The sequence below is a fragment of the Marinococcus sp. LNHM4E3-1 genome (assembly GCF_056034405.1).
This window is the reverse complement of record NZ_JBQLID010000001.1, coordinates 230,687-343,911: the sequence shown is the minus strand read 5'-3', so window position 1 is coordinate 343,911 and position 113,225 is coordinate 230,687. Positions and strand designations below refer to the sequence as shown.

Annotated in this window: 118 protein-coding genes and 2 riboswitches (1 of these 120 cut by a window edge); of the genes, 32 read left to right on the top strand and 86 right to left on the bottom strand. The window is 46.5% G+C overall.

Features of this window, described 5'->3' with window-relative positions:
* Nucleotides 1–102 precede the first annotated feature (102 nt).
* The 6 genes from ACTRXI_RS01660 to ACTRXI_RS01635 all read right to left on the bottom strand — a co-directional run bounded on the left by ACTRXI_RS01660 (nt 103) and on the right by ACTRXI_RS01635 (nt 6,667).
* Nucleotides 103–1,833 (bottom strand): PrpR N-terminal domain-containing protein, encoded by a 1,731-nt coding sequence (locus tag ACTRXI_RS01660; protein WP_474260751.1) that lies wholly within the window; start codon nt 1,831–1,833, stop codon nt 103–105.
* Nucleotides 1,834–1,898: 65 nt separating this feature from the next.
* Nucleotides 1,899–2,894 (bottom strand): 4-hydroxythreonine-4-phosphate dehydrogenase PdxA, encoded by a 996-nt coding sequence (pdxA, locus tag ACTRXI_RS01655; protein WP_474260750.1) that lies wholly within the window; start codon nt 2,892–2,894, stop codon nt 1,899–1,901.
* Nucleotides 2,891–4,180, bottom strand: coding sequence for a four-carbon acid sugar kinase family protein (locus tag ACTRXI_RS01650; protein ID WP_474260749.1), 1,290 nt, complete (start codon nt 4,178–4,180; stop codon nt 2,891–2,893). Before ACTRXI_RS01650 ends, pdxA begins: the two co-directional genes overlap by 4 nt.
* A gap of 71 nt (nt 4,181–4,251) precedes the next feature.
* On the bottom strand, nt 4,252–5,226 hold the full coding sequence (locus tag ACTRXI_RS01645; RefSeq protein ID WP_474260748.1) for a 2-keto-3-deoxygluconate permease: 975 nt from the start codon (nt 5,224–5,226) through the stop codon (nt 4,252–4,254).
* Between the two features lie 338 nt (nt 5,227–5,564).
* Nucleotides 5,565–5,837 carry a hypothetical protein gene (locus tag ACTRXI_RS01640; protein WP_474260747.1) on the bottom strand — a complete coding sequence of 91 codons (273 nt, stop codon included), beginning with the start codon at nt 5,835–5,837 and terminating at the stop codon, nt 5,565–5,567.
* 80 nt (nt 5,838–5,917) lie between these two features.
* Nucleotides 5,918–6,667: a helix-turn-helix transcriptional regulator gene (locus ACTRXI_RS01635; protein WP_474260746.1), complete on the bottom strand. Its 750-nt coding sequence runs from the start codon at nt 6,665–6,667 to the stop codon at nt 5,918–5,920.
* Nucleotides 6,668–7,081: 414 nt separating this feature from the next.
* Here ACTRXI_RS01635 and ACTRXI_RS01630 point away from each other — a divergent pair, with 414 nt between their 5' ends.
* A complete protein-coding gene (locus ACTRXI_RS01630) occupies nt 7,082–8,404 on the top strand; it encodes an endo-1,4-beta-xylanase (protein ID WP_474260745.1) in 1,323 nt (440 codons plus the stop codon).
* 123 nt (nt 8,405–8,527) lie between these two features.
* On the opposite strand, the gene ACTRXI_RS01625 is transcribed toward ACTRXI_RS01630, so the two are convergent.
* Nucleotides 8,528–9,598, bottom strand: coding sequence for an aldo/keto reductase (locus ACTRXI_RS01625; RefSeq protein ID WP_474260744.1), 1,071 nt, complete (start codon nt 9,596–9,598; stop codon nt 8,528–8,530).
* 248 nt (nt 9,599–9,846) lie between these two features.
* Here ACTRXI_RS01625 and ACTRXI_RS01620 point away from each other — a divergent pair, with 248 nt between their 5' ends.
* On the top strand, nt 9,847–10,389 hold the full coding sequence (locus ACTRXI_RS01620; RefSeq protein ID WP_474260742.1) for a GNAT family N-acetyltransferase: 543 nt from the start codon (nt 9,847–9,849) through the stop codon (nt 10,387–10,389).
* Between the two features lie 243 nt (nt 10,390–10,632).
* Complete coding sequence (locus ACTRXI_RS01615; RefSeq protein ID WP_474260740.1) at nt 10,633–10,923, top strand: hypothetical protein; 291 nt, start codon at nt 10,633–10,635, stop codon at nt 10,921–10,923.
* A gap of 79 nt (nt 10,924–11,002) precedes the next feature.
* Here ACTRXI_RS01615 and ACTRXI_RS01610 read toward each other — a convergent pair whose 3' ends face one another.
* The 7 genes from ACTRXI_RS01610 to ACTRXI_RS01580 all read right to left on the bottom strand — a co-directional run bounded on the left by ACTRXI_RS01610 (nt 11,003) and on the right by ACTRXI_RS01580 (nt 16,601).
* Nucleotides 11,003–12,646 carry a catalase gene (locus ACTRXI_RS01610; protein ID WP_474260739.1) on the bottom strand — a complete coding sequence of 548 codons (1,644 nt, stop codon included), beginning with the start codon at nt 12,644–12,646 and terminating at the stop codon, nt 11,003–11,005.
* A 192-nt stretch (nt 12,647–12,838) separates the two neighbouring features.
* Complete coding sequence (locus ACTRXI_RS01605; RefSeq protein WP_474260738.1) at nt 12,839–14,572, bottom strand: SulP family inorganic anion transporter; 1,734 nt, start codon at nt 14,570–14,572, stop codon at nt 12,839–12,841.
* Between the two features lie 160 nt (nt 14,573–14,732).
* Nucleotides 14,733–14,906, bottom strand: coding sequence for a hypothetical protein (locus tag ACTRXI_RS01600; protein ID WP_474260737.1), 174 nt, complete (start codon nt 14,904–14,906; stop codon nt 14,733–14,735).
* A 34-nt stretch (nt 14,907–14,940) separates the two neighbouring features.
* A complete protein-coding gene (locus ACTRXI_RS01595; protein ID WP_474260735.1) occupies nt 14,941–15,507 on the bottom strand; it encodes a hypothetical protein in 567 nt (188 codons plus the stop codon).
* Between the two features lie 47 nt (nt 15,508–15,554).
* Complete coding sequence (locus tag ACTRXI_RS01590) at nt 15,555–15,974, bottom strand: RDD family protein (RefSeq protein ID WP_474260734.1); 420 nt, start codon at nt 15,972–15,974, stop codon at nt 15,555–15,557.
* Nucleotides 15,975–16,087: 113 nt separating this feature from the next.
* Complete coding sequence (locus tag ACTRXI_RS01585) at nt 16,088–16,387, bottom strand: GNAT family N-acetyltransferase (protein ID WP_474260733.1); 300 nt, start codon at nt 16,385–16,387, stop codon at nt 16,088–16,090.
* Nucleotides 16,374–16,601: a hypothetical protein gene (locus tag ACTRXI_RS01580; protein ID WP_474260732.1), complete on the bottom strand. Its 228-nt coding sequence runs from the start codon at nt 16,599–16,601 to the stop codon at nt 16,374–16,376. The genes ACTRXI_RS01585 and ACTRXI_RS01580 overlap by 14 nt, the downstream gene beginning before the upstream one ends.
* A gap of 155 nt (nt 16,602–16,756) precedes the next feature.
* A riboswitch (glycine riboswitch) is annotated at nt 16,757–16,861 on the top strand.
* Nucleotides 16,862–16,864: 3 nt separating this feature from the next.
* Nucleotides 16,865–16,942: riboswitch (glycine riboswitch) on the top strand.
* 78 nt (nt 16,943–17,020) lie between these two features.
* On the opposite strand from ACTRXI_RS01580, the gene ACTRXI_RS01575 reads away from it, so the two are divergent.
* Genes ACTRXI_RS01575 through ACTRXI_RS01565 form a run of 3 tightly spaced genes read left to right on the top strand, consistent with a single transcriptional unit; the run spans nt 17,021 to nt 18,576 of the window.
* Entirely contained in the window at nt 17,021–17,518 is a 498-nt protein-coding gene (locus ACTRXI_RS01575) for a serine dehydratase beta chain (protein WP_474260730.1), read from the top strand.
* Nucleotides 17,515–18,399 (top strand): L-serine ammonia-lyase, iron-sulfur-dependent, subunit alpha, encoded by an 885-nt coding sequence (sdaAA, locus tag ACTRXI_RS01570; protein WP_474260729.1) that lies wholly within the window; start codon nt 17,515–17,517, stop codon nt 18,397–18,399. The genes ACTRXI_RS01575 and sdaAA overlap by 4 nt, the downstream gene beginning before the upstream one ends.
* A gap of 36 nt (nt 18,400–18,435) precedes the next feature.
* The gene (locus tag ACTRXI_RS01565; RefSeq protein WP_474260728.1) at nt 18,436–18,576 is read left to right on the top strand and encodes a hypothetical protein; all 141 of its coding nucleotides are present in this window, start codon (nt 18,436–18,438) and stop codon (nt 18,574–18,576) included.
* 440 nt (nt 18,577–19,016) lie between these two features.
* Here the strand turns inward: ACTRXI_RS01565 and ACTRXI_RS01560 are convergent, their stop codons facing one another.
* Nucleotides 19,017–19,499 (bottom strand): universal stress protein, encoded by a 483-nt coding sequence (locus ACTRXI_RS01560; protein WP_474260727.1) that lies wholly within the window; start codon nt 19,497–19,499, stop codon nt 19,017–19,019.
* 271 nt (nt 19,500–19,770) lie between these two features.
* On the opposite strand from ACTRXI_RS01560, the gene ACTRXI_RS01555 reads away from it, so the two are divergent.
* A complete protein-coding gene (locus tag ACTRXI_RS01555; RefSeq protein WP_474260726.1) occupies nt 19,771–19,908 on the top strand; it encodes a hypothetical protein in 138 nt (45 codons plus the stop codon).
* A 51-nt stretch (nt 19,909–19,959) separates the two neighbouring features.
* On the opposite strand, the gene ACTRXI_RS01550 is transcribed toward ACTRXI_RS01555, so the two are convergent.
* From ACTRXI_RS01550 to ACTRXI_RS01530, 5 genes are all read right to left on the bottom strand, one after another.
* Nucleotides 19,960–20,532 (bottom strand): nitroreductase family protein, encoded by a 573-nt coding sequence (locus ACTRXI_RS01550; RefSeq protein WP_474260725.1) that lies wholly within the window; start codon nt 20,530–20,532, stop codon nt 19,960–19,962.
* A 41-nt stretch (nt 20,533–20,573) separates the two neighbouring features.
* On the bottom strand, nt 20,574–21,440 hold the full coding sequence (locus ACTRXI_RS01545; protein WP_474260724.1) for a pirin family protein: 867 nt from the start codon (nt 21,438–21,440) through the stop codon (nt 20,574–20,576).
* 131 nt (nt 21,441–21,571) lie between these two features.
* Nucleotides 21,572–22,009 carry a MarR family winged helix-turn-helix transcriptional regulator gene (locus ACTRXI_RS01540; protein ID WP_474260723.1) on the bottom strand — a complete coding sequence of 146 codons (438 nt, stop codon included), beginning with the start codon at nt 22,007–22,009 and terminating at the stop codon, nt 21,572–21,574.
* Nucleotides 22,010–22,072: 63 nt separating this feature from the next.
* Nucleotides 22,073–22,984, bottom strand: coding sequence for an aminoglycoside phosphotransferase family protein (locus tag ACTRXI_RS01535; RefSeq protein WP_474260721.1), 912 nt, complete (start codon nt 22,982–22,984; stop codon nt 22,073–22,075).
* Between the two features lie 128 nt (nt 22,985–23,112).
* Nucleotides 23,113–23,568 (bottom strand): Lrp/AsnC family transcriptional regulator, encoded by a 456-nt coding sequence (locus ACTRXI_RS01530; protein ID WP_474260719.1) that lies wholly within the window; start codon nt 23,566–23,568, stop codon nt 23,113–23,115.
* A gap of 185 nt (nt 23,569–23,753) precedes the next feature.
* Between ACTRXI_RS01530 and ACTRXI_RS01525 the strand changes: the two genes are divergently transcribed.
* Nucleotides 23,754–24,656, top strand: a complete 903-nt coding sequence (locus ACTRXI_RS01525) for a DMT family transporter (protein ID WP_474260717.1) — start codon at nt 23,754–23,756, stop codon at nt 24,654–24,656.
* Nucleotides 24,657–24,669: 13 nt separating this feature from the next.
* Here the strand turns inward: ACTRXI_RS01525 and ACTRXI_RS01520 are convergent, their stop codons facing one another.
* From ACTRXI_RS01520 to ACTRXI_RS01465, 12 genes are all read right to left on the bottom strand, one after another.
* Nucleotides 24,670–25,542 (bottom strand): SDR family oxidoreductase, encoded by an 873-nt coding sequence (locus ACTRXI_RS01520; RefSeq protein ID WP_474260716.1) that lies wholly within the window; start codon nt 25,540–25,542, stop codon nt 24,670–24,672.
* An 89-nt stretch (nt 25,543–25,631) separates the two neighbouring features.
* The gene (locus tag ACTRXI_RS01515; RefSeq protein ID WP_474260715.1) at nt 25,632–25,775 is read right to left on the bottom strand and encodes a hypothetical protein; all 144 of its coding nucleotides are present in this window, start codon (nt 25,773–25,775) and stop codon (nt 25,632–25,634) included.
* A 46-nt stretch (nt 25,776–25,821) separates the two neighbouring features.
* Nucleotides 25,822–26,328, bottom strand: a complete 507-nt coding sequence (locus ACTRXI_RS01510; protein ID WP_474260714.1) for a GNAT family N-acetyltransferase — start codon at nt 26,326–26,328, stop codon at nt 25,822–25,824.
* 186 nt (nt 26,329–26,514) lie between these two features.
* Entirely contained in the window at nt 26,515–27,531 is a 1,017-nt protein-coding gene (locus ACTRXI_RS01505; protein ID WP_474260713.1) for a hypothetical protein, read from the bottom strand.
* On the bottom strand, nt 27,528–28,757 hold the full coding sequence (locus ACTRXI_RS01500) for a glycosyltransferase family 2 protein (protein ID WP_474260712.1): 1,230 nt from the start codon (nt 28,755–28,757) through the stop codon (nt 27,528–27,530). The genes ACTRXI_RS01505 and ACTRXI_RS01500 overlap by 4 nt, the downstream gene beginning before the upstream one ends.
* A gap of 1 nt (nt 28,758) precedes the next feature.
* Nucleotides 28,759–29,535 carry a hypothetical protein gene (locus ACTRXI_RS01495; protein WP_474260710.1) on the bottom strand — a complete coding sequence of 259 codons (777 nt, stop codon included), beginning with the start codon at nt 29,533–29,535 and terminating at the stop codon, nt 28,759–28,761.
* Nucleotide 29,536: 1 nt separating this feature from the next.
* Complete coding sequence (gene wecB / locus ACTRXI_RS01490) at nt 29,537–30,649, bottom strand: non-hydrolyzing UDP-N-acetylglucosamine 2-epimerase (RefSeq protein WP_474260837.1); 1,113 nt, start codon at nt 30,647–30,649, stop codon at nt 29,537–29,539.
* Nucleotides 30,650–30,811: 162 nt separating this feature from the next.
* On the bottom strand, nt 30,812–31,480 hold the full coding sequence (locus tag ACTRXI_RS01485) for a 3D domain-containing protein (protein WP_474260709.1): 669 nt from the start codon (nt 31,478–31,480) through the stop codon (nt 30,812–30,814).
* Between the two features lie 469 nt (nt 31,481–31,949).
* Nucleotides 31,950–32,387 carry an Hsp20/alpha crystallin family protein gene (locus ACTRXI_RS01480; RefSeq protein ID WP_474260708.1) on the bottom strand — a complete coding sequence of 146 codons (438 nt, stop codon included), beginning with the start codon at nt 32,385–32,387 and terminating at the stop codon, nt 31,950–31,952.
* Nucleotides 32,388–32,526: 139 nt separating this feature from the next.
* Complete coding sequence (locus ACTRXI_RS01475) at nt 32,527–32,808, bottom strand: hypothetical protein (protein WP_474260707.1); 282 nt, start codon at nt 32,806–32,808, stop codon at nt 32,527–32,529.
* A gap of 206 nt (nt 32,809–33,014) precedes the next feature.
* Nucleotides 33,015–33,305: a hypothetical protein gene (locus ACTRXI_RS01470; protein ID WP_474260706.1), complete on the bottom strand. Its 291-nt coding sequence runs from the start codon at nt 33,303–33,305 to the stop codon at nt 33,015–33,017.
* Entirely contained in the window at nt 33,302–33,493 is a 192-nt protein-coding gene (locus ACTRXI_RS01465; protein WP_474260705.1) for a hypothetical protein, read from the bottom strand. Before ACTRXI_RS01465 ends, ACTRXI_RS01470 begins: the two co-directional genes overlap by 4 nt.
* Before the next feature lie 128 nt (nt 33,494–33,621).
* Here ACTRXI_RS01465 and ACTRXI_RS01460 point away from each other — a divergent pair, with 128 nt between their 5' ends.
* Nucleotides 33,622–33,987, top strand: a complete 366-nt coding sequence (locus ACTRXI_RS01460) for a hypothetical protein (RefSeq protein ID WP_474260704.1) — start codon at nt 33,622–33,624, stop codon at nt 33,985–33,987.
* Nucleotides 33,988–33,998: 11 nt separating this feature from the next.
* On the opposite strand, the gene ACTRXI_RS01455 is transcribed toward ACTRXI_RS01460, so the two are convergent.
* The 3 genes from ACTRXI_RS01455 to ACTRXI_RS01445 all read right to left on the bottom strand — a co-directional run bounded on the left by ACTRXI_RS01455 (nt 33,999) and on the right by ACTRXI_RS01445 (nt 35,430).
* A complete protein-coding gene (locus tag ACTRXI_RS01455) occupies nt 33,999–34,349 on the bottom strand; it encodes a DUF4181 domain-containing protein (protein ID WP_474260703.1) in 351 nt (116 codons plus the stop codon).
* Between the two features lie 4 nt (nt 34,350–34,353).
* On the bottom strand, nt 34,354–34,659 hold the full coding sequence (locus ACTRXI_RS01450) for a hypothetical protein (RefSeq protein ID WP_474260701.1): 306 nt from the start codon (nt 34,657–34,659) through the stop codon (nt 34,354–34,356).
* A 135-nt stretch (nt 34,660–34,794) separates the two neighbouring features.
* Nucleotides 34,795–35,430: an FMN-dependent NADH-azoreductase gene (locus tag ACTRXI_RS01445; protein WP_474260700.1), complete on the bottom strand. Its 636-nt coding sequence runs from the start codon at nt 35,428–35,430 to the stop codon at nt 34,795–34,797.
* 248 nt (nt 35,431–35,678) lie between these two features.
* On the opposite strand from ACTRXI_RS01445, the gene ACTRXI_RS01440 reads away from it, so the two are divergent.
* Nucleotides 35,679–36,038, top strand: a complete 360-nt coding sequence (locus ACTRXI_RS01440; RefSeq protein WP_474260699.1) for a winged helix-turn-helix transcriptional regulator — start codon at nt 35,679–35,681, stop codon at nt 36,036–36,038.
* A gap of 57 nt (nt 36,039–36,095) precedes the next feature.
* Here ACTRXI_RS01440 and ACTRXI_RS01435 read toward each other — a convergent pair whose 3' ends face one another.
* Complete coding sequence (locus tag ACTRXI_RS01435) at nt 36,096–36,983, bottom strand: SDR family oxidoreductase (RefSeq protein WP_474260698.1); 888 nt, start codon at nt 36,981–36,983, stop codon at nt 36,096–36,098.
* A 252-nt stretch (nt 36,984–37,235) separates the two neighbouring features.
* Between ACTRXI_RS01435 and ACTRXI_RS01430 the strand changes: the two genes are divergently transcribed.
* A complete protein-coding gene (locus ACTRXI_RS01430) occupies nt 37,236–37,670 on the top strand; it encodes a VOC family protein (protein ID WP_474260697.1) in 435 nt (144 codons plus the stop codon).
* Nucleotides 37,671–37,763: 93 nt separating this feature from the next.
* Here the strand turns inward: ACTRXI_RS01430 and ACTRXI_RS01425 are convergent, their stop codons facing one another.
* The 10 genes from ACTRXI_RS01425 to uxaC form a co-directional block, all read right to left on the bottom strand.
* Entirely contained in the window at nt 37,764–39,092 is a 1,329-nt protein-coding gene (locus tag ACTRXI_RS01425) for a TrkH family potassium uptake protein (protein ID WP_474260696.1), read from the bottom strand.
* 284 nt (nt 39,093–39,376) lie between these two features.
* Entirely contained in the window at nt 39,377–40,006 is a 630-nt protein-coding gene (locus tag ACTRXI_RS01420; RefSeq protein WP_474260836.1) for a class F sortase, read from the bottom strand.
* Nucleotides 39,975–40,811, bottom strand: coding sequence for a DUF4397 domain-containing protein (locus ACTRXI_RS01415; RefSeq protein ID WP_474260695.1), 837 nt, complete (start codon nt 40,809–40,811; stop codon nt 39,975–39,977). Before ACTRXI_RS01415 ends, ACTRXI_RS01420 begins: the two co-directional genes overlap by 32 nt.
* Before the next feature lie 237 nt (nt 40,812–41,048).
* Nucleotides 41,049–43,001, bottom strand: a complete 1,953-nt coding sequence (locus ACTRXI_RS01410; protein WP_474260694.1) for a fructose-specific PTS transporter subunit EIIC — start codon at nt 42,999–43,001, stop codon at nt 41,049–41,051.
* Nucleotides 43,002–43,059: 58 nt separating this feature from the next.
* Complete coding sequence (locus tag ACTRXI_RS01405) at nt 43,060–45,006, bottom strand: BglG family transcription antiterminator (RefSeq protein WP_474260693.1); 1,947 nt, start codon at nt 45,004–45,006, stop codon at nt 43,060–43,062.
* Between the two features lie 338 nt (nt 45,007–45,344).
* A complete protein-coding gene (locus ACTRXI_RS01400; RefSeq protein ID WP_474260692.1) occupies nt 45,345–46,349 on the bottom strand; it encodes a sugar kinase in 1,005 nt (334 codons plus the stop codon).
* A 3-nt stretch (nt 46,350–46,352) separates the two neighbouring features.
* Nucleotides 46,353–46,982 carry a bifunctional 2-keto-4-hydroxyglutarate aldolase/2-keto-3-deoxy-6-phosphogluconate aldolase gene (locus ACTRXI_RS01395; protein ID WP_474260691.1) on the bottom strand — a complete coding sequence of 210 codons (630 nt, stop codon included), beginning with the start codon at nt 46,980–46,982 and terminating at the stop codon, nt 46,353–46,355.
* 11 nt (nt 46,983–46,993) lie between these two features.
* Nucleotides 46,994–47,839: an SDR family oxidoreductase gene (locus ACTRXI_RS01390; protein ID WP_474260689.1), complete on the bottom strand. Its 846-nt coding sequence runs from the start codon at nt 47,837–47,839 to the stop codon at nt 46,994–46,996.
* A gap of 3 nt (nt 47,840–47,842) precedes the next feature.
* Nucleotides 47,843–48,880 (bottom strand): mannonate dehydratase, encoded by a 1,038-nt coding sequence (gene uxuA, locus ACTRXI_RS01385; RefSeq protein WP_474260835.1) that lies wholly within the window; start codon nt 48,878–48,880, stop codon nt 47,843–47,845.
* A gap of 14 nt (nt 48,881–48,894) precedes the next feature.
* Complete coding sequence (uxaC, locus tag ACTRXI_RS01380; RefSeq protein WP_474260688.1) at nt 48,895–50,292, bottom strand: glucuronate isomerase; 1,398 nt, start codon at nt 50,290–50,292, stop codon at nt 48,895–48,897.
* 113 nt (nt 50,293–50,405) lie between these two features.
* Between uxaC and ACTRXI_RS01375 the strand changes: the two genes are divergently transcribed.
* Complete coding sequence (locus tag ACTRXI_RS01375; RefSeq protein WP_474260687.1) at nt 50,406–51,578, top strand: ROK family transcriptional regulator; 1,173 nt, start codon at nt 50,406–50,408, stop codon at nt 51,576–51,578.
* An 8-nt stretch (nt 51,579–51,586) separates the two neighbouring features.
* Here ACTRXI_RS01375 and ACTRXI_RS01370 read toward each other — a convergent pair whose 3' ends face one another.
* From ACTRXI_RS01370 to ACTRXI_RS01350, 5 genes are all read right to left on the bottom strand, one after another.
* Nucleotides 51,587–52,885, bottom strand: a complete 1,299-nt coding sequence (locus ACTRXI_RS01370) for a TRAP transporter large permease (protein ID WP_474260686.1) — start codon at nt 52,883–52,885, stop codon at nt 51,587–51,589.
* Nucleotides 52,882–53,376, bottom strand: a complete 495-nt coding sequence (locus ACTRXI_RS01365; RefSeq protein ID WP_474260685.1) for a TRAP transporter small permease — start codon at nt 53,374–53,376, stop codon at nt 52,882–52,884. Before ACTRXI_RS01365 ends, ACTRXI_RS01370 begins: the two co-directional genes overlap by 4 nt.
* Before the next feature lies 1 nt (nt 53,377).
* A complete protein-coding gene (locus ACTRXI_RS01360; RefSeq protein WP_474260684.1) occupies nt 53,378–54,367 on the bottom strand; it encodes a TRAP transporter substrate-binding protein in 990 nt (329 codons plus the stop codon).
* Nucleotides 54,368–54,403: 36 nt separating this feature from the next.
* Nucleotides 54,404–56,758 carry a glycoside hydrolase family 31 protein gene (locus tag ACTRXI_RS01355; protein WP_474260683.1) on the bottom strand — a complete coding sequence of 785 codons (2,355 nt, stop codon included), beginning with the start codon at nt 56,756–56,758 and terminating at the stop codon, nt 54,404–54,406.
* 196 nt (nt 56,759–56,954) lie between these two features.
* Nucleotides 56,955–57,146, bottom strand: a complete 192-nt coding sequence (locus ACTRXI_RS01350; protein WP_474260682.1) for a hypothetical protein — start codon at nt 57,144–57,146, stop codon at nt 56,955–56,957.
* A gap of 186 nt (nt 57,147–57,332) precedes the next feature.
* Here ACTRXI_RS01350 and ACTRXI_RS01345 point away from each other — a divergent pair, with 186 nt between their 5' ends.
* The 5 genes from ACTRXI_RS01345 to ACTRXI_RS01325 are packed head-to-tail and all read left to right on the top strand — an operon-like array spanning nt 57,333 to nt 61,070.
* Complete coding sequence (locus ACTRXI_RS01345; RefSeq protein WP_474260681.1) at nt 57,333–58,133, top strand: hypothetical protein; 801 nt, start codon at nt 57,333–57,335, stop codon at nt 58,131–58,133.
* Nucleotides 58,134–58,137: 4 nt separating this feature from the next.
* Nucleotides 58,138–58,518: a GntR family transcriptional regulator gene (locus tag ACTRXI_RS01340; protein ID WP_474260680.1), complete on the top strand. Its 381-nt coding sequence runs from the start codon at nt 58,138–58,140 to the stop codon at nt 58,516–58,518.
* Nucleotides 58,505–59,215 carry an ATP-binding cassette domain-containing protein gene (locus ACTRXI_RS01335; protein ID WP_474260679.1) on the top strand — a complete coding sequence of 237 codons (711 nt, stop codon included), beginning with the start codon at nt 58,505–58,507 and terminating at the stop codon, nt 59,213–59,215. The genes ACTRXI_RS01340 and ACTRXI_RS01335 overlap by 14 nt, the downstream gene beginning before the upstream one ends.
* Nucleotides 59,212–60,135, top strand: a complete 924-nt coding sequence (locus ACTRXI_RS01330; RefSeq protein WP_474260678.1) for an ABC transporter ATP-binding protein — start codon at nt 59,212–59,214, stop codon at nt 60,133–60,135. Before ACTRXI_RS01335 ends, ACTRXI_RS01330 begins: the two co-directional genes overlap by 4 nt.
* A 2-nt stretch (nt 60,136–60,137) precedes the next feature.
* On the top strand, nt 60,138–61,070 hold the full coding sequence (locus ACTRXI_RS01325) for an ABC transporter permease subunit (RefSeq protein WP_474260677.1): 933 nt from the start codon (nt 60,138–60,140) through the stop codon (nt 61,068–61,070).
* A gap of 78 nt (nt 61,071–61,148) precedes the next feature.
* Here the strand turns inward: ACTRXI_RS01325 and ACTRXI_RS01320 are convergent, their stop codons facing one another.
* Both ACTRXI_RS01320 and ACTRXI_RS01315 read right to left on the bottom strand, forming a co-directional pair.
* The gene (locus tag ACTRXI_RS01320; RefSeq protein ID WP_474260676.1) at nt 61,149–61,820 is read right to left on the bottom strand and encodes a DUF1129 domain-containing protein; all 672 of its coding nucleotides are present in this window, start codon (nt 61,818–61,820) and stop codon (nt 61,149–61,151) included.
* Nucleotides 61,821–62,147, bottom strand: a complete 327-nt coding sequence (locus tag ACTRXI_RS01315) for a PadR family transcriptional regulator (RefSeq protein WP_474260675.1) — start codon at nt 62,145–62,147, stop codon at nt 61,821–61,823. It abuts the gene before it with no gap.
* 436 nt (nt 62,148–62,583) lie between these two features.
* Here ACTRXI_RS01315 and ACTRXI_RS01310 point away from each other — a divergent pair, with 436 nt between their 5' ends.
* Both ACTRXI_RS01310 and ACTRXI_RS01305 read left to right on the top strand, forming a co-directional pair.
* Entirely contained in the window at nt 62,584–62,742 is a 159-nt protein-coding gene (locus ACTRXI_RS01310; RefSeq protein WP_474260674.1) for a hypothetical protein, read from the top strand.
* A gap of 681 nt (nt 62,743–63,423) precedes the next feature.
* On the top strand, nt 63,424–64,011 hold the full coding sequence (locus tag ACTRXI_RS01305) for a hypothetical protein (RefSeq protein WP_474260673.1): 588 nt from the start codon (nt 63,424–63,426) through the stop codon (nt 64,009–64,011).
* Nucleotides 64,012–64,040: 29 nt separating this feature from the next.
* Here ACTRXI_RS01305 and ACTRXI_RS01300 read toward each other — a convergent pair whose 3' ends face one another.
* The 4 genes from ACTRXI_RS01300 to fosM all read right to left on the bottom strand — a co-directional run bounded on the left by ACTRXI_RS01300 (nt 64,041) and on the right by fosM (nt 66,761).
* Entirely contained in the window at nt 64,041–64,514 is a 474-nt protein-coding gene (locus ACTRXI_RS01300; RefSeq protein WP_474260672.1) for a peptide-methionine (S)-S-oxide reductase, read from the bottom strand.
* 126 nt (nt 64,515–64,640) lie between these two features.
* Entirely contained in the window at nt 64,641–64,973 is a 333-nt protein-coding gene (locus ACTRXI_RS01295) for a GNAT family N-acetyltransferase (protein WP_474260671.1), read from the bottom strand.
* A 237-nt stretch (nt 64,974–65,210) separates the two neighbouring features.
* A complete protein-coding gene (locus tag ACTRXI_RS01290; protein WP_474260670.1) occupies nt 65,211–66,092 on the bottom strand; it encodes an aminoglycoside phosphotransferase family protein in 882 nt (293 codons plus the stop codon).
* 243 nt (nt 66,093–66,335) lie between these two features.
* Nucleotides 66,336–66,761, bottom strand: a complete 426-nt coding sequence (gene fosM, locus ACTRXI_RS01285) for a FosM family fosfomycin resistance protein (protein ID WP_474260669.1) — start codon at nt 66,759–66,761, stop codon at nt 66,336–66,338.
* Nucleotides 66,762–66,951: 190 nt separating this feature from the next.
* On the opposite strand from fosM, the gene ACTRXI_RS01280 reads away from it, so the two are divergent.
* On the top strand, nt 66,952–67,146 hold the full coding sequence (locus tag ACTRXI_RS01280) for a hypothetical protein (RefSeq protein WP_474260668.1): 195 nt from the start codon (nt 66,952–66,954) through the stop codon (nt 67,144–67,146).
* A 68-nt stretch (nt 67,147–67,214) separates the two neighbouring features.
* Nucleotides 67,215–67,409, top strand: a complete 195-nt coding sequence (locus ACTRXI_RS01275) for a hypothetical protein (protein ID WP_474260667.1) — start codon at nt 67,215–67,217, stop codon at nt 67,407–67,409.
* 79 nt (nt 67,410–67,488) lie between these two features.
* Here ACTRXI_RS01275 and ACTRXI_RS01270 read toward each other — a convergent pair whose 3' ends face one another.
* Nucleotides 67,489–67,755: a hypothetical protein gene (locus ACTRXI_RS01270; protein WP_474260666.1), complete on the bottom strand. Its 267-nt coding sequence runs from the start codon at nt 67,753–67,755 to the stop codon at nt 67,489–67,491.
* An 89-nt stretch (nt 67,756–67,844) separates the two neighbouring features.
* Nucleotides 67,845–68,135, bottom strand: coding sequence for a hypothetical protein (locus tag ACTRXI_RS01265; protein ID WP_474260665.1), 291 nt, complete (start codon nt 68,133–68,135; stop codon nt 67,845–67,847).
* 347 nt (nt 68,136–68,482) lie between these two features.
* Here ACTRXI_RS01265 and ACTRXI_RS01260 point away from each other — a divergent pair, with 347 nt between their 5' ends.
* On the top strand, nt 68,483–68,926 hold the full coding sequence (locus ACTRXI_RS01260; RefSeq protein ID WP_474260664.1) for an Lrp/AsnC family transcriptional regulator: 444 nt from the start codon (nt 68,483–68,485) through the stop codon (nt 68,924–68,926).
* Between the two features lie 125 nt (nt 68,927–69,051).
* On the opposite strand, the gene ACTRXI_RS01255 is transcribed toward ACTRXI_RS01260, so the two are convergent.
* Entirely contained in the window at nt 69,052–69,456 is a 405-nt protein-coding gene (locus ACTRXI_RS01255) for a DUF4181 domain-containing protein (RefSeq protein WP_474260663.1), read from the bottom strand.
* Between the two features lie 345 nt (nt 69,457–69,801).
* Here ACTRXI_RS01255 and tnpA point away from each other — a divergent pair, with 345 nt between their 5' ends.
* Nucleotides 69,802–70,200, top strand: coding sequence for an IS200/IS605 family transposase (gene tnpA, locus ACTRXI_RS01250; protein WP_474260662.1), 399 nt, complete (start codon nt 69,802–69,804; stop codon nt 70,198–70,200).
* Nucleotides 70,201–70,211: 11 nt separating this feature from the next.
* A complete protein-coding gene (locus ACTRXI_RS01245; RefSeq protein ID WP_474260661.1) occupies nt 70,212–71,321 on the top strand; it encodes an RNA-guided endonuclease InsQ/TnpB family protein in 1,110 nt (369 codons plus the stop codon).
* Between the two features lie 153 nt (nt 71,322–71,474).
* Here ACTRXI_RS01245 and ACTRXI_RS01240 read toward each other — a convergent pair whose 3' ends face one another.
* From ACTRXI_RS01240 to fadX, 7 genes are all read right to left on the bottom strand, one after another.
* On the bottom strand, nt 71,475–71,663 hold the full coding sequence (locus ACTRXI_RS01240; RefSeq protein WP_474260660.1) for a DUF6440 family protein: 189 nt from the start codon (nt 71,661–71,663) through the stop codon (nt 71,475–71,477).
* A gap of 144 nt (nt 71,664–71,807) precedes the next feature.
* Complete coding sequence (locus ACTRXI_RS01235) at nt 71,808–71,984, bottom strand: hypothetical protein (protein ID WP_474260659.1); 177 nt, start codon at nt 71,982–71,984, stop codon at nt 71,808–71,810.
* A 309-nt stretch (nt 71,985–72,293) separates the two neighbouring features.
* Nucleotides 72,294–73,481, bottom strand: a complete 1,188-nt coding sequence (locus tag ACTRXI_RS01230) for a thiolase family protein (protein ID WP_474260658.1) — start codon at nt 73,479–73,481, stop codon at nt 72,294–72,296.
* 32 nt (nt 73,482–73,513) lie between these two features.
* Nucleotides 73,514–75,772 (bottom strand): 3-hydroxyacyl-CoA dehydrogenase/crotonase FadB, encoded by a 2,259-nt coding sequence (fadB, locus tag ACTRXI_RS01225; protein ID WP_474260657.1) that lies wholly within the window; start codon nt 75,770–75,772, stop codon nt 73,514–73,516.
* A gap of 46 nt (nt 75,773–75,818) precedes the next feature.
* Nucleotides 75,819–77,024 carry an acyl-CoA dehydrogenase FadE gene (gene fadE / locus ACTRXI_RS01220; protein WP_474260656.1) on the bottom strand — a complete coding sequence of 402 codons (1,206 nt, stop codon included), beginning with the start codon at nt 77,022–77,024 and terminating at the stop codon, nt 75,819–75,821.
* Between the two features lie 45 nt (nt 77,025–77,069).
* Entirely contained in the window at nt 77,070–78,593 is a 1,524-nt protein-coding gene (gene fadD, locus ACTRXI_RS01215; protein ID WP_474260655.1) for a long-chain-fatty-acid--CoA ligase FadD, read from the bottom strand.
* Entirely contained in the window at nt 78,583–80,181 is a 1,599-nt protein-coding gene (fadX, locus tag ACTRXI_RS01210; protein ID WP_474260654.1) for a fatty acid degradation protein FadX, read from the bottom strand. The genes fadD and fadX overlap by 11 nt, the downstream gene beginning before the upstream one ends.
* 345 nt (nt 80,182–80,526) lie before the next feature.
* On the opposite strand from fadX, the gene ACTRXI_RS01205 reads away from it, so the two are divergent.
* Nucleotides 80,527–80,823: a hypothetical protein gene (locus tag ACTRXI_RS01205; protein WP_474260653.1), complete on the top strand. Its 297-nt coding sequence runs from the start codon at nt 80,527–80,529 to the stop codon at nt 80,821–80,823.
* 150 nt (nt 80,824–80,973) lie between these two features.
* On the opposite strand, the gene ACTRXI_RS01200 is transcribed toward ACTRXI_RS01205, so the two are convergent.
* Nucleotides 80,974–81,549 (bottom strand): TetR/AcrR family transcriptional regulator, encoded by a 576-nt coding sequence (locus ACTRXI_RS01200; RefSeq protein WP_474260652.1) that lies wholly within the window; start codon nt 81,547–81,549, stop codon nt 80,974–80,976.
* 178 nt (nt 81,550–81,727) lie between these two features.
* Here ACTRXI_RS01200 and ACTRXI_RS01195 point away from each other — a divergent pair, with 178 nt between their 5' ends.
* On the top strand, nt 81,728–82,984 hold the full coding sequence (locus ACTRXI_RS01195; RefSeq protein WP_474260651.1) for a cytochrome P450 family protein: 1,257 nt from the start codon (nt 81,728–81,730) through the stop codon (nt 82,982–82,984).
* 552 nt (nt 82,985–83,536) lie between these two features.
* On the opposite strand, the gene ACTRXI_RS01190 is transcribed toward ACTRXI_RS01195, so the two are convergent.
* From ACTRXI_RS01190 to ACTRXI_RS01140, 11 genes are all read right to left on the bottom strand, one after another.
* Nucleotides 83,537–85,879 (bottom strand): beta-glucosidase, encoded by a 2,343-nt coding sequence (locus ACTRXI_RS01190; protein WP_474260650.1) that lies wholly within the window; start codon nt 85,877–85,879, stop codon nt 83,537–83,539.
* Between the two features lie 27 nt (nt 85,880–85,906).
* Nucleotides 85,907–88,684 carry a beta-glucosidase gene (locus ACTRXI_RS01185; protein WP_474260649.1) on the bottom strand — a complete coding sequence of 926 codons (2,778 nt, stop codon included), beginning with the start codon at nt 88,682–88,684 and terminating at the stop codon, nt 85,907–85,909.
* 167 nt (nt 88,685–88,851) lie between these two features.
* Complete coding sequence (locus ACTRXI_RS01180; protein ID WP_474260648.1) at nt 88,852–91,368, bottom strand: GH39 family glycosyl hydrolase; 2,517 nt, start codon at nt 91,366–91,368, stop codon at nt 88,852–88,854.
* 254 nt (nt 91,369–91,622) lie between these two features.
* Complete coding sequence (locus ACTRXI_RS01175) at nt 91,623–92,321, bottom strand: IucA/IucC family C-terminal-domain containing protein (protein WP_474260647.1); 699 nt, start codon at nt 92,319–92,321, stop codon at nt 91,623–91,625.
* The gene (locus ACTRXI_RS01170; protein WP_474260646.1) at nt 92,290–93,108 is read right to left on the bottom strand and encodes an ABC transporter ATP-binding protein; all 819 of its coding nucleotides are present in this window, start codon (nt 93,106–93,108) and stop codon (nt 92,290–92,292) included. The genes ACTRXI_RS01175 and ACTRXI_RS01170 overlap by 32 nt, the downstream gene beginning before the upstream one ends.
* Nucleotides 93,109–93,121: 13 nt before the next feature.
* Nucleotides 93,122–94,159 carry a FecCD family ABC transporter permease gene (locus tag ACTRXI_RS01165; protein ID WP_474260645.1) on the bottom strand — a complete coding sequence of 346 codons (1,038 nt, stop codon included), beginning with the start codon at nt 94,157–94,159 and terminating at the stop codon, nt 93,122–93,124.
* The gene (locus tag ACTRXI_RS01160) at nt 94,156–95,169 is read right to left on the bottom strand and encodes a FecCD family ABC transporter permease (RefSeq protein WP_474260644.1); all 1,014 of its coding nucleotides are present in this window, start codon (nt 95,167–95,169) and stop codon (nt 94,156–94,158) included. The genes ACTRXI_RS01165 and ACTRXI_RS01160 overlap by 4 nt, the downstream gene beginning before the upstream one ends.
* Before the next feature lie 24 nt (nt 95,170–95,193).
* Nucleotides 95,194–96,168 carry an ABC transporter substrate-binding protein gene (locus ACTRXI_RS01155; protein WP_474260643.1) on the bottom strand — a complete coding sequence of 325 codons (975 nt, stop codon included), beginning with the start codon at nt 96,166–96,168 and terminating at the stop codon, nt 95,194–95,196.
* A gap of 337 nt (nt 96,169–96,505) precedes the next feature.
* The gene (locus ACTRXI_RS01150; protein ID WP_474260642.1) at nt 96,506–97,951 is read right to left on the bottom strand and encodes an NADP-dependent glyceraldehyde-3-phosphate dehydrogenase; all 1,446 of its coding nucleotides are present in this window, start codon (nt 97,949–97,951) and stop codon (nt 96,506–96,508) included.
* A gap of 411 nt (nt 97,952–98,362) precedes the next feature.
* Complete coding sequence (locus ACTRXI_RS01145; protein WP_474260641.1) at nt 98,363–99,679, bottom strand: MFS transporter; 1,317 nt, start codon at nt 99,677–99,679, stop codon at nt 98,363–98,365.
* A 997-nt stretch (nt 99,680–100,676) separates the two neighbouring features.
* Nucleotides 100,677–101,534 carry an alpha/beta fold hydrolase gene (locus ACTRXI_RS01140; RefSeq protein WP_474260640.1) on the bottom strand — a complete coding sequence of 286 codons (858 nt, stop codon included), beginning with the start codon at nt 101,532–101,534 and terminating at the stop codon, nt 100,677–100,679.
* 444 nt (nt 101,535–101,978) lie between these two features.
* Here ACTRXI_RS01140 and ACTRXI_RS01135 point away from each other — a divergent pair, with 444 nt between their 5' ends.
* A complete protein-coding gene (locus tag ACTRXI_RS01135) occupies nt 101,979–102,791 on the top strand; it encodes a hypothetical protein (RefSeq protein ID WP_474260639.1) in 813 nt (270 codons plus the stop codon).
* Nucleotides 102,792–102,872: 81 nt separating this feature from the next.
* Here ACTRXI_RS01135 and ACTRXI_RS01130 read toward each other — a convergent pair whose 3' ends face one another.
* Nucleotides 102,873–103,922, bottom strand: coding sequence for a homocysteine S-methyltransferase family protein (locus ACTRXI_RS01130; protein ID WP_474260638.1), 1,050 nt, complete (start codon nt 103,920–103,922; stop codon nt 102,873–102,875).
* Nucleotides 103,923–104,174: 252 nt separating this feature from the next.
* Between ACTRXI_RS01130 and ACTRXI_RS01125 the strand changes: the two genes are divergently transcribed.
* Nucleotides 104,175–104,771 (top strand): biotin transporter BioY, encoded by a 597-nt coding sequence (locus tag ACTRXI_RS01125; protein ID WP_474260637.1) that lies wholly within the window; start codon nt 104,175–104,177, stop codon nt 104,769–104,771.
* A gap of 3 nt (nt 104,772–104,774) precedes the next feature.
* Nucleotides 104,775–105,788 (top strand): biotin synthase BioB, encoded by a 1,014-nt coding sequence (gene bioB, locus ACTRXI_RS01120; protein ID WP_474260636.1) that lies wholly within the window; start codon nt 104,775–104,777, stop codon nt 105,786–105,788.
* A 170-nt stretch (nt 105,789–105,958) separates the two neighbouring features.
* Here bioB and ACTRXI_RS01115 read toward each other — a convergent pair whose 3' ends face one another.
* The 3 genes from ACTRXI_RS01115 to gvpJ all read right to left on the bottom strand — a co-directional run bounded on the left by ACTRXI_RS01115 (nt 105,959) and on the right by gvpJ (nt 107,575).
* Entirely contained in the window at nt 105,959–106,507 is a 549-nt protein-coding gene (locus ACTRXI_RS01115) for a dihydrofolate reductase family protein (protein WP_474260635.1), read from the bottom strand.
* Nucleotides 106,508–106,667: 160 nt separating this feature from the next.
* On the bottom strand, nt 106,668–107,108 hold the full coding sequence (locus ACTRXI_RS01110; RefSeq protein ID WP_474260634.1) for a universal stress protein: 441 nt from the start codon (nt 107,106–107,108) through the stop codon (nt 106,668–106,670).
* 230 nt (nt 107,109–107,338) lie between these two features.
* Nucleotides 107,339–107,575, bottom strand: a complete 237-nt coding sequence (gene gvpJ / locus ACTRXI_RS01105) for a gas vesicle protein GvpJ (RefSeq protein ID WP_474260834.1) — start codon at nt 107,573–107,575, stop codon at nt 107,339–107,341.
* Nucleotides 107,576–107,981: 406 nt separating this feature from the next.
* Between gvpJ and ACTRXI_RS01100 the strand changes: the two genes are divergently transcribed.
* Both ACTRXI_RS01100 and ACTRXI_RS01095 read left to right on the top strand, forming a co-directional pair.
* Nucleotides 107,982–109,040, top strand: coding sequence for an LLM class flavin-dependent oxidoreductase (locus tag ACTRXI_RS01100; protein WP_474260633.1), 1,059 nt, complete (start codon nt 107,982–107,984; stop codon nt 109,038–109,040).
* 12 nt (nt 109,041–109,052) lie between these two features.
* Nucleotides 109,053–109,610: an NADPH-dependent FMN reductase gene (locus ACTRXI_RS01095; RefSeq protein WP_474260632.1), complete on the top strand. Its 558-nt coding sequence runs from the start codon at nt 109,053–109,055 to the stop codon at nt 109,608–109,610.
* Between the two features lie 121 nt (nt 109,611–109,731).
* Here ACTRXI_RS01095 and ACTRXI_RS01090 read toward each other — a convergent pair whose 3' ends face one another.
* From ACTRXI_RS01090 to ACTRXI_RS01080, 3 genes are all read right to left on the bottom strand, one after another.
* Entirely contained in the window at nt 109,732–110,556 is an 825-nt protein-coding gene (locus tag ACTRXI_RS01090) for an STAS domain-containing protein (protein ID WP_474260631.1), read from the bottom strand.
* A 297-nt stretch (nt 110,557–110,853) separates the two neighbouring features.
* Nucleotides 110,854–112,080 carry an MFS transporter gene (locus ACTRXI_RS01085; protein WP_474260630.1) on the bottom strand — a complete coding sequence of 409 codons (1,227 nt, stop codon included), beginning with the start codon at nt 112,078–112,080 and terminating at the stop codon, nt 110,854–110,856.
* An 80-nt stretch (nt 112,081–112,160) separates the two neighbouring features.
* Nucleotides 112,161–112,475, bottom strand: coding sequence for an ArsR/SmtB family transcription factor (locus tag ACTRXI_RS01080; RefSeq protein ID WP_474260629.1), 315 nt, complete (start codon nt 112,473–112,475; stop codon nt 112,161–112,163).
* Between the two features lie 319 nt (nt 112,476–112,794).
* Here ACTRXI_RS01080 and ACTRXI_RS01075 point away from each other — a divergent pair, with 319 nt between their 5' ends.
* Nucleotides 112,795–113,225: the 5' portion of an NUDIX hydrolase gene (locus tag ACTRXI_RS01075; RefSeq protein WP_474260628.1), read on the top strand. 70 nt of this gene lie beyond the right edge of the window; 431 of the gene's 501 nt are visible here — the first part of the coding sequence; it begins with the start codon at nt 112,795–112,797; the stop codon falls past the right edge of the window.

Below are 113,225 nucleotides of genomic sequence, written 5' to 3'. Positions count from 1 at the left end.
CTGTCATTTCATTTCCATAAAAAAACACCTCCATCTGCCGGTTTCACTTGGAAAACGACGTTAGAGGTGTTTTACTTATTCTTATTTCGTTCCATTTAATCTTCAGCTTTTGAGCTTACGCCATAATGTTGATCGGTTAATGTTCAGTCGTTTGGCAGCCCGGGTCTGGTTCATGTTTTCTTCCTGCAGCACTAAGTTGATCACTTGTTTCTCAATGTTATCGAGTGGCTGATTCAGATCCAGCACTTCACCCCTTCCATCAGTGGATTCAGCATTAGTCAGAATGGCTTCTCTGGAAATATACGGACCGTCGGAGTTCCGTACACCCAATTCTACCAGCTCCTGCAGTTCATGCAGATTCCTCGGCCAGTGATAGGCTTTCCATTCTAACAAAAGGCCGCTTTCCACTCCTACAATCTGTTTCCCGTATTTTGAATTGTTTCTGGCAATGAATGTGCGTATATATTCCGGTAAGTGCTCGATTCTCTCACGTAAAGGAGGAAGTGAAAGCACCAGGCTTTCTTTTTTAAACTTCTCCTGAAGCAAAGGCAGCTCAGTTTGCCTGGCAGCAAATATAATTACAGAGGCGGAAGCAGAGGCAATTTGAAAAAGTTGTTCAAGCCTATCTTTTGAAAGAGCCCCCCAATTTTTAATGTAAAATGTGCCACTTCCCGATACCATCATAGCTTCGAGCCGCTTCATCGCAATTTCGCCGAAATCTTTGTCCAGTCTTACTTCCCATTGATTTTCAATATAGTTATTACGGTAATGATGCAGCGCGGTAGCAATGGAACGCTTACCCGTCCCATTTTCCCCCTGGATAAAATATACGGATTCAGTAAACTTTTTCGCCTTTTCCACCACGGAACGTACTCGTTCATCAGCTGTAGAAATTTGGCCAAAGGAAACAATGTCTGATTGTAACGGCTGAATGGATAAACCATCTTGTTCTATTTTGTATCTGTTTTCATCACTGATTTTCAAAAAATACAGTCGTTCTTTTCCTTCAACTAAAAATTCTCCTTCTACAATTACACTGCGCCCCTCAAAAACGAACGTCTCCTGAAGAAAAGAATAATTCAGCATTTTTTGATGCAGACTATGCAACGTATTGCTCTTGTCAGCATTTTGGTTTACATACGAGGTCAATCGAAAGAGATTTAAAAATGACTGATTGGCAAATATTAATTCCCCGGTATCTTTGATTAAAGCAATATTTTCCGGTAAATGCTCCAGTAAATGATGATAGCTTCTGTTCATCGAGTCCTGATAAAGCATTAGTCTTCCAACTTCTTTTGCCTGAAAGACAGCCTGTTCCACAGACTCCGGACCAGAGGTTATCATAATCCCCTCCAGCCCAAAACGCCGGGCTGTCGTCAAAGTTACTGTATCTCCAATAATAACTTGTATGTTTCGGCTGATAGCATTTTCTACTGCCTGGTGCACTTCTGAAGAGCTGTGAATAACCTGATAGGAAATGGATATACCCAATAGTTCCGCCACCTGATTCACCCCATGGCAGACGTTGGGAAACCCGATTAATTCTATAGGCTCTTTAGAGTCTTTGAAGAGCAGCAGCGTACGCAGTATATCGTAGCCGGAAACATCTATTTCAACTACTGGAAGAGAAGTTCGTTCACGCAAAATTTGTGCCGTTCCGCCCCGGCTGATCAATACATGGTAGTTTTGCTCCTCAAACTGGCGGGCAGGTTCTACAGCTTCTTCCAGATCAGCTAACTGTACGTCTATAATCACTTCCTGGTGAGCTTCACTGACCTTGTTTGCTACTTCTTTTAAGCCTTGATACGGAGCTATAATCCCTATTTTCAACATTTCCTTACTCCCTTTAATGCAATTTCTTCATATTTTACATGAAAATGCAAGATTCGGAGAACAAGTTATTTAGGTGCCAGCTCCGCAGCGATAGTGAGCGCTTCAAGAAGACTCCGCTCATCCGCGATATTTTTTCCGGCTATGTCAAAAGCTGTCCCATGATCGACCGAGGTTCGTATGACCCCGTAATTTAAACCAACCGTAATATTCACCCCAGCTTCAAGTCCAAGAACCTTCACCGGAGCGTGGCCCTGGTCGTGATAGCATGCTACGACAACGTCAAAATCGCCCCGGCCTGCACGAAAAAACAGCGTATCTGCCGGATAAGGCCCTTCCACGTTGATATTTTCCTCCTGAGCCTTCTGAATGCCAGGGAGCAGCTGCTTTTCTTCTTCTCCATATCCAAACAAACCGTTCTCCCCAGCATGTGGGTTAATACCGCATACAGCAATTTTAGGATTGGAAAAGCCGGCCTTTGAGAGTGTGCTGTGAGCGAGACGAATGACGTTATACGTGCGTTCGGGCGTTATTGCTTCAATGGCATCCTTCAATCCCAGATGGGTTGTGAGATGAATAACCTTCAGATTGGGCGCAGAAAGCATCATGGAATAATCCTTCGTGCCTGTCAAATCAGCAAGAATTTCTGTATGTCCCGGATAATTGTATCCTGCTCCCTGAAGAGCTTCCTTATTTAACGGAGCCGTACAGATAGCATCAATACGCTTCTCCATAGCAAGCTGCACTGCTTTTTCCAAATATAAAAATGCATGCTTGCCCGCCTCGAAGGATAACTTACCAAAGGGAAGATCAGGGTCTAAATCACCTACCTGGAGGCAATTAATTACTGAAGGATCCACTTTCGCCTCTGAAGGATCTGATATGGACACTACTGTCTGGCCGGTATTCGTAATTTTTATTACGTCTTCAAGACGTCCGGTGTCACCGATGACCACGGGCGTGCAATATTCATAAACAGAAGCACCTGCCAGAGCTTTTACAATAATTTCTGGTCCTACTCCTGCAGCATCTCCCATCGTAATTCCAATAACTGGCTTTGTCATTTTAAAATTTCTCCTCTCAGTGTTTCGATCGCATGAATGAACGTACTTTCCGTACCAAAAGCCCCTGCTTTCGTAATGGCGATAGGATTATAATACCCGCGTAGTCTTCCCACGGGTATACCAGGTTCAAATTCCTGAAACAATTCAAATTCTATGCTTTCCAGTGAAAGGCACACCGCTCTGGCTACGTCCCCGCCCGTCATTAAGATCGAATCAAACGTTTCAATATCGAAAATCAGGCGTGTTAACCTGCCCAACCCTTCAGCAATTTTTTTCGTGGCTTCCGCCATCGGGATATTTATTTCTTCCGCTTTTTCTTTAACATTCTCTACAGCCATTTTAGTCGTATCCGTGGAAATAAGCATTACTGGATGACTACGCTCTGAAACAGCCTGAAGAATTTCTTTTATGGAAGGATCATACTGCCATCCGGGATCCAAAAAAATTTCCGGCGGTACCGACCACCCGGGGTAATCCGCCTCCAGGCGGGCTTTCTGTTTTTGAGTTATACTGCTGCGGCTTCCAGCTACAACCAAAACGGACTCACACTCATTTAACCTTTCTGCTTTTTCAGAGGAGGCTTCGCTCCCGCTTAATCCGCAAACATCAGGTAAAAATTTCATGAGGCCGGCAGAACCAGCCCAGATAAAATCGTTCCCGGTGGCTGCAAGCACCCGGCTCTGGCTTAACATCAGCTCCTCCGTTTCCCCGTCGAAGCTAAGATATACTACGCCTTCCCCTTTCAGACGTTTAAGCAGCTCTGCAAGTTCACCAGAGTATAGTTCATCTTCATTTAGATGATAAGCTTTATAACTGCTTTGCAATTGAAGAAGAGCAGTAACTTTTGAAGAACTGACGCTCTGATTAGGAAAAGTAGATATGCCGGTTTCCTTTAAAGCTTTGTCATTTACATATAAATTTCCATTTCTAACTGTTCTTCCATTCTCGGGATAAGCAGGGTTGAGCAGGATAAAATCCGGTAAAAACGCATCATACAGCGCGTCCAATTCATGTCCAATGTTCCCTCTCATCGTAGAGTCAATTTTTTTATACATTAATGCCGGGGGATTCACAGTAATTGGCCCGACAGCTTCTTTAACCGTCCGGTAGGCTTCTTCGGAGGTTATTTCCCTCGAATCTGTGTCAATGATAAGTGCTTCTTTATTTACAAAATCACTTGTATCGCTTGCATTAATGGCAACAGAGGGGCGGTAACCGTATTGAACGCACTGTACCCCCGAGTCATTCGCTCCCGTTAGATCATCAGCGATTATACATATATCCATATTAAGATCACCTCGTCTGGCAAAAATAAGAGGACTTCATGTTTTGAAATCCTCTCATTTTACGTTAAATGTCATTGAAGATACGTTTGAAGCTTTCCTTTTTTCTCCAAACGCTTTACAAGAAAGCCTACATAAATAGGCAATAGTATAGCAGTAGTCACGACACTGGCTGCCACCTGGACGGTAGCCACGGATTCCACACTGGCGAAGGCGGCATTGGCGGAAGCTATCGCTGCCGGAGTCGCAACTGAGTTACCTGCTGAGGAGCCCTCCGAAGCCCCTACAATCGGGTTCCAGTTGAACAGCTTGAACACCCAGTAGCCAGCGGTTCCAGTTAGAAATACAGTCATAAATCCAAGGACGATGCCGCCGAGTCCCCCCGCTAAAATGTCCGCAAAGTTAATTCCCATACCCAGCGCGAAGGCGAAAAACGGAATCAGCATGTTGCTCCCAGAGTCCAGAAAGTCTCTCATTTCTTCATCCAGATTTCCTAAAACCGCCCCAATCACAATTGGCAAAAGCACCGCAACGAAATCAATGACCGAAAATAAACCATCTACAAAGCCCATTGCACCAAAAATCGATAACGCCACCATCGTAAGAAAAGGGCCGTCATTAAGCGCCAGTATGGAGTAGGCCGCCCTGTCGTCTCCTTTGCCGTACTGCCCGACAAGCGCTACATACAATCCACCATTACTATTTGTCATGGCTGCGATAATAGCTAAAGGGGCAAGCCCTAGAAATAAACCATCCGTACCGGCAAAAGCATAAGCAATCAAGCCGAAAGCAGCCCCTACCGCCCATTTGACTGTCAATAACGTGACACCTTTACCTATCGTGGTTCCTACGTTCCTTACGTTTATTTGCGCTCCCGCACAAAGTAAAAATAATGCAATTAGCACTAACGCACCGTCAACAAAAAGTTCTTGAGTAAAACCTCCGATACGCAGCATACCAGGGAAAAAGGTGTTAATTAGGGCCCCAAGTAACAAAGGAACTACCATCATGCCTCCAGGAATTTTCTCCATATTCGCTTTAATACGCATTATACAACCTCCTTTTTATTTTTGCAATTTGCAACAGTATATATAATAGCGCTTACATGTTGAAATATAAAACATATCGACTATTTTTTCAACTGCAAATACAAAAATTCAAAAAACAGTTGCAAAATAAAACAAATCATATAGTTTAGTTAAACGCAATGGAAAAATGGGCAAGCAATTCCCCGTCTGCTGCATGAAGCTCGGATTCGTTCAAACCTGTGCCACTCCTTTAATATGAACTATGAGAAGCAAACCGACTTTATTAAGACGAAGGAACTTCCTTCCTTAGAAAGTTAAATACTTAGATGACAATAATATAAAAAAGCCACCTCTATTAGTTAGAGACGGCTCTTATGTATGCTTTCTATAAAATAACCAGCGATGCTGGATGCGTCTTTTCGTAAAACTACCGCTGCTGACCCTGACGAAGATCTCAGTTTTTTGACAGCACCAGTCTGCTCTAATCCATTGACACAATCGTCTAGTTCCTTGGCGTGTACGGGAAATGACAGCTTGCGGGTTACCTGCCTCACCAGCGCAGACATTTCCATTTCACCATCATTTGCTTCCAGGCAGGTAATGACCGCCTGTTTTAAATCCTGCGTGCGCATTCATTTTCCCTCTTTCTCTTTCTTTGCCAGAAGCGGCTGACCGCTCCTATCTTTATCCTTATTAGCTGCGTTAACCTTTTTTACCGCTGGGCTGCAAATATACGATACTGCCTTGGCGTGCAGCCATGAATGCTTTTAAAGCACACCCCAAAATAGCTGGCGCTCGAAAACCGCAGGCGCTCAGCGATTGATTTCACCGGTTGGGCGGTCGCCTGCAGAAGGTATGCCGCCTCCTCGGCCCGTTTATAGGTCACGTAGTTCGGAATGGACGTGCCCAGTTCTTCGTTGACCAGCCGGGAAATATGACTATGGGAGATGCCGAGCTGACTGGCCAGTATCTCCGTATTCAATTCCTGGTAGATCTGCTGATTTACGAGTGTAATAAACCTTGAAATGATCGGGTTATTGTAGGACTGGAAATCATCGTTCCAGGTCGTATCAAGCATACCATCTACCAGCACGTTGATTCCTTCATAAAAATCCTCTTCCCGCTCCCATTCTTCCATGACATTGATCAGGGCTACCGAAGCGGCCAGCGCCTTTTTATTATAAGAAAATGTCTGGGTGTACCGGTCCAGAAAGCCGCCAATTAGAAAGAAGTAATACTGCTTCAGCACCAGCAGGCGTTTGTCATCCTCCGGCTCCAGCAAAATGATCCGGTAAATGGCTGCCAGTTCTTTTTTGGCCTCTTTTTTGCGGCTGCGGAAGATGCAGTCGAAAAAGCGGTTCTGTGCCATATACAGCTGCACCAGATCTTCGTTTTCGGCCTGTTCCATTTTCTTTATCTCCCGATCATACAGCGAACGGAACCGTTCATAATTCATGCTCATCGCAGATGTTCCTTTATCTTATGTATTAGGCTGTCCTTATAAACATACTACATTTTGCGTTCATTATCTATTAATTATAATTCATAAAATATCAATAATTCATCTTTTCTGTTAAAAATAGCGGATTTTTGGGTGGCTTTGTTTTGCGGTGGGGAGCTTTCTGCTTTTATTTTTCAATACATAATTTATCCGGTAATTAAAGAATAAAAACCAATTAATGATAATTTAACTAATATTAATTCAATATACTTATTATTTTCCTATTTTTCATATTTTTAAGAAAACTTTGTTTATTAGGTATACCAACTTATTATTCTATGGTAGTATGGCCTTGTATTGAAATCGCTTTCATTCTTGAAGGGGGGTCAGCTTACATCACTTTGAATCTAGGGCTTCATAATTAAGGGGGATATTATGAAAAACAATAAACAATTCATCGCTTCCGGACTGGCTGTGGCTTTAATCAGTAGTGGCGCAGCTACTGCTTCCGCTGACGAAGGAGAAAATGTATCTGCACTGGATGTACCTGCATTAAAAGACAGCTATAATGATTCTTTTCCCATGGGTGCTGCCGTAGAGCCTGAGCATTTGACCGGCACGCAGGGAGAAATTCTTGAAAAGCATTATAATAGCCTCGTTGCTGAGAATGTGATGAAGCCTATCTCTTTACAGCCGGAGGAAGGGGAATTTGATTGGGAAGAAGCCGATCAGATCGTTGCTTTTTCCAAGGAACATAATATGGAGCTTCGTTTTCATACACTGCTTTGGCACGAACAGGTCCCGGATTGGTTTTTTATCGATGAAGATGGTAATGAAATGGTAGAAGAAACAGATCCGGAGCAGCAGGAAGCCAATAAAGAATTGCTTCTAGAGAGACTTGATACACACATTGAAGCTGTCATGACCCGTTATAAAGATGATATTGACGCCTGGGACGTTGTAAATGAAGTTATTGATCCGGAGGCTGAAAACGAGGAAGGGCTCCGCGAATCCCCGTGGTATCAAATTACGGGCAAAGAATACATTAAAACCGCGTTTGAGTCGGCACGCGAACACGGCGGCGAAGATGCCAAGCTGTATATAAACGATTACAATACCAATGAATCTCCAAAAAAAGAGCACCTGTATGATCTTGTCACCGAATTGCAGGACGAAGGCGTACCAATTGACGGAGTCGGTCACCAAACACACATTAATGTTTCCTGGCCCGAAACGGAAAGCATCGAAGACTCTATAGAGCTGTTTTCGGACCTTGGCCTGGATAATCAGATCACCGAATTGGATATGAGCGTTTACCCGTATCCTCCAAGCGGCGAGTACAAAAGCTATGAGGAAATTCCGGATGACGTACTAGCCCAGCAGGCGGACCGCTATCAGGAGCTGTTTCAGTCATTTACAGATTTAGACGACCAAATCAGCAATGTCACTTTCTGGGGGATTGCCGATAACCATACCTGGCTCGACGATCAATTCGATGATCAGGAAACACCTGGCAAAGATGCCCCATTTGTATTTGATGTCGATTATAACGTGAAGCCGGCATACTGGGCATTAGACGAAACGCCTTCCTCTCCGGCTGAGCTTGAAGATAATGCTGCAGCCGCAGAATCTGAGGATACGGAGGGCGGAGAACTTCCTGAAACCTCCACCAATCAGCTTGCTTATGTGCTTGCAGGAGGCCTTCTTACGATCGCTTCGATAACCGGACTTCTCTATCGGCGCAGGAAAGCAGTTTAACCCACCCTATTTATAACAGCAAATCAAACAAAACGAGTGCGGGAGCATGTCATTATTACTCCTGCACTCGTTTTTTCAGTTATTTTCGGAATAGCTCAAAAGCATGGCGCTGATTTTTTACCTTTATTCATCCATCCCCATCGACTTTTTGTATCCTTCCAGATACGGCATTTCGGAAGGGCTCCCCATCTCAAAGCCGCCCATTGTCCGGTGCCACAACGGGTAAATCGGTGCCGGACGCGCGACGGATTCGATCCGGTCATGCTCATCCTGCGTTAAATACATATCTGCCGACGCCAGATTTTCGCGCAGCTGCTCTTCGTTGCGGGCTGCGATTACGATCGGGCCGACATTCGGACGGTCCTTCACCCACGCATAGGCGATTTGCGGCACAGTGGCGTTTCGTCCTTCGGCCACTTCCTCGAGCGCGTCAATCACCTGATACAGGCGCTCTTCATCCTGAATCCACGGCTCCGGCCACCCGCCGCCCTGGCGGGTATTTGCCGGTGCTTTTTTGTTCCGCCCGATTTTTCCCGTCAGCAGTCCTTCCCCAAGCGGGCTCCAGATCATTGAACTCACGCCAAGCTCCCGGCCTGCCGGCAGCAGCTCATATTCCGCTTCACGAGCCTCCGGCGTGTAGTAGATCTGCTGAGTGACCGGCGGAATGTAGCCCGGACGCTCTGCGACGGTAAACGTTCTTGCCAGCGCCCATCCGCTGTAGTTGGAAACGCCCCAGTACCGGATTTTTCCGGATTTCACGAGGTTGGTCATTGTTTCCACGGTTTCCTCCACCGGCGTGCGGCCGTCCCAGAGGTGGACAAAATATACATCCAGATGATCGGTGCCCAGCCGTTCCAGCGTCCGATCGATGGACGCTTCAATGTTGCTTCGGGATGCACCGAAAGCGTTCGGATCATTATCAAAATGAAAGCCGGTTTTGGATGTCAGAAGCACTTCGTTCCGCCGGCCTTTAATGGCAGACCCCAAAACGCGCTCGGCATCGCCCTTCGAATACAGATTCGCGGTATCAAACATGTTCATGCCTGCCTCAAGCGATATATCCACGATACGGCGGGCGTCCTTTTCATCAATGCTTCCGGTCGCTTCAAAGCCGTTCGTGCCGCTGAAGGGAATGGTTCCGAGTATATACTTCGGCACGCGCAGGCCAGAGTTTCCAAGATAAATATATTCCATAGTTAAAGCCTCCTGTGTGTTAAATCATTCCTCTGACTGTCCGGTCACCTTCTGTACTTTCAATTACTTTGTTCTTATACCTTGAATGATTTTTCTGCAAACATTTGTAAACGAATACTTTTTAAATTCAGCTCAGGATAAAATGCTTCAGCTTGTGATGCTTTACACTCGCTTTTATGGTATGATTTTATTTAATTTCCTTTTATTGGATTAAAAGTTTGTATTGCCGCGTTTTAGGAGGTGACATTATGAAGGAAAAACTGGAGACCGGACGGCTGCTGATGAGAATTCCGGATCCTTCCAGGGATACAGACACTGTTTTCCAGGGCATCCGGCAGTCCCATTCCAGTCTTAAAACCTGGATGAGCGCCTTTCAGGAGCCTCCAACGCCTGCGGGTACTGAAGCCTTTTTAACGGAAGCCTGCGCACAATTTTCCAAAAAGCAGAAGCTGCGCTATCTGTTATTTGAAAAACAGCACTGTTCCTTCGTCGGAAGCGTTGTTTTTCAGGAAATTGACTGGCACGTTCCGCGCTGTGAGCTTGGCTACTGGATCCTGGACCCTTATCAGCGCAGAGGATTTGCACTCGAGACTGTCACGGAAGCTGTCCGTTACGCTTTGGAGGATCTGGGAATGAACCGGATCGAAGCCTGGACAGATGAGCGGAATTATCCAAGCACCGCCCTGCTTGAGAAGGCCGGCTTTCATTTGGACGGCATATTTAAAAATGATGAACGGTCCGCTGACGGTACGTCTTTAATAAATTCTGCAGTGTATTCGATTACTACTTAGAACAAAGCTACAGCCTACGGTGTTCTAAATTAGCACTTTTGGCATGAGTAATTATTATAGAAAAGGGGTATTTATTCAGATATGGGGATTAACCCCTGAATAGAATTGTTTATAGTTACAGCTGACTGAATAATATTCATTTTTATCTGCACCTGATTCAGGTAAAAGAAAAAATGCTTTTTAGGGTTTCCATTCTATGGATTGGAATGGCCTTTTCACTGCATTAAAGGAGTTATTTAAAATATGTCTTCCATCGTATTCGGTTATACTTTTTATGAACAGGAGCTGATCATCGGGACAGCTGTAAGCCTGGATCCTTACCTTCACGGACAGGAAGTACACATGTTTGAAAGCATCGACAAATTGTTTCAGGCTCTTCATCCATTCGCGGTGAACGGGACTCCTGTATGTTTTCTGTCTGATGCCCGTGTGTTGAAAGCCCCGTGGGCCTCATATGATCTAAGCCACAACACGAAGACGCCGCAATGCTTCCATACGTTTGACGACGATAACGGCCAGCCGCTTTTCAAATAAACAGCGGAAAATTAATAAAGAGCTGAAGCCGGAGGATGATCTCCGGCTTCAGCTCTTTTACTGTTTTTAGGCTTCCCTCTTAGTAAGGGTCCGACGGAATACCGTGCTCTTCAGCCTGCTTGACGCCTTCTTCTGTTTTCGTGGCGCCTGCCGGTCCTCCGTGCGTGGCGTCCTGGTCAGCGCCGTCAGAGGAGCTGCTGTTTTTCAGCCCTTCTTCGACCCGGCGGCCGTATTCCTCATCGCACTTTTTGAAGTGGCCAATCATTTCCTCCTGAATTTCCTTTTTACACGGAATCAGGTTATCAACGAGGTTTTTGATTAATTCATCTTTTTCCCATTCCTTAAACTTGCGGAATGTTTCTCCCGCCTGCCGGTAAGGATTTTGACGCTCGATGGCTTCTTTTTTCACTTCCCCTTCGGTATAAGGAGTGTGCGGCTTGCCGCTCATCTCCGCTTCCTTCAGGTTATTCAGCGTGGAAGGCTCGTAGTTCACGTGCGGATTCTGTCCTTCGTCATTATCGACTTTATACGACATCTGTCCGCCGCGCTGGTTCGTGGCGACTTTTTTCTTCGCCTGGTTGATCGGCAGCTGCAGATAGTTCGCACCGACGCGGTACCGCTGCGTATCGGAGTATGAGAACGTACGTCCCTGCAGCATTTTGTCATCGGAGAAATCCATGCCGTCGACAAGGACGCCGGTACCGAATGCCACCTGTTCCACTTCGTTGAAATAGTCCTCCGGATTGCGGTCAAGCACGAGCTTGCCGACCGGGATCCACGGGAACTGCTCCTTCGGCCACAGCTTCGTATCGTCGAGCGGGTCAAAGTCGAGCTCCGGATGATCGTCGTCGCTCATTACCTGCACGCGAAGCTCCCATTCCGGATAATTGCCTTCCTCGATCGCTTCGTACAGATCCTGGGTGGCGTGGTTGAAGTTTTTGCTCTGGATGCTGTCCGCTTCTTCCTGGGTCAGGTTGCGGATGCCCTGAACCGGTTCAAAGTGATATTTCACGAGCACCGCTTCTCCGTCTTCGTTCACCCATTTGTACGTGTTCACCCCGGAGCCCTGCATCTGCCGGTAGTTGGCCGGAATGCCCCACGGGGAGAATAAAAACGTCAGCATGTGCATTGATTCGGGCGTCTGCGACATAAAGTCGAAGATCCGCTCGCTGTCCTGCACGTTCGTTACCGGATCGGGCTTTAATGCGTGAATGACGTCTGGAAATTTGATGGCGTCCCGGATAAAAAAGACCTTCAGGTTGTTGCCGACGAGATCCCAGTTGCCGTCCTCGGTATAAAATTTCACGGCAAATCCGCGTGGATCGCGGAGTGTTTCCGGGGAAGTCCCGCCGTGGATAACAGTGGAAAAGCGTACAAACGCAGGTGTCCGCTTGCCTTCCTCCTGAAAGATTTTCGCGCGTGTATATTTGGAAATCGGTTCATCGCCAAAGGAACCGTACGCTTCAAAATAGCCGTGGGCGCCTGCGCCACGGGCGTGCACTACCCGCTCCGGTACACGTTCGCGGTCAAAATGGCTGATTTTTTCGAGGAATTCATAGTTTTCAAGCGTTGTTGGCCCGCGATTGCCGACGGTTTTCGAGTTTTGGTTGTCCCGGACAGGATGACCCTGTCTGGTGGTGAGTGTTCCGTCTTCATTTGTATTCTGCTTATCGTTGTTTTTTTCTTCGTCGTGTTCGCGTTCATTATCGCGATCTTTACTCAATGTATATACCTCCTTTATAAATCTATTGATTTTTACCCGGGGTTATTATGATTTAAACGATTTTTTTGAATTTTTTAAATTCAAGGTATATAGCTATATACCCTAACACAGCAGTCTTTCAAGGAGTATATAACATTCCTGAGACCAGAACGAGGCCGGCAGGATCTTCTTCCCTGCCGGCCTCGTTCTTTGTTAAATCATGTAGTCCCAGGAGTCCTGCTTCGGCTCCGCGGGTGTTTTAAACGGGACGTTGCCCTCGTGTTCCAGAAAGCCTTCGAGGGTCTGGTATTTAATTGCTTCAGCGTATTTTTCATCCCATCCGGCCCGCAGCAGCAGATCCCGGACCGGACCCTTCAGCTCGACGAACCATACCTTCACGTCCGGGTCCCGGCGGAACATTTCAATAATCTGTTCGAGAGCGCCAATGCCAGTAGTGTCAATGTCGTTCACCCCGGACATATCAATCGCGGCCTTCAGCCCGCCGCTCTCTGTTTTACGGCGGTCCTGAATCGTTTTTTCCACCATTTTCACAAAATAGCCGACGTTCGAAAAATGAATGCGCGTGTCCGCCCGGACGAGCACCGTACCCGGCACCCGCTTAGCATTCGGGAACCGCTGCAGATCCAGGTAGCTGTGAGTATCCTCCTCATAGCCGATCTCCACGATGTTCGGCCGGGAAATGTGGCGAAGCAGCAGCAGGATCGAAAAGCCAATTCCAATTAAAAGCCCCCACTGAATGCCGACGAGAAGCGTAGCAGCAAACGTTACAACCCATATCCATCCGTCCTCTGGCTTCACCCGGAAGGCGTCCTTTAGGGACCGGATGTTAATCAGCCCGGCGACCGAAACGAGAATAATGGCTGCAAGTACCGCGTACGGCAGAAAGTAGAATAAAGACGTGAAAAAGAGAAGCGTGACAAGCACCCCGGCAGCGGTAATAATCATCGCTGCCTGTGAAGCTGCTCCTGTACGGTAGCTGATGGCACTTCTTGAAAAGCTTCCGGTCACCGCGTAGGAGGAAAAAAACGGACCGGCAATATTGGCATACCCGATCGCCCGGATCTCTTTGTTCAGGTTTACACCAAAATCGTTTTTATCGCTCAGCGTTTTTGTGATCGCAAGCGTCTCCATCATCGCAATCAATGCAATCGTCAGGGCAGTCGGGATTAACACCTGCACATCCGCAAGGTTAAAGCCCGGCACGGTAAAATCCGGAAGGCCCTGGGGCACTTCCCCGACGACACTCACTCCCTGGTTATCGAGGCGAAAAAGCCCGACTGCCGCAATGCTCAGTACGACGACAATGAGAGAAACCGGGAGATTGCGTTTTACTTTCCGGCCCCCGATCAGCACCAGCAGGCTCAAGGTTCCAACAAGCAGGGTCGGGATATGTACCTGGGGCAGATGGACGATCACATCCCGCAAAAGCGGGATAATCTGCGTCTGGCTGCCGACACTGATCCCCATAAACTGCCCGAGCTGGCTCATGCCGATCGCAATCGCCACCGCCGAGGTGAAACCGCTGATTACGTTCGGCGAAATAAATTTCACAAACGCGGCGGCATTCAGCAGGCCAAGCGCTACCTGCATCACCCCGACCATGACCGTCAGCAGCAGCACGAGTGCCACGTAATCCGGCGTCGCCGGCTCAGCGTACAGCGACACCCCGGAAAAAACAAGAATCGACGCCATCGCCACCGGCCCGATAGCCAGATGCTTTGATCCGCCGAACAGGGCGTAGATTAAAAGCGGAAGCAGCGAGGCATACAGCCCCATCACCGGCGGCAGGCCGGCGAGAACGGCGTAGGCCATTCCCTGCGGCACAATCATAATAAAAATCGTAAAGCCCGCAGCCATATCCTTTTTCAGCGACTGATTATTGTACTCCTGCGGCATGCTTAATATGTTTTTTGTCCTCCGGTGCATAAATCCTTCCTTCTTTCTCCGTGAACTTGCAAAGTGTTCAATCTCTCTCTTATAAATCATGAACCATAACTGCTTAAAAGAAAAGCCCGCGCCGTACCTTTTTGTAAAAACAGACTAACGCCGCCAGCAACACAAAGGCAGACACCCGGAGGTCCCTGCCTTATTTTTCCCATTCGTTTTTCAGCTCTTCTTTGATTTCGGCTTTCAACTGCTCATATGCGGCTTCATCCATCTGTTTCTTCTTTGCACGAAGCAAACGTTCACCAAATGCTTTTATGTTGAAAGCAATCATCAGCAGAGCGCCAACGATCAGCATATCCATAAGCAAGTCCACGGCTCTTCCCTCCTCAAGACAACGTGACTTCAACCTAGCCGCTGTTCTGTAAAAAGGCTTTAATTTGTTCACGGTGCGCGTCGGTGTCCGCCCTGGCCTCTTCTGAATAGGAGAGGGAATAGGTGCCTCCCTTCGCGTAAAACGTGTACGTAATCGGCCCACTCTGGATATCCCGGCCCACCGGACGTCCCCCAATACTGAGCACGTCATCGTGAGCGCCGAATACCATCTGATCGCCCGCTTCGTAATTTAAAATAATGTGAATGTCGTTGCTGTTGATGCCGTACACAAGCCGTGTACTGTAGTCCTCTTCATACCGGTGCCGGTTGCCCGCGTCCTGAAAATAAGGAAGAAGCTCGTCCTCTTCTTCCTCGCTGTACCAAATCTCCACTTCTTCGGGCTCCCCCTCTTCATTCTCGTTAATCTGCGCCCTCGAAACCGGTGCATCGTTCAACAACGGAAGCGGCACTTCTTCTCCCCATTCCGTTTCTATATTTCCAGGGACATCTTCCTCTTCCTCCGTATAGTAAGAAGGCACGGAACAGGCGCTTAAAAGAATGAATATGCCGGCTGCCCCGGCAGAAAAGATCTTTTTCATCATGTATTTCCTCCGCTCGCATGATTGGCGTAACCATCCCGATAGTAAAGCTACCGGCTTTTTTTCACCACCCGGGTTCCCGCAAGAAAATCATGCACTGCCCGTTTGTCCTTACGGACAAGCACCATAATTATACTCGTGATCATCAGTATGTATAGAGTAATTCCGTACAAAATATTAGCTACGAGCACGCGCATCAGCATTGCCCCGATGCCAAGCTTCCTTCCGTCCATTTTCACAATCTGAATGCCCATGGCATACTTCCCGACCGTCTGGCCCTGCCATACTATCGGCAGAATCATGGAATATAGAAGCGATCCGGCACCGGAAAATATATCGACATTCACTTCATCGAGGTTGATCCATAGCATGGCCAGCATACTTATGAGAAGGATGGGGAGAGAAAGCAGGAGGCCGTCAATAACAATAGCGAGCAGCCTGCTGCCAAACCCGGCAGGTTCCTGTTGCATACATACACTCCTTTAATCACTCTTATTGTAAGCTCTTCTTTTATATTTTTTCATAATAAGCTAATTTTTGGAAGTGACAATCTCCCCGTTTCCTTAACTTTCCAACGAAGTTCTCAGCTGCCCGGGAACAACGCAGTGTTCAGCCGGCCCATCACCAGCACATTGTAAAACGAACCACGGGCAAAATGGGCTTTACGGAGCGTCCCTTCTGGTTCAAACCCGCGGCTTTTATACAGCTGTACTGCGCGCGTGTTTTCTTCCACCACATCGAGCTCCAGCCGGAATAAGCCTAAATAATTATCGGCGATATCCAGCAGATGATCAAGCAGACGGCTGCCGATCCCCCGGTTCTGAAACTCATCGTGCACCGCCATGGCAGTCATGCCGTAGTAATGCAGCTTACCGCTCAGCACCTCCAGAGAGCCGATACCGACGACGCGGCCGCCGTACTCGGCGAACGATCACATGATCGTTCGCCGTCAGCCCTTCGATAAATGACTGGTTGGAGGCTCTTCGCTCCGAAGGGAGTCCCAGCGTATAATGCATGACAGAGGGCTGGCGCCGGAGAATATTAATTTCTTTTTCATCTTCTGCTGTGACGGGGCGCAGAATAATTTGTTCGCTCATAGTCGCATCCCTTCATTTCTTTCGGTAAATTGGTTTATTATTCCAGGCTAACAGGCTGCATCCAGTATATCGCTCTCATGCCAGCTGTCAAAAAATAGGTTTACTTTTCCAGACCGGATGTTTACACTAAAAGTAACAAAATATTGGTTTTGCAGATGAATGTATTGGGAGAGCCTGTAGAATATTACAGCACCGAAGGAGCAATTCTTCCCACCAGCCGGTAAGAAAAAACTCTCAGGTACCAGGACCAGTACAGGATGCACCTCTGGAGAAGGTACGCGTACCTGCCGAAGAAGAAAATTCTTGCCAAAGAATGAAATCTTTCAGGCACACAGACAGAGAAACGGCGATTCAGGCCGTTTCTCTGTCTTTTTTTGTATTAATGTAATCGTTTTCAATTCAAATTTGGAGGAATCGTTATGGAGTTTGACAGCTGTTTTGATATTATCGGCCCGATTATGGTCGGTCCTTCGAGCTCTCACACAGCGGGGGTCGTATCGATCGGGAAATTTGTGCACGACTGGCTGGGAGAGGTCACAGATGTGACAATCACGTTCTACGGCTCTCTCGCCTCCACCTATCAGGGACACGGCTCGGACAAAGCCATAATCGGCGGCCTGCTCGGATTATCCGCCCACGACACCAACGTCCGGAGTGCGTATGCGCTGGCCAAAGACGCAGGCCTTCGTTACGACTTCCAGTTCTGTCCGGGCACTCCAGGCGGATGCCACCCGAACACTGTACATCTTCAGGCATCGTCCGGCATAGAAACCGTCCGCGTATCCGGCGCCTCCATCGGCGGCGGAGTGGCCTGCATTTATGGAATTAACGGTCATGACACCAGCATTAATTTGGGAACGGGTCCGGATATTTTAACGATTGCAGCCCGAACGAAAAAGGAGGCTTCATTTATATGAACGATACCATTGAAAGTATTGTACAGGAATGCATGGCTCAGGACATTTCCATTGGCGAATGGATGCTGCGCCGTGAGGTTCGCCGCTCCGATTTTTCCCGGGAGCAGATTTTCGGACGCATGCAGGAGCGGCTGCGGGTAATGAAGCAGGCGGTCCGGGACGGAGTGAGTAACATTACGGAAACAGAGAGCAGGCTCTCGGGCGGTGATGCTTACCGGATGCATCAGTATAATCAAAACACCGACCCGTTATCCGGACCGGTCATCAGCACGGCGATGGAAGCAGCGATGGCCACGTCGGAAAGCAACGCAAAAATGGGCCTTATCGTCGCAACTCCCACGGCCGGGTCCGCAGGTATACTACCGGGCATTCTGGTCTCTCTCCAGGATAACCGCAGCATCGATGATGACACTCTGACGATGGGGCTGTTCACAGCAAGTGCCATCGGTTACGTATTTGCGAATCACGCCTTTATTTCCGGCGCGGCAGGCGGCTGTCAGGCGGAAATTGGCTCAGCGACGGCCATGGCTGCGGGCACGATTACGGAGCTGCAGCATGGCTCCCCAGAGCAGGCAGCCCACGCCACCGCAATAGCAATGAAGTCCCTTCTCGGACTCGTATGTGATCCGGCTGCCGGGCTCGTCGAAGTGCCGTGCGTGAAAAGAAACGTCATCGGCACCTCCATCGCTTTTTCAGCGGCCGATATGGCTTTAGCAGGCATAACCAGCCGCATCCCCTGCGATGAAGTTATTCAGACGATGCATACGATCGGCCGCGACATGCCGGGCAGCCTGAAAGAGACTGCTGAAGGAGGGCTTGCCCAGACCCCGACGGGAAAAGAAGCCACCCGGAGGCTGTTTCAGCGGCCCTGCAGCTTATGACTCCCGAGCTCTAAATTCCACATAAGAGGTGAAGCTATGAACGAACGCCGTTTTTTTCAAATCTGGTTCGGCACTCTCACTCTCGTCAGCTTATTGTTTACGTACTGGGCTATAGCGGTTTCCGCCCTTCTTTTAGGCATTTTCTGCTTTATTTCTCCAAGGCCCGATGAAAAGTAAACCCCTTAAACAACTCAAAAACGGCTTGAATATGGCTCCCGCCAGGATCAAGCCGTTTTCTTTACTGTTCATATTCTATTTAAATTCCATGCATTCTGCTTTCTGTTTCACCCCTGACGTGCTATTCTTACTATAAGTCCCTATAAAGGAGGTCATTGCCATCGACCATTTTGCATATGTACTTCAACGTCCCAAAAACCAGGTATACATAGGAACAGCCGCCGATATCCGCTCACGCTTCGGCAGCTCGGAACCCGTTTATTTTTGTTCCGAGGATGAACTGCTCGCCAGCTTAAACGCCTTTCGCGATGAAGAGCTTATCATCACTACCGTTAGTGACCTTCCAGTGATTAAACAAAAATGGGACGATAAAAACCACTACACACTTTAATGGCGCATATAGATCCCCGGCGGGATTACTCCACCGGGGATCTTTTGATTTACTGAAGCGGTGCAGTGTGCGCCCGTTGGATCGAAGCGATCGCCGGGTCAACGACATGAACGTCGCAGGGAGCGTGCTTCACCACCGTTTTTGTGGTGGTGTTTCCCTGTATCGCCTGGCCGAGGGCATTGCCGCCGGACTGCCCGAGAATGATAAGATCCGGGTCAACCCTTTCACAGAGCTGGTTCACGAGACGTTTTTTCGGCACTCCATTGTCCAGGACGGTTTTTACCCGCGGTACGCCTTTTTCTTCGGCGTTTTTCCGGTACGCTTCAAGCCGGTATTCTGCTTCTGCGTGCAGCCGCCTGATGCCGATCGGGTCCATCCATCCGAGCGAGGAATATTCATTATAATGAAACACATAGGCGAGCGTCAGGTCGGCATCGTGTTTAACCGCGACACGGCACGCTTCGTCAAAGGCATCAACATTAGGGTTACTGAGCACATCAAGCGCTGCCAGGATATGGCTGTATTGTTTCAATCCATTTCACCTCTTAAATTTTTATAAAATAAAAGCCAAAAAGCACAGAGGTCTCCCTTTAGTACTTTTTGGCTTATGTTGCAGGCTTATGGATTCCCGACATTTCCGCCGCTATGGCTTGTATTTATTACCATATTCCCAGGCGGTTTCAATACTCAAACTAAAAATATTGCGTTTTTATAATTTTCATTCATTTTCACATATCATTCGAGGTTTTAAATAATTGTTAAGCGGATACAATATAATTGAAATATGGTTGCAGGAGGATCGTATGAACAAACATCATCTTTTAAACCAGCTTAATGCTCTAAAACAGCAATGGGTCCAAAAAGAAATTTCTCTTCGGGAATACTTACAGCAGCGTTTGAATCTGCGTCAGCAGCTGAACAAAAGGCACGATGAAAAATAACAAAAAACAGGCAGCGGCTTCCTCCCGCTGCCTGTTTTTTCTATCCCGCAATTATTCCGTTATCCAGGTGGTCACCTGTTCCACCGGCTTCCGGTGCCCTTCCTTCATCTCCCGCATCGGATAGCCGATATAAATCAGTCCGAGTACTTTTCCCCGCCGCCCCAGGCCGAACAGATCGTTCATGTTCGGATGATAGCAGTGCGCCCCGGTGCGCCAGAAGGCCGCCAGCCCTAGGGCATGCGCAGCAAGCAGCATGTTCTGGATGGAGGCGTATACTGCGCCGTACTCTTCAAGCGTATCCACCCGCTCTTCCTCAGACGGCTCGGCTGCCACTGCAATCACGACCGGTGCCCGCATCGGCTTCTCCTTCTGCTTTTCGAGATTCTTTTGCTTTTCCATTTTTTCTTCCGGCGTCATACCTTCCGCGGCGATGGCGGCCATCGCTTCCCCGAGCTGCCTGCGCCCGTCACCGGTCATGACGAAATACCGCCACGGCTCCGTTTTGTGATGCGACGGCGCCCAGGTGCCGGCTTCGAGCACCTGCGCGATGATATCCTCCGGTACTTCGGTTTGTTCTACTAGTCCGTTACTGCGGCGTGAATGAATTGCTGTCAGTACATCCATTCTGCTCCATCTCCTTCATATTGAATGACACTCTGTTCAGCTTACTCTGCGGGCGGGCCGAACTTTCCCTCGTGAAAGTCCCGGTACGCCTGCCTGATTTCTTCCATACTGCTCATCACAAACGGACCGTACGGTACAATCCCTTCACGGATAGGTTCACCGGAGTACACGAGCAGTCTCGTCCGGCGCTTGTGGGCTTTAATGCGGAGCGTCGAGAGCGCTTCCGGATCTCCGTTATCCTCGAAGGTGAGCGTCGCCACGTCATGCTTGTTGACGGTACCATCCGCCACATCGGCACTGCCGGAGAGCGTGTATAAAAAGGCATTATGGTTTTCCGGCAGATGATGCACGTATTCCGCTCCCTCCGATAAATTAATTTCGGTCAGCGTGATTGGGACGAGCGAGTTCAGCGGCCCTTCTTCCCCGGCGACGGTCCCGGAAAAAACCTTTAAATATCCGCCGTCAATTTGTACGGTTGGAGCCTCTTCTCCGTATACATTCTGGTAGATGGTATCGGTATTTCGCTGGTCCTTCGGCAGGTTCAGCCACAGCTGCAGGGTATGGGCGATATCATTTTCCACCCCGTCCTCTGCATGGCGGGCCGCCCAGCCGGCATTCATATACTGCACGTCGCCGGGCTCGAGAATGTCACGGCCGCCGCCGTTGTCAATGTGCTCAAGCCTTCCGTCCACCACATACGTAACGGTTTGAAAGCCACGGTGCGGATGATCCGGGAACGTGCCCTTCTTGAACCAGTCCTCGGCCATTAAAATGAACGGATCAAACTCCTTCCACCGGTCCACCGGCAGCACCCACCCCTTCTGAATGGAAGGAAAACCGAATTCCTCGTACTGTACCGTCCATTTATCACGGATCCGGCGCTGAAACAAATGCTGTTGATGCGCCATGAATAATCCCTCACTTTCATTTTAGTATGCATAGCAACTATTTATTCAAAAAATATATTCAATTCATTTAATCTGCATCTTTAGTACAACATATTTTTCCGGCTCCTGCAAAGAATCTACTCCGAGAGCCCCTACTCCCCCCAGAGACTCCCCGAAACATTTTTATTTATTTTGGCAAGCGTCTGTTCAAGCGCTTTGAGCTCTTCTGTGCTAATTCCCTTCGTCACGGCAGCGTTGAAACGCTCGGCCGCCGGGCGTACCTTTTCCTGAAGATGCCTTCCTTCTTCTGTCACAAACAGCTGCATGGCCCGCTGGTCCTCAGTCCCCGCCGCCCGCCGCACGAACTGCTTTTTTTCAAGCTGGGCGGCCATCCGGGCAACGTTGGTTTTATCCTTCTGCAGCTTGCGGGCTATATCGTTCTGGGTGCGGCCGTCTTCTTCCCACAAAAGCATCATGATAAGGTTCTGCTCCGGAGTAAGATTAAACGCCTGCAGTTCTTCTTTAATAAAGCTCGTTAATTTCAAATCGGTCTGATGGATCATAATGCTGATAAAATCTTCGGTATGCATCTGAATTCCTCCGTTGACTGATGGATTTAAAAAGAACAGTTAAAGCGAGTAACTTTATAAGCTCTATTTCCAATACCATTCCGGTATATTTCTATCAAAATAATGGTGGTCCTGAATAACTTCTTTACTGTACCTGAGCAACTTGTCATGCTGCACGTTACTTTCCCGGTATGCCCATACTATCGCTGATACGACATGAACGGCTGAATACAATGTATACAGCCTCCAAAAAAGGTTTTCATCAAATTCTGTTGCTTGAATATAACCATCGATACTTCCCCTACTGAACGCATGACTTACATTTTTCGTGAAAAAGCCGGTTTTTTGCAGATCATGCACCGGGTCACCCCAATCCATCCGGTCGAAATCTATAATTCCCTGGAACCGTCCTCCTGCTATCAACAGATTTGAGGGATGAAAATCATCGTGCTGGAATCTATTTGGGCGGTCTGCCATTAAATGTTCGTGCTTTTTGATATAAGTATACAGCAGATGCACCGTTTCCTGATCCACCCCTGTTTTATTCAACTGCTCGAAGTACCGGTCGATCTTTTTTGTTTTCACCGTTTTCCAATCAGGATATTCAGGTGGTGCTTCAAGCTCATGCAGCCTTGCAAGCTCTTTGGATGCTTCAAAACCTGCTTTGTACTGATCTTTTTGGGAAAGAGAAGAAAGCACTGCTTCTGCATCAACTCCCGGCAGATATGTCATCAGCATAAACGCCTGTTCATTTCCATCATCTAACTTCCGTTTTCCGATATCTATTGCACGTGGAATAAAGGAAGAATAATTTTCAAGCGTATTCAACACTTTGAACACATGCTTTCGTTCCCCAAGCCTCCCGACTGGAAAAGTCTTCAGCAAATATTTATCATCCAGAATAAATTTCCCGTTTCCTGAAAAGCCTTTTTGAATTGGTCGAATTGTTGAAGCGTATTTAATCGGGTCATACTCTCGAAAACCATCCGGTATCATTGCTATTCTCCTCCGCTCTATGCAGCCCCACTACGATAACATATCCGCTTTTTTTAAAGGCATTTTAACGTATTAATTGCTCGGTTTTGGCTATTCCGTTTTTTCTATATTAATCTCTGAATCTATTTTTATTTCCTGAGCGGCAGCACCGTCGAAGCCTTGACCTCCCGGAGCACGATGCTCGTCTGCAGCTGGGAGACGCCGAGCTGGTTCAGCTCCCGGATAAACGCCTCCAGCTCCTTGCGGCTGCGGTGGATCGTTTTCAGCATATAATCAAACGAGCCGGTCATGCAGTAGCACTCCATCACCTCCGGCATTTCCGATAAACGATGTTCGAGCTCGTTTAACTCCTGCGTCTGGTGAATGCTCGTACTCATAAATACCGTGCACAAAAGATCATACCCGAGCTTTTCCTGGTTGAGGATCGCCGTATACGAATCAATATATCCTTCCTGCTCCAGCCGTTTGACCCGGGCGTGGGTCGCCGGCGCCGAAAGGTTCACCCGCTGGGACAGCTCCAGGTTGCTGAGCCTCGTTTCCGTCTGCAGTAAATCAAGAATATGTACATCCACATCGTCTAACATGCGTTTCCCTCCCGAATAATATTCGTTTTCACCGTGCTTCTTTCACCTTAAACAAAAATAAATTCTTTTTCATGATCGTTTTATTAATAAATATTTTGTATTTATCATTTTATACAAAATAATATTTTATACAATCATTTTACATGATACATTTATTTCGTACAATATTACGGGAGGGAACAATCATGAAATACACCGCACTGCTGCTGCTCGCAAGCCTATGCTGGGGGAGCAATTTCATCGTTGGCGAAGGCTTGACCGCCTACGCTTCTCCCGTGACGCTGACGATTCTGCGCTACGGCATTGCTGTTTTCTGCCTGCTGCCCATCATTCTGTTCACAGAAAAACGCCTGCTTCCTGACAGAAAAGCGATTGTACCGCTGCTTCTGATGGGAATTACAGGCGTCGCACTATTTAATATTCTGCAGTTTACCGCGCTTGATTCATCCAATGCCACCAGCGTAAGTATTATCTCGACGATGAATACGCTGTCGATCGCCCTGTTTTCGGCGCTTCTTCTCCGTGAACGGCTGCGCGGCGCACAGATCACAGCCATGCTCATTTCCACCGCCGGCGTACTGCTCGTCGTGAGCGGCGGAAGTCTCACTGGCTTCTCTTTTGCCTCCGGCGATGTGTGGATGCTTGCGGCAGTGCTGGTTTTTGGGCTCTACTCAATCTGCAGCCGCTGGGCGACCACCATAGTGTCTCCGATGATGTCGGTCTGCTACTCCGGATTGTTCGGCGTACTCCTGCTGCTTCCAGTCAAAGGCTTTCAGATTCCGGTCCATCAGATCGATGCCGCATTTATCGGATCGATGCTGTTTTTAAGCATCATTGCCACGATTGTCTGTATGGTGCTGTGGGGAATAGGTGTGAAGCATTTGGGAGCGACAACCTCCGGGCTGTTTTTAAACTTTAATCCGCTGTTTACCGCCCTGCTTGCCTTTATCCTTTTTGGCGAACACCTCACCTGGGCGCAGGCGGCAGGCAGCGCCATCGTCATCGGCGGATGCACCGCGTTTTCCCTCTTCACGAAAAAACGCGGGAGACTGCTATCAGCTCCCGCGCTCCAAAAGCGTACAGCTTGAGGCGTTATCGTAATTAAGACTCGGCTGGAAGTGTCCGCACGAGATGTTCAAGCGCGTCATGCATCGACGTGGCCGGACGGCCGAGCAGCTTTTCAAAATCATTGCTTTCAATGTCGAGCGATCCGCTGCGGATGCCCTGCTGGATGCTTACAAGCATTGGTACAACCGCCTCCGGCATCCCGGCTTCCTTCATGATCTCCGCATATTCATCATCATCCACATGCTGCACTGGAATTTCTTTTCCGAGCACGTCTCCGAGTACGCTTACGAGCTCGTCCTGGGTGTGCGGACGGCCGGAAAGCTCGTAAACCGACTGCTGTACACCCTCTCCAGCGAGAGCCGCGGCCGCTGCTTCTGCGTAATCGAGCTGCAGCGCCCATCCTGTCCGGCCGGCCCCGGCAGCAGTAACCCACGGCGCCCCGTTCATGGCTCCCTGAATACCCGGCACTTCATTCTCAAAGTACCAGTTGTTGCGCAGAAACGCGTGCGGAATGCCGGTTTCAATGATTGCATTTTCGGCTGCTCGGTGCGGCGGAGCCAAAAACATCGTGCTGCTTTCTGCATGGCCGATACTTGTGTAGGCAATAAAGGAAACACCTGCCCGCGCCGCAGCTTCCACCGCGTTCGTATGCTGTCGTATTCTTGTATCATTATCTCCGTCTGTTGAAATAATCAGCAGCCGGTCCACGCCGGCAAACGCTTCGTCCAGACTTTGCGGATCGTCAAAATCGCCGCGGCGCACGTCCACCCCTGCTTCCTTCAGATCTTGGGCCTTGTCCGGGTTCCGTACGCTGACGGCCAGCTGATCAGCCGGCATCTTTTTCAGCAGCGACTGCATCACCTGGGATCCTAATTTGCCTGTTGCTCCGGTTACTAGTGCTTTCATCTGTCATTCCTCCATTTCTATTGTTAATTATAACCAAAACAGTTACATGCAGTACAACAAAACGACTGTCTTTTTAAATTTCGCCACAGCTATCCCAGCGTTAAAATCGCGAGCGCTGTAAGAAACAACGCATAGCTGCTGTAAACGGCAATTTTCCTCACCCGGCTGTTTGAAATGAAGCTGACCGCTGTCAATACACCGGCGAAGGCCAGCACCATGAGCATGATAAGCATTTTCTTCCTCCTTGGACCGCCCAGTTCGCAGCTGTTTTTCTTCTATTTAAATGGCACGCCTGTACCGGAGTGATACATAATCTTCGTCTTCCGTGTTCGCATACCCGATACGCTCTCCTTCGTACGTAAAGCCTCTGGCTTCATAAAAAGGAATCGCCAGCTGGTTGCCCTTCTGCACCGACACCCACTGCTCGGCCGACCCCCAGTTCTGCTGCTGGCGGGTTACCGCGCCGAGCAGTCTCGTGCCGATACCCTCATTCCGGTGGGCCGGATCCAGATACAGCACGTACAGTTCGGATTCCATTTCCCCAGTCATGCCACCGCCCGCAGCTCCTAATACTGTTTCATATTCCACAGCTGTAAAATAGCCACCCCAGTCGAGGCTTGTATGCTTCACCTCATCGAGCACTCTGGCTTCATTATAAAACTCCCGGCACACCCGCTCGAGATAATCATCGCTGCACAGCTTTCGGTACGTTGCCCAGGTCGCTTTTGTACAGACAGAAATAATGCCGGAGACATGCGAGGGTCCGGCCTGTTTGATATGTATCATCTTTTTCCTCCGGCATTACAATTTTATTAAAGCTTTTCCTTCGGTCTCTTTCATATTCTAAACGTTTTTCCTGCTTTTTAATATATGTTCCAGGGGAAAGATTAGCAACAGGTGCCCTGAGTCATTACTAAAGATAAACCTCCGACGGTAAAGCATCCGTCAGAGGCAGTTGGTAATATTTTCTTTTTATCTACTGTCCTGTGCCTGCTCCAGCCGTTCGAGCGCAATTGCTGACAGCATGTAATCAAAAAAATGGGTATCCTCTGCTGGGCTTGAAGCCTCGTAAAGCTCTCTCAACGGCTTCTCCCATTTTTCTGCTTCCTGGATATTGCCATTATCAATTTCCTGGATTAAAAGCAGGGCATACACGCTTGCCGCCTCATAATTAACGGATGGTTCCTCTGAGGTCCGGTCGTAACGGCCGTAAATTTTACCTTCCTCTTCGTACTTTTCATCTATCCACTGCGCCAGCGCTTCCTTTTCGGGTGCTTCCGGGTTCATCTGCTGCATAATCAGCACCTGGTCAATCATATTCACTTCCTCCAGGTTGTACGCCTCCGGCTGCTGCTCTACAGCATTATACGACTCCAGATAAAACACGCTGCCGCTGTCCTCCGCACGCTGAATGATCTGAAGTTTCTTCAGCGGCCACCCGAACTGCTTCCATATTTCAATGGAAAAATAACTAAAATGAATTTCCGGTGATACCTGGTGCTCCTGCCAGTCGTAATAGTCCCGCCAGCTTCCCTCCGAAAAATTATTGGCTCTCAGGCCATCCTGAATCGCCCTGGACAGCTCCGTATAGCTGCTATTATTAAACTCGGCGCCAGCCTGATCGAGCACGGAGGCAATACGAACGTCATCAATCAACGCATTGGTGAATGTATTGCTCCCCTCCTTCCACTGAACCAGCTTCCCGGAAGGAACCTTTTGCAGAAGCGGTTCCAGCCGTTCTGCTTCGTCCTGAAAAAGTTCCTCCCGGCCGGTCAGCAGCAGATACTCCAAATACAGACCCTCCGCTTCAGATAAATACTCCGCCCCGCCGGTCTTCGGGTAATTCTGAATTAAGCCATTGTCGCCCCGATACTGTTCCTCCACCGTACTTACCACCATATCCGTCTGATTGTACGCGTTGATGAAAGCAAACACCGCTGCAGCCATCATAATACTGGCTATCCCTATCATTAATTGTTTACGTGTCACGAGCTCCCGCCTTTAAACCGTTCCGTTTTGTCCCATTTAATCACTTTATGGCGCAGACGGCTTCCCACATAGGCATAAAAGCTTTTAGCGAGCAAAATCAAAAACAGCTGGGCGTAGGTGAAATACATCACGCTTCCTACGGCGACCTGCCTGGTCGTAACATCCCGCTCCAGCACCTGGGCGCTGAAAATCTGGCTCGTGTAAACAATATAGCTCATAAACCAGATCATCAAAAGCGGAACTGTAATCGCTGTGGTAAAAACATCAAAAAGACTGAGTACAAATAAAATATTGGATAAAAACAACAGGAGCACAAAAAACAGGTAGGTGATAATATGCTGAACCGAATGCAGCATGGTCGTTCTGTTCCAGAACGAAAAATCCTTGAACGATTTTTCCAGCAGATAAATGTTGCCAATTAACCAGCGCGTGCGCTGACGCAGAAAAATGGAGATCGTTTCCGGCTCCTGTTCCCACGTCTTAGCCTCCGGCACTACCGGTAGCCTCCATCCCTTCGCCGCCACCCGGATGGTTAATTCCGCATCCTCGGCGAGAGCATATTCATCGTAACCGCCAAGCTTTTTCATCGCTTCCACTTCAAGCAGCATATTCGTACCAGCCAGAGACCCCATTTTCCACCAGTACCAGCGTCCGCTCTGCATCAGCAGCTGGAACACCTGAAACTCAAGGGCGATCATGCGCGTCAGTAAATTTTTCCTGGCGTTGATCGTTTTCACGTAGCCTACCGCCCCTACTGCTCTGTCGGTTTGTTCCGCAGCCTCCACCAGCTGTTTAACCGCCCCGGGCTCCGGCTGATTATCGGCATCATACACAAGAAAATATTTCGTGTCGATAAAGCTCAGGCCGTAGTTCAGCACCCGCGACTTCCCCTTCGGCTCCCCCGGGGGCACCTGAATGTAGTGAATACGGGAAAACATCCGGCTGTAAGCAAGGCCGATCTCTTCCGTTTCATCAGATGAATTGTCATCAAGCAGAAATACCCGAAGCTCCCCGGGATAATCCAGCGCGTTCATCGCCTGCAGCGTTTCCTTCATAACCACCCCTTCATTATGGGCAGGGATAAATATCGAAACGGAAGGATAGTCATTCAGTTCTTTATAAGGATACAGCCGCCGCCTGTGAATAACGCCGCCTACCGCCAGCCATGAATAATACAGCAAAAGGGCCCAGAAAAAGCTCATCACGCATATAAAAAATATTGTCACTTCAGGCCCCCGCCTTCTGCTGTTGTAAATGCTCCCGCGTTGCTTCGAGACTGTAGCTCTGTATTTCAGCATAACGCAGCTCATACGGCGGTTCTATCATTGATACCTTTTCCTTGCAGTTTTCGTTAATCCGCTCGAGCACAATGCGCAGCCCCTTTTCATCCGTGTTCTGCAAAAACATCGTAAAGCTTTGGTCCCCGTTATTGGTTACCAGATCAAACCGGCTCCGGATCGAATCGATTAACACGCCGCTCATAACCTCCTGCAGTGCATCCTGCGTGTAGACAGAGCTGCGGAGCATGACTTCAACGAGAAATCCCTGCTCCCGGCGCCTTTGCATACCTGTTAAAAACAATTCCGCCTGATTGTTAAATTCACTGTTGGAAAGCATCATCAGCTCACCCTGGTATTTTTCCAGCTCCCTTACTTTCTGGCGCAGCGAATGGTTTTCCTCCACAGCTGTTTTCACCGAAACGAAAAACAGCCAGAACGAAATAACAAAGATGCTGAAAAGAATATGATGAAGAATTAATTCCTCCTGGGGAGGCGCTCCAGCAAAAAACATGCTCCACCCTGTCAGAAAAAATCCATACACCAGCACTGACACGAATGCAGCGGGAAAAATCAACCGTGTGGGAAGTAAAATTACGACCCCCAGCAGCAGGCCGATGACAGCTGTTACCATCAAACTAAGCACGGAGCTGCCGAACCATATCAGCGCCAGCATAGACAGAGCCATAAGACCGGACAACAGCACCATAGACTGAATAATTCTCATATTATTCTCTCCCTGCAGTCTGCGCGGAAGCGTAGTGCTTTTCCAGCATGCTGATAATTCGTTCTGCGGCTCTACCATCGCCATACGGGTTAATGCCGCCTGCCATCTGCTGATAGCTTTGTTCATCGGTTAAAAGGTCTACGACGCACTGAACAATGGCTTCACGATTTGTTCCAACAAGCTTTAAAACCCCTGCAGCAACCCCTTCCGGGCGCTCGGTCTGATCCCTGAGCACAAGCACCGGCTTATTCAGAGAGGGTGCTTCCTCCTGAACGCCTCCGGAATCTGTCAAAATAAGCATCGAACGGGAGACAATATTATGAAAATCAACCGTGTTTAGCGGATCTGTTAAATGGATCCGCGGATGGTTTTGAAGCATTTGTTCAGCAAGCTCACGAACAGCAGGATTTTTATGAACCGGAAACAGGATATGTATATCCGGAAAAAAGTCGAGAATATCGTGCAGGGCCAGGAAAATATTCTTCATATTAACGCCGAGGTTTTCTCTGCGGTGCACAGTAACCAGTATAAAATCATGCCCGTTTATATGCTCCAGCAGTTCATGCTTATACTGCTTCTTTAATGTGAAACTTAAGCAGTCAATGGCCGTGTTGCCGGTCACATGTATGCCCGCAGCATCAATATTTTCCGCCAGTAAATTTTGTTTGGCTAATTCCGTCGGTGCAAAATGCCAATCCGCCAATCTCGACACCAGCTGTCGGTTCATTTCCTCCGGATACGGCGCGTATTTATCATATGTACGAAGCCCGGCCTCGATATGCCCGATATCTACCTTTTGATAAAAAGCCGCCAGACTGGCAGCTAACGTCGTCGTTGTGTCCCCGTGCACCAAAACGACAGAAGGCTGTTCGCGCTGCATGACCGGCTCCAGACGCTCCAGTACTTTGGAGGTAATACCTGTAAGTGTCTGGCTTTTCTCCATCACCTTCAGGTCTACATCCACCTGCAGCTCAAACAGCTCCAGCGCCTGCTCAACCATTTCTTTATGCTGACCGGTCGTTACCAGGGTCAATTCAAATTGCTCATTTTCTGAAATTTCATGTACGACCGGAGCCATTTTTATAACCTCCGGCCGGGTTCCGACTACACACATTATTTTGCATAGATCACTCACATTCGTGCCTCCAGTATAATATTTTCGGTATAAAATATTATACTGTTATTAACAAAAATTTCCTATGATACAAACCTATTGAACTGTGACACAAAAAAATCCTCTCCAGCTCTGGAGAGGATTTCTGCTTAGTGCTATTGATTAGTCGACTACTGTTACTTCGACGTCCTGACGGCCGAAGGAATAAGCGTCAGATTTAGTCGGAACGTGGATGTCAATGCGGTCGTTATTAATCGCACCGCCAGTGTCTGCTGCTTCATACGTACCCATGCCTTCGATTTTCACTGTAGAACCGAGTGGGATAACGTCTGGGTCCACAGCGATAACGTTCGCGTCACGGTCGTTGTTCAGGTTAACGCCAGTTGCCGTGATGCCGCTGCAGCCTGCACATTCAGCTGTGTATGCCGTAGCTTCCATGGTCATTGTGTCGCCACCGCTTGTGCTGTTCGAGGACTCGGAAGTCGAAGCGCCAGCTACTTCTTCGCTGGAGGAATCAGATGAGCTGGAGCCGCCAAGAGCTGCCTGCGTTTCCGGTCCTGCTACACCGAAGTAGTTGCCGGCAGAAGAAGAAATGCCGTTATCTGCCTGAAATTCTTTTACAGCACTTTCAGTTCTCGGTCCAAATGTAGAACCAGTATAGCCGTGGAAATAGCCTTTTTCCTTTAGCGTGTCCTGAAGCTCCGCAACAGAAGAGTTAACGTCTCCTCTTTCCATTTGGCCGTGGTCGCTGATGGATGCGTCCGCTGCCTGTGGTGCTCCGAATACTACGCCTGCTGTAATTGCTGTTCCAAATAATGTTTTTTTCATCATGTTGATTCAACCTCCGAGGTAAAAATATTTTTTTCGTCCCGATGACGATTCCCAATGAATTGTTTGCCTATATGATTACTTACCTTTACGTCACTATTGCATGAATTAAGTTGGTTGTTAAATGTAGTTGATTGCTGAATTACTTATGTGCTTTCTCTCAAACACAACGCTTCCGATTATGACGCGGGGGCTTGATAATATCAACAGCATTAATTTAGTTGTAATCTCCTCTTAATAAACTTTCATTTTATGTAAAAAAAGCAGGCCCAAGGGCCTGCTTCGAAGCTTTGATGAGATATAAACAGCGGTTTATCCACCAGAATTTGTCACAAAATATTACAATCAGATTACCGTCTTCAAAATGAAGGCAGGTAATTCTTCTTGATTCAAAGCATTTAACGCGGTTGTGCCAGTATTTTCATCACATTCAAGTGCAAAAACGAATATTTACAGTTTGTCTGTAATATTTCTATTGAATATCGATTTGTTTTTTATTCACAGACCGTTTTTCTTCTTTTGGAAGCTGCAGCTTCAGTACGCCGTTTTCAAAAGAAGCCTGGATGTCGTCATCCTTAACATTCTCAAGTGTTATACGCCGGCGGAATTCGCCGTAGCTGCGTTCTCTGTGCACGTAGTCGTCATGGTCAATGTCCTGCTTTTCCTCCCGCTTCGCGCTTATCGAAAGCACCGGTGCTTCATATTCCACCCGGATATTTTCCTTTCGAAAGCCAGGGAGCTCCGCTTCCACTACGTATTCTTTGTCTTCTTCACGAACATCCAGCTTAAACTTGTTCATATCCTGAAGCGGCTCCAAAAAGCGGTCATTCAGCAAATCTCCAAATCCAAAACCACGGGACAGGTCCGGGAAAAACCCACGATTACGGCGATTAGGTGTTAAATCTGCCATCATGCATTCCTCCTTATTCGAAGTAATGGTGTTTTCATTATTAATTATATACGCTCATTATGGATATTAAACTATTTTCCGAAAAAAAATTTTAGAAAAAACATCCCTCCCTGCGATAGGAAAGGATGCTTCAGAGTTACTATTTCTTCAGCTTTTTCGGCAGCTTGCCCTTTGCTTTTTTCTTCAGGAGCTTTTTCTGCTTCGCCAATTTTTTCGGTGTGCTCTTCTTTTTGTTTAAAATATAACGCGGTTTTTTCGATTTTTTCTTTTTGTCCTTTTTCTTGCCTTTATTATCGTCATCCGGCGTCAGGCCTTTTTTAATCTTACGTGTGATAAGCGGAAGGGATCCGCCGATCAGACTGCCTGTAGCCACCCAGCCGTAGCCTTTATTTTCCTTATTATTTTCGTTTTTCTCTGCCATGTAATCATCTCCTTTGATAGTTGAATTGGCTAGTAACGTTTGTACTTTATAAATGCTCCCGCTTAAAAAAGCAATTGCTCATACATATCTATTTTCCGAACTATTAATATTTCAAACAAATTTTCACGATAAAATGCCTTTTCCGCCTCTATATTTGCACATAAATATGGATATTTCCCTTTATTTTTAAAAGCAGGAACGCTCCGTTATAAATATTCCCGAAACAGCGAATAGCCGCCAAGGCCGACGATCATACACACAGTAATTGTAGTAAAAGTATAAATGACGTCCCCTGATTCAAATGCCCCGCTTCGCGCTCCCGCAATAACTGCACTTACCAGGGAAACCACACCTGCAATGAGCACATATCCGACTGTAATCAGCACATGCATTTTCCAATTCGCCGGTTCAAGCACTGCGTATAAAGCGAAGGAGACGAGCACCACCGGGATTAATAATAGAAAAAGAACTGTCACTGCTTCTGTAAACATTGTCATAAGCTTTCATTCTTCACACATCGCTTGTTTTTAATAACATCAGCTGTAAGCCATCCCGATCCCATTACGGCCACCACAGCTAGCGGTATCATAATGAACAGGTTTTCAATTTCAAAATAGTTCATGCCTATAATTACAGTGATTGATGTGATTAATGCAGCTAAAAGTATTATTTGCCGGACACTCATTGAAAAACCTCCTTAAGGGAAAATATATGACCAGTTATATTGATTCTTCGTACGGTTAAAGAGATATATGTATACTTGAAACAGCCTTAATTTTTCCAGTTGATTTCTAATAAAAAGGAGCTCCTATCGTGACTACAGCAATGATCATTCTCATTATTTTTCTTCTTACACTAATTATTGATAATAGAATGCGAAAGAAAACACGTGTCCCCTACCGAAGAAACAACTACCGGATGCAGGAAGAAAAGTTTCTGGGGGCTAAGATTTATGCCACCGTTTTTACACTTTTCCTTTTTATTCTTTTTATCGGTACCGAAAAAACAGCATGGGTTTTCCCGGCACTGGGTTTCCATTTTGCGCTACTGTCCCTGCTCGATGGCATAGAAGAAAAGCGCAATATCCCTCAGGAACGCAAGCACTGGCATTCCTTTTTTATCAGCATTGTTTCCGCATTAATCGGCATAATCGCTCTGGCAGAACTTATGCTTTACTGAATACGTTTCAACTAAAATAGAAGCTCCAGTGCAAGGTAAGAAACAATAAAATACAAAATAGTTACACCAGTTACAATATATTCTTTTGCTTCTCTGGCAAAATGCCATTCGAGCCACGCTTCAGCAGCCCCAAATAATGCCAGAAGAGAAATAAGAAAGAGGGAAAAGTAGGCTCGAGCATACATATCCATTGTAAAAACAAGCACAGCTATCAGCACAATTGCCACAACCAACACTGCATAAGACCAATATTGTCCTTTAGTATCTCTGAGCGATACTGCTTCTTTTGGTACGATCCATACCTTAAGCAGAAAACTCATTAAGAGACCAAGAACTCCTGCGACAGGAAAAAAATCCGGCATGTTATCACCCTTTTCCAACCCGGCTAATCATCTCCGCAAGCATAAAGCTCATCGTGCTCATAAGCAGCAGAGTGACCAATACTTTAAACCATACTGCTTCCATTCGGTTTATGCTCTCCTTTGCCCCACCGCTGTAATTCCATATGAGCCAAATGTTGGCTATCAATAATAATGGGAAGGATATGACAGTGTTCCCCAAATAGCTTTGCCCGCTTAAAGCCAAAATGTTGAGGATAAACACCCAAATAAAAACCAGACCATTCAACAAGAATACCAGCGTCGTACGCATTCGATTGTGCCTCGCTTCCATGCCCTTCCCCCTACTTTTTATAACCTAAAATATTACAAATTAGTGTAGCAAAGATTTCCTTTTCTGCCTACCTCTCCTATGTTTTCCTACAAAAAAACCGCCGGCAGTTTTCTGCCGGGCGGATTAATTGATTCGTTATACTTTTTGGTACGCTACGCGGGATGCAGCTTCCGCAACTTCCTTGAGTCCAGCGTCGATGATTTCCTCTGCCTGGTCCGGGTTGGCATTATGGCCTTCGATTACTACTTCATCTACGATATCCATACCGTACAGACCGCCAAAAATGTTCTGCATGTACGCAAGCGCCATGTCCATGCCGGCCATTTCCGGAGCGGAATACACGCCGCCGCGGGCGTTCAGAAAGATTACTTTTTTCTCCGGCATCAGCGGAATCAGCGCACCTTCCTGGCTGTATTTAAACGTGTAGCCGGCTTCAGCGATATAGTCAATAAAGGTCTGAAGCTTAGCAGGAATTGTCAGGTTCCACAGCGGAAAGGCAAATACGACCAGATCAGCAGCGCTGAAGGCGTCCTTTGCTTTCTGCTTGGCGGCAAGCACCCGGCGGTCCATCTCGGTTGGCTCCCCGTCTGTCGCAAGGCGGCCGAAAGCGTCAAAGAAGTCCTGGCCGAAATACGGGGTATCCTCTTCAAACACGTCGTAGGTCTCGACGTTCAATGCGCCCGCATTCTGGACGTTTTCCAGAAACGTTTCGTACATTTTCGTGGAAATGCCATCCGGGCGGTTATTTGCTTTTACTAGTAATACGTTCACAGCTATCCCTCTTTTTCTTAAATGTTTAATTTTTCTCTGCTTCTATTATTTTAGTCGCTCCGTTCGCGAAAACAAGTACGCACTTAAAAGTGGTATAGTTCCCTTGAGGGTACCAATGACGGATTTCAAAGAGTGTAAGCAAAAAAGTTCGCTTTCATGGTGGAACATGGTAGTATGTACATACTGAATTGCATGCAAGGAAATACTTACATACCTGCTTTGTAAAATCATACTAAGGAGTGGCATTAATGAAAAAAGAAGTCGAATTTTGTCAGTTTCAGGAGGCGCTCGGTATCCTAGTCGGCAAATGGAAGCCTGTCATCCTTGTGCATCTGCTTAATGACGGTACGCAGCGCTTCAGCGTATTAAAACGAAAAATGCCGGGCATCACCCAGCGCATGCTCACCAAGCAGCTGCGCGAGCTCGAGCATGAAGATATTATCCAGCGCGTCATTTATCCGGAAATTCCGCCCAAGGTAGAGTATTCCATTACCGAATACGGCCGGAGCCTGGAGCCGATACTCGAAGCGATGCACGAGTGGGGCAGCTCCCACGTTGCCCGCAAGCAGGCAGAGGAGCCGGAGACCCAGGAGGAAAAACTCTCCTAAAAATTAAGCACCCATCTCCCGCTAATCCGGGAAATGGGTGCTTTTCGTCTGTATTTATTAATTTGCGTTCAAGCCGCCGGTCGCGCTGTATACGTGACCGGTCACATAGCTTGCCTGATCAGAGGCGAGGAATACGTAGATACCGGAAAGCTCCGCCGGCTGACCGGCACGTCCAAGCGGTGTCTCCGGCGTTTCTTCCCCAAATTTCGGGATATTTTCAGCCGGCTGGCCGCCGGAAATCTGGAGCGGAGACCAAAACGGTCCCGGCGCGACCGAGTTTACCCGGATGCCCTGGGAGGCTACCTGCTTGGCCAGTGCTTTCGTAAATCCGATGATAGTGCTTTTGGTCGCCGCATAATCCAGAAGCATTGGCGACGGATCGTAGCCTTCAACGGACGTCGTTGTGATGATCGATCCGCCCTCCGGCATATGCGGCAGTGCTTCCTGTGTCATCCAGTACATGGAAAACACGTTCGTTTCAAACGTGGAAACAATCTGTTCGGTCGTAAGGTCTGCAATGTCTTTCACGGCCTGCTGTTTGCCGGCGACAAGTGCCAGAATGTCTAGGCCGCCGAGTTCGTCCACCGCGGACTGCACGAGTTCGCGGGAGAACGTTTCGCTTCTTAGATCTCCCGGAAGAAGCACTGCTTTACGACCAGCCTGTTCAATCATTTCCTTCACGTCCTGGGCGTCCGGCTCCTCGTCTGGCAGATAGTTGATCGCCACATCAGCACCTTCACGGGCGTACGCAATCGCCGCCGCCCGGCCGATGCCGGAATCGCCGCCGGTAATGAGCGCTTTTCGCCCCTTCAGCTGTCCGGTGCCCTCATAGCTGCTTTCGCCGCAGTCCGGCTGCGGATTCATATATTTCTGCACACCAGGCGGGTCCTGGTACTGCTTTGGATAATCGTCATGATAATACTGTTTACGTGGATCCTGTGTCATGCTGAAAATCTCCTTTATTTACATAACTTATTTACATGGTTTTTCATTTCCTTTTCATGACAAATTGAAACATCCAACAGTATTTTCACCAAAAAATTTACATAATGTCTGCTATGCAGCATCCTCCAAATGAGTTTTTTAGGAATAACCTGAAGAAGAAAGGGAATGTAATATCAAGAGCAGAAATAAGTCATATACATGCGATTACCTATTCGAAAAGCAGCCTATTAACCTATAGAGGGAGTGTGTACTATGGTTAGTGTTGAAATCGATATGGTAGTAACTGATAGTTTAAAAGCCCTGGAGCTGTACGAAAAAATATTTGAGATTGAAACAATGGAGGTGTCAGACTTTCCCCGGGGTGAAAATGAAGTACTTTTCACTCTGTATGATGTCCCGTTCCATCTATTGGATGAAAACCCGGCCTTCCATTTGACCGCTCCCACCCTGGATGACCCGAAAACACTCTGGTTCAACATCACGGTCCCAGATATCGAGGCGACATACGAAAAAGCCATCAACGCTGGCTGCAGTGAAGTACAGCCGGTCACGAATCTGCCTGATCACGGCGTAGCAAATGCTGTTTTTATGGATACCTTTGGTTATATCTGGATGCTGCATCAGGTGTATGAGGAAGTGAGTATTGAGGAGCGTAAGCGGCTCTGGGAGGAAAAACGTGCGAATTAACAAACAACGAATCAACAGTTATTCTGCAAAATAAGCAGCCGCTTCCTGAAAATTAACAGGAAGCGGCTTTTTTTATATTCCTAGGCTTCAGTCTTATCCGGTAAAAATATCGCCCTGCGGGTAACGCACGTGCGTTTTTTTCGGTTTGGCCAGTGAAAAGGCGAGCGTCACTGAGCCTATCCGGCCGACAAACATAATGAGGATAATTACTACTTTTCCAATCATGCTTAGGTCCTCGGTGAGTCCCATTGTAAGGCCGACCGTACCAAATGCTGAGAACACTTCAAATACGATGTATTCAAATGAAGCCTGCTCGGTGAGCGATAAAATAAATATCCCCGAAAACACGACGGCAAATCCAAGTACAGTAATCGCGAGCGCTCGTTCAATAATGGCCGGAGCGATGCGGCGGCGGAAGGCGGTTAGATCTTCCTCTCGTTTAATGTATTTCACCGCAGCCAGAATGATTACCAGAAATGTTGTCAGTTTAATCCCGCTTGCGGTCGAAGCGCTGCCGGCACCGATGAACATAAGCATCATAATGAATACGATTGTCTGAATCTGCATATCGGCAATGTTGACGGTATTAAATCCGGCAGTCCTCGGCGATACCGCCTGGAAATAGGATGTCCACAGCTGCTCCCCGAGCGAAAGTGATGTTGTTGTCTGTGGATTAATATATTCAAACAAAAATACAATAGTTACGGCTGCAACGTTCAGTGCCAGTGTACCGACGATCATCAATTTCGAATGCAGCGTCAGAGTGCGGAATTTTCGTTTTTCCCACACATCATACAGTACCGTGAACCCGATACCGCCGATAATAAACGAGGAAGAGATCGCAATATTCACCGCTGGATTGCCGGCGTACTGCATCAGATTGCTGTCCCAGAGCGCGAAGCCGGCGTTGTTAAAGGCAGAAACCGCGTGAAACACGCTGTAGTACAGGCCTTTGCTCCACCCGTACTCCGGCACCCACTGGGTGGCAAGTGCGGCGGCTGCGAGCGATTCCACGCTCAAAGAAAAAATCACAAGAATCTGCACAAGCTTCACGATTCCGCCCATCGCCGGCTGATTCAGTGACTCCTGAACGAGGAGCCGGCTGCGCAGACCAATGCGTTTACCGAGCAGAAGCACAATAAACACCGTAACCGCCATAAACCCAAGCCCGCCAAGCTGGATCATGACCATAATTACGGTCTGGCCGAACACCGTAAACCCGTTTCCCGGGCTGACCGTTACCAGGCCGGTTACGGTCGTTGCAGAGGATGCCGTAAACAACGCATCAATTACGCTGATCGGGCTCGTGACGGATATAGGAAGCATTAACAGCGCCGTCCCCAGGGTAATGACAACAAGAAAGCCCGAGGCAAGAATCTGCGGAGGCGTCATGCTCCGCATTAACCATGATAGAAAATTCATTTCACATCGCTCGATTCTGCAAAAGGTAGTACTGCGGTTGAGAAACTATTTCTGGCTTGAAAAATATTCCTTCTGTTTTTTCTATCATACAAAAATCTCTGCTGTTTAACTATCTTTTTTTATCTGCTTTTACTCTCTCTTCGATTCCTACCTGCGCCCCTCCCCGCCACCGGGTGTAACCTTCCAAAATAGAACAACTGTCGTTAAAAACAAAAAACCCGAATCGTGGACACTGGTTACTGTGTCCACGATTCAGGCTTTGTTTAACCAAAAGCAGGCTTTCATTATTCATCCACCACCGAGGCGGTGACCACCAGTCTCTCCCGATGAGTGCCGGCGTCATTGTCAAACTCTCCAGTGCATGTGATCAGCTGCAGCGTCCGTTCGCTGGAGGCGCCAAAAATCTGCTGGATGGGAGCATCGTCATACGGATAAGATGCGGCTGATTCCACTTCAAACGTAATCGTTTCTCCGTTATCACCGGTTACTTCGATTAAGTCTCCCTTCTTGAGTTTATCGAGATGGTAAAATACCGCAGGACCGGAGCGGTCATTCACATGGCCTGCGATGACCGCATTTCCCTGCTGTCCCGGTTTAAATCCCGGCGAAAACCAGCCGGTGTCCTCCCCGTTATCCGGTACTTCCATGCCGCCGTTTTCCGTGTATCCCATATCATCCACTGCCGCTTTTAGGTCAATTGAGCTTATTCTGATTTCTGCCGGTGAAATCGACTGCGCTGATGAAACTGTTTGTGTTTCTGTCCGCTTCCCGATTTCCGAAGCTTTTTCCCCTTCTATCGACGCTTCTGAATATGCCGTTTCCGCTTCCGTAAATTCCTCTGAGCTTCCGGTTAAAAAAAGAATCAGGATAGCGAAGAGAATGCTATGAAGAAGCGCCCGCGCGGCGGCGTGCATAGTATCCAACCCCGAGACCAGCTGCCAGCAGGCCAGCCAATCCATACATCATCATGTTATCTGTTCCAGCTGCTCCAGTCTGTGGCATTTCAGATGGCATACTTTCACTGGAAGGGGTTGCCAGTATAATTGCATCAAGTTCCGGATCGCCCTCTGCAAAACCAACCGCAAGCACGGAATAGTTCATGCCTTCTTCAAGCTCTGTTCCAGCAAGGTCGAGTACTACATCCTCGGTTCCTGTTGGACGTACTTCGAGATCATAGGATCCGGCTTCCACTTCCATATAATCCGTCACTCCGGTAAACGGAGCGTCTTCAAACAAAATGTCTCCGTCTGTTACCGCGACATCAACATTTGGAGCGTCAGGAGAAAAGTGTGCGACTCTTACGTTCGCCATTCCCTCTGCTGCTTCCTGATTGTCCTCGAGCACGCTCAGCTCAATGTCTTCCAGCGTGTTTATGGCTGCTGCTGTGTAAGCTTCGCCCTCTTCCACATCAAGTGTGCCTGACAATACAGGATCGCCTTCGCCTTCTTCACCAGCAGCAAATATTTCTACCTCGCGCTCACCTTCCGGTACTTCCAGATAATCAGTTGCATCCTTGAAGGCCGCCCCTTCGACTACAGCCTCTCCATCAACGTAAACATCAACCTCGGGTGCATCAGGAGAAGCGTGAACAATTCTTACCATCCCGCTGTCTTCCGAGGCGCCTTCCTCCGTATCATGACTGTCGGCCAACGCTGTGCCTCCTCCAGCTAAACTAAACACCAGCGCACCAGTTAACATGGATCCAGCAACCTTTTTCATTTCTCCGCCTTCTTTCCAAATAGGATGTGTTTCTCCGGGGCGGGTACTATGCAACCAATTATCAGAAGCATAGTTGGTTTTAATATATCCTTTTTTGCTAATCTTCAAACGTTGATTTCACAATTTTCAAACAAATATTTCTGCATAAATATAAAAAGAGGCATCGGCTGCCAATAGAATGAGAAAAGCACCCTGCTGTCAGGATGCTTTTCTCAGGTTGGACTTATTTAATTGCCATTATTGGATCGTTTTTAACAGTTCGTAAGCTTCCTCGTCAGATGCAGTATTTAATAACTGCTCCCGGAAGGAATCATCCATCAGCTTTCTCGACAGCATCTGGAGTATTTTCAGATGATCCTCTCCCTGTCTCTCTACAGGGACAGCAATCATAAATATTAGATTGGCTTCTGTCTTATCCGCACTGTCCCAGTCGACGCCCTGCGTCTGTCTTCCAAAGGTTACCGCAGGCTCCTTCACAGTATCCGATTTTCCGTGAGGTATAGCAATTCCCATTCCAAGTCCTGTACTGCTTTCTTCCTCTCTCGCCAGAATCGCGTTTTTGAACATTTCCTCTGATTCCACTATCCCCTGCCGGTCGAGCATGTGTATCATTTCATCCACTACTTCATTTCGCGTCTGGCCATGCAGGTTTGTATTTACAAGATCAGGCGTCATAATATCTTTTAACTGAGTAATCTGCTTATCCTTATTATGATGCGTTTCCGGAGCAGGAGCCGCTTCTGCAGAAGTTCTTTCAGCGACCTCCGTGGAATTATTTTCCTCAGGAACCCCGGCGTACGCTACATCCCGTTTCAGGGTGTTAATAAGCAGCGCCGTCACGATGGTACCGACAATTGCAGCTACGAAGAACATGAGAATGTTATCCACCGCGCCGAGCACAGCAACGATAGGACCACCGTGGGCCACCCGGTCGCCGACTCCTGATAGCATAGCAATAACAGAGCCAGTCATCGAACCGACAACGATACTCGGTATTACCCGAAGCGGATCCTGGGCCGCGAATGGAATGGCCCCTTCCGTGATCCCAAACAGACCCATCGTAAACGAGGCTTTTCCTGTTTCGCGTTCGGCCTGCTGGTATTTCCTTTTGTTTAAAAATGTCGCAAGCCCCATGCCAAGCGGCGGAATACAAATGGCTACAGCAATGGCCCCCATGATTTCGTAATTTCCTTCGGCAATCATGGCAGCTCCAAATAGAAATGCTACTTTATTAAACGGTCCACCCATATCTACGGCAATCATTCCGCCCAGTATCAGTGCAAGTAGAAAGGAGCTGGCCCCCTGCATGCCCTCAAGCCACTGGGTCAATCCTTCAAAAATGCCCGCAACCGGTGCTCCGATAATGAAAATGAACAGCAGTCCGACCGCTAGTGAAGCAAGTATCGGAATGAAAATAATAGGCATTACAGGCTGTATGGCCTTTGGCACCTTGATTTTCTTAATACCGAGGGCGATATACCCGGCGAGAAAACCAGCAATAATACCGCCGATGAATCCGGCCCCGGCCTCACTTCCGTAGAAGCTTCCGTTAACGGCAATGTAGCCTCCGATAATCCCCGGAGCCAGTCCCGGCCGGTCCGCAATGCTTACTGCGATAAAGCCAGCCAGTATAGGAACCATAAAACTGAAGGAGGCTGCCCCGAGATTTTCAATCTGCTTCCAGAAGGAATCTTCAGGAATTTGTATCCCTTCCGGGGTCTGATTGCCGCCTAAAGCTAAAGAAATAGCAATAAGCAGCCCCCCGACCACAATAAACGGAATCATATAGGAAACACCATTCATTAAGTGCTTATACACGGGGTTTTCCTTATCTTTCTTTTTGGCTTTCACTGTTTCCGCATTTGGCATCGCACCTTTGTAAACGGATACATTTCCTTCCATAATTCGCTCAATTAAATCCTTCGGCTGGCGTATCCCGTCCTGCACGCCTACCACCAGTAAAGTCTTTCCGCCGAAACGCTCTTTGGAGACTTCCTTGTCACTGGCAATAATAATGCCGTCTGCTTCCGCAATATCCTGCTCTGTTAGTTCATTTTCCACACCGATAGAGCCCTGGGTTTCCACTTTGATTTCAACGCCAAGCTCGCTTCCGGCTTTCTGTAGATTTTCAGCCGCCATGTATGTATGGGCAATGCCAACCGGACAGGCGGTGACCGCTAGTACCTTCATCCGTTTCCCTCCTCTGTAATTTCTGTTTTCATCATAAAACGGAAATTACAAAAAATAATCATTCATTTTTACCGCTGCTCCGGTAATACGAATGATTATTAAAGATGCTCTCTACTTCTTCTAGCGTTTGTGCCTGGTTCAGCTGCTCAAGAATGCTAGCATCCGTCCCCATTCTCGAAATCATATGCATAAGCGAGCGTATGCTCCCCTGGTCCTTTTCAGCAATCGCAAGCAGGAAAACAATCGTCACCTGTTCCTTTCCCCATTCAATCGGTTTATTAAAAATTGCAAGAGACACCGATGACTCGTAGATCTCCTCCGGCGGGGCGTGCGGAATCGCAATCCCGTTGCCAAGCGACGTGGAGGACGTTCTTTCCCTCATTACCGCCCGCTGCGGAAAATCTTCCGACACGGTACCCTTCCTCACGAGCTCCCGCCCGAGCTTTTCGATCAGCTCGTACCGGTGCACCGGCTCTATACCGATCGCTGTTTCCCCCTTTTTCAGCCAATCTGCCATGGAGCTGGAAAACAACGGCTTTTGCTCCTCGTATTGAAGATAGTTATCCAATTTCCTCCGGTCCTCCGCCTGGAGTAATGGAGAGATAACCAATACAGGCACCCTTTGGTTCGTCAGTTCTCTCGTGGATAAAACGAGATCAACCGAATAGGTTTCGAGCATATCATCAAGCTTGGGCGCCCCGATGCTGCCGATCACCTCCATCCCTTTATAGTTCTGCTCAAGCTTCGCTTCAAGCAGATGGGACATACCGACTCCCAGTTCACAAACGATCAGGACTTTCTTTTTCTGCTCCCGTTTTTTCTGAAGACGTTCAACAGACGCCTGGAAATGAAGCACCAGATAGGCAGCTTCATCCTCTGGAATGTAAATGCCATAGCTGTCATTCACTTCTTCCAGGGCCATCACCACCATACTGAACATATAGGGGTACATTTTCTTTATTTCCTCAAGCATCGGATTTCTGATCGCAAACCCATGCATGACGCGATGGATGGTCGAAGGCAAATGAACCTTCAGCCCCTCTAGAAGAATTAAATCCTCTTTAAAATTGGTCATCGTCAAAATCTGCAGCTGGGTCGTGAGCTGTTCGAGCATACCTTTCATTAATGCTTCTTTATTGCTGTTTTTCCGCAAAAAGTAGGAATCCGAGCAGCTGATCAAATGAAGCGTAAAGTATACCTTCTCCGATTCAGGAAGCGATAATTTCAACTTGTCTTTGATAACCTCTGCGAGCTCTTCCGCCATCGTATATTCCCCGGCATCTCTAGCCTCTTTTCGCTCATTTTCCTTCATCACAATTGTCGAAGACTGCCTCACACGCTTCATCATGATGAGCGCATGGATCATCAGGCTTTCCCGTTTTTCGGCTGATATCTCCCAGTTCCATGCGTTTAACCTGTCAGTAATTGCTTTTCTTATAAAGCTGACCTCATGCTGAGGGAAAAGCCGGACAAGCGAGTCCGAAGCCGTTTTATCCTTTGCTACAAGCTCAGATAAATGAGCAACAGCACTTCGTCGCTTCAATTCGTCTCCCGCGATGGTGAGGCCGAGCCGCTGTCTCGATATCAGTTCAAGCCCAAACGTTGCCAGCCAGTCCGAAATGACCGCCATGCTTTCTTTAATTTCTTTGACTGACATAAAGAATTCTTTTGCCAGCCCCTGTATGGTCTGGGGCTTTTCTTCGACGAGCAGACGGTAGCCTATTTCCACCAGGTGATCGGTCTCTTCATGCGAGGATCTTTTATGTAAAAGGCTTAAAATATGATGTTTTTCTTCTTCCGTAATGACTACTTGAACGCCGAGACCGGGTTTTCGCAGAAGCTTGGCCTCCGAGTGTTCACCGAGAAAATAGTGCAGCGTTTTCATATCATTCCGTATGGTTTTTTCCGAGCAGTGTAACTCTTCTGCCATCGTCTGAATATGCGTAAAAGCCTCCGAATGAAGCAATAGTTTCTGCAGCAGCTTTATCTGTCTTTCATTGAGCATCGCTTTATCCTCCCTTCATCTGTTTTTTTTCAGGTCCCTACACCCTTAATATATCATCCATTATAACCTTAGTTTTTTTGTTTGGGAGAGTCAGGTTAATTAAATTTTGGCCTCAACCCTTCGGCTGTCTTTTAAAAAAGACTGGGGACCCATGCCCTGCACCACTATATTAAAGACGATGGATGTTTTAAAGCAGGGGCTGTCACAAAAAATAGCCTGTTCAGGAGCCGGCACCGGGCCAGGTCCTGAACAGGCTATGATTCAAAGCCGCTTACATCGGCAAACCACTTTACGTTAAAAAATCAGCAGAAACGTGGGCCGTTTATTTTTCCGCTTTTTTACCGTTTCACATCATTTCCCTGATTCTGTACAAACTGAAGCACGTAGGCCTCGTCAAACTGGTTGCTGTCGCCGTACACCATATGCTTGAGCACGCTTGAACCGGTCGCAAATTCAACGATCTGCCGCGGCTCCCAGTCCTCCTGCAGTACCCCGTGCAGAATGCCGGAGGCAAAGCTGTCGCCGCCTCCGACCCGCTCCAGCAGATCAAACGAATGCGTGATGCTGGCATGAAGCCCGCTTCCATTATAGTAGTAGCCGGTCAGGCTGTTCGAACTGGCCGATGCCGCCGTCCGGTGGGTGCTTGCCATTAAGGAAATATTATACGTACGAGCAGCTTCTTCATAGAACCGTTCGAGCTGCTCCGGCGAAAACGCTTCGTGCCCGTCCACCCCTAACAGATACACAAAATCCTTATGGCCGATGAAGCAGACATCCACATACGGCAAAATGTCTTCAAAGGAGGCCTTCGCTTCCTTCGGGGACCACAGCTTCGCGCGGAAGTTGCAGTCAAAGCTCACATGCACTCCGCGACTTGAAGCCTCCTGTACGGCGGTCATCGTCAGGTCATGCATAGCCGGGCCAAGCGCGGGCGTAATGCCGCTCACGTGAAACACCTCTACCCCGGCAAGCAGCTGCTCCCAATCGAGATCAGCATCTGTAAGCTCCCACACAGATGAATCCTCCCGGTCGTACATGACCTCCGCGGGCTTGACTGAATAGCCAGCTTCCACGTAGTACAGCCCGAGACGACGGCCCTGATCCACAATCATGTTCGTGTGGACGCCAGCTGTACGGAGACGGCGTTTGGCAGCCTCCCCCATCGCATTTGCCGGGAGCGCCGTCAGAAACGCGGTCTCGTGCCCGAACTGGCTCATGTTCATCGCCACATTGGCTTCGGCCCCGCCAAAATACACGTGAAAATCGTTGGTCTGGACCAGCCGCTGGTGGAACGGAGGTGTGAGACGCATCATCAGTTCGCCCATTGTCAGGATTCGCGCCATCGGTTACACCTCCTCCGCGAGCCGCTGGAATTCGGCGGCAAGGCGGGTGACTTCGTCGTAATCGCCGGTTTTGGCCGGTCCGGTAATCGATCCCCCGGCCCCTATCATGATGGCACCGGCCCGCAGCCAGTCCTGTACGTTATCCAGGTCCACCCCGCCGGTCGGCATCAGCTGCACGTGCGGCAGTGGTCCGCGGATCGTCTTGATGAACGAGGGCGCATACATTTCTCCCGGAAACAGCTTCACCACCTGCGCACCGTAGCTAAGTGCTTCCGTGGCTTCCCGAACGGTCATCACGCCCGGCAGATATGGTACCGCATAGCGGTTGCAAAGCTTCGCCACCTCAGAATCAAAGGACGGGCTCACGATAAACGACGCGCCCCGGACAATGGCGAGCCGGGCGGTTTCGCTGTCGAGTACCGTTCCCGCCCCGACTACCACGTCCGGATACTTCTGTCGCAGCTTCCGCAACACGTCATCGGCCTCCGGCACGGTGAAGGTGACTTCAAGTGTTTTAGAACCGCCCTTCACGCAGGCATCTGCAGTCTTCAGCGCTTGATCCGGGGTTTCTCCACGAACGACGACCGCTACTTTGTTTTCGATCATTTGATTCAGGATATGAAATACTCTCATTGTTTTCTCCTTTATACTCCAGAATAAGCGGAAAACCCACCGTCAATTGGTACGACAATGCCGTTCACAAAGCCCGAGGATTTTTCATCAACGAGCCACAGCAGGGTGCCCACAAGCTCCTCTGGCTCCCCGAAGCGCTCCTGCGGCGTCTGGGACAGGATTTTTTCCGCTCTCGCGCTCAGCACGCCTTCTTCCGAAAACATCAGCTCCCGGTTCTGGTCCGTCAGGAAAAAGCCCGGGGCCATGGCGTTTACCCGCACGCCGGATTTGGAAAAATAGACGGCAAGCCACTGCGTGAAGTTGCTGACAGCCGCCTTTGCCCCGCTGTAGGCAGGAATTTTTGTGAGCGGCCGGTACGCATTCATCGATGAAATGTTAATGATCGAGCCCGGCCGGTCATACACCATGTCGCGAGTAAATACCTGCGACGGAATCAGCGCCCCGAGAAAGTTCAGCGAAAACAGCTGATCCACCGCAGCAGGATCCAGGTCAAAAAACGTGCCGCCGCTGTTGGGCGCTTTCGGATCGAAGTATTCCTGTCCGGTCGTCGCCTTCGGATTATTGCCGCCCGCTCCGTTTACGAGAATATCACACGGCCCGAATCGGCTTTTTACATCGTCATAGATTGCTTCCATTGCCTGTTTGTCCGTTACATCGCCGCTGTAGCCGGCGGCTTCTCCCCCGCCTTCGCTGATCCGTTCGGCCACCTCTTCGACCTTTTCTTTGTTGCGGGCGACAATCGCCACTTTGGCTCCATTGGCAGCCAGCGCCTCTGCCATCACAGAGCCGAGCACGCCGCTACCGCCTGTTATGACGACAACCTTATCCTCCAGTGGAATTTGAAATGGTGTCTGCATCGTTTATCTCCTTTCCCGCACAGCATCGATAATGCCATTAAGATATACTGCCCCAAGCGCGCGGTCATACAAACCGTAGCCAGGCCGGCCTTCTTCGCCCCAGATCATCCGTCCGTGATCCGGCCGGATCGGGCCTTCGTAGCCTACTTCGATCAGCTTCTTCATAACGCCGACCATATCGAGTGATCCGTCGTGCACGGAATGCGACGTTTCCTGGAACGATTTTTCGCTTGTCCATCGTACGTTTCTGGCATGCACAAAATGAATGCGGTCCTTCATATGTTCAATCATGCTTATTAAATCATTATCCCGGTCCGCGCCGTAGGAGCCGGTACAGAAAGTAATCCCGTTGTGCCTGCTGTTGACACGCTTCAGCATCGTCATGACATTGGCTTCGTTTGTAATAATGCGCGGCAGGCCGAAAATATCCCAGGGTGGATCGTCGGGATGGATCGCCATCAGCACGTCTTCTTCCTCCGCAACCGGAATGATGCGCTCCAGAAAGTAAATCAGGTTTTCCATCAGATCCTCTTTGGTTATTTCCTTATATTCCTCCATAATGACCCGCAGATCATCCTTCTGGTAGGACAAATCCCATCCGGGAAGCGTCAGGCTCCCGTCGAGCGGATCAATCTGCTGAATCAGTTCTTCATCATACATGAGGGAATGGGATCCGTCAGGAAGCGGTGCATCAAGCTTGGAGCGGGTCCAGTCAAACACCGGCATGAAGTTGTAGCAGATGGTCTTAATGCCTTCTTGGGAAAGATTGCGGATCGTTTCCTGATACTTTTCAATCCAGCTGTCTCTCGTGCTTTTACCCATTTTAATGTCTTCATGGACCGGGACGCTTTCCACCACGTTCCATACGAGCCCGCTCTGTGCGATTTCTTCTTTAACTTCCCGAATTTTCTCCCGCGGCCACGTTTCGCCCGGCGGCAGATCATATATGGCAGACACTATCCCCTTCATCGCGGGAATCTGCTTGATCTGTTCGAGCTTGACGGGGTCTTCGGTCCCGTACCAGCGAAAGCTCATCTCCATCATTCATTCCTCCTTTAAATTGAAAAATATTTTTTCGCGTTATAATAGCAGATATTTTCGACATACGTACGTAATAGCTTCAAGTCATGCGGCGCTTTTCCTTCTTCCACCCAGCTACCAATTAAATTGCATAGAATGCGCCGGAAATATTCATGGCGTGAAAATGACAAAAAGCTTCTCGAATCGGTCAGCATACCAATGAAATTGCTGATTAAGCCGATATTTGCCAGAGACTTCATATGGCTTTCCATTCCGTCAATATGGTCATTGAACCACCAGGCGGTGCCCACCTGCACCTTGCCGGGAATGTCGCTGTTTTGAAAGCTGCCGGCAATTGCCGCGAGCGTATTGTTGTTATTGGCATTGACGCTGTACAACACCGTTTTGGGAAGCGCATTGCTGCTTTCAAGCTGATCGAGAAACGCAGCAAGCGGTCGTGCAGGCAGCTGGTCATGAATCGCGTCAAAACCCGCGTCCCCGCCGAGCTTCTTAAACATAGTGGTATTCGTATTGCGAAGCGGATGCAGGTGGAGCTGCATTACCCATTCTTTTTCCGCATACCTTTCAGCCAGATGCAGCAGCGTATACGTTTTGTATTGGGCTGCCTCCTGCGCCGTAACCGCCTCTCCGTTCAATCGTTTTTGGAAAACGGCTGCTGCTTCCGCTTCGCTCGCTGGTTCATACACCATTTCGGTCAGCCCATGATCGGAGCTGCGGGTGCCGAGTGCATCAAAAGCTTCAATTCTTTCATCAAGGGCGGCTAAAAGCTCGCCGTAGGAGGAAATGCTTTTCCCTGTCAAATCTGCCAGCTGCCCGACCCAGCCTGGGAAGCTGTCCTTTTCCAGGTGCAGTGCCTGATCGGGGCGATAGGAAGGAGAGACCTCAAATGGCAAATCGCTTCGCCCGAGCTGCTCGTGGGTGGTTAACGCGTCTGCCGGGTCGTCTGTCGTTCCCAGGAACACGACGCTGTCCTTCTGGAGAAGCGACTGGGTGGAAAACTCCGGTGACTGCAGCTTTTCCCGGGTTTCGTTCCAGATTCCCTCCGCCGTGTTCTTATTTAACAGCGTATGGATGCCGAAATATGAGGACAGCTCCAGGTGCGTCCAGTGGTACAGCGGGTTCCCGAGCGTATTCGGCACCGTTTCTGCCCATGCCAGAAATTTTTCGTAGTCGCTTTTGTTTCCGGTAATGTATTCCTCCGAAATCCCGTTCGCCCGCATGGCTCGCCACTTGTAGTGGTCTCCGCTCAGCCAGATCCCGGCCAGGTTATCAAAATTTTTGTCGTTTAATATTTCGCCTGGCGGCAGGTGATTGTGATAATCGACGAGCGGCAGATGCTTCGCATAATCATGATACAGCGTGCGTGCCACTGGTGACTGAAGCAAAAAATCTTCGTGAATAAATGCAGTCATGGTCTCATCTCCTAATTAATTTGTTTACTATGCAAACTATTAAATTTATACTTTTAACACAGAAGCATTCGTATTACTACCATACGCAGCACGAATAGAAAGAGGGATCTACCTTGCATAAAGGTGACTGGAACTATATCCGAAACTTAAACCGACGGCTGATTCTTGAGGAAATCGTGAAGAATGCTTCCCTTTCCCGGAGTGAGCTTGCAAGAATTACCGGCTTAAATAAAGCAACCATTTCCACTCAGATTCATGATCTGCTCGAGCAGGGACTCGTGATTGAAACAAGAACCGAAGCACTCGAGACTCCCGGCCGTAAGCCGATAATTATTGAAATGAACGAGCGAGCCGGCTTTACGATCGGCATTGATATTGATGAACTGAGCACCAATATCATTTTTTGTGACCTGAAGGGCCGCCGGCTTCATCAAAAGCAGCTGCATCTGGACACGTATCATTTTGAAAGCATGCTTGAAGAATTAATTCGACAGCTGCAAACAGAAATTGACGTATTCCGGAGCGGCACTTATGATGCTCCCCTTGCCGGAATCGGCATCGGTATTCACGGCATCGTAAATAACGACAGCCAGATCGTTTACACCCCGAAGCAGGAATGGGTGGATCTCGACGTGAAGACCCGGATCGAAGAAGCATTTGACACCCCCGTTCATGTGGACAACAGCGCCAACCTGGCAGTGTATGCCGAACATGTTTACGGGGAACACGTACCGGACCTGTTCTGCCTGACCCTGTATTCCGGCATCGGGCTTGGCATGGTCAAGGATTCGGTCATTTACCGCGGACATCAGGGCTTTGCGGGTGAAATCGGCCATATGATTATTGAGCCAAACGGCAAGCCCTGCCCTTGCGGCAATCATGGGTGCTGGGAGCTTTACGCTTCCAATAAAGCGTTTTTTAAAATGCTTCACGATAACGGTACAGACTTTCATACCCAGGAGCAGGTGCAGAAGCATTTGGAAACGGCCAACGCCGAACAGGTGATTAACGACTACATTTTCTACCTTTCAATTGGGGTAAATAATGTGATTAACATTTTCAATCCGGAGCGCATCATCATTAACAGCCCGCTGTTTGCCTCTAAGCCGGAGCTTTTGGACCGGGTCGAGGCATCTCTGCAGTCCAAGTTTAACAACTACGAGCAGCTGAAAGTCTCGAGCCTGAACGAAGATGCCTGCGCTCTCGGCGCCGCAGCGCTTGCGTTCAAAAAGTTTCTCGGCGTGCACCACGTGGACCACTCCGCCTCCTTTATCAAAAAGCAGTAAATATAAAGCTACATCAGATCAAACAGCTGAGGCAGGAACAGGCTGAGCTGCGGGATAAAGGTAATGGCTAGCACCATGACAATCAGTATGATGAAATACGGCACCAGCGCTTTGATGACGCTTTCGAGTCTTGCATTGGCTACGCTTGTACCAACAAATAATACGCTTCCGACCGGAGGAGTAATGTTGCCGATACAAAGGTTGAACGCAATAATAATGCCAAAGTGCACGGGATCGATGCCAAGCTCGGTAACGACCGGTAAAAAGATCGGTGTGAAAATAAGCACGGCCGGCGTAATATCCATAAAGGTTCCCATGACGAGCAAAATCACGTTGATGAGCAGAAGAATGACGATCGTATTCGCGCTGATTGAAAGAAGCGCGCTGCTGATCCCTGCCGGAATCTCGGTATAGCTCATTACGAGCGAAAACAGGGATGATGCCGTAATTAAAAGCAGAATCATACCGGTAATTTCAATGGTTTCCTTGAAAATGTTTTTAAATTGCTCTTTTTTCAGCTGCTTGTATAAAAGCGACAGCAGCAGGGCGTAAATGACGGCTACCGCCGCGCCTTCGGTGGCGGTAAAAATACCGGCAACGATCCCGCCGATAACGATGATAATCAAAAGCAGACTTGGAATTGCGTCAAAGATGATAAACATTTTATTCTTCCAGCTGACTTTCTCGGATACTGGATATTTATGTTTTCTAGCATATACGTACGCAATCGCCATAACAGAAAGGCCCCATAAAATGCCTGGAATGTAGCCAGCCATAAACAGCGCTGCAATCGAAGTTCCTCCGCTGACCAGGGAATACACAATCAGCATCGAGCTCGGCGGAATTAAAAGTCCTGCCGGTGCCGACGCGATATTTGTCGCGGCAGAATAGCTCAGGGAATATTTCTGTCTCATTTCCATCGGGGTCATGATTTTCCCCATCGCAGCCGCCGCTGCGACACTTGAGCCCGAAATCGAGCCAAACAGCATATTTCCGACGACGTTCGTATGGGCGAGCGACCCTGGCAGCCTTCCCACAATAATTTTTGCCAGGTTAATGAGCCTAAACGCGATGCCTCCGTTGTTCATAATAATACCTGCAAGCACAAACAATGGAATCGCCAGAATGGTAAAGTTGTCTACGCCTGTCGCAAGACGCTGGGCGGTAATAATGATACTGACGTCAAATGGAATGACAAGTGAAATGGTTACCATCGCACTCAGCAGAATCGCGAGCGCAATCGGCACTCCGAACACGAGCAGTATCCCGAGCGATGCAAATAATAAAATTCCGGCTGTAACTGTCATCCTTTTTCCCCCTCACTGGCAGTGCCGATCCGGCTGCTGCCACGAAGCATATCAATCAGCGCGTACAAAACGATACATACGCCTGAAACCGGCACGGCGATGTAGACAAACAGCATGGACATCCCTGTTGCCGGGGCCGTTTCCGAGTATGTATACGTCAGCAGAATGATGCCGCCGATGATCATCGGTACTATCCCTAAAAACACCCATAAGACATTGATCGCAAGGTTAATCAAGCGCTGCGAACGTTCCCGGAACTTTTCCACCAGAAACACAATGGCAATGTGCTTTTTCTGTCCAAACACGTAAGCAGCCGTCAGCAGCGTAAACCAGATGAGCATAAAGCGTATGATTTCTTCGCTTGTGGTACTCGGCGCATCCAGGACGTACCGGGTAAAAACCTGCCAGATCGAAAGTAAAGCCATGCAGGTAATTAATACGGCGTTAACAATTAATAGCGCACGGTCGAGAATCATTTTGACCTTTTGCATCCTACTCGGCCTCCTTTATTTTATTGTAAATATCAGAGGTGTCCGGATCGTTCTGGAATTCTTCATGCAGCGGCTGAACCTCGTCAATAAACGATTGTTTATCTACTTCATAAAACTCTACGTTCATTTCCTCTTCGGCCGTAGCCTTGGCTTCTTCTACTGTTTGATTCCAAAGATCTTCATGGTAGCTGGTTGATTCTTCTGCAGCCTCTTCAATGACCTGCAGTTCACTATCTGAGAGGTCTTGCATCGTATTTTCATTAGCAATCAGCACGTCGGGAACGATAGCGTGTTCGGTGTAGAAATAGTTTTTCGCCACTTCTCCGTGGTTGCTGTTCGTAAGCGCCGTCGCATTGTTTTCGGCGGCATCAATGACACCTGACTGCAGCGCGGTGTATACTTCCCCGTAGCTCATCGGCGTTGGAGTGCCTCCCATCGCTTCGATCATCTGTACACTCGTCTGACTCGGCTGCACTCTCGTTTTTAAGCCGCTCATATCCTCGCTTGTTTCGAGCATCGTATTTTTCGTATAAACGTTGCGGACACCTGCATCATAATACGTCAGCCCGCGGAACCCTTTGTCAGCAGATTCCATGTAAATGTCGCTGGTCACTTCTTCATCGTTCATGACACGCTTAAAGCTTTCCTGGCTTTCAAATAAATACGGCAGGCTGAAGACGGAATACGCCGGTTCAAAGCTTTCGAGGGCACTCCCGCTCACCTTGCTGAAATCCACGGCGCCGGTCTGAGTCCCTTCAATTACTTCCCGCTCGCTTCCAAGCTCCCCGTTCGGGTAAATTTTAATGCTCATGTCTCCATCCGATTTTTCCTCCACAAGCTCGGCAAACCGTTCAAGCGATTGGTGCACCGGATGGTCCGTCGGCTGGTTGTGTGCGAGCGTGAAGGTCTGTTCTTCCTCCCCGCTTGCACTCTGGCAGCCTGTTAAAGCAATCAGGGCCGTCATCGTGGCAAGACTTATCCATTTTTTCACTGTTGTTTCCCTCCTTTAATTAACGTTCAGCGATACTCACTTCCATGAAAACCACGTGTCTGCTTTTCCGTTAATAATAACCTGCCTCGTTTCATCCTCCGGAAGCTGGAAGTGCATAGACGTAAAACCATTCCTGTACGACCCTTCCTGAAGGACTTCAATGTAAATACCGCCTTCGCCAGGCGTCATGGTACATGTAATCAAAAGCTCGTCGGTATCGTGACGCTTGTCGTTGTCGTCGTAATACGTAAACGATGTTTGTTCACCGTTTTGGCCCGGATACACCTGCACGTCGATCCGGCTTTCGGCTTCGTTTTCCACCGGCAGCAGGCTGCCGCCCTTTACCATCACCGGCGTATACTCGAGCGGAGCAGGAACCGTGACCCTGCGTCCTCCTTCGTACCACTGCCCGGTATACATGTCGTACCACCCGTGCGGATGAGCAGGCAGGTACACTTCACGTTCACGCTCTCCCGGACGTACAATGGTGCATACTAGCAGCTCTTCGCCCAGCATGAACTCGTCGTTTTCGACATGCGTCGCTGCATCGTCGCCAAAGTCAAAGAAGGTTGGCTTGATCACCGGCTCGTAGCTGGCCGACGACTTGTGAAGAAGCGAGAATATATACCCGGACAGCTTCTGGTGCCAGTGAATGGCGTCGGAAACCTTGTCGACAATCTCCGGGTACATCCACGGTTCGTTCACCGTCTGGTCGTCATTCCAGGAATGTATTGTAAACCGCGGATAATAAATGTTGCTCTGAATCCAGCGCAAAAACAGCTCAGGCTCCGGCGCGTCTCCGGAGAAACCGCCCGTGTCATGTCCGAAATTGTAAATGCCGGAAAGACTTAAGCCGATCGCCATTTTAATGTTGTACTGGAGCGTTTCCCAATTAGAGTAGTTGTCTCCGGTCCACGTCTGGGCGTACCTGCTGAGGCCCGCGCTTCCTGCCCGGCTTATCAGGTACGGGCGTTTTTCACTGTCAAACTCGGTCTGGGCTTCGAGCGAGCTTTTCGTCATCAGCATCGGGAAAATCGCGCGGTAATCCTGAAATCTTCCGCCCTGGCCAAACAAATGAACCACTGCTTCAGGATCCCAGATTTCAAACTCGTTGTTGTCATTCCAGGTGGCGTCGATCCCGTTTGCGAGCAGTTCCTTTTTCACGTTTTCCTTCCACCACTCGATGGTCTGCCTGTTGGTAAAGTCCAGATAGACGCCCATATCGTCCCAGAACTGTTGCAGGAGCGGCCGGTGTTTTTTGTCGAGAACAATGTAGTCGTTGTTAAGTACTTCTTCATGCTTTGGGTGATCGATCAACAGGCTCGGTTTAATGTTGGCAATGATGCGGACACCGTTCGCATGAAAATCTTCAGTAAATTTTAACGGATCCGGGAATTTTTCGTAGTTCCAGTTGAAGACGTAACGTTTATGGTCAATGGATGTATATCCTGAGGAGAGGTGAAAGGACTCGCACGGCATGTCGTTTCTCTGGCAGTCTTCTACAAAGTTCATCAGACGCTCCTGAGACCTTTCTTCATCGGTATAGGTCATTGTTGACCCGGAGTAGCCGATGCTCCATTTTGGCATCAGTGCCGGACGGCCAGTCATCCAGGAAAAGCTGCGGGTGACCTCAGCTGTCGTAGGCCCGAGAATGAAGTAGCAATCCAGAAAATGAGAGCTGGATTGAAAAAACCGATACTTCCCGTGGTAGTTGTCCTTTTCCCGGCCCATGTCGAAAGCGCATTCATTATAGTCATCGTAGTAGAGTCCAAAAGCCACTCCGGTTTCCGGCGAATGCGTAATATAGTACGGAATATGCTTATATAGCGGGTCCGTTTTTTGGGCATCGTAGCCCATTGCGTCAATGTTCAGCATCCGGAAGCGCTCCCCGTACTTATTGACATTTCCTGTTTTTTCCCCGAGGCCATAGTAACGCTCCCCTTCATTTCGTTTTAAGTAGTGGGCTGTCGGCGCCGTTTCAGCAATCTGAAATCCGTACGCCTGCGTATTTCGGTCTTCGGCAATCAGCTTCTCTTCTCCGGCTGTTTTGTCGAACCAGCTGCAGTGCAGCTTCGTTTTATTGATCATCAGCTTGAGTGAAGCCGTTTCAATTACATATTCTTCAGGATTCTCTGACGTTTCATAGGCCGGGAGCGAAAAATAATCAGTGATTCGATTCCGGTCGAGTCCTTCAAACGGCATTTCCGTGTCTCCCGGGGCCACTGCCCATGTATGTATATCCATCTCCGGCTGTCCCTTCGTCAGTGTAACGCGGAACAATTTTTCTTCGAGTACATAAACGCAAAAGTACATTTCCTGCACATCGGATTCAAAAATAAGCATATTGTTCTTTTGAGCAGATAAATAAAACTGATCTTTCGTCGTTAGCATATGTTCACCCTCTTTGGATTAATCACTTGCCCAAATAATTAATTTGTAGTGTAAACAAATTAATTATTTACTTTATGATAAGGCTTTCCTGAACGTTTCGCAACCCCGATTTTACTTGATAATTTATTCTGTCGTTATATCAAAAAATGGTTCCCCTCTCTGCCTCGGGGAACCACCGTTATGCAATACTGCGCTGCTACTCTTCTGTTCTTTTCCTGTGATAAAAGAAATTGCAGAGAAAAAGCACCGCTACTACCGCAGTCATAAACAAAATACCTTCTATTCTGTAGGTTGCATCGTAATGGGTCTGGTCTAGTAGAAGTACCAGGTTCCATGAAACAAATAAAAATATTCCATACAAATAAAGAACGGATTTTGTACTTTTCATCCAATCCCTCCATCGGCTAGTATTGCTGACTTTTTTCTGTTCCCTTCCCCTTTTCGGCTAAATCGTTAGAATTGAACTTTATTAAAAGATTTTTAAGAAATGACTCTCCGTTATAAATATTGTTGACGTTTCTTTTGTACCAGTGTACTATTTAATTAATACACTAATACAAAGGGGCTGTGCTTTATGACAAGCTGGTTACAATTGTGGAAAAAAGAATTTGCGCTGACGCGATCCGTCTTTTACTGGTGCCTGGCGCTGATATTTTTCGTCGTCATCTTCGCCATCGTTATGAACAGCGGAAATTTTTTCTCGGTAAATTCGAATAACCCTGCCGAGACGGTGGGAAGCGTGGTGCTAGGTTCTCTCAGCGCAGGTATTCTTGCTCATTTTGTTTACCTTCCCATCTATATGATTGTCAGCCTGGAGCTCGAGCGCCGCCAGCTGCACCTCTGGCTCTATCAGCCGCAGTCGTTGGCTAAATTGCTCAGCGCCAAATATGCAAGCGGCCTCGCATGCGCTTCTATTTCGCTTTTGATTAACGGCCTTCTGCTTCTTATTGCTGCCTGGTTGACCCCAGGCCTCCCTCCCTTTTTCGGCCTGCTAGAGGAGGGGGTAACATGGCTGCAGGTGCTCGCTTTATGCCTGCTTTGTTCGGTTTTTGTGCTTCTCGTCTCTCTTTACTTCAGTGTTTACCTGTTATTTATTTACTCGTTTGACTTTGCGTTTCGACACACTTTGGGCAAAGGACTTCAAATTGTGCTGGCGGTAGCTGCTGTGTTTCTCCTGAGCGTCCTTGCCAATCTGGGACTCGGAGATGTGTATCAAACGATCACCAGCTGGGGCCAGTTTTCGCTCACCGGACTGGTGAATGTAGAATTTTTTAACCTCAACCTATATGCCGGCGTCATTCTTTTTCATGCCGTGGTTGGCGCAGTCCTCTTTATCCTGTCCGCTCAGCTGATTGATAAGAAAGCGGAGGTATAGGCTCATGGCTTACACATTTGATAACTCCAGGCCCATTTACCAGCAAATCATTGATACGATTCATGGCAATATCATCCGGGGCGAATGGCCGCCAGGCACAAAGCTTCCTTCCGTCCGGGCGCTGGCTGTCGATTTTGGTGTGAATCCAAATACCGTATCCCGGACATACAGTGAATTAGAAAGGACAGGAGTGTTGGAAATGAAACGGGGACAGGGAACCTTTGTAACCGAAAGCGAAGCCACCATTCAGCAGTTAAAGCAGCATCTGATGCGGCAGCGGATTCAGGAGTTTATGAACGAAATGGAAAGCCTCGGCATGAGCAAGAAAGAAATTCGCCAGGGTATTGATTCCTACCGAAAGGATGAGGACCATGATAACCTTTGACGGGGTAACGAAGAAATTTTTAAGCCGCACTGCTCTCGAAAACGTGACGATCGAAATCCCTTCCAAGGGAGTGACAGGCGTGGTTGGCGAAAACGGAAGCGGCAAATCAACCCTTCTCAAGCTTGCCGGCGGGCTGCTGCGTCCGGACAAGGGATCGGTTTCTTATAACGGACAGACGGTCTCACGAAAAGACAGCGCCCGGATCGCCTATTTATCGGAAAACGACCACATGTACGCGTTTTTTCGAATCGACCAATTAATTGCTTATCGGGCTTCCCAGTTTCCTGATTTCAACAAACAGCGCGCTTATGACATGCTGTCGTTTATGAATCTCGATCCTGCGCAAAAAATCAAAACGCTCTCCAAGGGCAACCGCGGCCGGGTAAAAATTGTGATTACGCTGGCCCGGGAAGCCGAGCTGCTCCTCCTCGACGAGCCGCTTTCGGGACTCGACCCCATCGTACGGCGCTCCATCATCCAAAGCCTCGTTTCTTTTGTTGATGTCGAAGCCCAGGGCGTCCTGATCAGTACGCACGAAGTGAGTGAAATGGATCCCCTGCTCGACCGGGTGCTCGTCCTCCGGCAGCAGCACGTGCTGGACCTTGAAGACAGCGAAGCGATCCGCGAGCGTTTCGGCGTTGATACAGCCGGATGGATGGAGCACATTTATGCCAGGGAAAGGAATGTTCAATCATGAACCAGCATCCCGTACTGCAATTGGAAGGACTCACCAAGTCCATTCAAAAAACAACCGTCGTCCATCCCCTTGATTTACAGGTGTACGCCGGAGAGGTGTTTGGATTTATCGGGCCAAACGGGGCGGGCAAAACGACCACCATTCGCATGATTCTTGGCTTGATTAAAGCCACCGGGGGCGACATTTATATCGCTGGCGAGAATGTGCGGACCAATTCTTTAACCGCTATTTCTCACGTCGGCGGCATCATTGAAAGCCCTGAAATGTATGATTACTTAACGGGCGAGCAAAACCTGAAGCACTATGCCCGGCTTGCCGGTAATGCTGCAGCCAATAACATTTGGGATGCTGCCGAACGGACGGGTATCGCTTACGCCTTAAAGCGAAAACTGAAGACCTATTCCCTTGGCATGAAGCAGCGCCTGGGGCTTGCGCAGGCGCTGCTCCACCAGCCAAAGCTATTGGTCCTGGATGAACCGACAAATGGACTGGATCCGGCAGGTATCCGGGAACTCCGGCAATATTTGCGGCAGCTCGCTGAACAGGAGCAAATGGCAGTGTTCATCTCCAGCCACCAGCTATCGGATATGGAGCAGATGTGCGACCGTATCGGGATTATTCACCAGGGACACCTGGTGGATGTCCAGCCGGTCCAGTCCTTTATACAGGGAGACCATCAAAAGCAGGTGGTCACCATTGTTACCGATCAGCCCCGTGAGGCTTCCACTGCGCTAAAACCATTTACCCAGGAGCAGACGGCTGTGATGGACGCTTCCTCTCTACGGGTATCTCTTTCGCCCGACGATGTTCCTCATTGTATAGCCACACTGGTCGAGCACGACATCCGTATATACGAAGTCTCCGTACATCACCATTCACTCGAGGACCAATTCTTGAAAGTAACCAATGGAGGGGTGTAAGCATGATGTGGGCTATCTGGAAAAACGAAAACATAAAATGGATGCACAAAACAAGCACCTGGATCATTGGGGGACTGGTGGTGCTGATGATTATCGGCGCGGCCCTGCTCAGCAGATGGAACGGAGTCGAGGAAGAGTCGCAGTGGCGGACCGATTATGAACAGGCACTAACGCAGTACGAGGAAGGCGTGGAGCAGACCGGAGCCTCTTTAACGCCGGAGCTCGCTGCTGAATATGAATACCGGCTGCAGGAGAACATTCCTCCACTTGCTGCATACGGGCAGTGGAACTATGTAGATGAAATGACAATAATGATCTCGTTTATTACCCTGTTTTCCATTATTGTTACATCGACGCTGGTCGCCAGCGAATTTCAGACGGGGTCGGTGAAGCTCTTATTTATACGGCCAATCCCAAGATGGAAACTGCTCATAGGCAAATACCTTTCCGGAATGACATTTGCGGCCCTTCTCACTATGTTTACACTCGCTTCCGTATACATCACAGGCGGTCTGGTGTTTGGCTTTTCGCCACTCGATGCACCTTATCTTTACAGCAGCGAAGACCTGCTGGAGAGAAACGCAGCGGTTCACATGTTCAGCACGTTTGGCCTTGGCTTCATCCAGACAGCTGTCATGACGCTTTTTGCCGTGATGCTTGCCTCTCTGTTTCGCAGTAATGCTATGGCCATCGGCGTCAGTGTGTTCAGCATGTTTTTCGGAACCACCGCCACCAACTTACTGGCACAGCTTAATGAAAGGCTCGCGTCCTACAGCCTGTTTGCCAATAATGATCTTACGGTTTTCATCAGCGATAACGCCCTTCAGATTATTGATGTCAGCCCATGGTTTTCAATCATTATCTTGAGCTGCTATACCATATTATTTATAGTAGCAGCACTAGTCAGCTTCACCCAAAGAGACGTAGCAATTTAATAACTGGAAGAAAAATTACATTCCAGAAAAGCCCGTCCAGGCAGAACATCATCGTTCTGTCTTTTTTATGATTGTATGCTACGTTTTTCTCCGCAACAGCTCGCCTATCAGCAGAAAAACCACGCCAGCTATTCCAAGCCAGTACACTGGAATAGCGACGGTCGGCCCTAGCGCAGGCAGCCAGAAATACATGGCAAAGAAAGCTCCTCCTGGTATAAAACCTAGCATGACACTTGATAATAGAAATTCCTTTATTTTCGAAATGTTCCGAAAGCAGGACCACTTGATATAGCGAAACACACTGTAGGCCACAGCCGATAATATGAGCGTCTCCAGGATAATGAATATCGTAGCTTTACCCAGGCTGTATGACTTGAATGGCTCTATTTGATGAAAACCATATGAAAGAATCGTTTGAAGTACTCCGCTAAAGAACAGATACACCCCTAAAAAATAACAAATGCCCATTACAAACAACGTCATCATTTCTTTGGGCACTGTCTGAGGCAGCTCGCCGACAATATCTTCCGCATATTGCTTCGGATCGGAGCCGAACAGCTCCGTACTGTCCCTGCCCTCTGCCTGCAGAACAAGAAGATGATCCAGTAATTCCATCAGCACCTCTTCGGTTTCCTGGTCACTCTTATCAAATGAGAGACGGATATATACCAGCATATCCTCATATACTTTTTTATTCTCTTTAGTTAGCTGCTCCCGCTTTTCGTTGTTTTCCTCCAACAGCGTACTCACTTACGACTCCTCCTTGTCCAGTAATTGATCGACGGGGTTTTTCAGGGCCTTCCAGTTCTCCCGGAACGCCTCAAGCGAAGCTTCGCCTGCCGGCGTCAGCGTATAGTATTTTCGGTTCGGTCCGCTGGCTGAAGCCTTCATTTCCCCGTGAATCAGCTTTTCCTTCTGGAGCCGCAGCAGCAGCGGATAAATGGATCCTTCCTTAACATCGATCCCCTGCTCCTGCAGCTTGACCGCCAGCTCATAGCCATAGACAGTCTCACGGGAAATAATAGCTAAAATACATCCCTCCAGAATCCCCTTCAACAGCTGACTTCGCTCATTCATTTGCTCACCTGCCTTGTATTACATGCTAGTAATTTGATCAAAAACCTGCCGCGCGTATTGCCGCCAGGGTGAATCAAAAGATGTAACGCATCACTATCTTGTATAACAATATAGTTTTACCTTAAGCTACCTTCTTTGAAAAAACAATAGTGATTTTTTCTAATCATCATAGGGCTTGTATATTCGGCTCTTATGTTCAAAAATGGAAATAATTACGATCACAGGAGAGAAGCCCTGCGTATTACTGTACATATATTATATTTTGCCCTGCTCCTTTTTGTATGCGGCATGATCGGGTTTGGTTTATTTGGAATTGGTTTTACAGAAACACTCCGTCCTTCTGCGTTTTTTTCTTCTTTTCCTTCAGCGTTATATGGACAGTCCTTGGACTGAGCCTACTGTTCGCTTCAGGAGCAGAAATAATGGAGGTTATTCGATGAAAAAATGGAATCTTGCCATGCTGCTCTCGGGCATGCTTTTAGTTTACTGCCTTGGATTGGTGTCACTGTTTACCTTTGGCATTTTCAGCAGTATTAATCAATTTTTTACCACCATTGGCATTACCTCAGCTTCTCTCCTCCCATTTTCCTTGTAGCTGTATCTGCTTTACAGGTTTTATGCCAAAAAAACCATCAAAATTATTACATTGGTATTGGATGTCTAGTGCTTCTGATATTCGCTTTTGTAACAACGTACTATTGATCCAGCATTATGCTGCCTGGTGAGATTTGGATTTTTGCCACTGAAGAGGAAATAGAAATGAGCATCGCCTGGAAAACAGGGATATTTGCAAGTGTTTTGACATTTCTGATTTTATTTTTTTAAAGATACTGTTTCCTGACCTCACACCTTTACTTGAATTCTCCAGCAAGGCCGTGATCGCTTTTTTTGCGATGGCCATCGCTTATACTGTCTTCAGACAAAAGGAATCATGAAAGCTAGTTTGGCACTCAGCATATTAATGCGCCCGTGATTCGGGGATCTCCGCTCCAGCGGGCTAAGGAAAAAATAAAGAGTTGCCTCTTCAAATCATGTATATTAATGTTATAGATGTAATTAAATTACATAAAAGTTGGAAGAGTCCGAATTTATGCGCTATTGATGCTGGCATTGGCTAATTGCTTGATTTTTATTACGGCAGGAGTTATTCCTCGTTTCTCCATAAGGGCGTTAACCATCCCTTTTGATCATGCGGTAAGGCAATATCATATGCCAGGCTGATGGATTTCTGTCTTTTATCTTTTATATTATTTTGAACAGTATTAGGAGGGCTTTTATGTTCACATCCATCCTTCAGCTTCCTTTTCAGCCCCGAAAGCAATTCGCTTTTTTAACAAACCGCTACTCTCTTTCTTTCGTGGCAGCGATTATTCTGGGAGCGAGTCTTCTGCATACGTTTATTGCAAATTATCTTTCCCTAAGCACCAATCAATCTCCAGCGCTACTCAGTGATCCTGAGCTTTTAGTGCTGGCGGCCTTGTTTGGCGTAGCTGCTCTATTTATACTTCCCTTGCTTTTGAAAGGTACTACTAGTATGTATGATCATTCCCTTTCTTATCAAAAAGCTTTTTGGGTCAATATTTTAACTGCTGTTCCTTCCCTCTTGTTGCTTCCAGTTGCGCTTATTGGATTGTTTTTATTTCTTGGCCTGGGAAACACTCCCACATTTTTCACGGGTGCCTACAGGGTCCTGGAGTCGCTTTCTATCGTCTGGGCATTTGTGGTTGCCACTGGGATGCTCCAGGTTGCTGCAAATACGAGCAGAGCAAGAGCTTTAACGATCACTTTTACGTATTTTTGTTTCACACTGATATCATTTGTACTGGCATCTCTGTTACTGGGTGGCTTTTACATGGCGTTCTAGCTTCCCCCCACCAGGGGACATAAAAGAGTTCATCCATTATATTTACGCAATAACCCTTCCGGAATATGGCAATAATCGTCGGGATATTTATCCAGCCTGTCCTGATGTTCTTCGGCGCTTTTGATGTAATTGGTAAGAGGCACAACCTCAATCATTATAGCCCCGTAATCATTCCTCTCCCTGAGAAACGCCTTCGCCTCTGCTAAATGCTCCAGGCTTTCACTATATACGCCGGTTCTATATTTCTTCCCGACGTCCGGCCCCTGCTGGTTTAAGCTGTATGGATCAATGATTTCAAATAAATATTCCATTATCCCGCTAACGGTTAACACGGCCGGGTCAAATTCCGTTTTTACACATTCAGCGTAGCCATCATAGTCACCGTTAAGAGTATGACTGCTTCCGTTCGCTCTGCCCGCTTCTGTGAACTCCACACCGGGAAGCGTTTTTATAAATGCCTGAACGCCCCATAAACAGCCGCCTGCAAGGTATACTGTTTCCATATAAACACTCCTTTTGATTCCAGCATCAACACTTTATTAAAAGATAGCAATCGTTTCCTGCCGTTTATGTTCCATTTAGAAAAATACTTTTATGAATGTAGTCTTTTTCTTTAGTATTACATTAAGTCAATCATTCCTGTATAAAATATCGCTCCAATTTTTACCGATCTCTTTAAATCCTAATTTTTTATATACGTGTATAGCTGGTTTGTTATTAATATTGACGACAAGATACAGTTGCTCATAACCATTTGTCAAAAGTTTATCCATGCTTTTTCTTATTAGAAAAGTCGAATAACCTTTACTGAGAAAACGAGGATTTGTAACTGCATAAGCTAATAATGGTACTCCTTTGAATAAAGTAATAATTGAAGTTGAAATGGGAATGTCGTCTTGCTGCAAAATTAACGAACAATCATAACGGCAGGCTCCGTACTTTCCCTGAAAGGTTTTTTCCATTTCTGAAATAAATTCTTTTTCTGTTTCTCCTTCATAGTCTACCGTCCCCTGGTAGCCTTAAAATAATAATTTTCCTAAAGCTTCATGATCTTCATACGTTACCGATCTATAAGAAAATTCATTTTCCCAATCCAGTTTTTTTAATTGAACACTCATAATGATTCTTTCGTTCAAAAAACCAACTCTTTTCATTTCGTTTGCTTTGTATCTATTTATAATCAAATGAATCAAAATTAATTAGATATTTTCACTTTCTTCTATTTTTATTAAATTAACGATGTTTTTCCAATAAAACCATGCCTGAAGATATTTATCAAAATCATGCGGATGATGTTTAATACAGGCTCCTATACGAAAATACAAACCTAAAATTACTTCTTCGTATAAATGTACATTTTTCTTATCAATTGTTAGGTAATAAACCGCTGCATCAAAGGTTTCCTTTATTAAATCGTCCGGGGAGGAACAAAAAGCATAAATCAAATCGTAAAGGGGATAACCAATCACAGGTGTTGCATCAATCACTCCTGAAAGCTGGTTATCGTTAAATATAAAATTATGAATGCCGCAATCACCATGCAATAAGAACGGTTCTCTTCTTACATGATTCTTTTTTAAAGAATCAAAAATATTCAGAATAAAGTTGTACTCCGTATCCGCCAAATAAGGCTTTATAACTTTGTTGACTTCTAAAATTTCTTCCCAGAGAAAACCTGGCCAAGATTCCACCTGTTCTTCCACAAAACCAAATCCAGAATCCTCACAAACGTGTTGATACCGATTAAGTACTTTTTCTACGAGTTTTTGAAGCATTACTCCTTTATCAACACCTGATAATTTTGTAGTTCCAGAAATAAATGAATAAACGATATAACTATAGGATGAGCCAACATAAAGTAAATTCGGAATGAAATTCACATTCTTATAGCAATTCATAAAAGCAGCTTCCGCTTTCAGAGTCTCAGGTTCATTGAATTTAACAACACATTTTTTGTCATTTTCGCTTTGCAGAAGGTAGATTTCACTTGAAGTTCCACCCTTTAGAGTTTCCCAGTGAATCTTTTTCGATTGAAGGATACCTTGATGAAATAATTCTTTAATGATCTTTTCGATATTCATATGAATTCTCCATTAAGATTTGTTTAGTTCTGATATTTTTCCTTAGCAATAATATCGACTTTTGTGATTTATAAATAAACTAATGAAGCAGTACCTTAGTATTCTTTTCCAAGCTTTCACAAATCTATACCGGTGTAAATGAAGAGGAGGTGCTAATAATCACAGTCGATGGCAAAGATACTTTTTTCGTTCTCTCATAGTAAGCAGTTAAAGCAGCAGAAATGTTTTTACCGCATTACATTCTTACGAATCGTAAAATTCCATATGCTTTTTGTCCTGTTTATAATAGTCTAATCGGTCTTGCAACGTACCAGTGTGAAATTCAAATTTATGGCCATCGGGATCCGTGAAATAAATAGATTTTTTATCCTTCTTATTTCTGGGACGTCCCGGAAGAATATTTACATTTAACGCTACGAGCTTTTCGTATGCTTCATGAAAATCTTCTTCTTCAATAGAAAAGGCTGTATGCGTATAGGATTGAACTATCTCATTACGAGGTATTTCTGCTTCCTGATTTAGAGCAAGCCACATGCCATTTAAATCGAAATAAGCCGTGTTCCTTCCCTTCGCCAATAATTTAGCTTCAAAAACTTCTTGATAGAAATGAATCGAAGCATCTAAATCAGCTACAGAAAACAAAAAATGATTCAAGTCTTTAATTAACATTGTTTAAATTCTCCTTATTTGAACAATAATTGCGTATATTTTAATTTTATACGGTATGAAGATAATAAGATAAAGTTATAAAAAACACTTAAAAGCCCATAGACAAAAAACGTTTATCTTTTGAACTCCAAGTAGTAGAATATAAAAAGGAATTATTTTACAATTTGAAGTAGATAAAGGAGAAACATTTATGATGAAAGAATGGCAAATTGGAGCATTGAGTGGTTTTGTGGCAACTATCAGTATTATTTTAATGGATAGTTTAACCTCCTGGCCTTATCTTGTTCAAGTGCTCGTTGCTTTAGTGATTAGCGTTTTAGGAACGATACTATCGAATAGTCTGCTGAATCATTGGAGAAAACATAAAGAAAGCTCTGGAAATTAGCAAGGAGTATTTTCATGTACCAGTCCATCTATTATTGAGTTTTAAGCTAATCGTTTAAGGAGGGAATCATGAGTATATTGAGACTGTTTTATAAATCATTTGGAACTGTTTCGTTTGCTTTAATTCTTATGGACCTGCGCCACATTATTCATATGCCAGGTTGGTTATTTATATTATCATTGCTTATTTTGGCTATTTCTATTGGAATTTTCTTTTACCTTCAAAGAACACAATCCGGCGTTTCCACCGACTATAAAAATTGAGGGGATCTATAAATGTGGATCTTTGGTGTATTGGCATTTTTAAGTACAAGTGTTTTTTTATTTTATTTAGTTAAAATTACTAATAAAAAGTAAAAAAGAAGATTACCGGCAAAGTCCAGCTAGCCATAATTGTGAGCACAAACCATGTGGTGGATTTTCTCCAAAATGTATATAAGGTCATTAATAAAGCTATCACCCAGCCCAGGGCTGTTAAATATCCCAGTTCATAAGTTCCGCCGCCTTCTGTAAGCCCGTATACTCTTAACCCTGTAGTGAAAAAAGTCAAAATGGCACTCAGTGCAAGATTAATAATTAAAGCAACAGCGAACCATTCCCATTTCTGCATGGCTGCCCTCCTAATATTCGTGACTTAATGAAGGTATATCTATTGATTGGATGTATACATTTGTGCCCCATTTTTAAATCGTATAAAATCTATAAAACATCTATAGCAACAGACAGCACAAAAGCTATGCCCAGACCAATGTCTGGAAATGTCCAGCAAGCGATAACTCCCAGTGTCCGCCAAAATTCTGTTCGTTTATAGAACGCATATCCGACCACAAATAAAGCAACCAGATAACCAGCCATACCTAAATAAAATAATTGATTGTCATTTTCCTGGTCTGTCAAAAGTCCGCTTGCTAAAAACCCTGTCAGACCTGCCGTAAGAAAATAACTGAGTACCGCATTAACGAGAAGGATCTTCTTATGATTTTTCTTCATATAGACGCCTCCTTCTTCTACAAATCATCCTATTAACATATGTTTTTTTTATACTTGGTTTACTGCCAACGACAGAAAACAGACACAAGATCAGTAGCTGTGACAAATATTATACTAAAAAAGCCAACCCTAATGGTTAGCCAGTTAATACCTACTTTAGAATAATTGGTATATATTTCTATTTTTAAAATACCACAGCCCGCCTCATTTTTATACCAATAATTTCCTTTTAAATAAGAACATAAAAATTATTCGTTGCCTCCCGGATTTTTTTCCTTGTATAATATAGGTATTTTATAGGTGCCGTAAAACCATTTAAGCATACAATTACAAGGAGGCCCTCCACCATGCCATCACTCGACCAGACCGATTGGGCCATTCTACGGGCTTTGCAGTACAACGCCAAAGAATCCTATTCCCATATCGCCCGGTCATTAAATGTAAGTGAAGGAACGATTCGCGCCCGGATCCGAAAAATGCTTGATGACGGGGTTTTTGATTTTATCGTTCATACCGACCCGAAAAAAATTGGTTTGGACGTGCAGGCCATTGTCGGTGTCAATACCAGGCTCGGACAGCAACAGCACGTCGCTCTTCAACTCCAAACCTTTGAAGCTGTTCGTTTCGTAGGAGCCTTCTCCGGTAATCACGACCTCATGATACAGGCATATTTTTCGACCAATGAGGAATTGGTTTCGTTTATCAATGCCGATTTAGCCGCAATTGAAGGCATTTTAGATGTCGACGTCAACGTAGAGCTCAAGCAATATAAAGACAGTTTTTCCTATTAAAGAATCAAACCAGTGGGCTGAGAACACCACCCAGGGCGAAAAGTAATTCTTCATAGAGAAAAATTGCCGTCTCTCTATAGAAATGGAGACGGCCTTGCAATTTTATTTTTACTTCGTCAGGGGTTTTACATCCCCCACCAATTATAGCCAATCACAACAAGCATCAACCAGATGAGGCACACACCTAAGCTCCACCAGTCATATAAATAGTTATCTTTATTATCGCTTACCTTTTTCCATAGGTAGGTTCCTGTTGCTATGTAAAGCAGGCAAAGAGGAAAAACAACGACAAGCAGTAACAGATGACCCGGGACTCTTTCCAGATTGATGATCAAGAAAAAAAGAACCATCACCACGCAAAACCACTGTGTTACTTTACGGTGAGCTCCATTAGCATATCGCTCGTAACGCTTTCGCCCATTTCGCTTCACAAACCAACGCTGGGTCAGACTGAAAGCAATACCTGGAACGCCAAAAAGCAACACTAAGATCAGGACAAGTTCCACTAAAAACCACAGATTTTCATTCATCAAGCTCCTCCCTGTCTTTTTTATTTATTTATGATGCCATCCGGTATTACGAAAGAACGCCAACCATCTCGGCCGGCGTTCTAACGGGGTATCATTACTCAAGGGGAGTAATGGGGAGGGTGCTCCCAAAAACAATTTATCACGCAGATCGGCCCTAGACGACCCTTCCCGCCTGATCTTAACAAACATTTAACTGACTTCCAACAGAAGTCTCCCTCTTCAAGCCTGAGAAGGGCGAAGCCCAACGGTAAGAGGGAGATGAATGTCGGTTGGCATTAGCCAACATGGTCGTTTCTCTTTGGCAATAGTATAATCAGTCTTAACAATAGAAAGGCTGGTACAACAATGGAATTAGATCATAACAATCATTCAGTATTCTTGATGTATTATCATCTTGTGTTAGTGGTTAAATATCGTAGAAAAGCAATTGATGATGCCGTTTCAGCATACGCCAAAACAGTGTTTGAACGAATAGGCAATAATTATAATGTTTCGTTGGTTGAGTGGAATCATGATAATGACCACGTGCACATCCTTTTCAAAGCTCATCCAAACACCGAACGGTCAAAATTCATTAATGCTTACAAGAGTGCGAGTTCCAGACTTATTAAAAAGGAATTTCCCCAAGTGAAGAAAAAACTTTGGAAAGAGTTCTTTTGGTCAAGAAGCTTCTGTCTTCTGACATCAGGCGGTTCACCAATTGAAGTGATTAAAACATACATCGAAAATCAAGGAATAAAGTGAGGTGAAAAGATATGGCAAACAAGGCCTATAAATTCCGTCTCTATCCAACAAAAGAACAGGAGATAGTTCTCGCTAAAACATTTGGTTCTGTCCGTTTTGTCTATAATAAAATGTTAGCTGAACGGAAAGATGTTTATGAACAGTTCAAACATGACACGGAAATGCTCCAAAACCAAAAGTTGCCTACTCCCGCAAAATATAAATCAGAGTTTAAATGGCTCAAAGAAGTCGATAGCTTGGCACTGGCGAATGCTCAAATGAATCTGCAAAAGTCATACACGAATTTCTTTGCAGGTCGAGCGAAGTTTCCGACATTCAAAAACCGCAAAGCAAAACAGTCCTATACGACAAATATGGTGAATGGAAATATACAACTTTTGGGGAGTCATATCAAATTACCGAAACTTAAACTGGTGAAAGTAAAACAACATCGAGAAATTCCTTCGCATCACAAGATTAAGTCCTGTACCATTTCACGAACTGCAACAGGAAAGTATCACATTTCTATTCTTACGGAGTACGAGCACGAACCAAAACCTAAAAAAATCAATTCAGTTGTTGGGTTGGATTTTGCTATGAACGGTTTGTTTGTCGAAAGTGAGCAGGGTGAGAAAGCCAATTATCCTCGTTTCTACCGACAGGCACTCGCCAAACTGGCAAAAGAGCAGCGGATGCTTTCACGTAAAGCAAAAGGCTCTGTTCGCTATGAAAAACAACGAATCAAAGTTGCTAAACTACATGAACATGTAGCGAACCAACGAAAAGATTTTCTGCACAAAACGTCTCGTCAATTAGTAAACCAGTATGATTGTGTGGTTATCGAAGACCTCAATATGAAAGATATGTCACAAGCCCTTAGTTTCGGCAAAAGTGTAGCGGATAATGGATGGGGTATATTCACGACATTCCTTCAATACAAGTTGAAAGACCAAGGAAAACATATTGTCAAAATCAACAAATGGTTTCCTTCGACAAAAACGTGCTCAAATTGTGGGCATGTGAAAGATGTTTCCCTTTCCGAACGAATCTATTCTTGTGATTGTGGATTCGTATTCGACAGAGATTGGAATGCCGCTATCAATATCAAAAATGAAGGAAAGTTGATGTTGGCACTATACTGAAATCAAAAATAAAACTCGTGGAACACGAGGGTTAGCTCGGTCCCTCTTCATTGGCTCGTACAAGCAATGATAAGTCGAGAAGCCCCCACTTCAACCCACCCGTAAGGGTAGGAAGTGGTGGGTAGTTCACCAAATGATATATTTCCTCACTTTTTATTGTTCTCGTACAGGATTCCCATCATTGTCGAGTAACGGTGTTAAACCGTTTCCCATGCCCATCACAGTTGCCATGTAATGAATGCCGGTTTCACGATCGACAATAATATAAAGGTCCCCGTGCTTTGACAAACTTTCTGTTTGTTTAATATAGAAACGTCCTTCATTTTCCTTTTTGTTAAACAATTAGAGCACCTCCCTTCTTTGTTCAAAATTTTTTAAAATTAATTTCACTATTCTAATGTTCTGCTTATAGTTATCTGAATTTCAAAGTGCAAATATACTTTTTCCCTAATTTTCACTTATTTTCTAATACATTCGTCAAAGTGCTTACACCTTTGGCGGATAATTTTTATAATAGGAACCTAAAAGAACGCTGCCAAAAATTATAAAACCAATTATAAAAAAGAGAAAATTCCATTCCCCCGTTTTTACTCCAGCAGCGATAAATAAAATCGTGTAGACACTTAACACTACCCATGCCAGACGCTTTAACACTATATTCATATCCTGCCCCTTTCCTTTTGTGAACCCATTCCCCTGTCCGGTCATATGAACTGCTCATCCAGTGTCTTGTTGATGGTGGACACATTGATATGAGCCTTAATTGGCTTTAGTTTAGTATTGATTTACATTATTTACAAGCAAAAAAGAGCTGCCATAATATAAACTGCTCCCATCAAGTAGACAATGATACGTAAAATAAAAAGCAAACCCGAATGCTGATTTCATGCATTCGGGTTTGCTTTTTCAACATTGTTGCATGCTTACTGTTTAGACGACAAAGACAAACGACTTTTAAAATGCAGCACCCGACTATCTAATATATTCAAATATGCCTGCGGCCCCCATGCCTCCACCGATGCACATGGTTACCATTCCATACTTGGAATCTGGTCTTTTTTTCATTTCAGAAAGCAGTTTTGCAGTCAGCATTGCTCCTGATGCCCCGAGAGGGTGGCCTAATGAGATAGCGCCTCCATTAACATTCGTTTTAGTCATATCTAACCCTGTCTGTCTGATAGAGGCAACCGTTTGTGCTGCAAATGCTTCATTTAGTTCGATTAAATCCATATCATCAACTGTTAGGTCAGTTAATTTTAACACATCCGGAATTGCATAAGCCGGACCAATCCCCATGATTTTTGGATCAACACCCGCTGCCTTGAAGCCCACGAATCGTGCAATCGGTGTGACGCCTAATTCTTTAACTTTGTCTCCTGACATTACAACTACAAAACCTGAGCCATCTGTAAGAGGGGCAGATGAACCGGCTGTTACTGTCCCATTGGCTTTGAATACAGTGGGCAGCTTCGCTAAATCCTCCATATTGGTATCAGGGCGGACCAGTTCGTCCGTATCAAATATATCTTTTGTTACTACTGGTCCGTCATTATTGTACGTGACCTTACTTACATTGACGGGAATAATCTCGTCATCGAACTTTCTTGAATCCTGGGCATTTTTAGCACGCTGATGGCTTTTCACTGCATAAGCATCCTGATCTTCCCGTGAAACGTTATATTTTTCGGCTACCATCTCGGCCGTCAGCCCCATTGGGTAGGATACTCCGGCCTCTTCCTCCTGGAGTATTGGACTGTTGACCGGCTCATTTCCCCCCATCGGAACGGCACTCATCAGTTCGACCCCGCCGGCCGCTATGATATCTGCCTGGCCAGACACGATCTGATTAGCCGCCATCGCGATTGTTTGAAGCCCTGAAGAACAATAACGGTTTACAGTCTGGGCCGGAACGTCTTCCGACAGCCCGGCAAGCAACGCAATCGAACGTGCGATGTTTTGTCCCTGCAGGCCTTCAGGAAAAGCATTACCAACGATAACATCCTGTACCATGTCTGGATGGAATTGACCATCTACCCTATCCAGCACCCCTTTTAATACCTGTGCTGCAACTTCATCAGGTCTCTCGTGAGCCATAGCACCATTTAACTTTCCTTTAGCTGAAGCAGAACGTCCATAAGCTACTATATATGCATCTTGCACTGACTTTCACCCTTTCTCTGCTGCCACCATTTTTAATTTCGTAAAGGCTCGCCTGTAGCCAGCATATGAGTAATCCGATCGTACGTTTTTTCGTTTTGTAACAGCATTAAGAATTTCTGTTTTTCAAGTTTTTGAACGTATCTTTGATCAATATAGGTGTTACGCGGAAGATCTCCTCCGGATAAAACATCGGCAACACTCAAAGTGATTGTATAATCATGATCGCTAATGAAGTTTCCGACACGCTGGGCATCCAATTGGCCTTGAGCGAGTGCTTTATAATCTCTTCCTAAAGCAAAGTATTTCAACTTCGGCTGGGGAACATAATTTGTCTCCGCTTCAAACCGTGCCCGGTTTAATGCTATTTCCACTCTTTTCTCTGTATTTAATATAATCGAATCGGTTTCTCTGAGATACCCGTACCTGAGCGCTTCATAAGCATTCGTTGATACTTTTGCGAAACCTACGTTAGTCAGTGCTTTCGTCATCGATTCTTGTTTATCATTGTGCTTATGGGTTGTGCCAAGAATCCGGTCCGCCATTTCGGCAAGGCCGCCACCGCTAGGAAGCAGTCCTACCCCCGCTTCCACAAGTCCCATGTACGTTTCACTTGCAGCTACTACCACAGGTGAATGAAGAACCAATTCACAGCCTCCGCCTAAAGCTTTCCCGTGAACGGCTGTCACGACTGGTTTAATCGCATATTTAAGACGGTTAAAGCTCTTGTGCAGTTTTTCAATTGCAGGCCCCACCGTTTCTTCCACTGTGTTTTCTTCATGTGCTTTTTTCATCAGATATAGGTTGGCACCGACACTGAAATTGTTTCCTTCTGCATAGATGACCATGCTCGAGTAATCCTCATTTTCCAAAAGATCGATAGATTCAATTAAATCATCAGCAAAGCCGTCGGTAATAATATTATTCGTACTTTGTAGCTTGAGCAGCAGCTGATCACTATTTGCAACAAAAAGACTGGAGTCTTCCCTGTTCCATAGTTCACGCTCTGTAAACGCTGATACCGGAGTTACACGCTCTATCGACTCCCCTTCAGCATAAAATGGTGTACTGCGTTTTTCTATCCATTCCGGTAATGCCCCCAGCTCCCGTTGCATACGTTCCTTGACGCGCTTGAATCCCATCAGGTCCCACAGCTGAAAAGGCCCTTTTTTCCAGTTGAACCCCCATACCATCGCCCGGTCTATATCTTTAAAGTCCGGTGCCGCTTTCGGCACATTCAGCGCACTATAGTAGAAATTGTTTCTAAGGGTTTCCCATAAGAACCTGCCCGCTTCATCCTCAGCATTAAAGATTTTATCCATATTTGATTCCAGGTCTTTACTGAAGCTGTTCAGCAGCTCAAAATCGGGTTGTTCGGGCTTTACATATTCATTGCTTTCAGGATCAAAAACAAGCAGTGATTTCCTTTCTTTCTTATAAAAACCCTGCTTGGTTTTCCTGCCCAATGCGCCATTTTCCACCAGTTTTTCTGCCGTACGTGTATTATGGAAAAATTCTTTTTCTTCTGGAACCTGCTGAAGGCCCTTTATCACAGTTGTTGCAATATCCAGCCCTACCAAATCAACGAGCCCATACGTTCCCAGGCTTGGCCTTCCGATACCCCGTCCCGTCAGTACATCGACTTCCGTAATGGACAGGCCTTCTTCTTCCGCACGATACATAACATCATTCATCGTCTGTGTCCCGATCCGGTTAGCAACAAATGCGGGAACATCATTTGCTATAATTACACCTTTACCCAGTACATCTTCAGCAAAAGCCTGGACTTTGTTTGTTACTTCAGAGGAGGTGTTAGGGCCCGGTATCACTTCTACCAGCTTCATAATACGGGGCGGGTTGAAGAAGTGCATGCCGAAAAATCTTTTCTGCTCCGTCTCATCAAACACTTGGGATATTGCCTTTATTGGGATACCAGAGGTGTTTGTTGCAAATAAGGCCTTATCTTTGGCAACGCTTCTCACCTGGTTCCAAATGCTATGCTTTATCTCCAATTCTTCTTTTACAGCTTCAATAAAAATATCCGAGTCATCCTGCTCAGACAAATCCTCTGTAAAGTTGCCATAGGTCAGATTAGAGGCAAAATCTAAGTCAAATAATTGCGGTCTTTTCGGGTCAGTAATCATATCATAGGATTTTTTTGAAATCTTGTTAGGGTCATTCTCATCAACTGCCATGTCCAGCAGCTTTACTTTTAAACCTGCATTTACCAGAAGGGCAGCAATTTGGCTGCCCATTAACCCCGCTCCTAAAACGGTTGCTTTTCTCATCGTCATGAAATAACCTCCATATTTCTGAAATTTATTTAGCCATTCCCTGCAATCAGATAAATGCAGAGTCTCCTGTTAATGCTCTGCCAATAACTAAGGCATTAATTTCATGAGTTCCCTCGTAGGTGTAAATGGCTTCGGCATCAGAGAAGAATCTCGCGATATCATATTCGGCAAGAATACCGTTGCCTCCTGTAATGCCCCGTCCCATTGCAACAGATTCCCTTAACCTTAAGGCGTTCATCATTTTTGCGGTTGAGGTTGCCACTTCATCATATTCCCCGTTCCCCTGCATCCGGGCGAGCTGTGCAGACAGGCTCATTGCATGAGATAGGTTTCCCTGTATCATTGCCAGCTTCTCCTGAATTAACTGGTATTTGCTAAGTTCTTTGCCGAATTGTTTACGTTCGGTCACATAATCCAGAGTTGCCCGCAGGGTCCCGGCTATCGCTCCTGTCGCCATATGGGCCACACCAGCACGTGTGGAGTACAGCACTTTCGCAATGTCTTTGAAGCCGTTAATATTTTGCAGCCTCTCTTCTTCTTGGACGACAACATTGTTTAAGTGAATATTAGCATTTGGTACAATTCTTAAAGCGATTTTATTTTCAATGATATCTATATCTACGCCATCCTGGTCAGGCTTAATGATAAATCCCTTTGGTTTACCTGTCTCCACATCTGTAGCAAAAACTGGTATGACATCCGAAAGAGCGGCACCGCCTATCCATTTTTTTACACCGTTTATTACCCATTTATCACCCTCACGCTTCGCCGTCGTTGCTAAACCTCCAGCTACATCCGATCCATGTTCAGGCTCGGTTAAAGCAAAGCAGGTCCTCAGTTCGTGAGATTGTAATTTGGGCACATAGTACGCCACTTGTTCTTTACTTCCGCCAAACAGGAACGCATTGTGTCCTAAACCTTGATGCACGCCCATCAAAGTAACTAAGGAAACATCAAACCTTGCCACTGTATATAGCATGAAAAACTGAAACAGCTGACTCGCCGTCCGTTCGCCCTCCCGCCCTTCAAACAGCAATGGGTTATTGAAATAATTCAATTTACCCATATCATTAAAAAAGTCTTCAGGCACTGTTGCATTAGCCCAGTGATCATTAATTGAATCCCGGTATTTTTCTTCGAGCAGATCATTGAGTTGTTTTAAAAACTGTACTTCTCCTTCAGTTAATTCTTTAGAAATATTTAATAAATCTTCAGGATATAATTCTTTTATCAGTGCTTGTTTTTCAGCCATAGTATAGCCTCCAGTATATTCTGATAGCGCTTTCAAAAAAGTCGCTTAAAGTAATTCGTTTTCTTGATTTTCCTCCTGTGCTTTTTGATTCGCCATTTTTTGTAATTCTAATCTGTCAGGTTTCGCGGTAGAGTTTAATGGTATATCTTTAATTTTCAAATACATTCGCGGTATTTTGTAGCCTGCCAGGTGCTCTCTCACATGTTTGTCCAGTTTAGCTTCGAAATCCGGATCGTCCTCCTTCAATTGCACTACAGCAGAAACAGATTCTCCAAATTCCGGACTTTCATATCCCACCACCACCGTTTGTCTGACCAGCGGGTGCTCTGATAATACACCTTCTACTTCGGAAGGCAGAACATTTTCACCACCGGTAATAATGAGTTCCTTTTTCCGGTTAATGATAAAGATATCTCCGTCTTCATCCTGCCTGGCTAAATCGCCTGTTAAGAAATACCTGCCTGCAAATGATTTTTCTGTTTCTTCCGGCTTGTTCCAATAGCCTGGTGTAACGTTTTTACCGTGGATGGCCAATTCCCCAATTTCACCAGTTTCAACATCGTTATGATTTTCATCCAGCAGACGCACATTCATATACATGACAGGTTTGCCAATACTCATTGGTTTTTTCATTGCATTATGAGGTGTATTAACCATAACAAGTGGAGCTTCAGTTAAACCGTAGCCATTGACTAATGTGTACCCCATACTTTCAAATTTTTTCTGTACAGCTGGAAGCGGTGAAGAGCCACCCTGTATTAAGAACTCAATATTTTTGAAGCCTTGAATATCAAGATTGCCAGCTGCCAGCATCCCGTAATACATAGTTGGTATAAGCATTAAATAATCGGGCTGGTATTTTACCATCAGATCATTTAATTCCTTCCCGTCAAAATAGCGATGCAGAATCAATGTTCCGCCAGCCATTAATAACGGAAGCGACAAATCATTAAATCCCAGTACATGAAACATTGGAGTAGATACAATCGTTGTGTAACCGGCATGTGTTTTATACGTCAATGCGGTATTGATCATGTTATTAACAAACGACTCGTAGGTGAACATAACCCCTTTTGGTAATCCTGTTGTCCCGCTCGTATATATTAAAGATGCAAGGTCGTCGCTTTCTACATCGACACTTTTAAATGGGCGGTGGCTGTCAGGGTTAACAATGTCATCATATTCCGACGAATCGACATCCATATGGATTAGCTCCTGGGGGATTCCTCTCAGGGACTCCAGATGATTGGAGGCGTAAAAAATCAGTCTGGCATTAGAATCCGAAATAATGCTTTCAATCTCTACAGATTTCAGCCGCCAATTAATAGGAAGGAAAACGGCACCCAGTTTAAAGGAGGCGAACAGCACATCCAGTATCGCAACATCATTTGGTGCGAATATACCGATTACATCCCCGCTTTTTACTCCCTGATCCTGCAAATAATTCGCTAGATTCTCTGCACGGATGTTTAAATCCTGATACGACCATTCCGTACCTTTGCCCGGATCAATAACCGCTGCTTTTACTCTGTCAAAATCTGATCTTGTTTTAATCCAATCATAATTCATATTTATCTTCTCCTTTATCAATATGATTCCGACGTTGGATCGATTGCTTCAATTCCCCCCAATCATTTTGATAAATAGTTTGGTTCGTAATTTTCAACTCGTCAGAAATAATAGGATCAAAATCCATCTTTGATAGAACATCCTTTTGCAAATCTAACCCCGGACTGATTTCAATTAATTTTAAGCCTTCATTCACCAATTGGAATACAGCACGTTCAGTCACATAAAAAACCTGTTGATTCAGTTCTCTCGAATATGCTGCGTTGAAATCCATACTTTGTACAGTATTTACAAATTTATGCGAGTGACCTTCTTCCTCAATGATCAACTGGTTATTTTCACAAGAAGATTGGCTGCCCGCAACCAGGGTCCCCGAAAAAATAATCGTCTTCACAGTTTGACTTATGTCTATAAACCCGCCACTTCCACTTATTTTATTACCAAAACAGGAGACATTTACATTTCCAAACCGATCGATTTCCGCAAAACTGAGATAGGCTATATCATGGCCGCCATTGTATATAAAATCCCATGTCAGCTCATGACGCATTCTCGCATCCAGGTTATAGTTCATTCCAAAGCGGTCCTTGCTGCCGATAATTCCTCCGAATATGCCGGTATCAATATTAAGCTGAACCAAATCCTCCGCTTGTTCTTCTATCAATACATTTGGCAGCTCATTATTTATACCAAAACCAATACTGACTACATCCCCTTCGCTTAAAAACTGGGCAGCCCGTCTTAAAATAATTTTACGGGAGCTAAGCTTCATAGGTCGCTCCTGTATCTCACTCACCCGGTAGTGGCCTGATAAAGCAGGGTCATAATAAGCCTGCATCACCTGCTTATGATAGTTGGGGTTTTCATTTATAACAACGTAATCCACAAGTTCACCGGGTATAAACACGTCTTGGGGCGGAAAACTGCCGCCTGGAACAATTTCTTTAACCTGAACAATCACCTTACCACCATTTTTATGGGTTGCAGCCGCTACACTATATCCTTCTCCTAAATGGGACTCATGAGTCATAAAAATATTCCCTTTTTCGTCAGCATAAGTTCCACGTAAAAGGGCTACATTAATGCCAGGAAAGTCATAATGTAAATATTTTTCTCCCTTGATTTCTAATACAGAAACTAAATCCCCGGTCGTCATATCATTCGCTTTTCCGCCCGAGTTTCTAGGGTCGACGCTTGTATTTAAACCTATTTTTGTAATCATACCGGGCGAAGAAAAGGATTGGTTTCGATATTGTACTGCGAGAATCCCCTGGGGTAAAAAGTACGTCTCAATTGCATTATTTTTAATCGCATCAATAGTAGCTGGTGAAGCTGTAAGCAAACTCGTTATTAACCTACTGACCATGCCCCGCTTAACGAAAGCATCAAGATCAATTCCGTCCTCGTAATCACTTATATCATTTGCGATAATAAAAGTAAGATTATCCGGACCTCCAGTATCATCGTACTCATCAACTATATTTTTCAATATTTCTGCTGGTAAATTTCCGACAGATAAGGCTGCGATGGAAATAGTATCTCCAGTGTTAACAATGTTTTTTAAATCCTTGTAAGAAATAATATCCATGTCTTAACCTCCATATGTATTTATTCTGCTAAAATTTCACCATATATATATACCCCCTTATTTACCTTTATCTTACAAGTGTAATTTTATCATTGTATACAAAAAAAGTAAACGCTTTCATATAGTAATGGAAATGTACAAATCAAGGATGTCCTACGAGGTATAAGCATGTTTCTCGCGTCGTGGTGGTGATAGTTCCTTTCGGTACATTTCCCTGCTCTTCGTCCAAGTCGTCATAGAAAGCCACGGATTCTGGCTGCTTGTTTCTTTGGAGGTATTGGTCTCCGTTTCTTAGTCGGTTTCACAGGTGGACAATAACAGGAAACTCACGGCGCCTATAACTAAGTGAATGTTATACTTACTGTAAGCGAAATAATTACTACAATGAAGTACGGGCAAGATATTACAAAGATTTTTCCCGGAAACACTGTGGCTCCTTCTTTTATAAAATCAATTCACGGGCCTCTTCCTCAGTCCGTTCTTATGCCTTCAGGTGGTGTAACAGAAAAAAATACTAAAGAGTGGATTGAACAGGGAGCAGCAGCAATCAGTGTGGGGAGCGTGCTATACAAAAATGACCTGAAAGAAATTAAAGAAAACGCCTCCAGGATAATTAATATAATTAAAAACAACTCTGTATAGCTTATTCATTAATCTGCACATAGAATAAAGAAGGGCCTGTTTCAAAAATTGTTCCTTTCGTTCGCATAAAAAAGAGTATATATTTATGAGATTATTAGTAGTTTATTTATATGCAAAGATTCTCTTTCCTGAAGCATAAACAAGCATATGCTAATTTTTTAGCATATGCTTGTTTAATGTGATTAAGATCTCTTCTATCATTTTGGCGATATCCTCCGGGTTTTTTTGAAAATCGGATTGGACCCACTCCTCGATGAGTGAGGCGCTTCCCCCTGCAATGAATACATAAAATAATTCTATTTTTGAGTGGTCCAGGGAGCTTTCCTGGGCCCACTTTTCTGTGATACGCGGACGAAAGTAATCATGGATGCGCGTAAATACATTCTCCTGGCTGTTCTGCAAAACGACAAGCACCTTGCAGGCATCCCGATTTTGTTCGAGGTAGGCACACAGCCTGTACATGAGATTGTTGTATTGATGACTGTCCAGGGAATGCTCGACTTTGTTAATAAAGGTCTGGGTGAACTCCGCCTCAATACTCGAAAGCAGAGCACTGGGCGATTCGTAATGAGCGTAAAAGGTGTTCCGGTTAATATCTGCATTCTTACAAAGCTCCGTGACTGTGATGGCACTGACGGGTTTTTTTCGCATTAATTCGAATAAACTATGTTTAAGAGCCATTTTTGTATACTTGACTCTCCGGTCGGTTTTAGAAATGGATTTCATATGTCTCCCTGCTAAATGTGACATTTTCATGACTAACGAACATACATCCTTGAAGATGTTCGTTATATAAAAAATGCTATCGAACAATATGTTCATTATCAAACACATTGTTAGTATACTTGATTCGCAGGAAGAAATCTATCCTGCTAAATAACGCGCTCATGAAAGGAAGATCATTTTGGGTCAATCCGATGAATCAGTACAGACAAGAGTGTTAAGTATACTCAGCGGCAGAAGCTCGGAGGACCCTTTTGCTGCTTTTGCCGAAGCAAGAGCGAAAGGTCCAGTGCTCCCTATTCCGCATCCAATGGGAAGCGAGGATCATAATGCGTGGATGGTCACCCGGATGGACGAAGCCGTGCAGGTGCTTAAAGATAAAAAAGGCTTTACGGTCGATCCTGCTTCGATTGAGGCGGAAGGAGTCCGGGAGAATCTTTCCGTTACCGAAGACTCCAGTTCTCCGGAGACGTTTTTTACAGGAAAATCCATGCTTTTTGTGGACGGGTTCGATCACCGTCGCCTGCGCACCTTAGTGTCTAAAGCCTTCACACCAAAATACATGGAAAGCCTGCGTCCGCGTGTTCAGGAGATTTCAGACGAACTGCTTGATAAAGTCGAGTCCGAGGGGGAAATGGATCTTGTTAAAGACTATGCCTATCCTTTACCGATCAACGTCATCTCTGAAATGCTTGGAGTTCCGGAGACAGACCGGGAAATGCTTCAAATGTGGTCTTCAGCTATAGCCAAAGGCCTCGGATGGGGAAGGCAGGATCCGGAAGTGGCAGAACACCTGAACCAATTTGGCGAATATACAAAGCAGCTGGTGGACAGCAAGCGGAAGCATCCCACAGATGATTTAATTAGCAAATTAGTTTCCATTGAAGAGGAGGAAGACCGTCTCAGTGAATCGGAATTAATTTCGATGATCACGCTGCTGATTTTTGCCGGCCATGAAACTACGTCCAATTTAATTGCGACCGGCACAATGGAGCTGCTGGATCGTCCGGAAGAGCTGGAGAAAGTCAAAGAAGACCCTGGCTTGGTGCCTGCAGCCGTCGAAGAATTACTGCGGTTTAACGGGCCGTCCACGAGCGTCGGACCACGCTATGCCACGCAGGATACGGAAATTGCCGGACAGCAGATCGCTAAGGGGGACATGATCCTGATTATCGTTAAAGCGGCCAACCGGGACGAAGAAAAATTTATTGAAGCGGAGGATCTGGAAATCGAACGCAGCATTGATCGCCATCTGGCCTTCGGACAGGGACTTCACATGTGTTTGGGCGCCCCGCTTGCCCGGGTGGAAGGGGAGGTGGCATTTTCAAATCTGTTCCGGCGAATGCCGAACCTTCAGTTGAAATACTCCCGGGACGAGGTGGAATGGAACTATGCTTTATCCTCTCAGGGACTGGATTCACTGCCGGTTACTTTTTAATTAGAGCAGGCAGGCTTTCACCAGTTAAAAAATTAAAAAACACATTGTTTTTTCGTGGATCATTTGATTCACGTTTTTTTTTGCCCAATTACTTGGTGAGGCAAAGCATTCGATCTTCCAAAAGAATCTATTTTTTCTTCTTACGGAAAGTATTTTTAGTAAATGGACTGGAAATATAGACGACAAACAGAAACCCAAATACATGGGCAGAAATAAGACTGGTTATTAACATTGTTCTTGAAATATCCAGAGCTGTCAGCGAAAACATTAGTATACTCTCCACCTTTATAAATTCTTGCTATGGCGCACTTTAACGGTCTTTACAGATTGATGTTTCTACGCCACCCGCGGTTAAAATTCTCTCCTTCTTAAATTCCCTTATTACCATGTTCATAATCATCCAGGCAGCTCAAATTTTTCATTCAAAACAGCAGGCAATACTTTCCTAAAACAGCCAAGAAAAAGACCAGCCGTAAGGGCTGATCTGGAGGGATGTCGTGTATTCATTAAGAAAAATATTGAATAAAGCAGCAACGTAACTTCGCCTGGCTATTATCCTAAATTAATAATTTTTAACACACGGCTGACCGTTTTTTTGCTGATTTTGCCGCTTGTAAACCGGGGGATCTGCCGGAAGGTCATATTCATGATAAACATAGTGTTGTTCGCCTGTAAGGGCTTATTCGCAGCCATTAATCCTTTTTTTATCGACACAATTAAAAGATATATCAGTTGCCCTAATCCTTTTTTATACTTCATTTGGGCAAGCGTGTCGTTATGGTCCAGGTTTTTCTTTCTGTTCCATTTGAAAGCAGGCGGCGTGTGGCCTAAAAGAGCATGAAATTCTTCGTCCCTTATACGATGCACATCTGCTCTATAGTACGAGGGCAGCCTCTCTTTATTATAGGGCGAAGCGTGATCGTCCCCTTCAATCGTTATCGTATGGGACAACCTTATATCCTGAATAGAACTTCCAATATTCAGTGTATACCTGCCGCTTTCCAGGGACCACGCCTGAATGGCTGTGTTATAGTAGGCGGCTTGATCTTCAGTAAACGGAATCGTTACTTCTTTGGCCTCTCCGGGCTCTAAATGCACCTTCACAAACCCTTTCAGTTCTTTTCGGGCCCGAAAGATGTGTGAATCCAATGGTTCAACGTAAAGCTGGGCAATTTCTTCCCCCGCCCGGGAGCCTGTATTTTTTATCGTCAACGAAATATGTGTGCTGCTGACATGCATTTGGCTGTATTCAAAACTAGTGTAGGACAGCCCATACCCAAATGGGAAAAGAACAGGAATTTCTTTAGTATCAAAATAACGGTAACCAACGTAAATGCTCTCTCTATGCTCAGCGGTTGCTTCCCGTCCAGGATAGTACGGAGCTGAAGGGACATCGCTGTAATGAACAGGATACGTTTCCGCCAGTTTTCCACCTGGATTGCAGCTACCCTCCAGAACGTCACCCAAAGCTTCTCCCATGCCCTGCCCCCCAAGGTACGTATGGATAATTCCCTGAACATTTGAGGCAAACGGCATTTCCACTATAGATCCGCCCGAAAGAATCACAATCACGTTATCATGAATATTCGTCAGCTCGTCCACCAGCTCTAACTGATTATTTCCAAGCTTCATATCTGACCTGTCTATGCCTTCCGCTTCACTTCCTTCATCTAAACCGAGAAAGAGCAGAACAATGTCTGATTCTCTGGCAAGCGAAGCGGCTTCCTGCTTCAATTTTGTGCTGCTCCCCCCAAACCTCTTAAATCCCTTCGCATAGCCTGAAAGAGTTAATGATGTTTTTTGCAGGGCTTCCCACGGACTGGGTAAACTGGTCGGCTGAACTAGTGAGCTTCCCGCGCCCTGATACCTTGGCACATCTGCAAAATCACCGATAACTGCGATCGTCTGTCCGCTTTGCAGCGGTAGAATATCCTGTTCATTTTTAAGCAGAACCATTGAACGCTTCGCCGCTTCCACGGCTGCTTTGTGATGGTGCTCCATCTCCACTGCCTTTTTCGTATCAACAGACCGGGTATCAAAGATTAAAGTGAGCAGCCGGTCCACGCTTTGGTCTAAAACGTGCTCCTCCAGCTCATTCGTTTTTATAGCGTGCACGATCTCCTGATCCGTGATGCCGCCAGTCGAGGGCATTTCAAGCTGATTTCCGGCCAACAGTCCCTTGATGCGGTCGTTGTTACCTCCCCAGTCAGTAACAACAACTCCCTCATAGTTCCATTGATGATAAAGCACTTCCTGCATTAGATACAAATGTTCATTGGCATATTCGCCGTTTACTTTATTGTAGGCACTCATCAACGTTTTCGGCTCCCCTTCTTCCACAGCTAAGCGGAAGCCTTCTAAATAAATTTCATGCAGGGCCCGTTCATCGACGATTTCATCAATTGTCATTCTCAAATGTTCCTGACTGTTAACAGCAAAATGCTTAGGACACGCAGATATACCGTTACTCTGGATGCCTCTCGTCATGCTTGCGGCTAATTTTCCGCTGAGAAAAGGGTCTTCGGAAAAATATTCGAAATTCCTTCCGCCCAGCGGATTTCGTTTAATATTTAAACCAGGCCCAAGAACGACACTTACATTTTCACCAACCGCTTCGCTGCCAATATAATGACCAACATCGTGCAGCAGGCTTTCATCCCAGCTGTTCGCCAGCGTGGCAGCGGTGGGAAAGCAGGTGGAAGGAATGCTTTTATTCAGTCCTAAATGATCGGCTTTTCCGCCCTGCTTTCTTAACCCATGGGGCCCGTCTGTCAGCATGATCGAAGGAATATTCAACCTCTCGATGTCCTCCGTGTTCCAAAAGTTTTTCCCGGACATCAGCGAAGCTTTTTCCTCCAGCGTCATCTGATCAATAATTTTTTGGTTTTTCAGCATTGTGTTTACCACCTTGTAGGATTCGTATCATTCGTCATCTTTTTTCATTTCTTGTGTTTGAAGAATGTAGTAGCAGATATTATGGACTGCTTTTCTAAGCCCTGCCACCGTTTCTGTTTCGTCTTCCTCCAGGTGCTCTGCCAGTTCTTCTTCAAATTTATTCGCCATAGGCAGATTGATAGGGAAAGCAAGCATCATGTCGTTTCCGGCATGTATGGCCTGCAACGCATCAAAGTGCTCGCCCTGCGGCCCTATTCCTGCATCGGTAATAACAAAGCCTTCAAATCCCCACTCCTCGCGCAATACGTCGGTCAGTAATGCCTGGCTGCCACCGGACCAAGTAGGCCCAACTCTTGTAAAGGAGGACATTGCTCCGTGGGGTTCGCCTTCTTTTACTGCTTTTTCAAAAGGACGAAGATAAATTTCCCGCAAAGCCTGTTCATTTGCCCATACATATAATCCGTTACTCGCACGGTTCGTTTCCTGGTCATTTCCAACAAAATGCTTCATTACAGCGGTCGTATCGGTGCTTTCCAGACCTCTGATATAGGCAGCGCCGGTTTCACCGACAAGATGCGGATCCTCCGAGTAATATTCAAAGTTTCTGCCTCCAAGCGGCGTGCGGTGCATATTAAGTGCAGGAGCGTATACCGCTTCCACATCAAAAGCGTTGGCTTCCTCTCCCATCGACGTACCCATGTTTTCCACCAGCGATTTATTCCATGTGCTTCCAACATTGATGCCGGCCGGAAAAGCAACCGATGACCACGAGTCAAAGAAGTTTTTAATCGTAGAAGGCCCATCGTACATGGAGGTTTCCGGAATGCCTAATCGTTCGATAGGCACGGACCAGTAGCCGCCATCACCTGCTAATTTAATCATTTCCTCGGCGGTAAATTGATCGAGGAAGTCCTCCCAGAGAGGATCATTATAATCGAGCCCCTGCAGATCCTCGAGCACAATATCGTTATCCACATTCGTCGAAGGCGTCTCTTCCGTGGTGGCTTCATGCTCGTAATCGGCGGTTTCCTCCACGATATCCGGAATTAAGAAATCATCTTCCGAAGGTCCGTCGGGATAGGTTTCTCCCGGGTTCGCCCGGGAGAAATACGTCAGGTCACCTTCAGCGTCCTCGAAACGATTTTGAATCGGTGTACCAGTTGTGCCGTCTTCATCGTAAATGTTTGTTTCTTCCACTGTGAACGTGGAAGTGTCCTGGCTGTCCCGGATATGAGAGGCAACATTCAGATCGTAATTTCCTTCCTCAAGCACCCAGGCTTCTTCATTCTCGTGATCGTAAGTCGCCATATCCTTTACCGGAAAGCTGACAGTCACCACCTCCGATTCACCCGGATCCAGTTCTGAGGTTTTCGCGTAGCCTCCCAGTTCCTTATCCGCTTTTTCCAGGCCGCCTTCACTATATGGAGGAGAAAAATAAACCTGAACGACGTCTTTGCCGGCTGCGTCACCTGTGTTCGTTACATTAATGTCAAAAGAAATTTCGGTATCCGTGAAATTCGTTGCTTCAACATTCCAGTCAAACTCTGTATAGGAGAGACCGTAGCCGAATGGAAACTGAACGGTTTCCTCATATTCTTCGTCTGTCAGAAAGGTTTCATAGTACCGGTAGCCTACGTAGATGCCTTCCTCATTGTTAACAAAATGCCGGCCGGTCTCCTCCCCATTTTCGTTTACATATTCAAAGTCTCCGGTATTTTCAACGGCAGGGTTGCTTTCGACGTTATACGCGTACGTATCCGGGAGTCTTCCGGACGGAGAGGTTTCCCCATTTAACACCCGTGCAATTGCATGTGTTCCGTACTGCCCGGGTCCCCCCACCCAAAGGAGAGCGTCAATATTTTCGTATTCCTCTATAAACCCAAATTCAAAAGCGTTGAACGTATTTGCCAGAATGATGACATGCTCAAAGTTTTCGTTTAATGTCGCGATGGTTTCTTCCTCTTCTTTTCTTAACCGGGTATCTTCGATGGACAGGTCTATCGCTTCAGACCCTACTCTCGAAATGGTATATACTGCTGTATCAGAATAGGATACCGCTTCTTCAAGTGTGTCTCCGGGAAGCTCTGAGACGGGCATTTCCTCCGGATTATAGGGCAAAAAGCCAACCGCGTTTGGAAGAAGGGTCTGAATAAGTGATGGATCTGACGGTTCGAAATCTTCTGTAGTAGATTCCTCTTCCTTTTCATAGTTGTTATAGACGTTATAAAGCGTGGAATTATAGTTTATTCCTGCCTCGTCCAACGCTGTATATAACCCGTCAGCCTTCGTGTCATCAATGGACCCGGCCCCGCCTCCGCTGAATACCGGGCGTGCTGAACCAGTTCCAAACACGTTTATTTTTTTATTTTCCAATGGAAGGACATCGTCATTTTTCAGCATCACAATGCTTTCCTCCATTACCTGCTCCGCCACTTCCCGTGATTCGTCTGCGGCTTCCGCCTGTTCATCGGTTAACGGCGCTGTAGCGCTTAAATACCAGTTAAGCAGGCCCCCCCCTATCAATAGAACAATCAGTAATAAAGAGCTCAGTATGTAAGGACGACGCTTCAATTTTTTGTATTTTTTAAATCCTTTCTTTTTCGCTTTCCTTTCTTTTTTATCCTCCGTGCTTTTAATATCCTTCTTCCATTGCTTTATTTGCGTTTTATCGTCTCTACGGAGATCCTTTTTTTCTTCTCTTGAGAGCGGTTTTCGTTTCTTTTTCTCTTCTCTTAGTGCTTTAATTTTCCTTTTTGCTTCTTGTTTTTGTTCTTTAACCTTCTCTTTAAATGCTGACCGGTCCATTGTTATGAACCCTCCCCCCTTGATTTGTAAGCGCTGACATTTATACATATCTCTTAACTGCACTTAGTATACAAAGGTCTAATAAAAAAAACATTCCCATTTAAGAAGGAATGCTTTTCCAAATATGAACCTATTTTCAAAATTGTATATTCCACAATACAAATTCTTTATTTTTCATTCCAATTAGTGTGATCTTTTGTAAGCTCAATCAATTGAATTTCATGGGCATCCAGCGTCGTTTGAAGCAAGCACGGGTCTTCAGCATTCAAATAATCTGTTCGAAGGCCCGGCTCTGCTTTTACCTGAAGATAGCTTTTCAGCTCAGGATCAATCACCTCAGGCGCCCCAAGCTCCACCCATGCATCATAGGACGAGCCGTGCTTCTGATTAACAAAATGTTTTTTTATCCGATAGTTTCCCTGCAGCCCTTTTAATTCTAATTGTAGGGACTGGGCGGCACTGTTTTCAAATACACCGTAGCGGCTGGTGGAAGTTAATTGGGAATAATCGAACGATCTATATAAACGGTTTGGGTGGCTGTAATTCCAAAGCAGGATTTGAAGCCTGTCATCCGACTTTGTCACAATCATATTCTCTTTTATGGTGATAAGCTCCTCCCCCAGCTTACTCAAAAAAGCAAAAGCATGGTAGCTGGCTTTTTTAATCCCATTATACGTCATTAAACCGAAACCGCCGTGATACAAAGCGGGCTCTCTGCTGAATTCCCTGAAAACATCCGTGAAGGTCCAATACCCCATCCCGCTTATTTTTTGAAAATTATCCACGGCATTTTTGACAATAAAAGCCGCCATGTAACAGGTATCATGAAGAGGATCGCCGTAATCGCTGTTGGCGTTCCATTCCGTTATCCATTTTTCCTGATTCAGCGTGCTGTACTTTTTTGTATGGTTTATTATTTTATCTATGGAGGCGGAGAAGTTATCTTCCTCTCCAATCATAGTGACTTCACTTAAAAATTCTGTAATAGTACTAAAGCTCTCCACTTTTTTAGCAGGCTTGTCTTTTTTCTTCTCCGTGTTAGTCATCAGATTGTAGACATGAAATGAAAAAAAATCGAGGCCTACCTGCTGCTTGAGGGCAAATTCGTGAAAGTCGTTCAGCCAGGAAGCATTCCCATGAAAGTCAATGTTTCCGAAGCCGCCAACGCAAAGATCCGGGTCTATTGCTTTAACACACCGGTAGCTTTGGGCATAAAAGGAAAAAAACTCTTCCTTTGATTCACGCCAGAAATAGTCAACCTCCGGTTCATTCCAAAATTCAAAATACCAGCTCTTTACTTCTTTTGAGCCGTAACGGTTGAATAAATGCCTGATAAAAGAATCCAGCAATTCCAGCCACCGTTCCATGGATTTGGGAGCCGACACCGAAGTCCTTCCTTCAAAAATGGTGTAGGACTTACCGGCAAGCTCTCCTGGCATAAATCCAATTTCTATAAACGGTTTAATGTTATTTGCCAGCAATTGATCAATCAGTGCTTCAATATGAGAAAAATTGGCATACCATGAGCCATCAGGCCTTTCATTGTATACCTCCAGCTGGTCCGAAAAGATATTGTGAAACCTTACGTAGCGAAAGCCAATATCCTTCTGGAGCTGGTAAAGCTGATCATTAAAATCCTTCCGTAAACCCTGCGCAGCATCGCCAAAGGTAGCTAAAGAGGTGAAGGAATGATTTATTGCTTTAGCGGGCTGGGAAAAATCAATATTTTCCTTTGCAGCCTGCACTGCAGGGCCTGGCGTAGTTTTTATAGTCATGTATTGAAATAACTTCTTCAACGACTCACGGCTGTTAATGCTTAAATAATCCCTCGGGATGCTGTAATCTATGCTGAATTGGTACTTTCTGCGATACTGACCGGGAGCCATCTGCATATGCTTTCTGAATACCCTGTAATAGGATTTAGTATCAGGAAAGCCGAATTCCAGCGCGATTTCTGTTACAGCTTTATTTGTTGTCTGCAGTGCAAATAGTGATTTCTCCATCCGTATCGTATCCAGTTTCGTTTTTAGGGAAGTCCCTGCCTTCAGCTTGAAATATCTTGAGACATGCTGCGGGCTTAATGAAAACTCACTGGCTATTTCTTCGATGCTTAAAGAACTATTGGCGTAATGGTTATTCATATATTTCATTATTTCAAACAGTCTATTGTCCTCTAACAATTGCTCGTCGGATTTTTGATATGAATATTCGAAATTTTCTCTTAATATAATTATTATTTCCAGAACAAAATTTTCGATTTTTAAAATAGAGCTGGCCTTTTGGTTTATCAGTAAGTCTAAAATGAAAGCTAACAGCTGTTTCAAGCGTTGCACATGAACGTCTTCGCCTGAAGATGCATGATAGCCATCAAGAAAAAATTGTTGTTCTTCTACATTGATGCCTCTTTGTTTCATGTAATTACTATTGATCTGCAACACTAGTATGTGCGGCTTTTTGCTTTGGTCGACTGAATGAAGAAAGTGTAGTTCATTACTGTTGATAAAAAACAAATCTCCGGCGTTCAGATTGTAGGTTTTTTCATTTATTCTTATTTCCAGCGACCCTTCGAGCACGAACAGTAGCTCAGGATCCTCATGCCAGTGATAGGGATAACGTTCAATAGTCTGTGCAAATATATTTATTGGCAGGTTACTTTGGTAATTAATCGATTCATATGTATACACTTTTCTACCTCCAACAGAGAACCGCTTTGTCTCATAACATTTGTTGTAGTTTGCAATTTCAAGCTTTAATTGTCAATTCTTTTATAATTTAAATTGTTAATGCAAGTTAGAAAAAGACCCGGTTTTCGGTTGCCCCCTCCACTGGTTGACGATCCTTAAAACCGGGTTCTTAAGCTTCACACCTGCATTTCTATGAGACAATCTTTTCTGCAGCCAGAGCATCCAGCATAAAAGGAGAAAGGACTTTGCCAGGCCTATGGTTTTTTCGGACAAGCGGCACAGTAGCTGCCGCAGTTGTTCACCGCATAGTTAAAACAGCACGTCCTGCGCTCCCGGAACCACCCGCCTTCTTTGTTTTTCTGAAGCTTTTGATGGAAAAGCTGTAACGGATTGTTCGTTTCTCCAAATAGTTCCCCAGGCGCTTCATAAACGAGATAATGCAGATCCTCATCCATCCGCTGAAGCTCTGAAAGAGAGGCTGATGTTCGCAGTTTCTTTTCGTACAGCGAAAATAAACGAACAGCCGTATTTTCCCATAATATCGGCATCGGCAGGCTTGAAATATGAGAAAGGAGCTTCCAGACCGGCTGCAGATGCCCGGCAAAGACCTGCTTTGTCAGCCTCGCTCGTTTCTCCTGATAACTGCCTCCCGCATGGCCGGAGGTCTCCAGTATGTGAAACTCCGGGGTCCATTTATCCCTGGAGAAATCTGTACGAAGAACGCTGTTTTCTGGAGAGAGGTCGAGCATCTTTTCGTCTATCGTTAACGCCCTAAAGGCAGGCTCAGTAACAAAACGGGCGTACCTTTTCGAAAACTGGGAAGCAGCCACCATCCTTGAGGGAGCGTTGATTGCAGTCATTACGTCTTCGAGATACGACCGAGCGGCCTCCTCTTTCATCAGCTCTGCCCCGAAAATGATTTCATTCTGAATCGGCTGCGGCGATGGTGCCATACGGCTGCCTCCCTTTTCCGTATGGTATTACCATCGGCGTATGAAATACTGGGTCTTCCGCTATATAACAATTCATGTGAAAGACATGCCTGACCATTTCTTTGGTAACAATATCGCCGGGGCGCCCCTGGGCAAACACGGATTTCCCCTGCAGTGCTACAAGATGATCGGCATACCTGCAGGCCAGATTGATATCATGCAGCACCATCACGATAGTACGTCCCTCCTGTTCATTCAGCTCATACAAAAGATCGAGAACATCGATCTGATGGGCCATATCGAGATAAGTGGTTGGCTCATCAAGCAGCAAAGTGTCCGCTCCCTGGGCCAAGGTCATTGCTATCCAGGCGCGCTGGCGCTGGCCGCCGGATAGATCATCCACCGGAGTATCACGAAAGGATGTCACTGCTGCTGCCTGCATAGCGTTTTCCATCATTTTTTCATCTTCAGGCGACCATTGTTTTAACCATGATTGATGCGGATACCGTCCCTGTTTCACAAGCTGTTCCACCGTAAGCCCCTCCGGTGCGGTGGGGCCCTGTGGGAGAATCGATAATTGTTTAGCTATGTCTTTCGTTTTTAATTTAGAAATACCCTTTCCATTTAACAGAACTGCTCCCTTTTCAGGCTGAATCAGCCTTGCCATCGTTCGCAAAAGGGTGGATTTGCCGCATCCGTTCGCGCCAATAAACACAGTAATTTCTCCTTTTGGCACACGAATGGATAAGTCCTGGAGGACGGTTTCTTTCTCGTAGGAGAAGGTTAAATTTTTCGCTTCAACAGTCATCTGCTTTACCCCCTTAAAAGTGGTTGCGGTTTTGAAACAACAAGTATAGAAAGAAAGGAGCGCCAATGGCGGCTGTGAATACGCCAGCCGGTACATTTACCGGATAAAAAACCGTACGGGCTATAAGATCCGCAGAAAAAAGCAGCAACGCCCCGGTGCAGGCAGAAGCCGGAACCAGTGCCCCGTAGGAGCGGCCGATAAGCGCTTTTGCAATGTGAGGGGCAATCAACCCAATAAAACCAATGGCCCCCGCCACGGCTACCGCCGTTCCCGCTAAAACGACGCTCAGGAAAACGACTCCCACCCTGTCCACCTGAATCCTTACTCCCAGACCAGCGGAAGTGTCATCGCCAAGCTGCTGGGCATTCAGACTCCTGGAGAAAAAAACAGCGAGTGGCAGACCCAGGATGAGAACAGGAGCGATGGTAAATATATCGCTCCATGACGCTCCATATATGCTGCCCGTTAGCCAGACATAGGCGTCTGTTGCCGTAACAGCGGAGCTTACAATAATCATGAAAGTCACTCCGGCACTCATAATGGCTGAAATTCCAATCCCTATCAAAATCAGCCGGATCGGAGAGACTCCTTTTTTCCAGGCCAGCGCGTAAATCAGCGAAGATACGAGGAGCGCTCCACTAATGGCAGCAAGGGGGATCCATTGGATACTGATCACCCCGGCACCAAACGTCATAAACGCAACGGCAGCTACAGAGGCTCCTCCAGTCACTCCAACAATATCGGGAGCGGCCAGCGGATTGCGGACTACTCCCTGCAGCAGCAGACCTGATACACCAAGCGCTCCGCCCGTCAGAAGCGCTGTCAGCGTTCGCGGCACCCGGGAGTTGTTGACGATAAATTCATTTGCACCGCTGCCATTGCCCATCATCGTTTCCACGACTGTAACGGGGCTAAGCATCGTATTTCCTAAAGACGGGCCGAGCACGCAGGCGACCAGAACCGCCAGTGCAAGCATCCCCATTCTCCACATCGCTCTCTTATGCATTTGTAACGAAAAGAAGCGGGTGCGCCATGTCGTATGCCGGTTCATAAATTTGACACCCCTCTTCTTGCGATATAGATAAAGAATGGCCCTCCGACAAGCGCTGTCATTACGCCAATCGGTACTTCCTGCGGCATGATCACAAGCCGGGCAAGCACATCAGCCGAGACGAGCAGTACTGCTCCCAGCATTGCTGAAAATGGCAGGACCCAGCGATAATCGTGACCAACAAAATACCTGGCGACATGCGGAATCACCAGCCCAATAAATCCTACCGAACCCACTACCGCGACAGAACTCCCGGCTAACAGCACGACAATAACACCAATGACTGCTTTTAACAGAATGGTTTTCTGCCCCATGCCTTTGGCAATATCGTCGCCGGTAATGAATAAATTGATTGCTCTCCCAAGAAACATCGCTGCCGCCATAGCCGCCATCATAAACGGGAGTACAGGCAGCAGCATTTCCATGGTCCTTCCGCTTACCGACCCGGCGAGCCAGAACATGACATCCTGCAGCCCTGCCTCATCAAGCACCAAAATTCCCTGCGTGTATGACTGGAATAACGCACTGATCGCCGCTCCGGCGAGCACAATTTTCACCGGCGTCAATCCGTCCCGGCCAAGTGATCCGAGAAAATAAACCACGGCTGCAGCCACCGCTGCTCCGAGAAAGGCCATGCCCATTAAAGAGACGAGCGACGATAACGATAAATACACTATACCGATGACTACAAAAAAAATAGCCCCCTGGTTGATGCCAAAAATGCTTGGGGATGCCATCGGGTTTTTGGTCAGTGCCTGCATCAGCGTACCCGCCACCGCAAGACTCGCACCTACCACTGTAGCGATAACAGCACGCGGCAGCCGGTCCGATTGCACCACAATGTGGCTCGTCGCTTCGTCGTTAAACGCTGAAAAAGATTTCCATACTTCCCCAGCTGTAATGGGCGTCTGCCCAAACAAGAGACTAGAGATAAAGGAAAGCAGAAATAAGAATAAGATCAGGAAAAGGGTCAAGTCCCTTTTCCTTTGCTGTGCTACTCGGTTCTTCATAAATGTCCACTCTTCCAAACACTGTTATTCTTCTTCAATATCAAACGTCTCATAAAGATCATCAAGCATTAAATTCGCCGCGATAATACCGCCGCCGGCATTCCATGTTTCTTCCTCCACCATGTGTACCTCGTCATTTTCAACCGCTTCAAGCTCCTGCCACAGCGGGTGAGAGGTCCATTCCTCGTAGGTTTCTTCAATTTGCTCTGTTTCTGTACCGGAATTAAAGTTAAATATCATTTCCGCGTCCGCTTCAGGAATGCTTTCCTTGGAGGTTAATTTGATGCCCCATTCATCTGTATCTTCATGGCCCTCCGGACGGTCAAATCCAGCATCCTGCAAAATACTCCCGGCAAATCCCATATAAAAAATCCGGGCATGATCCGCGCGGAAATTCGTTATGGCTACTTCAATCGGAAGCCTGTCCCCCATTTCTTCTTTGAAATGTTCGGTCCGGTCTTCGTACTCACTGAGCAGTTCATCGGCTTCTTCTTCCTTGTTTAAGACTTCTCCTGTCAGTTCGAGCGTATCCTTCCATTCGTAAACCTGATCCGTGGTAACTGTTGGTGCAATGGCAGAAAGGTCATCATATATGTCTTCGTGTCTGGATTTGTTCGCAATGATGACATCCGGATCCATTTCTGCTATTTTTTCGAGGTTCGGCTGAATTTCCTCTCCGACCGTTTCGGTTCCTTCAATATCATCGCGTAAGTATTTGTAAATCGGCTGCTGGGTCCACGATTCAACAATACCTACAGGGTCCGCGTTCAGCGCCGCCGCTGTATCATTGGCCCCCTGGTAAAGCGTAACGACTTTTTCCGGGGTTCCTTTGATCTCTGTGGTGCCCATCTCATGCTCCACCGTTCTCGTCTCTTCCTCTTCTGATGAAGCTTCACCATCTCCTGTTTCACTGCTCCCGCTTGATTCTTCTCCGCTTCCGCATGCTGTTAACACCATCGCAGCGAGAAAAACCGTAGAAATACCTGCTTTTTTCTTCACTTACGTCACTCCCTCCCTGTATTTAATTGATAATAATTATCATTATCACTAATTGTATCGTTGATAATCATTTTCATCAAGACTTTTTCGATACAAAGGAATTTTTCCTCCATCTTGGGGAGCATCGTCATACCATTGAACGCCACAGCACAACCAACCGCACACAAAGGCCTCTGGCAAAGAATGCCGGAGGCCTTTGTGTGCGGTTCATTACAGAAGCAGTCATTCCTTTGATTAGAAGTGCCTTTTAAAAATAACGCTTCCGTTCCAGAGATAAAATAAAAGACTTTGAAAATTGCTGTGCTCTCTTGCTCTAAGCGTAAACATTTTTTGCTTTTTACAGGTTCAGTACGAGCACTTTATCACGAAGCATCGAATCGATACTTCGGCCAATTCCCTGTACACCCTGACCCGAATTTTTCACTCCCAAAAACGGAAAATGATCAGGTCCGCGGGACGTCTTGCCATTCACCTGCACCGTGCCGACGTTCAGCTTGTCGGAAATAGCGAAGGCGTTCTCCAGGTTCTGAGTAAAAATACTGGCTTGAAGACCATACTCGTTACGCTTTTCCAGCATGATGGCTTCCTGTTCATTTTCAATTCTTAGAAAAGGAAGCACCGGGCCAAACTGTTCCTCCCAGGCGACTGCCATATCCTCTGTGACATGATCCAAAAGCGTCGGCCCCAGAAGATTTTTTTCCTTATCGCCCTCCAGGATGACTGCAGCCCCCTGCTCCCGGGCATCTTCAATCAGCCTGGTAACGTTATCGGCTGCCTTCTGATCAATCATCGGCGTTACGCTCGCATCTTCCCTCGAGGTGCCTACCTTCAGCCCGGACACGATTTCCTTCACTTTTTCTATCAGCTCATCCGCCACACTGTCCATAACAACAACACGCTTGATCGCCGTGCAGCGCTGACCGGAATAACTGAAGGCTCCGCTGACAATTTCTTTTGCGGCTTTATCCAAATCGGCATCTTCAAGAACAATCGCCGGGTCTTTGCCGCCAAGCTCAAGCACCACGGGAATCATTGATGCTTTTTTCGCAATATGTTTTCCGGTATCTGTTCCTCCGGTAAATGTGATCATATCTATCAGGGGATGAGTAACGATGAAATCGCCAATAACCGAACCTCGCCCCGTTACAACATTTAATACCCCTTCCGGCAAACCGGCTTTCACAAGCGCTTTTACCATTAACAATCCACTAATCGCTCCCTGCGTCGCCGGTTTGAAGACAACCGTATTACCGGTAATAAGCGCTGGAGCAATTTTAGAAGCAGCCAGGTTTACAGGGTAGTTAAATGGCGAAATGGCCAGGACGACGCCGTGTGGAACTTTCTGAACCATTGCTTTTGTCTGTTTTGTAGCGCCGGGAAAGGCATCCCCCTGAATAAAGCTTCCATGTGTTCGAAGTCCCTCTTCAGCTGTGTGGCGAATCAGCTGGGCGGTACGCTTCACTTCACTTTTTCCCGATGACAACGTCTTGCCTACTTCCTTGTGGATCATTTCCCCTATCTCATCGGTCATCTTTTCCAACTCTTCGGCCCAGCGATGAAGAAGTTCTGAACGCTCATGTCCCTCTTTTGCTTCCCACGCTTCCTGAACCTCGGCCGTTTGTTGAATCGCAGCGGCAACTTCCTCCTGACTCAAGGCAGGCACGCTTCCTACGACTTCATTATCGTCGGGAGCATAAATGTCGACAGTGTCTCCACTGTTGCTTCCGATCCATTTGTTGTTAAGCAGCGTAGCAAACACGCCCTCTGTCTGCCGTACGGTCATATTTCTCTCTCCCTCTATCTTTTTTTAACCTTTTAAAGGTTAATGTTATCTATTAAACCATAACAGTGCACTTTCAAACAAGTCTGAATTTTATAAATTATCATTTTTGAAACTAAGAAAACGATTTCAGGGAAAGGAATTTATTAATGTATTCTTAAAAATAATATAAAACCTGCAGTGCGGAAAAGAAAACAATAAGAACCCTTGTCGATAAAATGTGAATGCCTACGCCAAATAAAAGTTAGTAAACAAAAAGGCAAACCCCCGAAATTGTATGGGTTTGCCAGCAAGCTATTTCATATCAGCGCTATTACCAGAATGAAATACTCTTAAAAAAATCTCTTCTTTTATATTAGCCGATAATAACAGTTTGCTCTTTAGCCCCTCTGATAATGATTGGACGGTCACTATTTATTGCGCCTCAGCTGTTTTTGCTCTCCTGCCTACACCGGCCCACCGTATCATTGGAATTGCCAGGAGCGATAGCAGTGGTGCAGCTATAGCCAATACGGCAAAGCTCGAATAAGCTACTATGATGCCGGACAATCCTCCACCGATTGCTCCTGAAAAAGCAATCCAGACATCGACGGCTCCCTGGGTTTTCGCTCTCGTTGACAGGGATGCAGCATCAACTACAATGGTCGTGCCGCTGATTAAGCCAAAGTTCCAGCCAAGCCCGAGCAGGACAAGCGCAATCGTTATCGTTACGAGAGAATCTGCCGGCCCCAGGGCAGCCAGCACTCCTGCTGCCAAAAGGGTACCGGCGGATGCCACAGCCGTCCGTGCTCGTCCGGCCTTTTCCACCAGGGTTCCTGTTATTAATGAAGGCAGATACATGCCGGCGATATGAAAGCCGATTACCATACCCACCGCCTGCAGGGAGAAGCCGTGGTTTCCCATGTAAATTGGGGTCATGGTCATCACCGCTACCATCACAAACTGGGTGCTCACCATCACGGAAGCTCCGGCTAATACGCCCCGCCGGTCAGTCGATGCTTCCACCGGCTCCTCTTCATCGTGCAGCCGCCTGCTATTCTTTTGTTCTTCGGCCACCGCCTTTGCCACAAGGAACGGGTCAGGACGGAGAAACAGATATAGGAACCCTCCGGCTGCCAGATAGGCAGCGGCAGCCAGCATAAACGGGCCGGCCAGGGAAGGTATGCCCATTGCGCTCGCCACCTCTCCCATTGGTCCCACCAGATTTGGGCCGGCAACCGCTCCGAGAGTCGTAGAAATCATGGCCATGCTTACCGCCTTCGCCCGCTGAGTGGAGGAGGCCAAATCCGTTCCTGCATACCGGGCCTGTAAATTCGTCGCTGTGCCGGCACCGTAGATTAACAGGGCAACAAACAGCAGCCCGATCTGATTGGTAATCGCCGCCAGCACTACTCCGACGGCGCCCATCCCGCCGATCAAAAACCCGGCTGCCAGACCCGTACGCCGGCCGAGCCGCTGGGACAAGCGCCCGATCAGGAGCGCCGCTCCAGCAGAACCAAACGTAAATACGGCGGTAGGCAGTCCGGTGACGCTGTCTGTACCCATCATGTCCTGGGCCAGCAACGCCCCCACAGTGATCCCGGCTGCCAGTCCGGCTCCGCCGAATATTTGTGAGATGATTACAATGAGAAGCGTTTTTTTATACAGCCGGTGCTGCTCCTCTTCAGAATCCATATATCGCTGAATCTTTAACCTAAAGGCTTCTGCCTTCTTTCTTTTTCTTTCTCCCATAACTTCACCTATCTTTCGATCATTCCGCCAAAATTAACGACTGCAGGTTCCTATACCCATAGCGGCATCGGCAACCTATCCAGCTGCTGCACTTCCGACGTATTGATTTCTGCATAACTTTTGATTTCTTCTTAGATGTTATCTTACAATTTTATGGAAGTATATACTTGGCTTAATATATTTGTTCTTATGCCTTTGGCGGATAATTTTTATAATAAGAACCTAAGAAAACGCTGCCGAAAACAATAAAACCTATGATAAAAAAGAGAATATTCCATTCCCCGGTCCTCACTCCAGCAGCAATAAATAAAATTATGTACACGCTCAACACTATCCACGCCATACGCTTTAACACTATCTTCATGCCCCTATACTACCCCTTTCCCGGGTTGCTGTGAACGCTCATCTCCCCGATTATATCAACTGCTCATTTCGCCTATTTTAATAGCCTTCACCATAATACCATTTGAATTTTTCTCAGTTTATTACTGATTTACATTATTTACAATTGTTGAAGGTTCACTTCATTTCACCCTATCTCTTCTCTTTGCTTATTTCTAAAGCGTGATACTTTCTGCGCTCACTTGGCTATTTTTCGTGCCAACCAATGCAGTAAAAGAGAATGTCGGAGATATGTGATTGTAATTTAATGGAGGCGCATTTAAAATGCAATGTACAAGTCTATCTAATAAAGGAGCGACAGGATGAGTGGCATCAGCATAGGCGTTTACGCTGTTTGTTTTTTACTTATTGCAATCGCTGGCATCATAATGCTTATAGAATATCGAAAGCCAAAAGAAGCTCGCAGGCACAAAAAGCTAATGATCTCTATGAGTTTGCTGCTGGCAGCTTCCCTTCTTCAACTGAGTCACGGCCTTGCCACAGATCTCTAGGAAATAATAAAGATGCATAAAATTTCGCTTCAACAAAAAGAGACCAGCTCATCAGGCTGATCTCTTCGATAATTACTTCCCAAAGAACGGGAGCAATATTTCCTCTAAATAAACCTTTTAATTTCAGCGGCGAACGCTTCCGGCGCTTCCTGAGGCACCCAGTGGGCCGACTGGTTTATTCTTACCAACTCGCTGTTTGGAAGATCCCTGTCCAGCATCTCCCCCGTTTCTACCGGCTGCCACGGATCCTGGGTCCCCCATAACAGCAGCACGGGGTGTTGAATATCCGAAAGCTTATGCGTCAGCGCGGTGGTGTGGTTCGTGTTCAGGGCAGCAGCGTTGCGGACAAGGCTGACTTTGCCTTCTTCATGTAAATACGGGGCCATAATCCCTTCCAAAAAGGTATCCGTCAGCTGCTCCCGCTGGGCAAATACATCGTTATAGCCCTTCGAAAGAAAATCCTTCATATCCTGAAGGGATTTGTTTTTCCACGATGGGTGGCCCACCATCAGCATTTCTTCAATTGGCCAGGAGTCATAGGCAACGGTGTTGGAAAGGACGAGCTTATTGATTCGATCCGGTTCATCAAGCGCAAGGATCAATCCGACGCCTCCCCCGATATCATGCGCTGCCAAGTGCACCTGTTCGAGCTCCAGCTGATCCATCAGCTTTATCACCATTTTCGCCTGCACATGAAGCGAGCGGTCGAAGCGGTCCCTTTGATCCGAATAGCCGTACCCCAGCAGATCAGGAACAATCACCCGGTACTCCTCTTCAAGCTGCGGAATAACGGCCTGGTACAAGTACGACCAGGTTGGTATGCCGTGCAGCAGCACGATCGGCGGCCCGGATCCTACATCTGTATAGTTTATTTTCACTGGTTCCTCTACCACTCCTTCAAGCGTGACCGATTGCTGGCGTTGTTTAAATTCTGCTTCCGTTACTGTTCTGTTGGGCTGCATATCTTTGCCTCCTTACGAATTTTTTTGCCGGTTTCACTACGTTTCTATGAACAGATAGCTTTAGACAAACCAGCCTCCCGTAAATGTATTCTTTTGTCCCATTCCCGCGTTTGTATATGATTAAATGTAAGCCAGCTTACAGCGAAGATTCTCCTTCCGCTCCAAAAAGTTATAAATTGTTTATTCAGAAATTTTTATCACGATGATATACTTTAAAAAGATTTAAATAATTTTCTGATTATTGACTCTTCTCATTAGTTTACCGGTTTTATTACTTTCTCTGCGGGGAATTTACAACGACATATAAGGCAGCAATGGATGGAGACTACAGCCACTCCATAAGCCAGGAAAAGAGCATAATTCTTTTTCTGGCTTTTTATTTGTTTATGGAAAAAATTTCAATCTAGTCTAGTGCTATTCCCTATTCAGAAAGAAGGGACCCTTTTGGAAAAACTGCGCCTGTTTTTTATTCTGCCAGGAATCCTGCTTATTGCAGTTATGTTTGGCTGTACAAGCAAAGAAGAAACTCCTCAGACCTTAAATGCCCAGGAAACTGCTATTCAGGATGAAGATGATCTGCCGAAGAAGGATGTAGAAGAAGAACCATCTTCCCAGCCGGAGCCGCAAAGGGAAAATATATCCTCCCCTACACCTTCGGAACTGGACGCCGGAAAAATACACCAGGAGCTTCTGATAGACGACAACCTGGTCAAACTGCCTTCAAGCTTTCCCGGCCAGCGCATAAGCCAGGTCCAGGGATCAGTGGCCTCCAACAATTCAGCCACCTACAGTGTTCAGTACCATACGAGTACCGGAGAGCCTTTGGCACACGTAACAGCTGCCCAGTACATGGGAATCCAGGAAGCTTCCAATGAAATTGAAGCTTTTCGTGAAGGCAAAACTGTCAATCCATCCCGGCCAGGGGTAAAGGAGTTTCGGCACGGATTGCCCGGACATGCGCAGGAAGGCGCAGACCAGTACCATTACAGCGGGCAGCAGGATCAGTGGCTGTTGAGCCTCTCTTCCTCATCTTCGGAAAATCTCAATCAGAAAGCTGTTCTTGTTCAAATATCAGAATATCTCAAGCATCACCCTCTCCCCGCATCTGCCAGACAGGGGGTCGTCGACATTTATTACGCCCCGGCCAGTGAGGATGTGACCGTGGATATCCGCTGGCAGGAAGGAGAAATGGTCTATGCGGTGCGGACCAGTCTTCCGCCGGTGGAAGCCTTAAAGATTACAAATTCCATGAACTAAAAAATACTTCCTTATTTATTCAGACGTTCGTTAAACAAGAAAAGCTCTCCTGCGATTTTAGCAGGAGAGCTTCGTTATTTATTATGCCTTCGACCGGTAGCTCGTATTGTGGTCCTGAAGGGTTTCATCTTGACCGAACAGGAAGTGCTTTTCCATATTCGGGGAGTACTCTGAGCTGATGGTCTGCAGGCCTGCTGCTTCAGCTACTGAACGGAGCATAGCCGGGGAAGCACCGCAGCACAGCCCGATGTAATTCACACCGCCATCTGTCGCTTCCTTCGCCCATTCGGCCAGTTCGTACCGGTTATGGTAGAGCGGCTCGAGCGCAGTAGGAAAGGTTGTTTCAAGAGGTGTATGACAGCTGCATCCAGAATCCGGCAGATTAAAAAAGGTCGGGTGCTCCTCTGTGGTCCGGTAAGGGACCGGAAGACCGGCTATATACCCCTGAACTGATTCCCGGATCTTTTCTAGATACGGCTGCATCGTGTTCGGACCGCGGAAGCAGTTCATGCCAACGACCAAAGCGCCGCTTTCCGATAAAATGCGGCAGGATTCCTCCACTGAGTATCCGTCCCGCAGGATGTTTTCGCCCATTAATCCAAGTGTAATAACGGCTGGGAGACCCTGCTTTTGAATCTCTTCAAGAGCGATCAGCGCTTCCTCGTGATAATAGAAGGTTTCCCCTTTAATGTAGTCGACGCCTTCCTCGCTGCACCAGCCGATCATTTCTGCAAACATCTGGCGGACAGCGGTTTTGGAATCTTCATCATCCGGGTTGAAAATATTGGTATTGGAAATATTGCCCGCCACCAGTGCCTCTTCCTCCGGGTGCTCCTGGGCCACTTCCTTCGCCAGACGGATCGCCTGACGGTTCAGCGGCTCCAAGAGATCCTCTTTTCCGATGATGCGCATTTTCTCCCGGTGGGCGTTATACGTAAACGCCAGTATGACATCCGAACCGGCACGCATGAAATCCCGGTACGTCTGTTTTAAGGCTTCGGGGTTTTCCAGCGCAACCTCCGGCACAAAAGTGCCTGCCTGTAAATATCCCCGACGCTCGAGTTCAAATAAGTATCCTTCTCCGGCGATGACCGGTCCCTGCTCTAAACGCTCCTGTAAGCTTCGCTTCATTCATTCTCCACCCTTTTCTCTTCCTATTGAATAATCCCAACTGCTCTCCCTCTGGCAACCGCTTTTTTTGTATTTTCAGTCATTTATACGAAAACCACGTCCGTATATTCCATAGAGATAAATCTAATATACGCAGTCCGCTTTTTTCATGTCAACCGGATATGAAAAACTTTTTTATTGTTAACCCATTTTAAATTTAAGTTTACAATAAAAGCCAGGTTCTATATACTAGTGGAAAAAAGGAGGAAGTTCATGATTCAGTCACGTGTCCACGGATTCGTCTTAGCTTCGTTATTCGCAGCTTTGATGATGATTGGGGCCAATATTACATCCATCGCCCCCATCCTTGTAATTGGCGGCGTACCGATTACACTTCAAACGACAGTCTGCATTTTAGCCGGCCTACTGCTCGGAAAAAAATATGCCCCGCTAGCCATGACCCTTTATCTGCTCATCGGCCTTGCCGGCATGCCGGTATTTTCCCGATGGTCGGGAGGGCTTGATGCTGTCATTTCCCCGACGTTCGGCTTTTTACTTTCTTATGTTCTCGTGGCTTACGTCACAGGTGCCCTTTCTGGACATAGGCGTTCATTTGCAGCGTTTGGTCTGGCGTCCCTCACAGGCACAGCTGTTAACTATGTGATTGGAACTAACTGGATGTATATGGCGTATGAATGGTGGTTTGCCGCTCCAGGAGGCTTCTCTTACACAACAGTCTGGCTGTGGATGCTCGCACCGATGCCTAAGGATATTCTTTTAGCCGTCGGAGCTGCCTGGTTTGCACTCCGCCTGCTGCGTATTTTGAAAAAAACAGAGCGAGGAACAAATTCAACTAAAGGAGTTGCATAGTTTATGGGAACATTCTGGATTGATCGTGCCAAAGAGATACAAAAAGGAAAAGATTTAACAAAAGAGGAGGCCATGTCGTTTTTAGAGGAGCCTCGTCAACACCTGCTCGAACAGCTCGAAGCAGCCTACCTGCTCCGGTTTCATTACTATCAAAATCAGGTCAAACTAAACATGCTCATTAATACAAAATCCGGCCTGTGTTCGGAAAACTGCGGATACTGCGCCCAGTCTATTGATTCCAAAGCTGTAATTTCCAAATATCGCATGATGCCTTCTGAAGAGATCATCCAGGGAGCGCGGGAAGCGGAAAAGCGTGGAGCCGGTACTTATTGTATTGTAGCCAGCGGTCGGGGCCCTTCGGAAAAAGAGCTGCAGACCGTAGAGGAAGCAGTGGAAAAAATCAAAGCCACGAGCCAGTTAAAGGTATGCGCCTGCCTGGGGATTTTAAAGGAAGGCCAGGGCGATCGGCTGAAAGCAGCAGGCGTCGACCGCTACAACCATAACGTCAATTCTTCGGAGCGATTTCACGATAACATTGTTACCACCCATACATACGACCACCGGATCGAAACGGTGAACGAAGCCAGACAGGCAGGTATCTCTCCCTGTTCAGGGCTAATCGCCGGCATGGGGGAAAGCCATGAGGATATTATCGATGTATTGTTTGCGTTAAAAGATATCGGGGCTGATTCTGTACCAATTAATTTTCTTCATGCGATCGAGGGTACAGCCTTTGAGGATCAGCAGGGGCTTCGGCCGGAGCATTGCCTCCGTATTTTAGCCCTTGCCAGAATGATTCTTCCTTCGAAAGAAATCCGTGTGGCCGGTGGACGCGAAGAAAATTTAAAAAGCATGCAGCCGCTGGTATTGTATGCGGCAAACTCTATTTTTCTCGGCGACTATCTGACTACGCCTGGACAGGCCTGGCGAAAGGATCTTCAAATGATTGAAGAAGCAGGATTCGAAGTCGAAGAAAATGCGTTCAACCAGAGTGCTGAAATGTATTCGGGGGGATAGTATGGCTGCGAGTAGAAAACGACCGCCTTTCTTTATAATTACGAAGGCTTTAAATAAAAATCGGCCGGCATAAGCCGGATACCAGCCGGGACTCGTGCCAACCAATTATTTGCATGAAAATCAAGGAGGTAGCTCGACTCCCCCCGTTTTTACAGGTATTATCTTCTTCCCTATTGCTTGAGGACCTTATACCAGATTTCAACCTGCTGGGCAGTCTCAACGGTCCGCAGTTTTTCCAAATGAATTTCATGCTCCTCCAGATGCTCGAATAACCGCAGACCCCGGCCAAGCAGTACGGGAGCGAACGCGACCTGCAGTTCGTCAGCCAGGTTCGCTTTTAACAGCTGCTGGCCTACGTCTGCCCCGAGTACTACCACATTCTTCTGACCGGCTGCTTCTCTTGCCTGTTGAATCGCGCTTTCAATTCCATCTGTTACGAAGGTGATGGTAAGATTCTCATTTTCCTTTGGATGCTTGGCAGGTGGATGATGGGTCAATACAAACAGCGGTACTTGAAATTCGTAGTCCGCCGCATAGGCGTCAGGGTCTTCGCTTTCATCAAAGCTGTTTCTCCCCATCACTACCGCACCCGTTTTAGCCATCTCAGCCTGAATCACTTCATCAGGCTCAAAGCTGGCATAAAGCTTTTCCATCTTTCCGTACCGGTCATTGACGTACCCATCCAGCGATAAAATCATTCCCAAGCATACTTTTGCCATCTCTGTCCCCCGCTTCTTTTTTCATTGAAGCATCCAAAAGCCGTTTCTATCCCGGGTACATAATACCTGCTTGTTTACCATTGTTTAAATGCCCAAGATCGGCAACGAAGAAGGTGCATCTGACAGGCCGGAGCGCCGGGGCTCCCTTACCCGTAAGCCGTCAGCTGTTTTGCACCACATGCACCTCGCAGTCAGCCTTCCGGCGGATAGCTTGAGAGGTGTGGCCAAATATCAGGCGTTCGAACCACTTACCGCCGCTCTGGCCTATAACAATAAGATCCGCCTGATAGCGTTTGGCTAAATCAGTCGCTAAACGTTTTTTGGGCGTACCTGTTTCCATCACCGTTTCCACCTGCTCAATCCCGTGGGCCCACGCAGCCTCCTGACAAGCTTCAAGATACAGGGAAGCCTTCGTCTGCAGCCGCTCGATTCCCTTGGGGTCCATGCGTTCCAGTGTCGAGTAGCTCTTCTGGTCGAATACGAAAGCGATAATTAACTCAGCTTCGTGCTCGGCCGCCATTTTCTTTGCCTCATCGAACACCGTGTAGGTAGGAATCTCGACAGCATCAATTCCTACTAAAATTCGTTGGTATTTGCTCATATTTTGCCTCCTTACTCTTAAAAGATGATCATGGCCTTCTATATCCCCTGTCCACTAATGAAGAAAGCATCCTTCTTGTTGAACCGCCGGCTCATGCGTCCTGAACCGTTCTTTGCAATTAAGATGGTATTTCACCATTCCCCCATTCCATGCGTTTTTAACCTTGTTTAACAGAAAGCCTCTGCTCTATAAAAAAACGGATTTTCTCTTATTTTAATGAGATATTGCTTTCAGAAGTTTATCGTACATTTACAAAGTAAGGATATTCCTTGAGAGAGGGGCAACTGGAAAATTGTAAGAAAAGCATAACGTGTTTTCGTTTCAGCCTGGCGGCACGTTTCCATCAAGGCAATCAATACCCGCAGATCAACATAAACTAAATCAATGCCGGCAATTGATATCGTTAAATTCCCCCTGCAGCACGACCCCCTTTTAGGATGAAGTCTAAAACGTCCAGCAGGGACAATTCCCGCTTTTGAAGACTAGTACTGGGTCTTGGTCTCACTCCTGCTTATCAGTCCGGAAAAACGAGAAGAGTACCGAAAAATTGATGGCGGGGTTACCGCCTCCAATTAGAGCTTGAATAAGTAGTTAAGAATAACAAAATAATTGCACTTCCCTCTCTTAGTCATTTCAGCGTTAACAAGAATACAAAAAGGCGTACCAATATGGTCCGCATGACGAACAGCCGTCCTAGACGATTTCTTACATCGCCTGGGCGGCTGTTTTATGACTTGGATCGATAGAACAAGAAAATTATCCCTCCCTGGTACCCTTTTTTATACTATGCCACTTTGATGTACGTACTTACTAATATGTCGGGTATTAATTATAATAGCATTAGACAAAATAAAAAAAGGTGGCCTTTACGTTATGGAACAATATCGCATTCATCCGGAGAACGGATTGGAATTTGGCATTTATACCCTGGGAGATCATCTGCCCGATCCGCATACAGGAGAGAGAATATCAGCCCAGGACCGGATTCATGAATTAATCGAATACGCGGAGCTTGCTGAACAGGCGGGCCTGGATTTCTTCAGCGTCGGGGAAAGCCATCAGGAATATTTTGCCACGCAGGCCCACGCGGTGGTTCTTTCAGCTATTGCCCAGGCGACAAATAAAATAAAAATTGGCAGCTCTTCCACGATCATCAGCACCTCTGACCCTGTCCGGGTGTACGAAAATTTCGCAACAATTGACCTCATTTCCAAAGGACGCACAGAGCTCGTAGCAGGACGCGCCTCCCGGATCGGATTGTTTGACCTGCTTGGTTATAATGTCCGCGACTATGAGGCGCTGTATGAGGAAAAATTTGATCTGCTCCGCCAGATTAATGAACAGGAAACGATAAACTGGGAGGGGGAATTCCGGGCTTCCTTAAAAAATGCCCAGGTGCTCCCCCGCCCTGTGGAAGGATCGCTTCCCATCTGGCGTGCCGTCGGCGGAACGCCGGCCAGCGCAATGAAAGCGGGCTATGCCGGAGTGCCGATGTTTATGGCTCATTTAGGCGGATCGTCAGACCGTTTTAAACAAACCGTTGATGCCTACAGGGATGCCGCCCGGGCCGGCGGCCATGATCCGGCCCAGCTTCCGGTCGCCACAGCCGGCTTCTTTTACGCAGCCGAAACGACCCAGCAGGCGCTGAAGGACCTGTACCCCCATATTAATGAAGGTATGAAACGCACCAACGGCGGCGGCTTTCCGAAGCAGCTGTTTGCCCAGGGCGCCGAGCCTCATAATATTATGAACACGGGCAGCCCCCAGGAAATTATTGAAAAAATCCTGCACCAGCATGAAGTATTCGGGCATCAGCGCTACATTGCACAGATTGATTTCGGCGGGATGCCGATGGATAAAATCAGAAAAAATATCGAATTGATCGGGGACACCATTCTGCCGGCTGTTAAAAAATATACGGCAAAAAAATAAGGAGCGTACCTAATGAGACTCATTGGCTTATCCGGTTCACAGGTCGGTTCGAAAACAAGAACGGCCATGGACGAAGCAATTAAAAAAGTAAATGCAAAATACCCTGAGATAGAAACAGGAATCATTGATCTGGCGGAATACGACATGCAGTTCAGCGATGGTCGCCATTACCTGGATTACGAAGGAGACACCGGCTATGTCACCCAGCAGCTGATGGAAGCAGATGCTATTATTATCGGCATGCCGATCTTCCAGGCGTCTATTCCGGGAGCGTTAAAAAACGTATTCGATCTGCTTCCAGTCGATGCCTTTCGTGATAAAACAATAAGCATGCTCGTCACTGCCGGATCGCCGAAGCATTATTTAGTTGCCGATTTGCAGCTTAAGCCGATTTTATCCTATATGAAGGCTCAAATCGTTCAGACGTATGTATTCATTGAAGAAAAAGACTTTCACCAGAAAGAAATTATTAATACTGATGTAATGGCCCGGCTGGACCGCCTCGCAGAAGATACCGTGGTACTTTCGCAGACCTTTGAACAAATACGGGAAAATCAATATGACTTTTAACAGACTGTAACGAAAAAAATAAACTAAAACCCGAACCATGGACACGAAAGAAATAGCGTGCATGATTCGGGTTTTTTCTTTATACTTCCATCGGGTTAGACAGTAATTGGCCCAAACACGATCAACTTCTAAACGGCACCATTTGTTCTAGCGCTTTTTTGACATCCCGGTACATCTTAACATCCTTCATTGCCTCCCCGTGTTCGACCGCCGATTGAGCCATTTCCGGACGAATGCCTGTCAGGACAGGACGAACTCCCAGAAGCTGCAGTGTCCTCGTAATCGAAAATAATCGAGGAGCCACCTCATCATCAAGTTTGTGGGTGCCTGAAAAATCAAGAATCAGAATATCAACGCTGTTTTCCGCTACTTCCGGCAGAACGCTCTCAATAATATGATCAGTGCGCTCCTTACTTAAAGACCCTACTATAGGTAATACTGATATGCCTTCTTTTACCGGTACTACGGGGGCTGAAAGCAGTAAAAGCTCTTCTTTCAGCTGTTGGAGGTCTAATTGGTATTGGTTATTAAAATGGGTCGTGGAGTTTTTCATAGCCTGGTCAAAAATGTCACTCATCCGGTGCATGAAGTAAAAAGCGTCTTTCAGGGATCCGACCCCGTATGCTTGAAATGTCTCCTCAATCTCTTCAATGGCATGCAGACGAAATTGTGACAGCAGCATAATAATAGCATCCAGATCATATCCCTGTTCACTTAATACGTTTGCCGGGTCATAATCCAGATTGACCGCTGCCGTCGACTGGTGGTCGTCCAGCTCCTCCTTGATCGTCATGAACAAATTATAAAGCAGATCCTGGTGCAGATCATCTTCCCGGGGGGAGAGCGGGTTTTGGAGTTCTTCGGATGTACGGCTGACAATCCGGTGAACGACGTAATCAAGGTGAGTAAAAAAGTGTTTATATAGTTCTGTATCGATATTAGCCATAAGCATCCCTCTTTTTTCCATTTCTTCTTTTATTATTAACAATATCAAGGTAGATTAAACCTACTCCCTGCTATTACCCTTGATTCGCAAATGATAGCCGAAAAAGACCTTCAAGACATACGGATGGGTTTATATATACATTTATGCATTAACAAAATGATACATTTATATACTAACTTTCACTAACCCGGGCGGTATTTTGCCGTTTCACACTTAAGTAGATCGGAAAAAGCACCCAATTATAAAACCGTTGCCCTCAGGCGCACCAGAGAACAACGGAAATTTGCTTATTTGATTTTATTCAGACGGCACACTTTCTGTGCGGGTCCGTGCTTCTTTTCTATCCAGACCGTAGCTAAGCGTTGCAAGGCCTGCAGCTATCAGGGCGGACAAACCGCCGGCCCATGGAAGAAGCCCAATGCTTCCCGCAGCCACAACGAGCCCCCCTGCCGCAGAGCCCAGAGCGATCCCGACGTTTACCGCAACAGGCGTCAGCGCAGACGCCAGGTCTTTTGCAGAAGGAGAATATAATTCTGCAAGATTCATTAAATATAGCTGGATCGTGGCATTCAGGGCATAAATCATGACTGCGATAAGCATGATGCTGATTAAACCGGCGATGGTCGACGCCATGGTGAAATAAAGCGATAGCAGGATCACACTTTGAACAACGAATACGTACCGAAGCCTCGAGATGCCGTTGCGACTGGCAATTTTTCCTGCCAGCACGTTACTGAGAATCGAAAATGCTCCGTAGCCGAGAAGCACTACACTCACATAGCTGCTTGGGATCAACAGACCATTTTCAATAATGGGCGTGATGTACGTATAAATCGTATACGTGCCGGCGATGCTGAAAATAGGAATGAAGAAAGCCAATAAAATCCGCGGCTGTGTAAAAAGGGCAGCCTGGTCCTTGATCGAGCTTTTTTCATTTTTGATATCCTTCGGAAGGACGCCTAAACTAATAAGAAGCGCCGCCACCCCGAGAAGAGCTGTCACCCAGAAAGTTACGTGCCAGTTCGACAGCTGGCCGATAAATGTACCCAGCGGCACGCCAAGCACGTTGGCGATCGTAAAGCCGGCAAAAATAGAGGCAATTACCGCCGGCTTTTTAGCCGTTGGCATCGTGTCCCCTGCAACTGACATTGCGAGGGCCGTTAATACGCCGCTCACCATCGCTGTCGCAATTCTCGACAGCAGGAGCACGGCATACGTGCCTGCCAAGGCACTGATCACATTGCCGGCGATAAATAACAAAATCAGGATAATCATGATGTTGTATTTAGGAAACCGGCTCAAAAAGGCGGTCAGTACCGGTGTACCAATCGCGTAGGCAATCGCGAACCCGGACACGAGCGTTCCGGCTGTCGCCAGGCGAATGCCCAGGTCGGAGGAAATTTCTGAAAGCAGTCCTACTATAACAAACTCGCTCGTTCCCATCACAAACGTCAGCAGCGTCAGCGTAAACGCCAGTACCTTCTGCTTGCGGCTCAATTGACTTTCTTGTTCGTATGCACTCATTTTTTCTACCTCAATTCTTAATAATTAAATATCTAGATTTTTCGATTTAATGAGCCATAAAAAAACAGAAACCCCGACGGTCAGATTTCTGTTTTTAAGTATTCTGCCAGCTGTTGAAGCGTTTCTTCATTACGCCTGTAATACGTCCACTGGCCGTAGCGCACAGATTCGAGCAGGCCGGCTTTCTGCATCATGTTCAAATAGTGGGACACCGTGGATTGGGACGCCTGTACCTTTTCCTGAATGTCTCCCACGCACACGCCGCCTTCGATGCTTACCTCTTTTGGCAGGTGAGCCTGCTGCTTGGGAAAATGCTTTTCCGGTTCCTTCAACCACCAGAGAATTTTCAGACGGGTCTCATTTGAAAGTGCTTTAAACAGATCTATTGGCTCCATAAACTGCATTGTATATCGATTTAACTCGATATGTCAACCCTTCCTTTTTTTAAGGAGCTATTTGACGAAAATGTATTTTTTATATGTATATCATATTTTCTGTGCTCGAATTTACTTTTCTTTTCCCCTATGATACTTTTTTACAATAAATGGGAAAAGAAAAGAAATTGATCTTTTTCTTTAAAAAGGAGCGAAAATGACGAACACCAGATCACCCGTATCCGTTTTTCGGAGCACGAATTAGCAGACAAGCTGCGGGGCATGTAGAAGCCCCTTCGAAAAACAGATCATCACTTACTAATAAACGGAGGCAGTTATTATGAATGAGGATCAGGCACAGGGCGAGCATGTGATTTCAGATCAGCGGGGCAGAAAATACATTACGTTGGACGAACCGGATGGCGTCGTCGTTCTGGCAAAAAAAGAAGACGCTTTTCTGCTTATCAAACAATACCGTCCGGCAGTCGATGCTGTTGTGGTGCAGCTGCCGGGCGGCGGCGTGGAACCGGGCGAAACACTTGTTCAAGCTGCCCGAAGAGAACTGGCTGAAGAAACAGGATACACGTGTGGACCTCTAAATTATTTAGGAACGATGCTTCCGGCCTCCTGGCGGAGTAATGACCGTACCCACGTTTTCTTTACCGATGACCTGAAGGCCCATCAGGAGCAGCAGCTCGAAGACCATGAAAACATTCAGGTTTATTTTCTCCCTATTACCGAATGCATACATAAAGTCAAAAACAATACGCT

Coding starts and splice junctions, on each gene's coding strand:
- ACTRXI_RS01660 (WP_474260751.1), bottom strand. CDS start 1,833: ATGTTGAAAATAGGGATTATAGCTCCGTATCAAGGCTTAAAAGAAGTA.
- pdxA (WP_474260750.1), bottom strand. CDS start 2,894: ATGACAAAGCCAGTTATTGGAATTACGATGGGAGATGCTGCAGGAGTA.
- ACTRXI_RS01650 (WP_474260749.1), bottom strand. CDS start 4,180: ATGGATATATGTATAATCGCTGATGATCTAACGGGAGCGAATGACTCG.
- ACTRXI_RS01645 (WP_474260748.1), bottom strand. CDS start 5,226: ATGCGTATTAAAGCGAATATGGAGAAAATTCCTGGAGGCATGATGGTA.
- ACTRXI_RS01640 (WP_474260747.1), bottom strand. CDS start 5,837: ATGCGCACGCAGGATTTAAAACAGGCGGTCATTACCTGCCTGGAAGCA.
- ACTRXI_RS01635 (WP_474260746.1), bottom strand. CDS start 6,667: ATGAGCATGAATTATGAACGGTTCCGTTCGCTGTATGATCGGGAGATA.
- ACTRXI_RS01630 (WP_474260745.1), top strand. CDS start 7,082: ATGAAAAACAATAAACAATTCATCGCTTCCGGACTGGCTGTGGCTTTA.
- ACTRXI_RS01625 (WP_474260744.1), bottom strand. CDS start 9,598: ATGGAATATATTTATCTTGGAAACTCTGGCCTGCGCGTGCCGAAGTAT.
- ACTRXI_RS01620 (WP_474260742.1), top strand. CDS start 9,847: ATGAAGGAAAAACTGGAGACCGGACGGCTGCTGATGAGAATTCCGGAT.
- ACTRXI_RS01615 (WP_474260740.1), top strand. CDS start 10,633: ATGTCTTCCATCGTATTCGGTTATACTTTTTATGAACAGGAGCTGATC.
- ACTRXI_RS01605 (WP_474260738.1), bottom strand. CDS start 14,572: ATGCACCGGAGGACAAAAAACATATTAAGCATGCCGCAGGAGTACAAT.
- ACTRXI_RS01595 (WP_474260735.1), bottom strand. CDS start 15,507: ATGATGAAAAAGATCTTTTCTGCCGGGGCAGCCGGCATATTCATTCTT.
- ACTRXI_RS01590 (WP_474260734.1), bottom strand. CDS start 15,974: ATGCAACAGGAACCTGCCGGGTTTGGCAGCAGGCTGCTCGCTATTGTT.
- ACTRXI_RS01580 (WP_474260732.1), bottom strand. CDS start 16,601: ATGAGCGAACAAATTATTCTGCGCCCCGTCACAGCAGAAGATGAAAAA.
- ACTRXI_RS01575 (WP_474260730.1), top strand. CDS start 17,021: ATGGAGTTTGACAGCTGTTTTGATATTATCGGCCCGATTATGGTCGGT.
- sdaAA (WP_474260729.1), top strand. CDS start 17,515: ATGAACGATACCATTGAAAGTATTGTACAGGAATGCATGGCTCAGGAC.
- ACTRXI_RS01565 (WP_474260728.1), top strand. CDS start 18,436: ATGAACGAACGCCGTTTTTTTCAAATCTGGTTCGGCACTCTCACTCTC.
- ACTRXI_RS01555 (WP_474260726.1), top strand. CDS start 19,771: ATGAACAAACATCATCTTTTAAACCAGCTTAATGCTCTAAAACAGCAA.
- ACTRXI_RS01550 (WP_474260725.1), bottom strand. CDS start 20,532: ATGGATGTACTGACAGCAATTCATTCACGCCGCAGTAACGGACTAGTA.
- ACTRXI_RS01545 (WP_474260724.1), bottom strand. CDS start 21,440: ATGGCGCATCAACAGCATTTGTTTCAGCGCCGGATCCGTGATAAATGG.
- ACTRXI_RS01540 (WP_474260723.1), bottom strand. CDS start 22,009: ATGCATACCGAAGATTTTATCAGCATTATGATCCATCAGACCGATTTG.
- ACTRXI_RS01535 (WP_474260721.1), bottom strand. CDS start 22,984: ATGATACCGGATGGTTTTCGAGAGTATGACCCGATTAAATACGCTTCA.
- ACTRXI_RS01530 (WP_474260719.1), bottom strand. CDS start 23,568: ATGTTAGACGATGTGGATGTACATATTCTTGATTTACTGCAGACGGAA.
- ACTRXI_RS01525 (WP_474260717.1), top strand. CDS start 23,754: ATGAAATACACCGCACTGCTGCTGCTCGCAAGCCTATGCTGGGGGAGC.
- ACTRXI_RS01520 (WP_474260716.1), bottom strand. CDS start 25,542: ATGAAAGCACTAGTAACCGGAGCAACAGGCAAATTAGGATCCCAGGTG.
- ACTRXI_RS01515 (WP_474260715.1), bottom strand. CDS start 25,775: ATGCTTATCATGCTCATGGTGCTGGCCTTCGCCGGTGTATTGACAGCG.
- ACTRXI_RS01510 (WP_474260714.1), bottom strand. CDS start 26,328: ATGATACATATCAAACAGGCCGGACCCTCGCATGTCTCCGGCATTATT.
- ACTRXI_RS01495 (WP_474260710.1), bottom strand. CDS start 29,535: ATGAGAATTATTCAGTCTATGGTGCTGTTGTCCGGTCTTATGGCTCTG.
- wecB (WP_474260837.1), bottom strand. CDS start 30,649: ATGTGTGTAGTCGGAACCCGGCCGGAGGTTATAAAAATGGCTCCGGTC.
- ACTRXI_RS01485 (WP_474260709.1), bottom strand. CDS start 31,480: ATGATGAAAAAAACATTATTTGGAACAGCAATTACAGCAGGCGTAGTA.
- ACTRXI_RS01480 (WP_474260708.1), bottom strand. CDS start 32,387: ATGGCAGATTTAACACCTAATCGCCGTAATCGTGGGTTTTTCCCGGAC.
- ACTRXI_RS01475 (WP_474260707.1), bottom strand. CDS start 32,808: ATGGCAGAGAAAAACGAAAATAATAAGGAAAATAAAGGCTACGGCTGG.
- ACTRXI_RS01470 (WP_474260706.1), bottom strand. CDS start 33,305: ATGACAATGTTTACAGAAGCAGTGACAGTTCTTTTTCTATTATTAATC.
- ACTRXI_RS01465 (WP_474260705.1), bottom strand. CDS start 33,493: ATGAGTGTCCGGCAAATAATACTTTTAGCTGCATTAATCACATCAATC.
- ACTRXI_RS01455 (WP_474260703.1), bottom strand. CDS start 34,349: ATGCCGGATTTTTTTCCTGTCGCAGGAGTTCTTGGTCTCTTAATGAGT.
- ACTRXI_RS01450 (WP_474260701.1), bottom strand. CDS start 34,659: ATGGAAGCGAGGCACAATCGAATGCGTACGACGCTGGTATTCTTGTTG.
- ACTRXI_RS01440 (WP_474260699.1), top strand. CDS start 35,679: ATGAAAAAAGAAGTCGAATTTTGTCAGTTTCAGGAGGCGCTCGGTATC.
- ACTRXI_RS01435 (WP_474260698.1), bottom strand. CDS start 36,983: ATGACACAGGATCCACGTAAACAGTATTATCATGACGATTATCCAAAG.
- ACTRXI_RS01430 (WP_474260697.1), top strand. CDS start 37,236: ATGGTTAGTGTTGAAATCGATATGGTAGTAACTGATAGTTTAAAAGCC.
- ACTRXI_RS01425 (WP_474260696.1), bottom strand. CDS start 39,092: ATGAATTTTCTATCATGGTTAATGCGGAGCATGACGCCTCCGCAGATT.
- ACTRXI_RS01420 (WP_474260836.1), bottom strand. CDS start 40,006: ATGCACGCCGCCGCGCGGGCGCTTCTTCATAGCATTCTCTTCGCTATC.
- ACTRXI_RS01415 (WP_474260695.1), bottom strand. CDS start 40,811: ATGAAAAAGGTTGCTGGATCCATGTTAACTGGTGCGCTGGTGTTTAGT.
- ACTRXI_RS01410 (WP_474260694.1), bottom strand. CDS start 43,001: ATGAAGGTACTAGCGGTCACCGCCTGTCCGGTTGGCATTGCCCATACA.
- ACTRXI_RS01405 (WP_474260693.1), bottom strand. CDS start 45,006: ATGCTCAATGAAAGACAGATAAAGCTGCTGCAGAAACTATTGCTTCAT.
- ACTRXI_RS01400 (WP_474260692.1), bottom strand. CDS start 46,349: ATGGCGCGAATCCTGACAATGGGCGAACTGATGATGCGTCTCACACCT.
- ACTRXI_RS01395 (WP_474260691.1), bottom strand. CDS start 46,982: ATGAGAGTATTTCATATCCTGAATCAAATGATCGAAAACAAAGTAGCG.
- ACTRXI_RS01390 (WP_474260689.1), bottom strand. CDS start 47,839: ATGCAGACACCATTTCAAATTCCACTGGAGGATAAGGTTGTCGTCATA.
- uxuA (WP_474260835.1), bottom strand. CDS start 48,880: ATGGAGATGAGCTTTCGCTGGTACGGGACCGAAGACCCCGTCAAGCTC.
- uxaC (WP_474260688.1), bottom strand. CDS start 50,292: ATGACTGCATTTATTCACGAAGATTTTTTGCTTCAGTCACCAGTGGCA.
- ACTRXI_RS01370 (WP_474260686.1), bottom strand. CDS start 52,885: ATGACAGTTACAGCCGGAATTTTATTATTTGCATCGCTCGGGATACTG.
- ACTRXI_RS01365 (WP_474260685.1), bottom strand. CDS start 53,376: ATGCAAAAGGTCAAAATGATTCTCGACCGTGCGCTATTAATTGTTAAC.
- ACTRXI_RS01355 (WP_474260683.1), bottom strand. CDS start 56,758: ATGCTAACGACGAAAGATCAGTTTTATTTATCTGCTCAAAAGAACAAT.
- ACTRXI_RS01350 (WP_474260682.1), bottom strand. CDS start 57,146: ATGAAAAGTACAAAATCCGTTCTTTATTTGTATGGAATATTTTTATTT.
- ACTRXI_RS01345 (WP_474260681.1), top strand. CDS start 57,333: ATGACAAGCTGGTTACAATTGTGGAAAAAAGAATTTGCGCTGACGCGA.
- ACTRXI_RS01340 (WP_474260680.1), top strand. CDS start 58,138: ATGGCTTACACATTTGATAACTCCAGGCCCATTTACCAGCAAATCATT.
- ACTRXI_RS01335 (WP_474260679.1), top strand. CDS start 58,505: ATGATAACCTTTGACGGGGTAACGAAGAAATTTTTAAGCCGCACTGCT.
- ACTRXI_RS01330 (WP_474260678.1), top strand. CDS start 59,212: ATGAACCAGCATCCCGTACTGCAATTGGAAGGACTCACCAAGTCCATT.
- ACTRXI_RS01325 (WP_474260677.1), top strand. CDS start 60,138: ATGATGTGGGCTATCTGGAAAAACGAAAACATAAAATGGATGCACAAA.
- ACTRXI_RS01315 (WP_474260675.1), bottom strand. CDS start 62,147: ATGAATGAGCGAAGTCAGCTGTTGAAGGGGATTCTGGAGGGATGTATT.
- ACTRXI_RS01310 (WP_474260674.1), top strand. CDS start 62,584: ATGAAAAAATGGAATCTTGCCATGCTGCTCTCGGGCATGCTTTTAGTT.
- ACTRXI_RS01305 (WP_474260673.1), top strand. CDS start 63,424: ATGTTCACATCCATCCTTCAGCTTCCTTTTCAGCCCCGAAAGCAATTC.
- ACTRXI_RS01300 (WP_474260672.1), bottom strand. CDS start 64,514: ATGGAAACAGTATACCTTGCAGGCGGCTGTTTATGGGGCGTTCAGGCA.
- ACTRXI_RS01295 (WP_474260671.1), bottom strand. CDS start 64,973: ATGGAAAAAACCTTTCAGGGAAAGTACGGAGCCTGCCGTTATGATTGT.
- ACTRXI_RS01290 (WP_474260670.1), bottom strand. CDS start 66,092: ATGAATATCGAAAAGATCATTAAAGAATTATTTCATCAAGGTATCCTT.
- fosM (WP_474260669.1), bottom strand. CDS start 66,761: ATGTTAATTAAAGACTTGAATCATTTTTTGTTTTCTGTAGCTGATTTA.
- ACTRXI_RS01280 (WP_474260668.1), top strand. CDS start 66,952: ATGATGAAAGAATGGCAAATTGGAGCATTGAGTGGTTTTGTGGCAACT.
- ACTRXI_RS01275 (WP_474260667.1), top strand. CDS start 67,215: ATGAGTATATTGAGACTGTTTTATAAATCATTTGGAACTGTTTCGTTT.
- ACTRXI_RS01270 (WP_474260666.1), bottom strand. CDS start 67,755: ATGCAGAAATGGGAATGGTTCGCTGTTGCTTTAATTATTAATCTTGCA.
- ACTRXI_RS01265 (WP_474260665.1), bottom strand. CDS start 68,135: ATGAAGAAAAATCATAAGAAGATCCTTCTCGTTAATGCGGTACTCAGT.
- ACTRXI_RS01260 (WP_474260664.1), top strand. CDS start 68,483: ATGCCATCACTCGACCAGACCGATTGGGCCATTCTACGGGCTTTGCAG.
- ACTRXI_RS01255 (WP_474260663.1), bottom strand. CDS start 69,456: ATGAATGAAAATCTGTGGTTTTTAGTGGAACTTGTCCTGATCTTAGTG.
- tnpA (WP_474260662.1), top strand. CDS start 69,802: ATGGAATTAGATCATAACAATCATTCAGTATTCTTGATGTATTATCAT.
- ACTRXI_RS01245 (WP_474260661.1), top strand. CDS start 70,212: ATGGCAAACAAGGCCTATAAATTCCGTCTCTATCCAACAAAAGAACAG.
- ACTRXI_RS01235 (WP_474260659.1), bottom strand. CDS start 71,984: ATGAATATAGTGTTAAAGCGTCTGGCATGGGTAGTGTTAAGTGTCTAC.
- fadB (WP_474260657.1), bottom strand. CDS start 75,772: ATGACGATGAGAAAAGCAACCGTTTTAGGAGCGGGGTTAATGGGCAGC.
- fadE (WP_474260656.1), bottom strand. CDS start 77,024: ATGGCTGAAAAACAAGCACTGATAAAAGAATTATATCCTGAAGATTTA.
- fadD (WP_474260655.1), bottom strand. CDS start 78,593: ATGAATTATGATTGGATTAAAACAAGATCAGATTTTGACAGAGTAAAA.
- fadX (WP_474260654.1), bottom strand. CDS start 80,181: ATGGATATTATTTCTTACAAGGATTTAAAAAACATTGTTAACACTGGA.
- ACTRXI_RS01200 (WP_474260652.1), bottom strand. CDS start 81,549: ATGAAATCCATTTCTAAAACCGACCGGAGAGTCAAGTATACAAAAATG.
- ACTRXI_RS01190 (WP_474260650.1), bottom strand. CDS start 85,879: ATGCTGAAAAACCAAAAAATTATTGATCAGATGACGCTGGAGGAAAAA.
- ACTRXI_RS01185 (WP_474260649.1), bottom strand. CDS start 88,684: ATGGACCGGTCAGCATTTAAAGAGAAGGTTAAAGAACAAAAACAAGAA.
- ACTRXI_RS01175 (WP_474260647.1), bottom strand. CDS start 92,321: ATGGCACCATCGCCGCAGCCGATTCAGAATGAAATCATTTTCGGGGCA.
- ACTRXI_RS01170 (WP_474260646.1), bottom strand. CDS start 93,108: ATGACTGTTGAAGCGAAAAATTTAACCTTCTCCTACGAGAAAGAAACC.
- ACTRXI_RS01165 (WP_474260645.1), bottom strand. CDS start 94,159: ATGAACCGGCATACGACATGGCGCACCCGCTTCTTTTCGTTACAAATG.
- ACTRXI_RS01160 (WP_474260644.1), bottom strand. CDS start 95,169: ATGAAGAACCGAGTAGCACAGCAAAGGAAAAGGGACTTGACCCTTTTC.
- ACTRXI_RS01150 (WP_474260642.1), bottom strand. CDS start 97,951: ATGACCGTACGGCAGACAGAGGGCGTGTTTGCTACGCTGCTTAACAAC.
- ACTRXI_RS01145 (WP_474260641.1), bottom strand. CDS start 99,679: ATGGGAGAAAGAAAAAGAAAGAAGGCAGAAGCCTTTAGGTTAAAGATT.
- ACTRXI_RS01140 (WP_474260640.1), bottom strand. CDS start 101,534: ATGCAGCCCAACAGAACAGTAACGGAAGCAGAATTTAAACAACGCCAG.
- ACTRXI_RS01130 (WP_474260638.1), bottom strand. CDS start 103,922: ATGAAGCGAAGCTTACAGGAGCGTTTAGAGCAGGGACCGGTCATCGCC.
- ACTRXI_RS01125 (WP_474260637.1), top strand. CDS start 104,175: ATGATTCAGTCACGTGTCCACGGATTCGTCTTAGCTTCGTTATTCGCA.
- bioB (WP_474260636.1), top strand. CDS start 104,775: ATGGGAACATTCTGGATTGATCGTGCCAAAGAGATACAAAAAGGAAAA.
- ACTRXI_RS01115 (WP_474260635.1), bottom strand. CDS start 106,507: ATGGCAAAAGTATGCTTGGGAATGATTTTATCGCTGGATGGGTACGTC.
- ACTRXI_RS01110 (WP_474260634.1), bottom strand. CDS start 107,108: ATGAGCAAATACCAACGAATTTTAGTAGGAATTGATGCTGTCGAGATT.
- ACTRXI_RS01100 (WP_474260633.1), top strand. CDS start 107,982: ATGGAACAATATCGCATTCATCCGGAGAACGGATTGGAATTTGGCATT.
- ACTRXI_RS01095 (WP_474260632.1), top strand. CDS start 109,053: ATGAGACTCATTGGCTTATCCGGTTCACAGGTCGGTTCGAAAACAAGA.
- ACTRXI_RS01090 (WP_474260631.1), bottom strand. CDS start 110,556: ATGGCTAATATCGATACAGAACTATATAAACACTTTTTTACTCACCTT.
- ACTRXI_RS01085 (WP_474260630.1), bottom strand. CDS start 112,080: ATGAGTGCATACGAACAAGAAAGTCAATTGAGCCGCAAGCAGAAGGTA.
- ACTRXI_RS01080 (WP_474260629.1), bottom strand. CDS start 112,475: ATGGAGCCAATAGATCTGTTTAAAGCACTTTCAAATGAGACCCGTCTG.